General features: G+C 73.0%; 99 protein-coding genes and 3 pseudogenes (2 of these 102 cut by a window edge). 29 read left to right on the forward strand and 73 right to left on the reverse strand.

The features are described 5' to 3' along the window. The 5 genes and pseudogenes from ACTEI_RS38755 to ACTEI_RS30735 form a co-directional block, all read right to left on the reverse strand. A pseudogene (locus tag ACTEI_RS38755) lies at positions 1–402 on the reverse strand (regulatory protein RecX) (it extends 334 nt beyond the left edge of the window). Between the two features lie 178 nt (positions 403–580). Beyond that, positions 581–1,627: a recombinase RecA gene (gene recA, locus ACTEI_RS30720; protein ID WP_122980834.1), complete on the reverse strand. Its 1,047-nt coding sequence runs from the start codon at positions 1,625–1,627 to the stop codon at positions 581–583. 177 nt (positions 1,628–1,804) lie between these two features. Beyond that, positions 1,805–2,005, reverse strand: coding sequence for a DUF3046 domain-containing protein (locus tag ACTEI_RS30725; protein WP_122980835.1), 201 nt, complete (start codon positions 2,003–2,005; stop codon positions 1,805–1,807). Positions 2,006–2,205: 200 nt separating this feature from the next. Continuing rightward, positions 2,206–2,871 (reverse strand): UdgX family uracil-DNA binding protein, encoded by a 666-nt coding sequence (locus ACTEI_RS30730; protein WP_122980836.1) that lies wholly within the window; start codon positions 2,869–2,871, stop codon positions 2,206–2,208. Positions 2,872–3,004: 133 nt separating this feature from the next. Further along, entirely contained in the window at positions 3,005–4,351 is a 1,347-nt protein-coding gene (locus ACTEI_RS30735; RefSeq protein ID WP_122980837.1) for an aminotransferase class I/II-fold pyridoxal phosphate-dependent enzyme, read from the reverse strand. Positions 4,352–4,417: 66 nt separating this feature from the next. Between ACTEI_RS30735 and ACTEI_RS30740 the strand changes: the two genes are divergently transcribed. Beyond that, positions 4,418–5,659, forward strand: coding sequence for a bifunctional pyridoxamine 5'-phosphate oxidase family protein/GNAT family N-acetyltransferase (locus ACTEI_RS30740; protein ID WP_122980838.1), 1,242 nt, complete (start codon positions 4,418–4,420; stop codon positions 5,657–5,659). A gap of 31 nt (positions 5,660–5,690) precedes the next feature. On the opposite strand, the gene ACTEI_RS39460 is transcribed toward ACTEI_RS30740, so the two are convergent. After that, positions 5,691–9,302, reverse strand: a complete 3,612-nt coding sequence (locus ACTEI_RS39460) for a protein kinase domain-containing protein (protein WP_372443183.1) — start codon at positions 9,300–9,302, stop codon at positions 5,691–5,693. A 128-nt stretch (positions 9,303–9,430) separates the two neighbouring features. On the opposite strand from ACTEI_RS39460, the gene ACTEI_RS30750 reads away from it, so the two are divergent. Continuing rightward, positions 9,431–14,374 (forward strand): Lhr family helicase, encoded by a 4,944-nt coding sequence (locus tag ACTEI_RS30750; RefSeq protein ID WP_425321047.1) that lies wholly within the window; start codon positions 9,431–9,433, stop codon positions 14,372–14,374. 213 nt (positions 14,375–14,587) lie between these two features. Here ACTEI_RS30750 and ACTEI_RS30755 read toward each other — a convergent pair whose 3' ends face one another. Next, positions 14,588–15,514 carry an LLM class F420-dependent oxidoreductase gene (locus ACTEI_RS30755; RefSeq protein ID WP_122980840.1) on the reverse strand — a complete coding sequence of 309 codons (927 nt, stop codon included), beginning with the start codon at positions 15,512–15,514 and terminating at the stop codon, positions 14,588–14,590. A 382-nt stretch (positions 15,515–15,896) separates the two neighbouring features. Here ACTEI_RS30755 and ACTEI_RS30765 point away from each other — a divergent pair, with 382 nt between their 5' ends. Further along, the gene (locus tag ACTEI_RS30765; protein WP_122980842.1) at positions 15,897–16,688 is read left to right on the forward strand and encodes an SAM hydrolase/SAM-dependent halogenase family protein; all 792 of its coding nucleotides are present in this window, start codon (positions 15,897–15,899) and stop codon (positions 16,686–16,688) included. Positions 16,689–16,826: 138 nt separating this feature from the next. Continuing rightward, a complete protein-coding gene (locus ACTEI_RS30770; RefSeq protein WP_122980843.1) occupies positions 16,827–17,693 on the forward strand; it encodes a DNA-formamidopyrimidine glycosylase family protein in 867 nt (288 codons plus the stop codon). On the opposite strand, the gene pspM is transcribed toward ACTEI_RS30770, so the two are convergent. From pspM to rimO, 6 genes are all read right to left on the reverse strand, one after another. Continuing rightward, entirely contained in the window at positions 17,638–18,441 is an 804-nt protein-coding gene (gene pspM / locus ACTEI_RS30775) for a phage shock envelope stress response protein PspM (protein ID WP_122980844.1), read from the reverse strand. The genes ACTEI_RS30770 and pspM overlap by 56 nt on opposite strands. 36 nt (positions 18,442–18,477) lie before the next feature. After that, a complete protein-coding gene (locus ACTEI_RS30780) occupies positions 18,478–19,341 on the reverse strand; it encodes a PspA/IM30 family protein (protein WP_122980845.1) in 864 nt (287 codons plus the stop codon). A 390-nt stretch (positions 19,342–19,731) separates the two neighbouring features. After that, positions 19,732–20,151: a helix-turn-helix domain-containing protein gene (locus ACTEI_RS30785; RefSeq protein WP_122980846.1), complete on the reverse strand. Its 420-nt coding sequence runs from the start codon at positions 20,149–20,151 to the stop codon at positions 19,732–19,734. A gap of 159 nt (positions 20,152–20,310) precedes the next feature. Continuing rightward, the gene (locus ACTEI_RS30790; RefSeq protein WP_122980847.1) at positions 20,311–20,805 is read right to left on the reverse strand and encodes a CinA family protein; all 495 of its coding nucleotides are present in this window, start codon (positions 20,803–20,805) and stop codon (positions 20,311–20,313) included. 15 nt (positions 20,806–20,820) lie between these two features. Then, positions 20,821–21,417, reverse strand: a complete 597-nt coding sequence (pgsA, locus tag ACTEI_RS30795; protein WP_122980848.1) for a CDP-diacylglycerol--glycerol-3-phosphate 3-phosphatidyltransferase — start codon at positions 21,415–21,417, stop codon at positions 20,821–20,823. After that, on the reverse strand, positions 21,414–22,871 hold the full coding sequence (gene rimO, locus ACTEI_RS30800) for a 30S ribosomal protein S12 methylthiotransferase RimO (RefSeq protein ID WP_122980849.1): 1,458 nt from the start codon (positions 22,869–22,871) through the stop codon (positions 21,414–21,416). The genes pgsA and rimO overlap by 4 nt, the downstream gene beginning before the upstream one ends. 118 nt (positions 22,872–22,989) lie before the next feature. Here rimO and ACTEI_RS37515 point away from each other — a divergent pair, with 118 nt between their 5' ends. Genes ACTEI_RS37515 through ACTEI_RS30815 form a run of 3 tightly spaced genes read left to right on the forward strand, consistent with a single transcriptional unit; the run spans position 22,990 to position 25,518 of the window. After that, complete coding sequence (locus tag ACTEI_RS37515) at positions 22,990–24,282, forward strand: hypothetical protein (protein ID WP_145830753.1); 1,293 nt, start codon at positions 22,990–22,992, stop codon at positions 24,280–24,282. 49 nt (positions 24,283–24,331) lie between these two features. Continuing rightward, positions 24,332–24,988, forward strand: coding sequence for a helix-turn-helix transcriptional regulator (locus ACTEI_RS30810; protein ID WP_122980850.1), 657 nt, complete (start codon positions 24,332–24,334; stop codon positions 24,986–24,988). 32 nt (positions 24,989–25,020) lie between these two features. Further along, a complete protein-coding gene (locus ACTEI_RS30815) occupies positions 25,021–25,518 on the forward strand; it encodes a DUF3291 domain-containing protein (RefSeq protein ID WP_122980851.1) in 498 nt (165 codons plus the stop codon). Here ACTEI_RS30815 and ACTEI_RS30820 read toward each other — a convergent pair. Then, positions 25,469–27,979 carry an FtsK/SpoIIIE family DNA translocase gene (locus tag ACTEI_RS30820; RefSeq protein ID WP_122980852.1) on the reverse strand — a complete coding sequence of 837 codons (2,511 nt, stop codon included), beginning with the start codon at positions 27,977–27,979 and terminating at the stop codon, positions 25,469–25,471. The genes ACTEI_RS30815 and ACTEI_RS30820 overlap by 50 nt on opposite strands. Before the next feature lie 86 nt (positions 27,980–28,065). Between ACTEI_RS30820 and ACTEI_RS30825 the strand changes: the two genes are divergently transcribed. Beyond that, positions 28,066–28,473, forward strand: coding sequence for a YbjN domain-containing protein (locus ACTEI_RS30825; protein ID WP_164466191.1), 408 nt, complete (start codon positions 28,066–28,068; stop codon positions 28,471–28,473). Between the two features lie 67 nt (positions 28,474–28,540). Here the strand turns inward: ACTEI_RS30825 and ACTEI_RS30830 are convergent, their stop codons facing one another. The 5 genes from ACTEI_RS30830 to ACTEI_RS30850 all read right to left on the reverse strand — a co-directional run bounded on the left by ACTEI_RS30830 (position 28,541) and on the right by ACTEI_RS30850 (position 34,598). After that, positions 28,541–30,088, reverse strand: a complete 1,548-nt coding sequence (locus ACTEI_RS30830; protein ID WP_122980854.1) for a S1 family peptidase — start codon at positions 30,086–30,088, stop codon at positions 28,541–28,543. Positions 30,089–30,201: 113 nt separating this feature from the next. Beyond that, positions 30,202–31,890 (reverse strand): ribonuclease J, encoded by a 1,689-nt coding sequence (locus ACTEI_RS30835; protein WP_122980855.1) that lies wholly within the window; start codon positions 31,888–31,890, stop codon positions 30,202–30,204. Positions 31,891–31,903: 13 nt separating this feature from the next. Then, a complete protein-coding gene (gene dapA, locus ACTEI_RS30840) occupies positions 31,904–32,797 on the reverse strand; it encodes a 4-hydroxy-tetrahydrodipicolinate synthase (RefSeq protein ID WP_122980856.1) in 894 nt (297 codons plus the stop codon). Positions 32,798–32,823: 26 nt separating this feature from the next. Then, the gene (locus tag ACTEI_RS30845) at positions 32,824–33,363 is read right to left on the reverse strand and encodes a DUF2752 domain-containing protein (protein WP_122980857.1); all 540 of its coding nucleotides are present in this window, start codon (positions 33,361–33,363) and stop codon (positions 32,824–32,826) included. Between the two features lie 17 nt (positions 33,364–33,380). Then, the gene (locus tag ACTEI_RS30850; RefSeq protein WP_122980858.1) at positions 33,381–34,598 is read right to left on the reverse strand and encodes a winged helix-turn-helix domain-containing protein; all 1,218 of its coding nucleotides are present in this window, start codon (positions 34,596–34,598) and stop codon (positions 33,381–33,383) included. A gap of 133 nt (positions 34,599–34,731) precedes the next feature. On the opposite strand from ACTEI_RS30850, the gene ACTEI_RS30855 reads away from it, so the two are divergent. Then, on the forward strand, positions 34,732–35,295 hold the full coding sequence (locus ACTEI_RS30855) for a GNAT family N-acetyltransferase (RefSeq protein ID WP_122980859.1): 564 nt from the start codon (positions 34,732–34,734) through the stop codon (positions 35,293–35,295). Between the two features lie 200 nt (positions 35,296–35,495). Here ACTEI_RS30855 and dapB read toward each other — a convergent pair whose 3' ends face one another. The 5 genes from dapB to ACTEI_RS30880 all read right to left on the reverse strand — a co-directional run bounded on the left by dapB (position 35,496) and on the right by ACTEI_RS30880 (position 41,572). Beyond that, complete coding sequence (dapB, locus tag ACTEI_RS30860) at positions 35,496–36,200, reverse strand: 4-hydroxy-tetrahydrodipicolinate reductase (RefSeq protein ID WP_239082107.1); 705 nt, start codon at positions 36,198–36,200, stop codon at positions 35,496–35,498. Positions 36,201–36,355: 155 nt separating this feature from the next. Further along, positions 36,356–37,681 (reverse strand): M16 family metallopeptidase, encoded by a 1,326-nt coding sequence (locus ACTEI_RS30865; protein WP_122980861.1) that lies wholly within the window; start codon positions 37,679–37,681, stop codon positions 36,356–36,358. Next, entirely contained in the window at positions 37,682–40,036 is a 2,355-nt protein-coding gene (locus ACTEI_RS30870; protein WP_122980862.1) for a polyribonucleotide nucleotidyltransferase, read from the reverse strand. Positions 40,037–40,228: 192 nt separating this feature from the next. Next, entirely contained in the window at positions 40,229–40,498 is a 270-nt protein-coding gene (gene rpsO, locus ACTEI_RS30875) for a 30S ribosomal protein S15 (RefSeq protein ID WP_122980863.1), read from the reverse strand. Positions 40,499–40,639: 141 nt separating this feature from the next. Beyond that, positions 40,640–41,572 (reverse strand): bifunctional riboflavin kinase/FAD synthetase, encoded by a 933-nt coding sequence (locus tag ACTEI_RS30880; RefSeq protein WP_122980864.1) that lies wholly within the window; start codon positions 41,570–41,572, stop codon positions 40,640–40,642. Between the two features lie 100 nt (positions 41,573–41,672). Here ACTEI_RS30880 and ACTEI_RS30885 point away from each other — a divergent pair, with 100 nt between their 5' ends. Next, positions 41,673–44,579 (forward strand): response regulator, encoded by a 2,907-nt coding sequence (locus ACTEI_RS30885; protein WP_122980865.1) that lies wholly within the window; start codon positions 41,673–41,675, stop codon positions 44,577–44,579. Beyond that, complete coding sequence (locus ACTEI_RS30890) at positions 44,576–44,977, forward strand: response regulator (RefSeq protein WP_239082105.1); 402 nt, start codon at positions 44,576–44,578, stop codon at positions 44,975–44,977. Before ACTEI_RS30885 ends, ACTEI_RS30890 begins: the two co-directional genes overlap by 4 nt. Positions 44,978–45,083: 106 nt before the next feature. Here the strand turns inward: ACTEI_RS30890 and truB are convergent, their stop codons facing one another. The 10 genes from truB to rimP all read right to left on the reverse strand — a co-directional run bounded on the left by truB (position 45,084) and on the right by rimP (position 56,282). Beyond that, entirely contained in the window at positions 45,084–45,932 is an 849-nt protein-coding gene (gene truB / locus ACTEI_RS30895; protein ID WP_239082108.1) for a tRNA pseudouridine(55) synthase TruB, read from the reverse strand. 98 nt (positions 45,933–46,030) lie between these two features. Then, positions 46,031–47,344 carry an MATE family efflux transporter gene (locus ACTEI_RS30900; RefSeq protein ID WP_122980866.1) on the reverse strand — a complete coding sequence of 438 codons (1,314 nt, stop codon included), beginning with the start codon at positions 47,342–47,344 and terminating at the stop codon, positions 46,031–46,033. Between the two features lie 458 nt (positions 47,345–47,802). Next, positions 47,803–48,822, reverse strand: a complete 1,020-nt coding sequence (locus ACTEI_RS30905) for a DHH family phosphoesterase (protein WP_122980867.1) — start codon at positions 48,820–48,822, stop codon at positions 47,803–47,805. Further along, complete coding sequence (rbfA, locus tag ACTEI_RS30910) at positions 48,822–49,286, reverse strand: 30S ribosome-binding factor RbfA (protein ID WP_122982516.1); 465 nt, start codon at positions 49,284–49,286, stop codon at positions 48,822–48,824. Before rbfA ends, ACTEI_RS30905 begins: the two co-directional genes overlap by 1 nt. 124 nt (positions 49,287–49,410) lie before the next feature. Continuing rightward, a complete protein-coding gene (locus ACTEI_RS30915) occupies positions 49,411–49,704 on the reverse strand; it encodes a DUF503 domain-containing protein (protein ID WP_122980868.1) in 294 nt (97 codons plus the stop codon). A 34-nt stretch (positions 49,705–49,738) separates the two neighbouring features. Next, positions 49,739–50,764, reverse strand: a complete 1,026-nt coding sequence (locus ACTEI_RS30920; RefSeq protein ID WP_122980869.1) for a TRM11 family SAM-dependent methyltransferase — start codon at positions 50,762–50,764, stop codon at positions 49,739–49,741. Positions 50,765–51,075: 311 nt separating this feature from the next. Continuing rightward, a complete protein-coding gene (infB, locus tag ACTEI_RS30925; RefSeq protein ID WP_122980870.1) occupies positions 51,076–54,168 on the reverse strand; it encodes a translation initiation factor IF-2 in 3,093 nt (1,030 codons plus the stop codon). Between the two features lie 107 nt (positions 54,169–54,275). Then, positions 54,276–54,662, reverse strand: a complete 387-nt coding sequence (locus ACTEI_RS30930; RefSeq protein WP_122980871.1) for a YlxR family protein — start codon at positions 54,660–54,662, stop codon at positions 54,276–54,278. Beyond that, complete coding sequence (nusA, locus tag ACTEI_RS30935) at positions 54,640–55,656, reverse strand: transcription termination factor NusA (RefSeq protein ID WP_122980872.1); 1,017 nt, start codon at positions 55,654–55,656, stop codon at positions 54,640–54,642. Before nusA ends, ACTEI_RS30930 begins: the two co-directional genes overlap by 23 nt. After that, positions 55,653–56,282 carry a ribosome maturation factor RimP gene (gene rimP, locus ACTEI_RS30940; protein WP_122980873.1) on the reverse strand — a complete coding sequence of 210 codons (630 nt, stop codon included), beginning with the start codon at positions 56,280–56,282 and terminating at the stop codon, positions 55,653–55,655. Before rimP ends, nusA begins: the two co-directional genes overlap by 4 nt. A gap of 171 nt (positions 56,283–56,453) precedes the next feature. Between rimP and ACTEI_RS30945 the strand changes: the two genes are divergently transcribed. Genes ACTEI_RS30945 through ACTEI_RS30955 form a run of 3 tightly spaced genes read left to right on the forward strand, consistent with a single transcriptional unit; the run spans position 56,454 to position 58,106 of the window. After that, entirely contained in the window at positions 56,454–56,942 is a 489-nt protein-coding gene (locus tag ACTEI_RS30945; protein ID WP_187645848.1) for a hypothetical protein, read from the forward strand. Between the two features lie 10 nt (positions 56,943–56,952). Next, positions 56,953–57,381: a ferritin-like domain-containing protein gene (locus ACTEI_RS30950; RefSeq protein WP_122980874.1), complete on the forward strand. Its 429-nt coding sequence runs from the start codon at positions 56,953–56,955 to the stop codon at positions 57,379–57,381. A 17-nt stretch (positions 57,382–57,398) separates the two neighbouring features. Further along, positions 57,399–58,106 (forward strand): nucleotidyltransferase domain-containing protein, encoded by a 708-nt coding sequence (locus ACTEI_RS30955; protein ID WP_122980875.1) that lies wholly within the window; start codon positions 57,399–57,401, stop codon positions 58,104–58,106. A gap of 453 nt (positions 58,107–58,559) precedes the next feature. On the opposite strand, the gene ACTEI_RS30960 is transcribed toward ACTEI_RS30955, so the two are convergent. Together ACTEI_RS30960 and map are read right to left on the reverse strand one after the other, a co-directional pair. Then, positions 58,560–59,258 carry a VIT1/CCC1 transporter family protein gene (locus ACTEI_RS30960; RefSeq protein ID WP_122980876.1) on the reverse strand — a complete coding sequence of 233 codons (699 nt, stop codon included), beginning with the start codon at positions 59,256–59,258 and terminating at the stop codon, positions 58,560–58,562. Continuing rightward, the gene (map, locus tag ACTEI_RS30965; protein WP_122980877.1) at positions 59,255–60,112 is read right to left on the reverse strand and encodes a type I methionyl aminopeptidase; all 858 of its coding nucleotides are present in this window, start codon (positions 60,110–60,112) and stop codon (positions 59,255–59,257) included. Before map ends, ACTEI_RS30960 begins: the two co-directional genes overlap by 4 nt. Before the next feature lie 80 nt (positions 60,113–60,192). Between map and ACTEI_RS30970 the strand changes: the two genes are divergently transcribed. Then, positions 60,193–60,507, forward strand: a complete 315-nt coding sequence (locus tag ACTEI_RS30970) for an STAS domain-containing protein (RefSeq protein ID WP_122982518.1) — start codon at positions 60,193–60,195, stop codon at positions 60,505–60,507. Here the strand turns inward: ACTEI_RS30970 and ACTEI_RS30975 are convergent. The 14 genes from ACTEI_RS30975 to ACTEI_RS37925 form a co-directional block, all read right to left on the reverse strand. Beyond that, entirely contained in the window at positions 60,494–64,069 is a 3,576-nt protein-coding gene (locus ACTEI_RS30975) for a SpoIIE family protein phosphatase (protein WP_122980878.1), read from the reverse strand. The genes ACTEI_RS30970 and ACTEI_RS30975 overlap by 14 nt on opposite strands. Before the next feature lie 80 nt (positions 64,070–64,149). Next, positions 64,150–64,890, reverse strand: coding sequence for a gamma-glutamyl-gamma-aminobutyrate hydrolase family protein (locus ACTEI_RS30980; protein WP_122980879.1), 741 nt, complete (start codon positions 64,888–64,890; stop codon positions 64,150–64,152). A 16-nt stretch (positions 64,891–64,906) separates the two neighbouring features. Next, the gene (locus tag ACTEI_RS30985) at positions 64,907–65,599 is read right to left on the reverse strand and encodes a gamma-glutamyl-gamma-aminobutyrate hydrolase family protein (protein ID WP_122980880.1); all 693 of its coding nucleotides are present in this window, start codon (positions 65,597–65,599) and stop codon (positions 64,907–64,909) included. Positions 65,600–65,775: 176 nt separating this feature from the next. Beyond that, positions 65,776–66,540: a 3-oxoacyl-ACP reductase gene (locus ACTEI_RS30990; RefSeq protein ID WP_122980881.1), complete on the reverse strand. Its 765-nt coding sequence runs from the start codon at positions 66,538–66,540 to the stop codon at positions 65,776–65,778. Next, positions 66,541–67,902, reverse strand: a complete 1,362-nt coding sequence (locus tag ACTEI_RS30995; protein ID WP_122980882.1) for an aldehyde dehydrogenase family protein — start codon at positions 67,900–67,902, stop codon at positions 66,541–66,543. Between the two features lie 16 nt (positions 67,903–67,918). Beyond that, entirely contained in the window at positions 67,919–69,265 is a 1,347-nt protein-coding gene (locus ACTEI_RS31000) for a glutamine synthetase family protein (protein WP_122980883.1), read from the reverse strand. A 12-nt stretch (positions 69,266–69,277) separates the two neighbouring features. Beyond that, a complete protein-coding gene (locus ACTEI_RS31005) occupies positions 69,278–70,810 on the reverse strand; it encodes an amino acid permease (protein WP_122980884.1) in 1,533 nt (510 codons plus the stop codon). Positions 70,811–71,145: 335 nt separating this feature from the next. Beyond that, complete coding sequence (locus tag ACTEI_RS31010) at positions 71,146–72,201, reverse strand: ABC transporter permease (RefSeq protein ID WP_122980885.1); 1,056 nt, start codon at positions 72,199–72,201, stop codon at positions 71,146–71,148. Further along, a complete protein-coding gene (locus ACTEI_RS31015; protein ID WP_122980886.1) occupies positions 72,198–73,091 on the reverse strand; it encodes an ABC transporter ATP-binding protein in 894 nt (297 codons plus the stop codon). Before ACTEI_RS31015 ends, ACTEI_RS31010 begins: the two co-directional genes overlap by 4 nt. A 62-nt stretch (positions 73,092–73,153) precedes the next feature. After that, the gene (locus ACTEI_RS31020; protein ID WP_122980887.1) at positions 73,154–73,813 is read right to left on the reverse strand and encodes a response regulator; all 660 of its coding nucleotides are present in this window, start codon (positions 73,811–73,813) and stop codon (positions 73,154–73,156) included. A 49-nt stretch (positions 73,814–73,862) separates the two neighbouring features. Beyond that, positions 73,863–75,134 carry a sensor histidine kinase gene (locus ACTEI_RS31025; protein ID WP_122980888.1) on the reverse strand — a complete coding sequence of 424 codons (1,272 nt, stop codon included), beginning with the start codon at positions 75,132–75,134 and terminating at the stop codon, positions 73,863–73,865. A 492-nt stretch (positions 75,135–75,626) separates the two neighbouring features. Continuing rightward, complete coding sequence (locus ACTEI_RS31030) at positions 75,627–76,211, reverse strand: TetR/AcrR family transcriptional regulator (RefSeq protein ID WP_122982519.1); 585 nt, start codon at positions 76,209–76,211, stop codon at positions 75,627–75,629. A gap of 15 nt (positions 76,212–76,226) precedes the next feature. Then, complete coding sequence (locus tag ACTEI_RS31035) at positions 76,227–78,368, reverse strand: YhgE/Pip domain-containing protein (protein ID WP_122980889.1); 2,142 nt, start codon at positions 78,366–78,368, stop codon at positions 76,227–76,229. Then, a complete protein-coding gene (locus tag ACTEI_RS37925) occupies positions 78,365–79,384 on the reverse strand; it encodes an ABC transporter ATP-binding protein (protein ID WP_149100651.1) in 1,020 nt (339 codons plus the stop codon). The genes ACTEI_RS31035 and ACTEI_RS37925 overlap by 4 nt, the downstream gene beginning before the upstream one ends. Before the next feature lie 129 nt (positions 79,385–79,513). On the opposite strand from ACTEI_RS37925, the gene ACTEI_RS31045 reads away from it, so the two are divergent. Further along, on the forward strand, positions 79,514–80,482 hold the full coding sequence (locus tag ACTEI_RS31045) for an LLM class F420-dependent oxidoreductase (protein WP_122980890.1): 969 nt from the start codon (positions 79,514–79,516) through the stop codon (positions 80,480–80,482). 452 nt (positions 80,483–80,934) lie between these two features. Further along, entirely contained in the window at positions 80,935–81,570 is a 636-nt protein-coding gene (locus tag ACTEI_RS38760; protein ID WP_239082106.1) for an ArsR/SmtB family transcription factor, read from the forward strand. Positions 81,571–81,971: 401 nt separating this feature from the next. On the opposite strand, the gene ACTEI_RS31055 is transcribed toward ACTEI_RS38760, so the two are convergent. Next, a complete protein-coding gene (locus ACTEI_RS31055) occupies positions 81,972–82,571 on the reverse strand; it encodes a PadR family transcriptional regulator (protein WP_122980892.1) in 600 nt (199 codons plus the stop codon). Between the two features lie 123 nt (positions 82,572–82,694). Between ACTEI_RS31055 and ACTEI_RS31060 the strand changes: the two genes are divergently transcribed. Then, a complete protein-coding gene (locus ACTEI_RS31060; RefSeq protein ID WP_122980893.1) occupies positions 82,695–83,534 on the forward strand; it encodes a GNAT family N-acetyltransferase in 840 nt (279 codons plus the stop codon). 381 nt (positions 83,535–83,915) lie between these two features. Here the strand turns inward: ACTEI_RS31060 and ispG are convergent, their stop codons facing one another. From ispG to dxr, 3 genes are all read right to left on the reverse strand, one after another. Then, on the reverse strand, positions 83,916–85,088 hold the full coding sequence (gene ispG / locus ACTEI_RS31065) for a flavodoxin-dependent (E)-4-hydroxy-3-methylbut-2-enyl-diphosphate synthase (protein WP_122980894.1): 1,173 nt from the start codon (positions 85,086–85,088) through the stop codon (positions 83,916–83,918). A gap of 87 nt (positions 85,089–85,175) precedes the next feature. Then, complete coding sequence (locus tag ACTEI_RS31070) at positions 85,176–86,465, reverse strand: M50 family metallopeptidase (protein ID WP_122980895.1); 1,290 nt, start codon at positions 86,463–86,465, stop codon at positions 85,176–85,178. Beyond that, positions 86,465–87,673: a 1-deoxy-D-xylulose-5-phosphate reductoisomerase gene (gene dxr, locus ACTEI_RS31075; protein WP_122980896.1), complete on the reverse strand. Its 1,209-nt coding sequence runs from the start codon at positions 87,671–87,673 to the stop codon at positions 86,465–86,467. Before dxr ends, ACTEI_RS31070 begins: the two co-directional genes overlap by 1 nt. A gap of 91 nt (positions 87,674–87,764) precedes the next feature. Here dxr and ACTEI_RS31080 point away from each other — a divergent pair, with 91 nt between their 5' ends. Together ACTEI_RS31080 and ACTEI_RS31085 are read left to right on the forward strand one after the other, a co-directional pair. Beyond that, the gene (locus tag ACTEI_RS31080) at positions 87,765–88,583 is read left to right on the forward strand and encodes a YhjD/YihY/BrkB family envelope integrity protein (RefSeq protein ID WP_239082109.1); all 819 of its coding nucleotides are present in this window, start codon (positions 87,765–87,767) and stop codon (positions 88,581–88,583) included. An 11-nt stretch (positions 88,584–88,594) separates the two neighbouring features. Beyond that, positions 88,595–90,169, forward strand: coding sequence for a phytoene desaturase family protein (locus ACTEI_RS31085; RefSeq protein ID WP_122980897.1), 1,575 nt, complete (start codon positions 88,595–88,597; stop codon positions 90,167–90,169). 172 nt (positions 90,170–90,341) lie between these two features. On the opposite strand, the gene ACTEI_RS31090 is transcribed toward ACTEI_RS31085, so the two are convergent. Beyond that, positions 90,342–91,907: a Rieske 2Fe-2S domain-containing protein gene (locus ACTEI_RS31090; protein WP_122980898.1), complete on the reverse strand. Its 1,566-nt coding sequence runs from the start codon at positions 91,905–91,907 to the stop codon at positions 90,342–90,344. A 124-nt stretch (positions 91,908–92,031) separates the two neighbouring features. On the opposite strand from ACTEI_RS31090, the gene ACTEI_RS31095 reads away from it, so the two are divergent. After that, the gene (locus ACTEI_RS31095; RefSeq protein ID WP_122980899.1) at positions 92,032–92,268 is read left to right on the forward strand and encodes a DUF2631 domain-containing protein; all 237 of its coding nucleotides are present in this window, start codon (positions 92,032–92,034) and stop codon (positions 92,266–92,268) included. A gap of 59 nt (positions 92,269–92,327) precedes the next feature. On the opposite strand, the gene ACTEI_RS31100 is transcribed toward ACTEI_RS31095, so the two are convergent. The 8 genes from ACTEI_RS31100 to ACTEI_RS31135 form a co-directional block, all read right to left on the reverse strand. Next, positions 92,328–93,680: a DivIVA domain-containing protein gene (locus ACTEI_RS31100; RefSeq protein WP_122980900.1), complete on the reverse strand. Its 1,353-nt coding sequence runs from the start codon at positions 93,678–93,680 to the stop codon at positions 92,328–92,330. 37 nt (positions 93,681–93,717) lie between these two features. Then, the gene (gene rlmN / locus ACTEI_RS31105; protein WP_122980901.1) at positions 93,718–94,896 is read right to left on the reverse strand and encodes a dual-specificity RNA methyltransferase RlmN; all 1,179 of its coding nucleotides are present in this window, start codon (positions 94,894–94,896) and stop codon (positions 93,718–93,720) included. 43 nt (positions 94,897–94,939) lie between these two features. Continuing rightward, entirely contained in the window at positions 94,940–96,034 is a 1,095-nt protein-coding gene (locus ACTEI_RS31110; RefSeq protein WP_122980902.1) for a phosphatidate cytidylyltransferase, read from the reverse strand. Next, the gene (gene frr, locus ACTEI_RS31115) at positions 96,034–96,591 is read right to left on the reverse strand and encodes a ribosome recycling factor (RefSeq protein WP_122980903.1); all 558 of its coding nucleotides are present in this window, start codon (positions 96,589–96,591) and stop codon (positions 96,034–96,036) included. The genes ACTEI_RS31110 and frr overlap by 1 nt, the downstream gene beginning before the upstream one ends. Positions 96,592–96,664: 73 nt before the next feature. Beyond that, on the reverse strand, positions 96,665–97,372 hold the full coding sequence (pyrH, locus tag ACTEI_RS31120; protein ID WP_222942266.1) for a UMP kinase: 708 nt from the start codon (positions 97,370–97,372) through the stop codon (positions 96,665–96,667). 156 nt (positions 97,373–97,528) lie between these two features. Further along, positions 97,529–98,359, reverse strand: a complete 831-nt coding sequence (gene tsf / locus ACTEI_RS31125; RefSeq protein ID WP_122980905.1) for a translation elongation factor Ts — start codon at positions 98,357–98,359, stop codon at positions 97,529–97,531. 77 nt (positions 98,360–98,436) lie between these two features. Then, entirely contained in the window at positions 98,437–99,291 is an 855-nt protein-coding gene (gene rpsB / locus ACTEI_RS31130; RefSeq protein ID WP_122980906.1) for a 30S ribosomal protein S2, read from the reverse strand. Between the two features lie 831 nt (positions 99,292–100,122). After that, positions 100,123–100,800 carry a hypothetical protein gene (locus ACTEI_RS31135; RefSeq protein ID WP_122980907.1) on the reverse strand — a complete coding sequence of 226 codons (678 nt, stop codon included), beginning with the start codon at positions 100,798–100,800 and terminating at the stop codon, positions 100,123–100,125. Positions 100,801–100,946: 146 nt separating this feature from the next. On the opposite strand from ACTEI_RS31135, the gene ACTEI_RS31140 reads away from it, so the two are divergent. The 3 genes and pseudogenes from ACTEI_RS31140 to dprA all read left to right on the forward strand — a co-directional run bounded on the left by ACTEI_RS31140 (position 100,947) and on the right by dprA (position 104,148). Beyond that, positions 100,947–101,306 carry a YraN family protein gene (locus ACTEI_RS31140; RefSeq protein WP_122980908.1) on the forward strand — a complete coding sequence of 120 codons (360 nt, stop codon included), beginning with the start codon at positions 100,947–100,949 and terminating at the stop codon, positions 101,304–101,306. Beyond that, positions 101,306–102,817: pseudogene (locus ACTEI_RS31145) on the forward strand (YifB family Mg chelatase-like AAA ATPase); the annotation flags it as partial. The gene ACTEI_RS31140 and the pseudogene ACTEI_RS31145, both read left to right, overlap by 1 nt. Positions 102,818–102,963: 146 nt before the next feature. Then, on the forward strand, positions 102,964–104,148 hold the full coding sequence (gene dprA / locus ACTEI_RS31150; RefSeq protein ID WP_122982521.1) for a DNA-processing protein DprA: 1,185 nt from the start codon (positions 102,964–102,966) through the stop codon (positions 104,146–104,148). A gap of 444 nt (positions 104,149–104,592) precedes the next feature. Here the strand turns inward: dprA and ACTEI_RS31155 are convergent, their stop codons facing one another. Then, positions 104,593–104,778: an AlpA family phage regulatory protein gene (locus tag ACTEI_RS31155; protein ID WP_052164533.1), complete on the reverse strand. Its 186-nt coding sequence runs from the start codon at positions 104,776–104,778 to the stop codon at positions 104,593–104,595. A gap of 681 nt (positions 104,779–105,459) precedes the next feature. Between ACTEI_RS31155 and ACTEI_RS31160 the strand changes: the two genes are divergently transcribed. The 5 genes and pseudogenes from ACTEI_RS31160 to ACTEI_RS31180 all read left to right on the forward strand — a co-directional run bounded on the left by ACTEI_RS31160 (position 105,460) and on the right by ACTEI_RS31180 (position 109,778). After that, positions 105,460–105,714 (forward strand): hypothetical protein, encoded by a 255-nt coding sequence (locus ACTEI_RS31160; RefSeq protein ID WP_164466197.1) that lies wholly within the window; start codon positions 105,460–105,462, stop codon positions 105,712–105,714. Between the two features lie 469 nt (positions 105,715–106,183). Beyond that, entirely contained in the window at positions 106,184–106,588 is a 405-nt protein-coding gene (locus ACTEI_RS31165; protein ID WP_122980910.1) for a winged helix-turn-helix domain-containing protein, read from the forward strand. A 205-nt stretch (positions 106,589–106,793) separates the two neighbouring features. Beyond that, positions 106,794–107,270 (forward strand): annotated as a pseudogene (locus ACTEI_RS38765) (site-specific integrase); the annotation flags it as partial. Positions 107,271–107,552: 282 nt separating this feature from the next. Continuing rightward, positions 107,553–108,572 carry a tyrosine-type recombinase/integrase gene (locus ACTEI_RS38770; RefSeq protein WP_262384574.1) on the forward strand — a complete coding sequence of 340 codons (1,020 nt, stop codon included), beginning with the start codon at positions 107,553–107,555 and terminating at the stop codon, positions 108,570–108,572. An 18-nt stretch (positions 108,573–108,590) separates the two neighbouring features. Further along, the gene (locus tag ACTEI_RS31180) at positions 108,591–109,778 is read left to right on the forward strand and encodes an aminotransferase class V-fold PLP-dependent enzyme (protein ID WP_122980911.1); all 1,188 of its coding nucleotides are present in this window, start codon (positions 108,591–108,593) and stop codon (positions 109,776–109,778) included. On the opposite strand, the gene ACTEI_RS31185 is transcribed toward ACTEI_RS31180, so the two are convergent. The 9 genes from ACTEI_RS31185 to rimM form a co-directional block, all read right to left on the reverse strand. Beyond that, positions 109,742–110,215, reverse strand: coding sequence for a M23 family metallopeptidase (locus ACTEI_RS31185; RefSeq protein WP_122980912.1), 474 nt, complete (start codon positions 110,213–110,215; stop codon positions 109,742–109,744). The two genes, ACTEI_RS31180 and ACTEI_RS31185, sit on opposite strands and share 37 nt — an antisense overlap. A 72-nt stretch (positions 110,216–110,287) precedes the next feature. Next, on the reverse strand, positions 110,288–110,611 hold the full coding sequence (locus ACTEI_RS31190) for a DUF2469 domain-containing protein (RefSeq protein WP_014447123.1): 324 nt from the start codon (positions 110,609–110,611) through the stop codon (positions 110,288–110,290). Continuing rightward, positions 110,608–111,453, reverse strand: a complete 846-nt coding sequence (locus ACTEI_RS31195) for a ribonuclease HII (protein WP_122980913.1) — start codon at positions 111,451–111,453, stop codon at positions 110,608–110,610. Before ACTEI_RS31195 ends, ACTEI_RS31190 begins: the two co-directional genes overlap by 4 nt. Further along, positions 111,453–111,941 carry an NUDIX hydrolase gene (locus ACTEI_RS31200; RefSeq protein ID WP_239082110.1) on the reverse strand — a complete coding sequence of 163 codons (489 nt, stop codon included), beginning with the start codon at positions 111,939–111,941 and terminating at the stop codon, positions 111,453–111,455. Before ACTEI_RS31200 ends, ACTEI_RS31195 begins: the two co-directional genes overlap by 1 nt. A 58-nt stretch (positions 111,942–111,999) precedes the next feature. Then, entirely contained in the window at positions 112,000–112,662 is a 663-nt protein-coding gene (gene lepB / locus ACTEI_RS31205) for a signal peptidase I (RefSeq protein WP_122980914.1), read from the reverse strand. Further along, positions 112,659–113,549: a signal peptidase I gene (gene lepB / locus ACTEI_RS31210; protein WP_122980915.1), complete on the reverse strand. Its 891-nt coding sequence runs from the start codon at positions 113,547–113,549 to the stop codon at positions 112,659–112,661. Before lepB (ACTEI_RS31210) ends, lepB (ACTEI_RS31205) begins: the two co-directional genes overlap by 4 nt. 175 nt (positions 113,550–113,724) lie before the next feature. Further along, complete coding sequence (gene rplS / locus ACTEI_RS31215) at positions 113,725–114,081, reverse strand: 50S ribosomal protein L19 (RefSeq protein WP_122980916.1); 357 nt, start codon at positions 114,079–114,081, stop codon at positions 113,725–113,727. A gap of 143 nt (positions 114,082–114,224) precedes the next feature. Continuing rightward, complete coding sequence (gene trmD / locus ACTEI_RS31220) at positions 114,225–114,989, reverse strand: tRNA (guanosine(37)-N1)-methyltransferase TrmD (protein WP_122980917.1); 765 nt, start codon at positions 114,987–114,989, stop codon at positions 114,225–114,227. After that, positions 114,986–115,041, reverse strand: partial view of a ribosome maturation factor RimM gene (gene rimM, locus ACTEI_RS31225; RefSeq protein WP_122980918.1) — the 3' portion only. 514 nt of this gene lie beyond the right edge of the window; the window shows 56 of its 570 coding nt (coding positions 515–570); its start codon lies off the right edge, out of view — the gene reads right to left on this strand; the stop codon is at positions 114,986–114,988. Before rimM ends, trmD begins: the two co-directional genes overlap by 4 nt.

A 115,041-nucleotide genomic window follows, 5' to 3' on the forward strand; every position in this document is an offset into this window, starting at 1 on the left:
CCCTGATGCCGGCTGGAGACCCACGCACGGGCGAATGCCGCGTCGTCGATGATGCCGACCTCGTCATACCGGTCCAGGACCTCCGCGATCACCTCCTCGGAGATCTCCTTGCGCGCCAGCGCCTTGGCCAGCTCGGCGCGGGTCCGCGGGCGCACGGCTAGTTGGCGCAGGCAGATCTCACGCGCCCGCTCGGACTCGCTCTGCTGCGGTGGTGGTGGTCTACGCGTACCGCTGCCGTCATCGGCGTCGCTCCCGGGGAACCGCCGGCGGCCGGGGCGGCCGTCAGGCCGCTCCTGAGGCGAGCCCGGATCCGGGCTCGCCGGACCGATGCCCCCGTCCGCTTCCGGACCGGCGAGGACGGACTCCTCCGGGGCCTCGCTGGACGAGCCGAAGGTCTGCCACAGGCCGTCGTCGGCGTCGGCGCGGCGGCGCGCGTGGCCGGTGCCACGCCGGTACGCCCGCGGGCTGCGAGCGCCCGGGGTGTCAGCATCCGGCTCATCGGCGCCGGTCCGGGGCGGGATGGCATCCCACCCGCGCCCGGAGCGGGCACCACGTCGTCCGGCCATCGCGGCCTACCGGATCAGAAGTCGACCGGCGGCAGCTCGGGGCCACCGGCGGCGTCCCCGCTGGTCTGCCCGACGCCGAGCTTCTCCAGGATCTTCTTCTCGATCTCGGCGGCCACGTCGGGGTTCTCCTTGAGGAACTCCCGCGCCTTCTCCTTGCCCTGGCCCAGCTGGTCGCCGTCATACGTGTACCAGGCGCCGGACTTGCGGATGATGCTCTGCTCGACACCGACGTCGATGAGCGAGCCCTCGCGGGAGATGCCCTTGCCATACATGATGTCGAACTCGGCCTGCTTGAACGGCGCCGCGACCTTGTTCTTCACGACCTTGACCCGGGTGCGGTTGCCGACGACGTCGGTGCCGTCCTTCAGGCTCTCGATACGGCGCACGTCGAGCCGGACCGACGCGTAGAACTTCAGCGCGCGACCACCGGTCGTGGTCTCCGGCGAGCCGAACATCACGCCGATCTTCTCGCGGAGCTGGTTGATGAAGATCGCGGTGGTGCCGGTGTTGTTCAGCACGCCGGTGATCTTGCGAAGCGCCTGGCTCATCAGGCGGGCCTGCAGACCGACGTGGCTGTCGCCCATCTCGCCCTCGATCTCGGCACGCGGCACCAGGGCGGCGACCGAGTCGATGACGATGATGTCCAGAGCGCCCGAGCGGATCAGCATGTCCGCGATCTCCAGCGCCTGCTCACCGGTGTCCGGCTGGGAGACCAGCAGGGCGTCGGTGTCGACGCCGAGGGCGCGGGCATACTCCGGGTCCAGGGCGTGCTCCGCGTCGATGAACGCGGCGACGCCGCCGGCCTTCTGCGCGTTCGCCACGGCGTGCAGGGCGACCGTGGTCTTACCGCTGGACTCCGGGCCGTAGACCTCGATGACCCGGCCGCGCGGCAGACCACCGACACCCAGCGCCACGTCGAGGGCGATCGAGCTGGTCGGGATGACGGCGGTCTGCACCACCGGCCGCTCCCCGAGCCGCATCACGGAGCCCTTGCCGAACTGCTTGTCGATCTGTGCCAGCGCCAGTTCGAGCGCCTTTTCCCGGTCCGGTCCTGCCACCATTGCCGCCACCCCTGTATTCGACTTCGCGTTCTTCGCCACGGCCGACACGGTATGCGGTGGGTCTGACAAAAATCCTCCGCCCTACCGAGAGCTGTGGATGGCCGAGCCGCTGTGGACAATAGCCGAACACTTGTACGACATCGAGCGACACGCCAGAACAAGCGTACGAAAGACGACTCAGCGCAGCCGGGAGGGCACTCGATCGGGGTATGCGGCCACTACGGCACGCCAGATCGTAGCGGTCTCGACACCCTGCGCAATGGCCTGATCGATGGTGCGCCCGCCCAGATCGGCGAAGGCGTGATCGGCCGCGATGCTGCGGGCATACCCCGCGCCGAACGCCTGCTCCAGGCGACCCCAGAAGTCCGTCAATCGCACGTCATGAGCCTACCCACGCGGACCTCCCGCGACTCGTTCCGCAATGGCGGGCGCGCTCGCCGGAATCAGTTTGTGATGTGCGGCACGCGGCATCGCCGACAGTACGCGGAATGCCCTTGGCGACATATTCGGCACCGCGCGGGGCCTTTGCCGGGTGCCGGGCGCCCGGACGACCGCGCGGCACCCGTTCACCGGACGAGTCAGGCGGCGAGGGCGGCGGCCGCCACCTTCAGGTCGTCGACCAGGCCCCGGTAGGCGGCGTCACGGTCGTCCGCACGCAGGACCGCCGACGGGTGGATGGTGGCCAACGCCTGGATCTCGGTCACCGGGAAGTCCTCCGGATGCTCGGCCGAAGCGGGCCAGGGCATGAGCTGCCCGCGGGACCGGGTCACCCGGAAGGACGGGCCCAGCAGCGCCTTGCCCGCGGTCGCTCCGAGGAGAACCACGATCTGCGGCTTCAACAGCGCGAACTCGGAGACCAGCCAGGGTCGGCAGGCGGTGATGTGCGCCGGTCCGGGCGTCTGGTGGATGCGCCTGCTCCCACGCGGCTCGAAGCGGAAGTGCTTCACGGCATTGGTGATGTAGAGATCGGCGGGGTCGATGCCGGCGTCGTCCACGGCATCCCGCAGCAGGCGGCCGGCCGGGCCGACGAACGGCAGGCCCTTCTGATCCTCGACGTCACCGGGCTGCTCACCGACGAAGACGATCTTCGCGTGCGGCGCTCCCCGGCCGAAGACGGTCTGCGTCGCGTTCTCGTAGAGCTCGCAGCCCCGGCATCCGGCGGCGGCCTCCTTGAGCTCGTCGATGCTGTGCGGCCGCGGCGGCACCCATTGCTGCGCACCGGCCGGTGCTCCGGTCCCTGGCATGCCTCCGTTCTACCCGGGAAGCCTGCCGTCACGCCGACCGGGCCCACTCTCCCGGGGGACGACCGTTCCGGCGGTCGTACCGGAAAGGGGGCCGTGTCGAGGAACGGCCCGATGCGTACGGACGATCCCGGCCTCATCGCGTCAGCGCGGCCGGCGCGGCCGGATGGACCACCGCCGCCACGGCCGTGACCAGCTCGGGAAGGTCCGGCTCGGCGAGCGGGCTGATGGTGATCCGGATGCCGGGTGGCGAGTTGACCCGGAACAGCGCGCCGGGCGCCACCGCGTAACCGGCGTCGCGCAGGGCGGCGATCGCGTGGGTCTCGTCGGGGACCGGCACCCAGACGTTGATCCCGGTGGCGCCGAAGGCCGGCACCCCTCGCGCCCGGAGCATGTCACGCAGGGCGCCACGGCGAGCGGTGTACGACCGGGCGGCCGCCGCGACCAGCTCGGTCACCCCAGGATCGCGCCAGAGCCGCAGGAGCAGCCGCTGGGACAGGGTGGAGACCCAGCCCATGCCGATCCGCATCCGGCCGGCGACCCGGGCGATCGTCGTCTCGTCGCCGGCCAGCACGGCGATGCGCAGGTCCGGGCCGAACGGTTTCGAGGCGGACCGGACGAACGCCCACCACCGGGTCACCGGGCCGACGCAGTGCGGTGGCTCCTCGGCCAGCTCGGCGGCGTGGTCGTCCTCCACCAGCAGGACCTCGGGATGCCGGGCGAACAGGTCACGCAGGGCGACCGCCCGGCCGGCGCCCACCGCCGCGCCGGTCGGGTTCTGCGCGCGCACGGTGACGACCACGGCACGGACCCCGGCCCGCAGCGCGGCGGCCAGCGACTCGGGGTCGGGGCCCTCCTGGTCCACCCCCACGGGCACCGGCCGCATCCCCAGAGCGGCGATCAGATCCAGCAGGTTGGCCCAGCCCGGATCCTCGACGGCGACCGCGTCGCCCGGCTTCAGATGGGCGATCAGCAGGCGCTCGATCGAGTCCAGCGTGCCGGCGGTGACGGCGATCGTCGCGTCACCGACCGGAACGCCCTCGGCGAGCAGACGGGGCCGAGCCGCCTCGATCAGCTCCGGCATGGCCATCGCCGACGCATACCCCTGCGGCGCGCCGATCTGCGCGGCGACCGCCCGCAGAGCCGGAGCCAGCGGCGGCAGGAAGCGCGGGTCCGGCTCGCCGGCGGAGAGGTCGAGGAGGCCCTCCGGAACCGGGGGGCGCAGAGCGGACCGGGAGAGGGCCACCGGCGGGCGGGAACGGACCCGCGTGCCACGCCGGCCGCCCGTCTCGACCACGCCGCGTTGCCGCAGCTCCTGGTACGCCTTGGCGACCGTGGCGGGACTGACGTGCAGCGCGCCGGCCAGCACCCGAACCGGCGGGAGGGCGGCGCCGAAGGCCCAGTCGCCGCGCACCACGCCGGCCTCGATGCTCGCCGAAATCGCAGCGGCGGTCTCGCCGGTCACCTGATATTGTTCTGCCACAGCGACGATTCTGTACTAGTACAACTGACTGCGCAAGTGACCCGCCGCCAGCAGGGAGGGCCCCCGATGACCGACGTCTACGCCACCACCGACCGGACCACCCCGCACCGGACACGTCAGCGCATGCACTACGAGCGGGACAGGGCACACGCCATCCTCGACGAGGCGTACGACTGCTCGGTCGCCTTCGTGGTCGACGGCGAGCCGCGCGCACTGCCGACCCTGCACGTCCGCGTCGGCGAGACGCTCTACCTGCACGGCTCCACCGGTGGCCGGATGGCCCTCGCGGCCCGCGCCGACGGCATCCCGGTCTGCGTGAGCGTGACGCTGCTCGACGGCCTGGTGTACGGCCGCTCACAGTTCCACCACAGCGCCAACTACCGCTCGGTGGTCGCTCACGGCGTCGCGCGCCCGGTCACCGACCCGGCCGAGAAGGCGGAGGCCATGCACGCCCTGGTGGAGAAGGTCGGCGCCGGGCGGGCCGCGGACAGCCGCCCACCCACCAGACAGGAGATGGCCCAGACCAGCGTGCTCGCGCTGCCACTGGTGGAGGTGTCGGCCCGGGTCCGGACGGGTGGCGTGCTGGACGACCCCGCGGATCTCGACCTGCCGCACTGGGCCGGGGTGCTCCCGATCCGGCGGGTCGCCGGCCCGCCGGAGACCGAACCCGGCGTTCCGGTGCCGCCTCCGGCATACCTTCCCGGACGCACGTCGACCGAGTGGCAGACCCCGGTGCTCATGGAGGGCCGCCATGTCCGGCTGGAGCCGCTGTCGCCGTCACACGCGCCCGGGTTGTTCGAGGCGCTGGACGACGAGGAGGTCTGGCGGCACATCCCGACGCCGCGGGCCCGCACGCCGGAGGACACGGCCGCCGACATCGCGGAGGTGATCCGCGGGCAGTGGCGCGGTGACCGGGCCGGGTGGGCCCAGGTCCACCCGGTCACCGGCGCGGTGATGGGGATGACGACGTACCACGACGTCGACCCGCAACGGCGGGCGGTCGGGATCGGGCACACCATGCTCGGCCGCCGGTGGTGGCGGACCGGGGTGAACACCGAGGCGAAGCTGATGCTGCTGGAGCGGGCTTTCGACGTGCTCGGCGCGGCCAAGGTGTTCTGGTACACCGACATCCGCAACGAGCGGTCCCAGCGGGCGATCGCGCGGCTCGGCGCCAGCCGGGACGGGCTGCTGCGCAGGCAGCGGCTGCGGCCGGACGGCTCGTGGCGGGACACCGTGGTGTTCGCGATGACGGCCAACGAGTGGCCGGCCGCGGCTCAGCGCCTGCGGGATCGCCTGGCGGCCGTTTGATCGGGCGGGGAGACGTGACGCTTGCCCGGCCTCACCGGTTCTTGGACCTGGTGGCGGACGCGGTCGGGCCATCGGTGTAGAAGGTGCTCCGGATCATCTGGATCTTGCTGAATTCGGCCGCCCAGGTCGCTTCGGTGGTGGACCAGCCGAGTGCGTAGGCACGGCCGCCCGCCGAGAACCATCGGGTGGTCGCGCGGCGCAGGATCCCGGTATCGCCGCGGTAGCGGTACTCCCAGTCGGCGGCCTTGTGCAGCAGCGTCACCGGCGCGATGGCGATCAGCGCGTAGTCACGTACCCGGCCCGTCTGCCGTAAGCGGCGCTCCTCGGCGCGACACCCTCGCAGCGGATCGGTGCGCGCCTGGCGGCCCACGTCCAGGCTCAGCACCCGGGGGCCGCCCGGCTCCCGGAAGCAGTAGGTGGCACCGATCCGCTGGTACGTCCAGCCGTCCGGGACCGGGATGTGGAAGCCGCTCCCGTCGGTGAAGTAGGACCAGCCGGCCTGCAACGCCCAGCCGTTGACGCCGCGGGCCGCGCGGTCCCTCGGGGCGACCGGGACGTCGTCGGGTGGTGGCACGTCGCAGACGATCGGCGAGAAGCCGGCAGTTCGCGGCGAAAGGGGGGTGACCGGCGACGCCTGGGACGGCGACGCGGCCGGTGTCTGCACCATCCGCGGAGCGGAGTCGTCCCGCCCGATCAGGTGGACGCCGAGGAGGCTGCCGCCCAGCACGACGATCAGCACCAGCCCCGCGATGATCAGCCGGGATCGGAGCCGGGCGGGCAGGCGCGGGCGACCCGACCAGCACGCTGGGGGCACCCGGTTCCCCACCGGCCGGCCGGAATGCGGGGTCCGCTGAGCGGGGATCACGTGCAGCACCGCCTGATTTCCGCGGCGGAGCGCCGGGGTGGTGGCGGGCTCGCCGGCCGCGGCGGGTGCGCGGTTGAGACGACGGTGAGACGGCTCCGCGGCACGGTTGCCCTCCTTGCCCCGGCGACCGCCGGCAACGTAGTGGGTGCCGCTCGCGGCATTCGCGGGAGCGTACGAGAGGAGGCCGCCGTCAACGGGACCGTCGCCGCTGGCAGCGGTCGCGGAGCCGGCATCGCCGTCATAGGGATGATCGACGTAGGTGAAGCTGCCCTCGATGTAGTCGTTGCCGATCTCAGCGCTGGTGACATGCCGGCTGGTGTAGGTGCGGCCGGTGGGGTACGTGACAGCTCGGCCCTGTCCCGCACCGGGGTTCGACGGCTCGCCGCTACCGGCAGGCGTCCAGCCGGATGCGCTGTCGCGGGGTTCCGCTCCGGGCGACCGGGGTCCCGCCCGGAGCGACCAGCGAGCGGAGTCGGTGGTTTCCTCGGTGTGGCGTGCGCCCGGGTCGGCACTCGGTGACAGCACCTCTACCGGGAACGTGGTGCCGGTGGGAGAACCGGTTCCCACCGCGCGCGGGTCATCGGCAGAGGCACGAACATCGGCCGTGGACGTGTCGCCGCCGGAAGCGGTGGCATCGGGTGCGGGAGGAAGCGCATAGCGGGCAGCCGCGGCCCCGAACGTGGAGGCGCTGTTCCCCGACTCGCTGCCGCCCGGGAACGCCGGAAACCGCGACACAGCAGCGTCGGAGCGCAACGCACCGTCATTCCCGGACGCGGAACCAGCCGCCGAGACAGGCCCGTCTCCCGACTCGCTGCCGCCCGGGAACGCCGGATCCGCCGACAGGGCGGCGTTGACGCCGTACCCGTCGTCCGGAGCCGCGGGATCGATCGACGTTGCCGGGTGACTCGCCGGCGGCGCGGAACCGGTAGCCGGATACGCCGGTGACGGCGAGGTCCCGGCCCGGAAATCCAGAGCGGCCAACTCGCCGGTGTCCGGCACGCCACCGGCGAGAAGGACGGTGTCGGCCAGAGGGTCGCCACCGGCGCCATCCGCGGGGCGGCGCGGGGTGCCGGACGCAGCCGTCCCGGAAACGGATGCAACGGCCGGGCCGACCGCAGCGCTCCCCTGATCGATTCCGGCCAGTCCCGATGTGTTGTCGTCACCCCGCGCCTCCCGGCGCGGCGCTACGCGGCCTCGGATCGGAACCCGGGCGCTGCCCACCGCCGGAGCCGCGGTATCCGCCGCTGCGGCACCGCTCGGCCGCTCCCCCGCGGCGCTGCCGACGGTCGTGCCGCCCGAGCGGTCCGCACCACCCGCGGCCGGGCCGCCACGGTCCGCCGCATCACTCACGACCGCATCTCCGGCGCGGCTGACCGCGCGCACCGCATCACTCACGACCTCTTCATCGACACGATGAGCCGGGCCAGCCGCACCACCCCCGGCCGGTTCATCGACACCGGACGCCGCACCGGCCGCACCACCCTCGACCGAATCACCGACACGACCGCTCGCCCGCACCGCATCACTCAGGACGGGATCGGAAGCCGGAGGCGCCGCACCGGCCGCTTCGTTCACGACCGTTTCGCGGGCACGCGGCGCCGCACCAGCCGCTTGGTTCAGGACGGCTTCCCCGGCACGAGGCGCCCCACCGGCCGCTTCACTCACGACGGCTTCGCCGGCACGACGCGCCGCACCAGCCGCTTCGACGGTTTCGCCGGCGCGGTCCGCATCGCTCGCGGGCTCATCACCGGCACGACCGGCCTCGGAGCCCGCATCGCTCGCGGGCTCATCACCGGCACGACCGGCCCCGGGACCCGCATCGCTGGCCACCGGATCGCCGCGCACCCCATCACGGGCGACCCGGCCGCCGGCCCGGTCCGCCCCGCGCGTCGCGCCGCCCCCGCCCGGGTGCGGCTCGGCGGCCGCTCCCCGGCGCCGCTGGGCGGGAATGACCGGCTCGGCGGCCTCGACCACGGCCCGGAGCTGCCGTTCCGCCTCGTCCGCCGTCAGGCGCGCCTCGGGCTCGTACCGAAGGAGGCCCACCAGGATCGGGCCGAGAGGCCCGGCCCGCACCGGCGGGTCGGGGGGCTCGGTGGCCAGCGCGGCGAGCGTCGCCATCGCGCTGTCCCGGGCGTACGGCGACTGGCCCTCGACCGTCGCGTACAGCGTCGCCCCGAACGACCACATGTCGCACTCCACGGTGGACGCGCCGTTCAGGGCCCGCTCCGGTGACACGTACTGCGGGGAGCCGACGATCAGTCCGGGCGTGGTCACCATGCCGTCCCCGACGAAGGTGGCCAGACCGAAATCGGTCAGCAGCACCCGTCCATCGGATCCGATCAGGACGTTGTGCGGCTTGACGTCGCGATGCAGCACACCGGCCTCGTGGGCGGCGGTGAGCGCGGACAGCACGGCGAGGCCGATCCGGGCCGCCTCCACCGGCAGGTACGGCCCGCGGGTGGTGAGCACCTGGTAGAGCGACCGGGACGCGACGTATTCCATCACGATCCAGGACAGGCCCTCGTCGTGGAGCACGTCGTAGACCCGGACCACGTGCGGATGTGTCAGCCGGGCCGCGCTACGTGCCTCGCGCAGGGTCCGGCTGTGCAGCCGGTCCTTCTCGGCGTCGCTCATCCAGTCCGGCGGGACGATCTCCTTGATCGCCACGTCCCGATCCAACATCTGATCCCGGGCCAGCCAGACCCGACCCATCCCACCTGCGCCGACCGGTTCCAGAAGACGGTACCGGCCCGCGACGAGCATCTGCCTGACCGCCATCGGCACCTACCCATCGTGTCGGCTATCAGGGTAATCACGCACAGACCGCCCACGGAACGCCGATCACCCGGGCCCCGCGTGGGGCTCGGCGCCGATTTCTGTCGTACCCCCGCGAGAGGATGGGTGACGTGCCAGAGGTGCTTGAGAAGTTCGGTCCGGCCACCCGGGAGTGGTTCACGGCCGCCTTCGCCGCGCCCACCGCCGCCCAGGACGGCGCGTGGCGGGCGATCGGCGCCGGCCGGCACGCGCTCGTGGTCGCGCCCACCGGTTCCGGCAAGACGTTGGCCGCCTTCCTCTGGTCACTCGACCGGCTCGCCGGCGAGCCGGTCCCGGAGGAGCCCCGCCGGCGCTGCCGGGTGCTCTACGTGAGCCCGCTGAAAGCGCTCGCGGTCGACGTCGAACGCAACCTGCGAGCGCCGCTCACCGGCATCCGCCAGGCGGCGGGCCGGCTCGGGCTGCCGCCGCCGGAGATCACGGTCGGGATGCGTACGGGGGACACCCCGGCCGACGAGCGACGCGGGTTCGCCCGCACCCCGCCGGACATCCTGATCACCACCCCCGAATCCCTGTTCCTGCTGCTCACATCGGCGGCACGGGAGTCGCTGCGCGGGGTCGAGACGGTGATCATCGACGAGGTGCACGCGGTCGCGGCCACCAAGCGGGGCGCGCACCTGGCCCTGTCCCTGGAGCGCCTGGACGCGCTGCTGGAGCGCCCGGCGCAGCGGATCGGCCTGTCCGCGACGGTACGCCCGATCGAGGAGACCGCGCGGTTCCTCGGCGGCTCGCAGCACGTCGAGATCGTCCGGCCGCGCAGCGCCAAGACGATCGAGGTCTCCGTCGAGGTGCCGGTGGAGGACATGACCCGGCTGGGCGAGGCCGCGCAGCCGGAGGATCCGGAGGGCGGGCGCAGCACGCCGTCGATCTGGCCGGCGGTCGAGGAGCGGGTGCTCGACCTGATCGAGGCGCACCGCTCGACGATCGTGTTCACCAATTCGCGGCGCGGCGCCGAGCGGCTCTGCGCCCGCCTCAACGAACTGTCCGCGGAGCGCGCGGAGGCCGCCCATCTCAACCAGCTGTCCGCGGAACGCGCGGAGGCCGCCCACCTCAACCAGCTCTCCGCGGAACGCGCGGAGGCCGCCCGCCTCCGCACCGAACCCAACCGACCGCCGACCGGACGGGCGGAGGCCGGCTACCTCGACCAACCGTCCGCGGAACCGGCCGAAGCCGACCACCTCGACCAACCGTCCGCGGAACCGGCCGAAGCCGACCACCTCGACGGACCGTCCGCAGGACCACCCGGCACCGCCCGGCCCGGTGACCAGCTCGCACGGTTCACCGGCGCCCCGGGACCCGACGCGGCCGTTCCGGACGGCCGGGACACCGCCTCGGGGCTGCCGGCGCCCGGCGTGCAGGGCTCCGGCCGTACCCGGAAGGGAACCGACGCCGCCGGATTCCCGGCGGCGATGCGCGGGAGCGGCGCCGGCGGCATGCCGGCGGCCGTCATGGCACAGGCCGGCGCGTCGCTCGGCGCGCCGGGGGTGGTCGCCCGGGCCCACCACGGCAGCGTCTCCCGGGAGGAGCGCAAGCAGATCGAGGAGGCGCTGAAATCGGGCCGGCTGCCGGCCGTGGTCGCCACCTCCAGCCTGGAGCTGGGCATCGACATGGGCGCGGTCGATCTGGTGGTGCAGATCGAGGCCCCGCCGACGGTGGCGGCCGGACTGCAGCGGATCGGCCGGGCCGGGCACCAGGTGGGCGCGGTGTCGCGCGGGGTGGTGTTTCCCAAGCACCGCGGTGACCTGCTGTCCTGCGCGGTGGTCGCGGAGCGGATGGCCGAGGGCGCGATCGAGGAGCTGCGGTACCCGCGCAATCCGCTCGACGTGCTGGCCCAGCACGTGGTCGCGATGGTGGCGCTGGACGCCTGGCCGGTCGACGAGCTGGCCGCGCTGGTCCGGCGGGCCGCGCCGTTCGCCGAGCTGCCGGAGTCGGCGCTGCACGCGGTGCTCGACATGCTCTCCGGGCGGTATCCGTCGACCGCCTTCGCGGAGCTGCGGCCCCGCCTGGTCTGGGATCGCGGCACCGACCTGCTGACCGGGCGGCCGGGCGCCCAGCGGCTGGCCGTGACCAGCGGCGGCACCATCCCGGACCGCGGAATGTTCGGCGTGTTCCTGGCCGGCTCCGAACGCGCGTCGCGGGTCGGTGAGCTGGACGAGGAGATGGTCTACGAGTCGCGGGTGGGTGACGTCTTCCTGCTCGGCTCGACCTCCTGGCGGATCGAGGAGATCACCCCGGACCGGGTGCTGGTCTCGCCCGCGCCCGGCGCCCCGGCCCGGATGCCGTTCTGGAAAGGCGACTCACCGGGCCGGCCGATCGAGCTGGGCCGGGCCATCGGAGCGCGGCTGCGCGCGCTGGCCCGGGCCGGGGACGAGCCGGCCGTCGCCGTGCTGCGCGAGTCCGGGCTGGACGAGTGGGCCGCCGGGAACCTGGTGAGCTACCTGCGCGAGCAGCGGGAATCCACCCGGCACCTGCCGGACGACCGGACGGTCGTGGTGGAGCGGTTCCGCGACGAGCTCGGCGACTGGCGGATGACCGTGCACTGCGTGCTCGGCGCCCGGGTGAACGCGCCGTGGGCGCTCGCGATCGCCCGCCGGCTCAACGAGCGCTACGGCGTGGACGGGCAGGTGATGCCCTCCGACGACGGCATCGTGGTCCGGCTGCCGGACACCGCGGAGGAGCCGCCCGGCGCCGACCTGGTGGCCTTCGACGCCGACGAGATCGCCCAGCTCGTCGAGGAGTCGGTGGGCACGTCGGCGCTGTTCGCCTCCCGGTTCCGCGAGTGCGCGGCCCGGTCGCTGCTGCTGCCGCGCCGGGATCCGCGTCGCCGCCAGCCGCTCTGGCAGCAGCGCCAGCGGTCGGCGCAGTTGCTCGACGTGGCACGCGAGTTCGCCGACTTCCCCGTGACGCTGGAGGCGGCCCGCGAGTGCCTGCAGGACGTCTTCGACGTCCCCGGCCTGGTCGGCCTGATGCGGGAGATCGCCGGGCGCAAGGTCCGGCTGGTCGAGGCGGAGACCCCGCGCCCGTCGCCGTTCGCCCGATCGCTGCTGTTCGGATACGTCGGCGCTTTCCTGTACGAGGGGGACGCGCCCCTGGCCGAGCGGCGGGCCGCCGCGCTGACCCTGGACGCGACCCTGCTCGGCGAGCTGCTCGGCCGGGTCGACCTGCGCGAGCTGCTCGACCCGGCGGTGGTGACCGAGACCGAGGCCCAGCTGCAGTGGCGGACCGCGCAGCGCAGCCCCCGCGACGCGGAGGACGCCGCCGAGCTGCTCCGGCTGCTCGGTGACCTGTCCACCGCCGAGCTGGCCGACCGGGGCGTGCCCGAGGACTGGGTGCGCACGCTGGAGTCGGCGCGTCGGGCGATCCGGGTGCGGGTGGCGGGCGAGGAACGCTGGATCGGGATCGACGACGCGGGACGCTATCGGGACGCGCTCGGCGTGGCCCTGCCGGTCGGCATCGCCGAGGCGTACCTGGAACCGGTCGCCGACCCGCTCGGTGACCTGGTCGCGCGCTACGCCCGGACCCACGGGCCGTTCCTGGCGATGACCTGCGCCGCCCGCTTCGGGCTGGGCGTGTTCGTGGTCGAGCAGGCGCTCAAGCGGCTGAGCGGCACCGGCCGGGTGACCTCCGGCGAATTCTCCCCGGACGGCGCGGGCACCGAGTGGTGCGACGCCGAGGTGCTGCGCATGCTGCGGCGGCGTTCCCTGGCCGCGCTGCGCCGGGAGATCGAGCCGGTGCCGCCGAAGGCGCTGGCCGCGTTCCTGCCCCGGTGGCATCAGGTGGGCGGCAACGCCCGCGGCGTGGACGCGCTGGCCGCGGCGATCGAGCAGGTGCAGGGCGTGCCGGTGCCGGCCTCGGCGTGGGAGCGGCTGGTGCTGCCGGCCCGGGTGGCCGACTACACGCCACCGCAGCTGGACGAGTTGTGCGCCGGCGGCGAGGTGCTGTGGGCGGGGTCCGGCTCGATCTCCGGCGGGGACGGCTGGGTGACCCTGGCGTACGCGGACAGCGCGCCCCTGCTGCTTCCGCCGCCGGACGAGGAGTTCGCGGCGACCCCGGCGCACCGGGCCGTGCTGGACGCGCTCGGCGACGGGCAGGCGCTGTTCTTCCGCTCGCTCGCCGACCGGGTGGGCTCGACCGACGACACCGAGCTGGCCGCGACGGTGTGGGATCTGGTCTGGGCCGGCCACCTGACGAACGACACGTTCGCGCCGTTGCGGGCGCTGCTCGGCGGGAGTGGGGCGCACCGGGCGAAGGCCGCGCCGGCCCGGACCCGTTACCGGCGGCCGGGGCGGCCCAGCCTGCCGTCCCGGAGCGGCCCGCCCACCATGGCCGGGCGCTGGTCCCGCCTGCCGGACCGGGATCCGGACCCGACCCGCCGCGCGGCCGCGCTCGCCGACCTGCTGCTGGAGCGGCACGGTGTGGTGACCCGGGGCGCGGTGATGGCGGAGGGCGTGACCGGCGGCTTCGCCGCGGTCTACCCGGTGCTCAGCGCGCTGGAGGAGCGCGGCGCGGCACGCCGCGGCTACTTCGTGGAAGGCCTCGGTGCGGCGCAGTTCGCGGTGCCGGGAGCGGTGGATCGGTTGCGGGCCCTCGCCGAGCCGGCGGAGCTTGCCCGGCGTACGGGTGCCGGCGCGCTGGTGCTGGCCGCGGCGGACCCGGCCAATCCGTACGGGGCGGCGCTGCCCTGGCCGGAACGGATCGTGGACAGCGGCGATGGCGAGCCGGTGGCCAAGGCCGGGCACCGGGCCGGGCGCAAGGCCGGGGCGCTGGTCGTGCTGGTCGAGGGCGATCTGGTGCTCTACGTGGAACGGGGCGGGCGGACCCTGCTGTCGTTCGCCGACGACTCGGAGGCGCTGACGGCGGCCGGTCAGGCGCTGGCGGCCGCGGTGCGCTCCGGGGCGCTGGGCGCGCTGTCGGTGGAGCGGGCCGACGGCGAGTCGGTGCACGCGTCGCCGCTGCGGGACGCGCTCACGGCGGCCGGGTTCCGGGCGACGCCACGCGGTCTGCGCCTGCGCGGCTGAGGGACGTCAGCGGCGCGGGTGTGTGGGGCGCTCCGGTGGCGTCCGCAGCTGTCCGGCCGGTCCAGCCCGGCGAGCGACGCGACGGCCACCGGCCCACCCCGGCGAGCGACGCGACGGCCACCGGTCCAGCCCGGCAAGCGACGCGACGGCCACCGGCCCACCCCGGCAACAGCGGCCGTCGCCCGAGGCGGCCGCTGTTGCCGGGAACAGGGGTCAGAGCTGGGGCAGGATCTCCGAGGCGACCAGGTTCACGTGGTCGATGTCGGAGCAGTCCAGCGTCTGCAGGAAGAGGCGGGAGGCGCCGGCTTCGGCGTACCGGTTGATCGTCTCCACCGCCTCGGCGGGCGTGCCGACGATGCCGCCGTTCTCCCGCATCTCCTCGACCTCGCGGCCGATGGTCGCGGCCCGGCGGCGCACCTCGGCGTCGTCGCGGCCGACGCAGAGCACCGCCGCGGCGCTGAACGCGGGGGGCTCGGCGCGGCCCACGGCGGCGCTGGCCGCGCGGACCCTTTCGAACTGGGCCGGGATGTCCTCGATCTTGGCGAACGGGACGTTGAACTCGGACGCGAAGCGGGCCGCCAGATCCGGCGTGCGCTTCTTGCCGTGTCCGCCGACGATCACCGGCACCGGGGACTGGACCGGCTTGGGGAGCGCCGGCGAGTCGTTGAGCTGGTAGTACTTGCCGTCGAACTGGAAGGTCGAGCCGACCGGCGTCTTCCACAGCCCGGTGATGATCTCCAGCTGCTCCTCGAGCCGGTCGAAGCGCTCGCCGAGGGCGGGGAACGGGATGCCGTACGCCTTGTGCTCGGCGTCGAACCAGCCGCCGCCGAGACCGAACTCGATCCGCCCGCCGCTCATCGCGTCCACCTGGGCGACCGCGATGGCCAGCGGCCCGGGGAGCCGGAACGTCGCCGAGCTGACCAGCGTGCCGAGCCGGATCCGGGACGTCTGCACGGCGAGCGCGGCCAGGGTGATCCAGGCGTCGGTGGGTCCGGGCAGGCCGGACACGTCGCCCATCTTGACGTAGTGGTCGGAACGGAAGAATCCGTCGAAGCCGCCGTCCTCGGCGGCCTTGGCCACCCGCAGCAGGTCGTCGTGGCTGGCGCCCTGCTGGGGTTCGGTGAAGATCACGAGACGCATGTGATCAACCCTGCCAGATCGCACCGGCACGTCTGCCCCACATCCGGCAGTTACGTTGGCCACCACCAGGACCACGGCCACACCGCCGGCAAGGACGGCCGGCGCACCCCGCCACCCCCGCCACGGCGACCGCAACCACCACAACAACCGCCGGCGCCACGACAACGGGGCCACCGCCACCGCCACGACAACTGCCACCGCCACCGCCACGACCACCGCCACCGCCACGACGACGCCCCGCCAGGACACGACCACCGCCACCGCCACGACGACGCCCCGCCAGGACACGACCACCGCCACGACGACGCGCCGCCACGACCGCCCGCCACCGCGCGGCGTGCCCGCCCCGCCTCGCGCGACGGCTGGCAGTAACTTGGCCACCATGGCCGGTTATGGATGGATCAGCTTCACCACCGACTACGGCACCTTCGACGGCTTCGTCGCGGCCTGCCACGGGTCGATCGCGCGGATCGCGCCGGACGTGCGGGTGATCGACGTGACGCATCACGTGCCGCCCGCCGACGTGACCCGGGGGGCGGCCGTGCTGGCGCAGACCGCGCCGCACCTGCCCGCGTCGGTGCATCTCGCGGTGGTCGACCCGGGTGTCGGCACGGCCCGCCGGGGCGTCGTGCTGAGCACGCCGCACGGCCTGCTGACCGGACCGGACAACGGGCTGCTGATCTGGGCGGCGGAGGCCCTCGGCGGCATCAGCGCCGCGTACGAGCTGAGCAACAAGGATTGGACGCTGGGCGACGTGTCACGCACGTTCCACGGGCGCGACGTGTTCGCCCCGGCCGCGGCGCGACTGGCCGCGGGCGCGGATCCGGCCGGGGCCGGCCCGGCGCTGGACCCGGCCTCCCTGGTCCGGCTGCCCGACCCGGTGACCAGCATCGGGGACGGCTGGATCGAGGCCGAGGTGCTGACCGTGGACCGGTTCGGCAACGTGCAGCTGGCCGCCGATGGCACGATGCTCACCGGCCTGGGACCGAACCTGGTGGTGAACGGCACGGTCCGGGCCCGCCGGGGCGGCACGTTCGCCGACGTGAACGCCGGTGAGCTGCTGGTCTACACGGACTCGGCGGACCGGGTGGCGATCGCCGTGAACAACGGCCGCGCGGTGGTCGTGCTCTCCGTCGTGCCCGGCGATGTCGTACGCATCGCGGAACGCCGATAGGCCGCCCCGAGCGGGCACAAAGGAGCCACGTGCCCGCGGAGTGTCCGACCGCGCTCCGGGGTTGTTCCGGCCGCGATTTCCGGGTATTCCCGCCGGCGGAGGACGACCGGATCCGACGAGCGCGGCAGGATGGTGCGTATGCCCGAGGGGGACACTGTCTGGAACACCGCCCGTGTGCTGGAACGCGCCCTCACCGCTGAGGTTCTGACCGGATCGGATTTCCGGGTGCCGCGCCTGGCCACCGCCGACCTGACCGGCTGGACGGTGGCCGAGTCCGCGAGCCGCGGCAAGCACCTGCTGCTCCGGGTGACCCGCGACGGTGAGCAGCCGCACACCCTGCACTCGCATCTGCGGATGGAGGGCGCCTGGCGGGCGTACGCCCCGGGCGAGCGCTGGACCGGCCGCCCGGCGCACCTGATCCGGGTGGTGTTGCGTACCGCCCGCTCGGTGGCGGTCGGTTATCACCTGCACGACCTCGCCCTGGTCCGGACCGCCGAGGAGGACCGCCTGGTCGGGCATCTGGGGCCGGATCTGCTCGGCGACGACTGGGATGCGCGGGAGGCGGCCCGCCGGATCGCCGCCCACCCGGACGCCACCATCGCCGAGGCGCTGCTGGATCAGCGGAATCTGGCCGGGGTCGGCAACCTGTACAAGGCGGAGACGTTGTTCCTGCGTGGCCTGTGGCCGTGGACCCGGGTGGCCGAGGTGGCGGATCTCACCGGGACGGTGGAGCTGGCCCAGCGCCTGGTCGCGTCGAACCGCGGCCGGTGGACCCAGACCACCACCGGCTCGCTGCGCCGGGGCGAGACCAGTTATGTCTACGGTCGCCGGGCGCAACCGTGCCGGCGGTGCGGCACGGCGATCCGGAAGGCGGAGCACTCGCCGCTGCTGGCGGCCACCAGCCGGGCCGAGGGGCGACTCGGCGGCCGGGCCGAGTTGGAGGACCGGATCACGTACTGGTGCCCGCGCTGCCAGCCTGAGCCTGCCGCGGCGCCCCCGAGGTGAACCGGGCGGTCCGGTCCCGCAGCTCGGCGAGGCCCTCGGCGATGCCGCGCAGCCGCTCGGTGGCCTCGATCAGGCCGAAGTACGCCGGGTGCCGGGTGTCCGCCACCGGGTGGCCGTCCTCGGCGACGTAGCTCGCCGCCGCCGCGACCAGCTCCTCGAACGCGGCGACGCCCTCGGTGAACTGCTCGGCGAGCGCCGCGTGCGACTGCTCCAGGGCGGCCCGCTGCCCGGGTTGTCCGAGCGGGATGGCACGCTCCACGCTGGCCACCCGCTGACCGAGGTCGCGCAGCCACTGCTCGGCGGTGGCCGCTTCGAGCGCCGCCGCCTCGCCGGAGCCGGCGAGCCGGCCGGCCAGGCCCAGCATGGTGGCCGACGCCCGGTCCAGCCGGTCCCACGCGTCGGCGATCGCCGAACCGCGCAGCGCATATCGGTTCTTCTGGCGGCGCACCTCGTTCAGCACGGTGCGGCCCACCGGGGACCGTTCCAGGGCCGCGGCGAGCCGCGGGCCGGGCAGGCTCGGCTCGGGGGCCGGCTGGGCGGCCAGCGCCCGGTGGTCGCTCCACCGCCACCAGGCCAGGACCACCGATGCGCCGGCGCCGGCGGCCCAGCCCGCGTCGCCGATGCCGATCCCCGCGTACGGCGTCAGCACGGCCGCCGCCGCGGTCAGTCCGCCACCCAGGACGCTCCATCGCCGCGCCGCCCCGCGCAGCCGCTTGAGCCGGCGGAAGTACCTGGTCCGCTCGTCCACGTCGCGCCCTCCCGCCGTTTCAGGGGATCACTGCTGTCAGCCGGCGGCCGTCGCGTCGCCGCGCTTCTGGTTCATGCTGGCGCGGATCTCGTCCAGCCGGGCCACGCTGGCCGGGTCGGCGGCCGGGGTGCTCTGCTGCTGCCCGACGGCCGGCTGCGCGGCGGCGCCGCCCAGCTTCTCCCCCGCCATGCTGGCGCGGATCTGCTCCAGCCGGGACGAACCGGCCAGGTCCAGACTGGACTTCTGCACCTCGAGCATGCGGCCCTCGACCGAGTTGGAGGCCAGCTCGGCACGGCCCATCGCGTTCGCATACCGCTGCTCGATCTTGTCGCGCACCTGGTCCAGCGACGGGGTGTTGCCCGGCGCGGCGAGCTGCGACATCGATTCCAGCGACTTGGCGACGGTCTCCTGCATCTTGGCCTGTTCGAGCTGGCTGAGCAGGCGGGACCGCTCGGCGATGCGCTGCTGCAGCACCATCGCGTTGTTCTCGACCGCCTTGCGGGCCTGCCCGGCGGCGGCCAGCGCCTGGTCGTGCAGGGTCTTCAGGTCCTCCATCGACTGCTCACCGGAGACGAGCTGAGTGGCGAGCGTCTGGGCGGTCTGCTCGTACTTCTGGGCCTCGGCCTCGTCGCCGGCGGCGCGGGCCCGGTCGGCCAGCACCAGGGCCTGACGGGCCATGCCCTGCAGTTTCTCGACCTCGGACATCTGCCGGGACAGCTTCATCTCGAGCTGCCGCTGGTTGCCGATGACGGCGGCGGCCTGCTGCACGAGCGCCTGGTGCTGTCGCTGGGCGTCCTCGATGGCCTGCTGGATCTGCACCTTCGGGTCGGCGTACTCGTCGATTTTCGCGCCGAAGAGCGCCATCACGTAATGCCAGCCCTTGACGAACGGGTTCGCCATCTCGCGGTATCCCCTCAATGTCGCTCGGTCGGACGCGTCGTGGCCGAGAAGGGTCTCGTCGCTGACGCGAGAACCATCGTGTCAGCCCGACGCCAGCGACGTCACGTGACCTACGGGGTATCTCAGGGTCTCCCCTGGCATCGAGCCTGAGAACGAGGCTACGCCCCCCGGAGTCCCGCGGCGAGGCACACCAGCCCTGGATCGAACGCCGTAGGACCGCACGCCCGGAGCGCAACCCTCACGCACCTCGTCAGCGAAACCCCGTCACCACCACGGATGGCGCCCGTCGATGTCGAACGCCTCGAGAACGACAGGCGAACGTGGTCGTTTTGGAGGCGTTCGGCATCGACTCCGAAGGGACGCAATGCCGCCGAGCGGAGCGAGGCAAAACTATGCAGCGTAGACCACGTCGCGCTGGGATTTGCGAGTCGCGTGCAGGGTCGCCTTCAGCGGCGAGTCCTGGCGCACCGACACCGACACGCTGCCGTCCGTCGCCACCCGGCGCGCCGCCTCGGCGCGGACCGGCTCGGGTGTGGCGGGCTGGCCCTCGACCGGGACGAGCACGCCCTCCATGTTCTCAGCCAGGGACAGAGTGTTGCTGACCTCACCGAGCACCTCGGAGAGGCGGGCGCCGAGCGCGTCGCAGATGGCCGCGAGCAGCTCGCTGGATGCCTCTTTCTGACCGCGCTCGATCTCGGACAGGTAACCCAGGCTGACGTTCGCGGCGGTCGACACCTCGCGCAGCGTGCGGTGCTGTCCCTGCCGGCGCGCACGAAGTGCGTCGCCGATAACCCGGCGTAGCAGGACCATGGCACCTCCTCCTGCGGGCGGGGCCGCCGGCACACGCCGGAGGCTTCCCGCAACCGTACCTGCCGCGAGCGACGGCGACATCCCGCCCCGCCGAATTCCTCGTCCGGCGCGCTCACGGCGTATCCGGACAACCGCCTCAGGACCGGCGATATTCCCTGCTCAGACCGGAGCCGGTTGAGTGCGCAGCATGTCGCTGAGCAATTGCAGGACGGCGGTCACACTTTCGGTACGGACAGCCGCCCGGTTCCCGGTCAGCCGCAATTCGCGCACCTGCGTGCCGGACGGTCCGGCGACCGCCACGTAGACCAGGCCGACCGGCTTGCCGTCCTGCGGCTCCGGGCCGGCGACGCCGGTGGTGGCCACGCCCCAGTCCGCGCCGCAGCGCTCCCGGACGCCCTCCGCGAGCTTGGCGGCGACGTCACCGTCGACCGGGCCGCGCTGGGCGAGCAGATCCTCCGGTACGCCGGCGAGCGTGCCCTTGAGCTCGGTGGCGTAGACCACCATGCCGCCCCGGTACACCGCGCTGACCCCGGGGATCTCGACGATCGTGGCGGCCACCAGCCCGCCGGTCAGCGACTCCGCGGTCGCCAGCGTCTGGTGCCGCTCGACCAGCACGTGCACGGCCGCGGCCGCGGCCACCGACATGTCCACCATGTCCTCCTCACCACTTCAGGAACCGGGGCGGGCGTCCCGTCGCAGCCGCAACGCCTGAACCACGTAATCGAATCCGGTGACCACGGTGACCACCAGCGCGGCGCCCATCAGCCACGCGCCGGCGGCGTCGAGCGGGTCCGGGAAGGGCCAGAGGTACCAGGCGATGGCCGCGGTCTGCAGGCCGGTCTTGAGTTTGCCGCCCCGGGAGGCCGGGATGATGCCGTACCTGATCACCCAGAACCGGAGCGCGGTGACGCCCCACTCGCGGATCAGGATCGCGCCGGTGACCCACCAGGGCACCTGGCCGTAGGCGGAGAGCAGGACCAGCGCGGTGCCGGTGAGCGCCTTGTCCGCGATCGGGTCGGCGACCTTGCCGAACGAGGTGACCAGCTCCCAGCGGCGGGCGATCCAGCCGTCCACGAAGTCGGTGGCCGAGGCCACGCAGAAGGCCAGGCAGGCCCCGACCCGCCAGTCGTGGTCGGTCATTCCGGAGGCGACCACCAGGGCCAGGAAGACCGGGACGAGGATGAGCCGGACCACGGTCAGCGCGTTGGCCGCGTTGTAGAGCGACACCACGCGCGGTGCGGCCACCGGAACCGGCTCGTCGGTCACCGGTCGACCTGCGCGGCCGAGATCATCTCGATCGGCACCGCCAGCAGGTCGACACCCTCGGTGCCGGTGACCCGCGCCCGCACCAGGTCGCCCGGACGCAGCGCGGCCAGGTCGACGCCCTGGTCGCCGGCCACGAGGGTGGTGGAGCCGTCGACCTCGGGGGCCTGGTGCTCGGCCCGGCCCTCGATCTCCCCGTCGTCGGTCGAGTCGACCAGCACCTCGACCAGGTTGCCGATCCGGTCCTCGGCACGCTGCGCGCAGAGCTCCTCGGCGAGCGCGACCACCCGGTCGTACCGTCGCTTGACGGTGGCCGGGCGGACCTTGCCGGGCAGGCCGGCCGCCTCGGTGCCGTCCTCGTCGCTGTAGTCGAAGACGCCGACCGCGTCCAGCCGGGCTTCGGTCAGGAAGCGGACCAGCTCGTCGACGTCCTGCCGGGTCTCGCCGGGGAAGCCGACGATGAAGTTGCTCCGGGCGCCGGCTTCCGGGGCCAGCTTGCGGGCCGAGTCGAGGAGTTCCAGGAAGCGCTCGGTGGAGCCGAAGCGGCGCATCCGGCGCAGCACCGGTTCGCTGGAGTGCTGGAACGACAGGTCGTAGTACGCCGCGACGCCGGGCGTGGTGGCGATCGCCTCGATCAGGCCGGGCCGGGTCTCGGCGGGCTGCAGGTAGCTGGCCCGCACCCGGACGATCCCGTCGACCGCGGCCAGCTGCGGCAGCAGTTTCTCCAGCAGGCGCGGGTCGCCCAGGTCCTTGCCGTACGACGTGCTGTTCTCACTGACCAGCACCAGCTCGCGGACGCCGGTCCTGGCCAGCCATTCCGCCTCGGCCAGCAGCTCCTGCGGGTCGCGGGAGACGAACGCCCCGCGGAACGCCGGGATCGCGCAGAACGCGCACCGCCGGTCACAGCCGCTGGCCAGCTTGAGCGAGGCGACCGGGCCGGAGTCGAGCCGGCGGCGCAGCACCTTGCGCAGGTGGGCCGGGGTGTGCTCGTCGACGGTGGCGTGCCCGGGCACCACCACCTTGCCGGTGTGCCGCTGCACCGGGGTGATCGGGAGCAGCTCGCGGCGGTCACGCGGGGTGTGCGCGTCGAACCGCTCGCCGGCCAGCACGCCGTCGAGCCGGGCGCCGATGTCGGTGTAGTCGTCGAAGCCGAGCACCGCGTCGGCCTCGGGCAGGTTTTCCGCCAGCTCGCGGCCGTACCGCTCGGCCATGCAGCCGGCCGCGACCACCTTGGCCCCGGTGTCGGCGGCGGCGAGCAGCGTGTCGATCGAGTCCTGTTTCGCCTTCTCCACGAAGCCGCAGGTGTTGACGAGCACGACGTCGGCTTTCGCGGCGTCGGTGCCGACCTCCCAGCCCTCGGCGTCGAGGCGGGCGGCGAGCTCCTCCGAGTCGACCTCGTTACGGGCACAGCCCAGGGTCAGCAGGGCGACACGGCGGGAAGAGGGAGTTACAGACACCCGCCAAGGTTACCGGGCGGCGCCGGGACGGCGTTCCCCCGCACGGCCGGTGGCCGGTGCCACCCGGGCCATCTGAACTTCGCACGGCGTTCAGATCGGTCTCATAGGGTGCCCGCTCATGCGAAACCGGCTCGATCGACGTCTCGCCTCGGAGGCGCTCCTCGTCCTGGCTCTGATCGCCGTGGCCGCCCTGGCCCGGTACGCGGGCCGGCACGAGCAGACCGAGGACATGCGGATCTTCACGGCGTGGTACCGGAAGCTGCTGGCGGCGGGCGGATTCGAGGGGCTCGGCAAGGAGATCGGCAACTACAACGCCCCGTTCCTGTACCTGCTCTGGGCCGCCTCGCTGCTGCCCGGCTCGATCACCATCAAGATCAAGCTGGTCTGGACCGCCTTCGACGTCCTGCTCGCCTTCTTCACCTACCGGCTCGCCGCGTTCCGCTGGGGTGTCCGGGCCGGGGTGGCCGGCGCGCTGATCATGGTGCTGTTGCCGACCGTGGTGATCAACGCCTCGTTCTACGGCCAGATGGACGCCATGTGGGCCTCGTTCGCCCTCGGCGGCGTCCACTTCCTGGTGCGCGGGAAGCCCTGGCACTGCGTGGTGTTCTGCACCGTCGCGCTGGCCGTCAAGCCGCAGGGCGTCTTCATCTTCCCGCTGCTGGCCCTGATGGTGCTGGCCGGCTCGATGCGGCTGCTGCCGCTGGTGGCCGCGCCGGTGACCTGGGTGCTGCTGGATCTGCCGGCGATCCTGCTCGGCCGGGACCCGGTCGAGCTGCTCACCATCTACGACCCCGCCCGGCAGTCGGTGCACGTGCCCGCGCTGACCTCGAACGCGCCGTCGGTCTGGACGTTCTTCCCGTTCACCGCGCGGGCCGACACGGTACGCAACCTCGCCTACCTGTTCACCGCGGCCCTGGTGCTCGGGCTCATCTACGTGCTGGTGGCCCGCGGCATCCGGATGGACGCCACCCGGATCGTGACCGCGGCCGCCGCCTTCGCGATCGGGGTGCCGTTCCTCATGCCCGGCATGCACGAGCGGTACTTCTTCCTGGCCGACGTGCTGAGCCTGGTGCTGGCGATCTACCGGCCCCGGCTCTGGTACGTGCCGATGCTGGTGCAGGCCGCGTCGCTGTTGATGTACCAGCCGTTCCTGTTCGGCCGGAACGACAAGATCATCGATCCGATGATCCCGGCCGGGTTCATGCTGGCCGCACTGGTCGTGACGGTCCACACCCTTGTCCGGGACGTGTTCGGAGCGCCGGCCGGAGCGCCCGAGCCGGCGGCGCCCGAGCCGGCGGCGCAGGAACCGGCGGCGCAGGAACCGGCGGCGCAGGAACCGGCGGCCGGCGGGGACCCGGAGCCGGCCGCCCCGGCGCGGGCGGGCGAGTCGCTGGCCGCCAGCCCGGCCTGACCGGGGCGGCCGTTCTAGCGCCAAGGCCGATTGGCAATACGATGGCGGCGTGACGACTTCCGAGGACCTCGACGACCTGGACGCCGTGACCGCCCTCGCCGACGGCGTGCGGCGGCAGGCGTACCGGGTGGTGGCCGGCGGCACCGGGCCACTCGGGCGCGACGAGGTGGCCGAGGCGCTCGGCATCGGCCGCACCCTCGCCGCGTTCCACCTGGACAAGCTCGTCGCCGCCGGGCTGCTGGAGACGTCGTACGCACGCAGGTCGGGCCGGACCGGGCCGGGCGCCGGGCGTCCCGCCAAGCTGTACCGGATCGCCGCGGCGGAGCACGCGGTCAGCGTGCCGCCGCGGTCCTACCGCACCGCCGCCGAGCTGCTCGCCGAGGCGCTGGAGCAGGCCGGCGCCGAGGACGTCCTCTACCGGGTGGCCGAGCGGCACGGCCGGCAGGCCGCCCCCGGCCCGGACGTGACCGAGCTGCTCACCGGCCACGGGTACGCGCCGGCGCCGGACGGCCCGGACCGGATCGAGCTGCGCAACTGCCCGTTCCACCAGCTCGCCGAGCAGTTTCCGCCGGTGATCTGCGGGATGAACCTGGCGATGGTCACCGGCCTGCTGGGCGGGGCCGGGCTGGACGCGCGGTGGACCGCCCGGATGGACGCCGCCCCGGGGCGCTGCTGCGTGACACTTTCTAAAAAGCAATCTGATTGACATTAGAGTGCGGGGCTGATGAGCTGACTCCCATGAGCGCCTTCCACCTCGCCCAGATGAACACCGCCCGCCTCAGAGCGCCCCTGGACGACCCCGCGATGGCCGACTTCGTCGAGGGCGTCACGTTGATGAACGAGCTGGCCGACCGCTCCCCCGGTTTCGTCTGGCGGCTGGTCGGGGACAGCGGCGACGGCACCATCGCCGCGCCGGACGACCCCCGCACGATCTTCACGCTCTCCGTCTGGGCGTCGCTGGAGGACCTGCGGGCGTACGCCTACCGGAGCACCCACCTGGACTACCTGCGCCGCCGCCGGGAGTGGTTCCTCCCGCACGGGCACCGCGACTCGCTGGTGCTGTGGTGGATCCCGGCCGGGGACGTCCCCACCATGCGGCAGGCGATCTCCCGGCTCGCTCAGCTGCGCGCCGACGGCCCCACACCCGAGGCGTTCACCTTCCGGCGCCCGTTCCCGGTCCCGCAGGTCAGTCCACCCGCAGCGCGGCCAGCGCCTCTTCCAGCTCGTCCGGCTTGACCAGCACGTCGCGGGCCTTGGAGCCCTCGGACGGTCCGACGATGCCGCGGGTCTCCATCAGATCCATCAACCGGCCGGCCTTGGCGAAGCCCACCCGCAGCTTGCGCTGCAGCATCGACGTCGAGCCGAACTGACTGGTCACCACCAGCTCGATGGCCTGCAGGAGCAGCTGCAGATCGTCGCCGATCTCCTCGTCGATCTGCTTCTTCTTGCTGGCCGGCACCTCGGTGACGTCCTCGCGGAACTCCGGTTCCCGCTGGTCCTTGCAGAACTTGACGACCGCGGCGATCTCTTTCTCGTCCACCCAGGCGCCCTGGATCCGGACCGGTTTCGAGGCGCCCATCGGCAGGAACAGGCCGTCACCACGGCCGAGCAGCTTCTCCGCGCCCGGCTGGTCCAGGATGACCCGGGAGTCGGCCAGCGACGACGTCGCGAACGCCAGCCGGGACGGCACGTTCGCCTTGATCAGGCCGGTCACCACGTCCACCGACGGCCGCTGTGTCGCCAGCACCAGGTGGATGCCGGCCGCCCGGGCCAGCTGGGTGATCCGGACGACCGAGTCCTCCACGTCGCGCGGGGCGACCATCATCAGGTCGGCCAGCTCGTCGATGATCACCAGCAGGTACGGGTACGGCTGCATCACCCGCTCGCTGCCCGGCGGCGCGGTGATCTCCCCGTTGCGGACCTTGCGGTTGAAGTCGTCGATGTGGCGCACCCCGTTGGCGGCCAGATCGTCGTACCGCATGTCCATCTCCCGGACCACCCACTCCAGGGCGTCCGCGGCCTTCTTCGGGTTCGTGATGATCGGTGTGACCAGGTGCGGGATGCCCTCGTACGCGGTCATCTCCACCCGCTTCGGGTCGACCAGCAGCAGCCGCACCTCGTCCGGCGTGGCCCGGGTCAGCAGCGACACCAGCAGCGAGTTCAGGCAGCTCGACTTACCCGCGCCGGTCGCGCCGGCGATCAGGATGTGCGGCATCTTGGCCAGGTTCGCCACCACGAACCCGCCCTCGATGTCCTTGCCGAGGGCGACCAGCATCGGGTGGTGGTCGGCGGTGGCCGCGCGCGAGCGCAGCACGTCGCCGAGCGCCACGTTCTCCGGGTCGGTGTTCGGGATCTCCACGCCGACCGCGCTCTTGCCCGGGATCGGCGAGAGGATCCGCACGTCCGGGGACTTCACCGCGTAGGCGATGTTGCGCGACAGCTGGGTGATCCGCTCCACCTTGGTACCCGGGCCGATCTCCACCTCGTACCGGGTGACGGTCGGGCCCCGGGTGAAGCCGGTGACCACCGCGTCCACGTTGAACTGCTCGAACACGCCGGTGAGCGCCGCCATGATCTCGTCGTTGGCCCGGCTGCGCGCCTTCGGCGGGGCACCGGCGGCGAGCAGGTGGGGCGGCGGCAGGCGGTAGTCGCCGGCGACCGCGGAGATCTCCAGCTGCTCGGCGCGGGTGGGCAGCGGCTCGGAGTGCTCCGGCGGCTGCGGGGCCGGCTTGCGGCGGCCGGCCGGCGCCTTCGGCAGGACCACCGTGTCGTGCAGGACCAGGTCCTCCTCCGGCGGCTCCGGCACAAGCATCTCGTCCAGCGGCGTGACCGGGGCCGGCCGGCGGCGCGGCGCCCGGCGCGGCTTCGCCGGGGCCTCCGCGAGCGGCTCGGCGTCGTCCGGCTCCAGCGGGGTGCGCACCACCGGCCGGCGCTGCGCGGACCGGCCGAGCACCAGGTCGGCCAGCAGCAGGAACCGCTCCGGGATCTTCGCGATCGGGGTCGCGGTGATCACCAGCAGGCCGAAGACGAACAGCAGGATCAGCAGCGGCACCGCGACCCAGGCGGTCACCGCCCGCTCCAGCAGGGCGCCGACGCCGTAGCCGAGCAGGCCGCCGTCGCCGGTCAGCGCGATGTCGTCACGCGGCTCGTCGGAGAGGTAGAGCAGGCTCGCGGTGGCCACCAGGATCGCCGACCAGCCGACCGGGTTACGGCCCCGGTGGTCCGGGTCCACCGGCTCGCGCATCAGCCGCACCGCGCCGTAGAAGAACAGCAGCGGCAGGAAGACCCCCAGGCCACCGAAGAACAGGTGCACCGCATCGGCCAGCCGCCGGCCGACCGGTCCGGCGCTGCCGGCCCAGACGGCGACCGCGGTCAGGATCGAGAAGCCCAGCATGAGCAGGCCGGCGCCGTCCCGGCGGTGCTCCGGGCCGATGTTGCGGGCGTTCTGCCCGGCACCGCGGGCGACCCAGCCGACGCTGTGCGCCAGGCCCATCCAGACGGCGGTGACGCCGCGGCCCACGCCGATGGCCAGGCCGCTGCCGGCGGTGCCGCTCCGCCTGGCCGCCGGGCGCTTGCGGGCGGCCGGGCGGGCCGCCTTGACGCCTCGGGCAGCCGGCTGGCGGGCACGCGAGGTCGCGGCGCCGCGCGACGCGGACGCGGCGCGACCCCGGCTCGCCGGAGGAGTACGGCCCGCCATGGAGGACACCGTATCCGGCGGAACCCGAAGCATCGAGAAGGCGCACCGTGACCACTTCTCGCTTTCGCGTTGTCTAGGCTCACCGAGTGCAACCACTCGACAACGAGATGATCAAAGCCGCCCTGGACGCGCGGGGGTTCGCGTACTTCGTCGATGCCGACGGTGACATCGCCGGGAACTTCCAGGGCAACCTGATCTATTTCTTCCGCCTCGGCCAGAACAAGGAGATGCTGCAGATCCGCGCGATGATGCAGCACGTCTTCACGGTCGAGGACGTCCCGCGGCTCTACGAGTTCTGCAACACCTGGAACCGCGACCAGCTGTGGCCGAAGGCTTATGTGCAGGTCACCGACGACGGGTCGGTGATCGTGGTGGGCGAGGTGTCGACCGACTGGGAGCGCGGCGTCACCCCGGAGCAGCTCGACCAGGTGCTGATCTGCGGGATCGCCACCGGCTGCCGGCTCGGCGAGGCGCTGGGCGAGCTGAAACGCTGAGCACACCGGGAGGCCGGGACCGCGCACGGCCCCGGCCTCCCGGACGTCCTTTTCGCGTACGCGGCGGCTACTGCACGTTGAAGCCCAGCGAGTAGTCGCCCGTGCCGGACGTGGCGACCACGACGTACCGGAACGTCCCGGACTGCTGCTGGGTGCTCAGCGTCTTCGCGCCGTCCCCGGTCGCCTTCGCCACGGTGCGGAAACCGCGGTTGGTCAGGCGCTGCAGGACCAGGTCGAAGCTCGCGCCGTCGGGCGAGTCCAGGCAGGCCGTGTGCTGCCCGGCCCGGGCCCGGAAGGCGCCCCCGTCCGGCTGCGCCTGCGCCGACCCGGCACGCGCCAGCGAACCGGAGCGCTGGACGGCCTGCGCGGCGCACCCGGACGCGTTCCCGGCCGGCTCCTCGGACGGCGCGGCGGTGGCCGGCGCGGTCGGCTCGGCGGCCGACCCGCCGGTGGTCACCAGCGTCAGGTTGTCGGCCGCCAGGATCTCGTTGACCGGCTGGAAGAACGTCTCGCCGCCGACCGTGCAGTCGCCGGAACCACCCGAGGTGACCCCCTGCGCCTGGTCGCCGGAGAGCCACGGGCCGCCGGAGTCGCCGCCCTCGGCGCAGACGTCGGTCCGGGTCAGGCCGGTCACCGCGCCCTCCGGGTACCGCACGGTCTGGTTCTTGGCCAGGATGGTGCCGCAGCGCGTGCCGGTGGTGGAACCGGACCGGCAGATCGCCGCGCCGACCGGGGCCTCGGTGCTGCCGGCCACCGGCAGCTCGTTGCCCTCGAAGTCGTTGACCACCGGGCGTGGCGTCCAGTCGCCGTTCACCTCGACGAAGCCCATGTCGGCGGCGCCCGGGAAGACCGCGGTCCGCACCTCGCCCTGGACCCGGTTGTTGAAGCCGCTGGTCCGGGTGCCCGCCGCGCCGCAGTGACCGGCGGTGACGAAGCCGCCCTCCACCGAGAAGCCGATCGAGCAGCGGGCCGTGCCGCCGTCCACCGCGATGAAGTACGGGTCCGCGCCACGCACGTCGAACAGCGGCTTCGGCTGCCGGTTGCTGATCTTCACGGTCACCGCGTCGGACGCCACGCCGGCCCGCCGCGCGAACGCCAGCGCGTCCGCCTTGCCGCCCGGCTGCGCGACGATGACCAGCTTGTTGGTCGGCGGGTCGACGTACCAGCCGGTCAGGTCACCGGCGCGGGCCTTGGCCGCGTCCAGCCTGGTCTTGGCCGCGTCCAGCTCCGTCTCGCTGCGCTTGACCAGCACCGGCACGGCGCCGGCCGCCTTCACCTCGGCGGCCGCGTCGGCGTCGGTCACCGCCACCTTGAGCGTGGTGCCGTCCGCGGCCAGCCACGAACCGCCGAAATCGTCGCCGGTCGCGGCGGCCAGGGTCGCCGAGACCCCGCCGGCCCACTTCGAGCGGTTCAGTCGGGTGGTCGCCTGACCAGCGTCGAGTCCCAGGTCGCGCTTCATCGCCGCGAGCAGTTCCGGGGACACACCCCCGCTGGCCCTCGTCGTGCCGCTGCCGCTGGGCGACGTGGTGTCGGCCAGCGACGGCAGGGTGAAGGCGACCGCCGCCGCGGTCGCCGCCACCACCGCCGCAGCCACGGCGATCGATCTGCGCTGCATCTAGGTACTCCCTCCGCCACGGGTGCCGTGGGGGCGGCACCGTGCCTGGGAGTACGCGGCTCGGCCGAAAACGGTTGAGTTCTATCCCGTTTTCATCGATTCCAAAGGTTCTCTTAAACCTCGACGACGGTCGGCACGATCATCGGGCGGCGCCGATACGCGTCGTTCACCCAGCGGCCGACCGTCCGGCGCACCACCTGCTGCAGCTGGTGGGTGTCGGTGATGCCGTCCTCGGCCGACCGGTGCAGGGCCGCGGTCAGCAGCGGGACCACCGGGTTGAACGCGTCCGGGTCCTCGGAGAAGCCCTTCGCCGAGATGCTCGGCTCGCCGACCACCTTGCCGGTCACCGAGTCGATCACCACGGTGGCCGCGATGAACCCGCCGTCGCCGAGGATCCGCCGCTCGGTCAGCAGCGACTCGCTGACGTCGCCGACCGCCAGGCCGTCGACGTAGACGTACCGGCTCTTGACCCGGCCGACCAGGCGGGCGTGCCCCTCCACCAGGTCCACCACGTCGCCGTCCTCGCAGAGCACCACCCGGTCCGGGGCGACCCCCGACTCGATGCCCAGCTGCGCGTGCGCGCGCAGGTGGCGCCACTCCCCGTGCACCGGCATCAGGTTGCTCGGGCGGGTCACGTTCAGCAGGTAGAGCAGCTCACCGGCCGGGGCGTGCCCGGACACGTGCACCTTGGCGGTCTCCTTGTGGATGACCGTGGCGCCGGCCCGGGAGAGCTGGTTGATCACCCGGTAGACCGAGGTCTCGTTGCCCGGCACCAGCGAGCTGGCCAGCACCACCGTGTCACCGGACTCGATGGTGATGTGCCGGTGGTCGCCGGTGGACATCCGGCCCAGCGCGCTCATCGGCTCGCCCTGCGAACCGGTGGACATGAAGACGATCTCGTCCGGCGGCAGGTGGGTGGCCTCGTCCAGGCCGACCAGCAGGCCGTCCGGGATGCGCAGCAGGCCCAGGTCCCGGGCGATGCCCATGTTGCGGACCATGGACCGGCCGATCAGGGCGACCTTGCGGTCGTACTCCCAGGCGGCGTCCATCACCTGCTGGACCCGGTGCACGTGGGAGGCGAAGCTGGCCACGATGATCCGGCCGCGAGCCTTGCCGAAGATCGAGCTGAGCACCGGGCCGATGTCGCGCTCCGGCGTGACGAACCCGGGCACCTCGGCATTCGTCGAGTCGGACAGCAGCAGGTCGACGCCCTCGGCGCCGAGCCGGGCGAAGCCGGACAGGTCGGTGATCCGCCCGTCCAGCGGCACCTGGTCCATCTTGAAGTCGCCGGTGTGCAGCACCAGCCCGGCCGGGGTACGCACGGCGACCGCCAGCGCGTCCGGGATCGAGTGGTTGACCGCGAAGAACTCGCACTCGAACGGGCCCAGCCGCTCGATCTGGCCCTCACGCACGGTCAGCGTGTACGGGTCCAGCCGCCGCTCGGCCAGCTTCGCCTCGACCAGCGCCAGCGTGAACTCCGAGCCGACCAGCGGGATGTCCGCCTTGTGGGCCAGCAGGTACGGCACCGCGCCGATGTGGTCCTCGTGCCCGTGGGTCAGCACGATGGCCTGGATGTCCTCGAGCCGGTCCAGGATCGGCGTGAAGTCCGGCAGGATCAGGTCCACGCCGGGCTGCTCGACGTCGGGGAACAGCACCCCGCAGTCGATGACCAGCAGCTTGCCGTCGAACTCGAAGACCGTCATGTTGCGGCCGATGGCGCCCAGCCCGCCGAGCGGGATGACGCGCAGGGCGCCCTCCGGCAGCGGCGGCGGCGGACCCAGCTCCACGTGAGCTTGACTCATTCGCCTCTTCCTGTCAGAGCACGATGCCGGCCGCGGCGGCGTCCTGGCGCAGTTGGTTCAGTTCCTCGTCGCTCGCGTCGACCAGCGGCGACCGGACCGGGCCCGCCGGCAGTCCGAGAGCCGCCAACCCGGCCTTCACCAGGATCGTCCCCGGTGCCCGGAAAATGCCGGTGAACAGCGGCATCGCCTGCCGGTGCAGGGCCAGCGCGGCGGTCGTGTCGCCGCGCTCCCACGCCTCGATCATGTCCTTCGCCAGCGGGCCGGTGAAGTGTGTCGAGGTGCCGACCAGGCCGACGCCGCCGATCGAGAGCAGCGGCAGGGTGGCCGCGTCGTCGCCGGAGTAGTACGCCAGACCGGTCCGGCTCAGCACCCACGAGCTGGCGATCAGGTCGCCCTTGGCGTCCTTGACCGCGACGATCCGCTCGTGCTCGGCGAGCCGGCACATGGTCTCGGTGCTGATCGCGGTGCCGGCCCGGTGCGGGATGTCGTACGCCATGATCGGCAGGCCGACCGCGTCCGCCACCGCCCGGAAGTGCCGCAGCACACCGGCCTGCGGGGGCTTGTTGTAGTACGGCGTCACCACGAGCAGCCCGTGCGCGCCGGCCTTCTCCGCGGCGTGCGCGAGCTCGATGGTGTGCGCGGTGTCGTTCGTGCCGACCCCGGCCACGACCCGGGCCCGGTCGCCGACGGCCTCGATCACCGCGCGCAGGAGGGTCTCCTTCTCCGCGTCGGTCGTGGTCGGGGATTCCCCGGTGGTGCCGCTGATCACGAGCGCGTCGTTGCGCTGCTCGTCGACGAGATGGGCGGCCAGGCGGGCCGCGCCCTCGATGTCCAGGGAGCCGTCCGGGGTGAACGGGGTCACCATGGCGGTCAGCAGCCGTCCGAAGGGCCGCGGGTCGTGCGTCATACCTGACAACCTATCGGACGCCCCGGTCACACGTAGAAAGCGGTGAACGGCGTCCAGGGCAGGTTACGCAGGATGCTCCAGACACCCCACACCACCATGAATGTGATCATGACGGCCGGAGAGACCGTCAGCTGCGGGATCCGCCATCGGAACATCTTCCGGCCGGCCCAGGCGACGTACATGTACAGCAGGAAGGGCACCGCGAAGACGAAGATCGCGTGATGCCGCGCGGCCGCGGGCAGATCGCCGTGCAACAGGTACCACGCGGCACGGGTGCCGCCGCAGCCCGGGCAGACGAAGCCGGTGGTGTATTTCAGCAGGCAGGTGGGCTCGGCGCCGGCCTGGGCCGCGGCCGGGTCGGTGAGCAGCGTGTAACCCGTCGCGCCGCCCATGCAGGCCAGCACCGCGAGCGGCGCGAGCCAGACCGGGGAGCGCGCCGCCAGCCGGTCGACGAAGCGGGTCAGCCGGTCCGGCTCGGGAGCCAGACGATACGCCGGCCAGTCCGGTGGCACCGGCGGCCCCTGCAGCGGCTGGGAGGCCAGCCACGGGGGCAGGACGGTGCTCATGTGCGCCACGGTACACCTCACCGGGCGATCAGCGCGGCGGTGAGCGGGCCGGCGAGATCACCGGCCACCGGGGCCGCGACCGCGCCCAGACCGAGCCAGCCGGCCAGCCGGCGCAGCTCCGCGGCGAGCGCCTCGGCGGTCGTCACCGGGTCGGCGCCGGGCTCCAGCCAGGCGGCCGGCACCTCCAGCACACCGGCACGGCGGTCGGCCTTGAGATCGACCCGGGCGGCGAACCGGTCGCCGAGCAGGAAGGGCAGCACGTAGTAGCCGTACCGCCGCTGCGGCTTCGGCACGTAGATCTCGATCCGGTACGTCATGCCGAACAGCCGCTCGGTGCGCTCCCGCTGCCAGATCAACGGGTCGAACGGGCTGATCAGGGTGGCCACGTCGACCCGGCGCGGCAGTCGCGCCGCGGCGTGCAGGTAGGCCGGCTGCCGCCAGCCCGGGACGGTCACCGGCCGCAGCGTGCCGGCCTCGACCAGCTGCGCCACCGCCCGGCGGCCGGCCTGCGCCGGCAGCCGGAAGTAGTCGCGCAGCTCGGGCTCGGCGGCCACGCCGAGGGCCCGGGCGGAGAGCTCGACCAGCGAGCGGAACGCCTCCTCGGGCTCCGGGGTCGGCGCGTTCAGCACGGCCGGCGGCAGCACCCGCTCGGGCAGGTCGTAGCGGCGGGCGAACGAGGTGGTCCGCTCGGCCGCGGTCACCTGCCCGGACCAGAACAGCCACTCCAGCGCCTGTTTCACCACCGACCAGTTCCAGCCCCAGTGATCCTTGCGGCGCGGGGCGTCGTGCTCGATGTCGTTGGCCGTGACCGGGCCGCGCTCGCGCACCTCGTCGAGCACCCAGGCGACCAGCTCGGGCTGCTCGGCGACGATCCGGCGCATGTTGCCCCAGGCATACTCGTGGGCGCGGGCCATCCGCCAGCGAAACAGCGGCTGCAGATCGACCCGGATCAGCGACGCCTCGTGACCCCAGAACTCGAACAGCTCCCGGGGCCGGCGGTAGGCGGCGCGCTCCAGCAGCGCGGGCGGGTAGGGTCCCAGCCGGCTGTAGAGCGGCATGAAATGGGCCCGTTGCAGCACGTTCACCGAGTCCATCTGGATCAGGTGCAGGCGGCGCAGCACCCGGCGCAGATGCCGCAGATCGGCGGTTCCGCCCGGTCCGGGATCGGTGAACCCTTGCGCGGCCAGGGTGATCCGGCGGGCCTGCGCGGCGGAGAGCGTCTCGAGACTGGTCATCGGGATGCAGCGTAGGCCAGGGGTGTGACACTCCCGCCGACGTGGCGACATCGATCCGGGTGCGGACCGAGGCGGCGCGCCCGGGACCGGGCGGCCGGAACTCCGCCGCCGGTGTCCTCGGTAGGCTGCCGCCATGGCACTCGGCTTCGTCCGTCCCGCGCGTCCCACCGACGCCCCGGAGATCGCTCGCATCCAGCTCACCACCTGGCGCAGCGCCTACCGGCGCATGTTCCCGGCGCACGTGCTGGCCCAGCTCGACGAGCAGATGCTGGCCGCCGGCTGGGCCGAGGCGATCACCGCGCCGCCCTCGCCGCGGCACCGGGTGCTGATCGCCGTCGAGCAGGGCGAGTCCGCCGAGCACGTGGTCGGCTTCGCCGCCGCCGGACCGGTCGACGAGCAGGCGCTGGCGCCCGAGGAGCCGCCGCTGCCGGACGACTTCGCGGCGGTCACCGACCTGCTGGTGGAACCGCGCTGGGGCCGCCGCGGGCACGGCAGCCGGCTGCTCGCCGCGGCCGTCGACCTCTGGCGCGAGGACGGCTTCCGGTATGCGGTGGCCTGGGCCTACGAGGCCGACGCGGTGATGCGCAAGTTCCTCGAGGCGGCCGGGTGGGCGCCGGACGGCGCGGGCCGGGCGCTGGACGTCGACGACATGCTGGTGCCCCAGTTGCGCCTGCACGTCGAGCTGACCCGGGACTGACCCGCTCCGCCGCCCGGCGCGAGGCCGCCGGCGGCGGGCCGATCCTTTCCGGTACGCCCGGTGGCCCCGTCCGCAGGCCTCGCGGCCGAGCCCCGGGGCGCTCCCGCGCGGCGCCCGGCCCGGCTGCGCGCCGCGACGCGCCGTTGCCGGGCGACGGGCCACGGCCGCACGCCCGGCCGGCCGGCGCGGCGCGCGGCGTCTCAGTCGAGCAGCTCGTCCAGGCCCACGGTCAGGCCCGGGCGCTGGAGCACCGCGCGCACGGCGAGCAGCACGCCCGGCATGAACGACGATCGGTCCAGCGAGTCGTGCCGGATGGTCAGGGTCTCCCCGGTCGTGCCGAACAGGACCTCCTGGTGGGCGACCAGCCCGGCGGCGCGGACCGCGTGCACCCGCACCCCGTCGACGTCGGCGCCGCGGGCGCCGTCCAGCTCCTCCTGGGTGGCATCCGGCATCGGCGGGCACTTCGCCGCCCGCCGCGCCTCGGCGATCAGCCGGGCGGTGTGCGTCGCGGTGCCGCTGGGCGCGTCCAGCTTGCGCGGGTGGTGCTGCTCGATGATCTCCACGGAGTCGAAGTAGCGGGCCGCGCGGGCGGCGAACTGCATCATCAGCACCGCGCCGATGCCGAAGTTCGGCGCGATCACGACGCCCACCTCCGGGCGCTCGGCCAGCCAGCCGCGCACCTGCTCCAGCCGCTCCTGCGTGAAGCCGGAGGTGCCGACCACCATGCTGATGCCCTGCTCGACCGACCAGCGCAGGTTCTCCATGACCGCGCCGGGATTGGTGAAGTCGACCAGCACCTGCGCGCCCGCCTCGGCGGCGGCGGCCAGCCGGTCACCCTCATTGATCAGCACGACCAGATCGAGGTCGGGGGCGGCATCGACCGCCTTGCACACCTCGAGGCCCATGCGGCCCCGGGCGCCGAGAACACCGACACGGATGCGTTCAGGCTCTGTCACAGCGTCAACTTAACGTACCGGCACGGCCCGCCCGGCACCGCTCGCGAGGAGCGGTCCGGCGGCAGCGGCAGCGCGGGTGTCCGGGCGCCGGCACGCGAGCCTGGTCAGGGGAACGCGCCCTCGTCGAACGGCCCCACCACGGCCAGGGACGGTTCCCGCGTCAGCAGGTCGGCGGCGACCTCCCCGACATCGGCGATGGTCACCGCGTCGACCCGGCCCAGCAGCTCGTCCACGCTCATCAGGTGGCCGTGCAGCAGCTCGGACTTGGCCAGCCGGCTCATCCGGGAGCTGGTGTCCTCCAGGTTCAGCACGTACGACCCCTTGACCATGCCCTTGCCCCGGCCCAGTTCCTCGGCGGTGATCCCGGTCCGCGCCACACGTTCCAGCTCGGTGCGGATCAGGTCGAGCACCTCGGGGGCCCGGCCCGGGGCGCAGCCGGCGTAGACGCCGAACAGGCCGGAGTCGGCGTACTGGGCGGCGTACGAGTACACCGAGTACGCCAGGCCACGCTTCTCCCGGATCTCCTGGAACAGCCGGCTCGACATGCCGCCGCCGAGCACGTTGTTCAGCACGCCGAGGGCGAAGCGGCGCTCGTCGTACCGGCTCATGCCGACGCCGCCGAGCACGATGTGCGCCTGCTCGGTGTCCCGGTGCAGGACCACGGTGTGCGGTTTCTGCACGCGGACGCGCCGGTCGCCGGCACGCGGCCCGGACGGCGCCGCGGCGGCGGTGTCCAGCGGGCTGCCGGCCAGCGCCCTGCGCACCAGCCGGACCACCGCGGCGTGCTCCAGGTTGCCGGCCGCGGCGATCACCACCTGCGGCGCGCGGTACCGGCGCCGGTAGAAGTTGTTGATCTGGTTCCGGGTCATCGGGGTGACCGATTCCGGGGTGCCCGAGATCAGCCGGCCGAGCGGGTGGTCACCGTAGACCGCCTCGGCGAAGACGTCGTGCACCTCGTCGCCCGGCTCGTCCTCGTGCATGGCGATCTCCTCCAGGATCACGCCACGCTCGGTCTCCACGTCCGCCGGATCGAGGATCGAGTCGGCCACCGCGTCCACCAGCACGTCCACCGCCAGCGGCAGATCGCTGTCGAGCACCCGCGCGTAGTAGCAGGTGTACTCCTTGGTGGTGAAGGCGTTGGTCTCGCCACCCACCGCCTCGATCTCCGCGGAGATCTGCAGCGCGGTGCGCTTGTGCGTGCCCTTGAAGAGCAGGTGCTCCAGGAAGTGCGAGGCGCCCGACATGGCCGGGCTCTCGTCGCGCGAGCCGATCCCGACCCAGATGCCGAGCGCGGCGCTGCGGGTGGTCGGGATCGCCTCGGTGATGATGCGCAAGCCGCTGGGCAGGACGGTGCGGCGCACGCCGTCCTGGAGGGTCCGGGTGACGACACGGGCCGGCCTCTCGGCCGGCCCGTGGTTGTTCGCTGTCACCTAGTCGCGGCGCTCGCCACGGTCGCCGGACGGGCGCGACCGGCGCCGGCGCGGCTCGCCGCCGCCCTCGCCACGCGGGGCGCGCTCCTCACGCGGCGGACGGCCACCCTCGCCCTCGGCGCCGGCCGCGGCGGATGCGGCGGGCGCGGCCGCCGGTGCCTCCTCGCCCTCCGGGCGGACCTTGTCCAGGTAGATCTTGCCGCGCTGGTCGATGTCCGCGATCGACACCTCGACCTTGTCGCCGACGTTGAGGAAGTCCTCGACCTTCTCGACGCGCTTGCCGTCGCCCACCTTGGAGATGTGCAGCAGGCCGTCACGGCCGGGCAGCAGCGAGACGAACGCGCCGAACGCGGCCGTCTTCACCACGGTGCCGAGGAACTTGTCGCCGACCTTCGGCAGGGTCGGGTTGGCGATCGCGTTGATCCGCTCGACCGCGGCCTCGGCGGCCGGGCCGTTGGTCGCGCCGACGTAGATGGTGCCGTCGTCCTCGATCGAGATGTCGGCGCCGGTCTCGTCCTGGATCGCGTTGATGGTCTGACCCTTCGGGCCGATCACCATGCCGATCTTGTCGACCGGGATCTTCACGGTGGTGACCCGCGGGGCGTACTCGCTCATCGCGGCCGGAGCGGCGATCGCCGCCTCCATCACCGACAGGATGGTGGCGCGCGCCTCGTGCGCCTGCTGCAGAGCGCCGGCCAGCACGTCCGACGGGATGCCGTCGAGCTTGGTGTCCAGCTGCAGCGCGGTGACGAACTCGCTGGTGCCGGCGACCTTGAAGTCCATGTCGCCGAACGCGTCTTCGGCGCCCAGGATGTCGGTCAGCGCGATGTACTGCGTCTTGCCGTCGACCTCGTCGGAGATCAGGCCCATCGCGATGCCGGCGACCGGTGCCTTCAGCGGCACACCGGCGGAGAGCAGGGCCAGCGTCGAGGCGCAGACCGAGCCCATCGAGGTGGAGCCGTTCGAGCCGAGGGCCTCGGAGACCTGCCGGATCGCGTACGGGAACTCCTCGCGCGAGGGCAGCACCGGGACCAGCGCGCGCTCGGCCAGCGCACCGTGGCCGATCTCACGCCGCTTCGGCGAGCCCACCCGGCCGGTCTCCCCGGTCGAGTACGGCGGGAAGTTGTAGTTGTGCATGTAGCGCTTGGTCTTCTCCGGGGAGAGGGTGTCCAGCGCCTGCTCCATGCGCAGCATGTTCAGCGTGGTGACGCCCAGGATCTGGGTCTCGCCACGCTCGAACAGCGCCGAGCCGTGCACCCGCGGCAGCACGCCGACCTGCGCGCTCAGCGGGCGGATGTCCCGCGGACCACGGCCGTCGATGCGGATCTGCTCGCGCAGCACCCGCTGCCGGACCTCGGACTTGGTGATCGAGCGGAACGCCGCGCTGATCTCCTTCTCCCGGCCCTCGAACCGCTCGGCGAGCAGCTCGTGCGCCTTCGCCTTGACCAGGTCGAGCGACTCCTCGCGCTCCTGCTTGCCGGCGATCTTCAGGGCCTCGGCGACCTCGGCGCGGACCGCCTCGCTGACCGCCTCCAGCACGTCGTCCTGGTAGTCCAGGAAGACCGGGAACTCGGCGACCGGCTTGGCGGCCACCTCGGCCAGCTCGCTCTGCGCCCGGCAGAGCTCGCGGATGGCCGGCTTGGCGGCCTCCAGGCCGCCGGCGACGATCTCCTCGGTCGGGGCGGTCGCGCCGGCCGCGATCAGCTTGACCGCGTGCGGCGTGGCCTCGGCCTCGACCATCATGATCGCAACATCGGCACTGTCGCCGTCTCCGACGACCCTGCCGGCGACCACCATGTCGAAGGTGGCGCGCTCCAGCTCGTCGATGGTCGGGAAGGCGACCCACTGACCGTCGATGTGCGCGATCCGGGTCGAGCCGACCGGGCCGCTGAACGGCAGGCCGGAGAGCTTGGTGGACATCGACGCGCCGTTCATGGCGACGACGTCGTAGGGGTGCTGCGGGTCCAGCGCCAGCACGGTCTCGACGACCTGGACCTCGTTGCGCAGGCCCTTGGTGAACGACGGGCGCAGCGGCCGGTCGATCAGCCGGCAGGTGAGGATGGCGTCCTCGCTGGGACGGCCCTCGCGCCGGAAGAACGAGCCGGGAATCCGGCCCGCGGCGTACATCCGCTCCTCGACGTCGACGGTCAGCGGGAAGAAGTCGAAGTGCTCCTTCGGCGCCTTGCTGGCCGTGGTGGCGGAGAGAACGGTGGTGTCGCCCAGCTGGACGATCACTGAGCCGGCGGCCTGCTTGGCCAGCCGGCCGGTGGAGAAGACGATCTCGCGGGTGCCGAACGACCCGTTGTCGATGACGGCGGTGCGAGACTCGGTGCCGAGAGCGGTCTGCTCTGTCATGAAGTGCGGTACTCCTCTTCGTCGAGGACCCGGCGGTCTACAGCGTGGTTCGCAAAGGCCGGTCTTCGATCGAAGTACCCAGGTAAGTATGCCTGGGAACCACTACCGGAGACCGGTGCTGCCGATGTGAGCCGCGCGGGTCCGTGGGGTGGTGCGGCACGGGAGCGGCCGGAGCCGCTCCCGTGTCCAAAACTATCGGCGCAGGCCGAGACGCTCGATGAGCGACCGGTAGCGGGCGATGTCCTTCTTCTGCACGTAGTTCAGCAGGCGGCGGCGCTGACCGACCAGCAGCAGCAGACCACGACGGCTGTGGTGGTCGTGCTTGTGCACCTTCAGGTGCTCGGTCAGGTCGGCGATCCGCTTGGTGAGCATGGCGACCTGAACCTCGGGCGAACCGGTGTCGCCCTCCTTGGTCGCGTACTCACCCATGATCTTGTTCTTGGTCTCTTGGTCGAGCGCCATGATCTCCGGACTTCTGTGTTGCCGATTCAACGGTCCCGCGACCCGCGGCGTCGGGCAGGCCATACCGGCGAGGGCAGAACCTTCGAAGGCAGAGCGGGACCGGTGTCGAATAATCCTCGACGCTTAAACCCTACCAGCCGGTCATCGGAGCAGCCGCCGGGTCTCGTCCACGTCGGCCCGGATCTGGGCGATCAGCGGTTCGATGGAGTCATATGTCCGCTGCTCACGCAGATGCTCCACGAAATCCAGGCCGATCCGTTCGCCGTACAGGTCACCCTGGAAGTCCAGCGCGTACGCCTCCACCCGGCGCTCGCGCCCGGAGAACGTGGGATTGGTGCCGATCGAGACACTGGCCCGCCAGCGCCCGGCGTTCTCCCCGCCGCGGGTGAGCCAGGCCGCGTAGACGCCGTCGGCGGGCACCGCGGCATAGCGGTGCGTCATCAGGTTGGCGGTCGGGAAACCGAGCTCGCGGCCACGCTGGTCACCGCGGACCACCACGCCGGCGAGCCGGTGCGGCCGGCCGAGCGCCGTGGCCGCGGCGCGCACGTCCCCGGCGTCGACGCAGCTGCGGATGTACGTCGAGGAGAACACCACCCCGTCCGCCGAGACCAGCGGCGCCTCCTCGACGGTGAACCCGAACGTCCGCCCCAGGCTCTCCAGCAGCGTCACGTCCCCGGCCGCCCGGCGCCCGAACCGGAAGTTGTCGCCGACCACCACGTCCGCCGCGTGCAGCGACTCGACCAGCACGTCGTGCACGAACTCGTTCGGCTCCAGCTGGGAGAAGGCGGGGGTGAACGGGACCACGCAGAGCGCGCCCACGCCGAGCTGCTCGATCAGCTCGGCCTTGCGCACCGGCTCGGTGAGCACCGCCGGGTGCGACCCGGGGCGGACCACCTCCGCCGGGTGCGGGTCGAACGTCAGCACCACCGACTGCAGGCCCATGTCGCGGGCCCGTTTCACCGCGTGCCCGATGATCGCCTGGTGCCCGCGGTGCACGCCGTCGAAGACGCCGATGGTCACGACCGAACGACCCCAGCCACCGGGGACCGCCTCTAACCCCCGCCACCGCTGCATCCAAGCTCCTCCGCCGAGTTGTCCGGCCTTAGCGTATCGACCGGCCGGACACCGCGTATTCCCCCTGCGACGCGCCCGGATCGGTACGATTGGGACCGATATGAGCGTCGAGTGGACCCGTCTCGTCCTGCTCGCCGCGGAGAGCACCTTCGCGGTCCTCTTCCTGCGCGCGCTGATCGGGTACCTGCGCCGCCGGGACCCCCTGCAGGGCGACGTGACCCTGGTGTTCGCCCCGTGCGCGCTGGCGTTCGGCGTCGACGCGCTCTGGCAGACCATCGGCACCCGGCCCGCGCTGACCGGGCCGCTCACCGCGCTGCCGCTGATGGCCCAGCCGTACCTGACGCTGCGCCTGGCCGGGCGGCTGCGCGACGTGCCGCGCGTGCTGATCCGCGGCGCGCTGGTGGCCTACCTGCTGCTGGCGATCCCGCTGATGCTGATGGAGCGCCCGCTGCCGCAGTGGCTGATCGGCCTCGCGGTCGTCTACTTCCTGAGCGCCGAGGTGACCGCGGGCCTCCTGCTGCTCGGCAAGGCCCGCAGCCGGACCGGCACCAACCGGGCCCGGCTGATGACCGCGGGCGCGGCCACCCTCACCTTCGGGTTGATGATCATGCTGGTCGGCGCGGCCGCCGGCGGCGACCCGGTGCTGCGCGCGATCAGCCGGATCCTCGCCCTGGCCAGCGGGCTCGGCTACCTCATCGCGTTCATGCCGCCGCGCTGGCTGCGCCGGCTCTCCGCGGTGACGGCCGCGCAGTCGATGACCGAGCGGCTGCTGCGGGCGCCGGCCGACGCGCCGGAGGAGGTGTGGCAGACCTACGCCGACCTGATGCGGGTGCAGACCGGCGCGGACGCGGTGGCCGTGCTGCTGCCGCACCACTCGATCCCGGACGGCCCGCTGGAGCAGATCGCGTACGCCGGGCCCCCGCTGGACGTACCGGACGAGCCGATCAAGGGCGACCCGGGCCGGCTGCTCCGCTCCGGCCGCCCGGCCCGACTGCGCGAGGGCGACCCGGCGCTGATCCGGCACTTCGGCGAGGGGCTGCGCGACGACTTCGTCACCGTGCTGCGGATGCCGGTGCCGCCCGACGTCGAGGGCTGGGTGCTGCTGTTCAACCGGCACCGCAGCCTGTTCAGCGACGACGACGTGGGCCTGCTGGCCGAGCTCGGCGGGCAGGCCGGCATCCTCGCCGAACGGCAGGCGGTGACCGCCCGCGAGCGCCGGCTGGCCGCCGAGCTGAGCAACTCGGTGGAGGCGCTGACCCGGGCCAACGAGGCGAAGAGCAACTTCCTGGCGGGGATGAGCCACGAGCTGCGTACGCCGCTCAACGCGATCATCGGGTTCAGCGACCTGATGCGCCTGGAGGAGCCGGAGGGCGACCGCCGCCGGGTCCCGGCCGACTGGGTGGACCACATCCACAGCAGCGGCCGGCACCTGCTCGGCCTGATCAACGACATCCTGGACCTGGCCAAGGTGGAGGCCGGCCGGATGGACCTGCGCGTCGCCCCGGTCCGGGTGGACACCGCGATCGAGGAGCTGCTGACCACGCTGTCCCCGCTGTTCGCCCAGAAGAACCTGACCGTGATGACCGAGCTGGCCCCGGTGACGGCGCTGGCCGACCGGCTGCGGCTGCGGCAGATCGTGGAGAACCTGCTCTCCAACGCGATCAAGTTCACCCCGCCGGAGGGCACCGTGTCGATCACCGTGACCGGATCGGACACCGACGTCTCGGTGACCGTCACGGACACCGGGGTGGGCATCGCGGACGACGACGCCGAACGTGTCTTCGAGGAGTTCCAGCAGGTCGGCGACCCGGACCGGCGCCAGGCCGGGACCGGCCTGGGCCTGGCGCTGACGCGCCGGCTGGTGGAGGCGCAGCGCGGCGACATCACGCTGCGCTCGGCTCCCGGCCACGGCAGTTCCTTCACCGTACGGCTGCCCGCCGCCCCGGTGGCGCAGCCGAGCGCCGCCGGCGCCACGAACGCCCCGTACGTCCTGCTCGTCGAGGACGACCCGCACTCCGCCGAGCTGATGCAGACGCAGCTGAGCAACGCCGGGTACCGGGTCGAGGTGGCCGGCAGCGGGGAGAGCGGGCTGACCGTGGCCCGCGAGCACCGGCCGGACGCCATCGTGCTGGACGTGGAGCTGCCCGGCATCTCCGGCTGGGAGGTGATCCGGCAGCTCAAGGCGGACGCCGCGCTCGCCGCCGTACCGGTCTTCTTCGCCAGCATCCTGGACGAGGCCGCGGCCGGGCTGGCCCTCGGCGCGCACGACTATTTCGTCAAGCCGGTCGACCAGCCGGCCCTGCTCAGCGCGCTGTCCAACGCGATCGCCGCGCGACCGGCGCCACGGGTGCTGGTGGTCGACCACGACGACGCGGTCCGGCACGCCATCGAGGACGGCCTGCGGGCCGGCGGCGCCGACGTGGTGGCCTGCGCCGACGGCCGGGACGGGCTGGCCCGCAGCCGCGAGGAGCACTTCGACCTGATCGTCTGCGACATGCAGTCGCCGGCGGCGGACGGGTTCAGCCTGCTCGCCGCGATCGAGCAGGACCCGGCCGGGCGGCACACCCCGGTGCTCGGGCTGAGTGCGGCGGCGCTGACCGAGCGCGAGCCCGGGGACACCGCGCCGCTGATCGCGACCGCGATGGCCGGCGGGGTGGTCGCCGAGGCGATGGCCGGCGGCGCCGGCTGGGACAGCCTGGCGCCGCTGCTGGCGCGGCACCCGGCGGCGCATCACCCGGCGCTGGCCCACCACCCGGCGCATCCGGCGGCCCGCCGCGTCCATCCCCCGGCGGGCAGCTCCCCGCAGGCGCTGCACCTGCGCAGCGCCGTGCCCGGCGGCCCGGCCGTCTCGGTGGGCCGGGTCGCCGATCCGGCCCGCTTCTTCGGCTCGGCGCATCCGGGCGACGTCTGCGCCGGCCCGGCGCAGACGGCCGGCATCGCCCCGGAGTCCTCCGGCAGCATCGTCCCGGATCCGTCCGGACGCGTTCCCCCGAAGGAGGACCTGTGAGTGATCGGCACCGCATCCTGCTGGTGGAGGACGAGGAACTCAACCGGATGCTGGTCAAGGCGGTGCTGTCGCGCGCCGGCGTGGACGCCGTGCGCAACGCCGAGCTGGTCGACGCGACCACGCTGAGCGAGGCCCGGCAGAGCCTGCGCGACGGCGAGTTCGACCTGATCCTGCTCGACCTGAACCTGCCGGACGGCAACGGCCTGAGCCTGGCCCGGGAGCTGGCGGCCGGACAGGCGCCCGCGGACCGCCCGAAGCCGGTGGTGGTCGCGGTGACCGCCAGCGTCCTGCCCCAGGACCAGCGGGCCGCGCTGGACGCCGGATGCGACGACTTCCTGGACAAGCCCTACGCCGCCGCGGCCCTGGTCGCCACGGTCGCCCGCCACCTCGCCGACTGACCCGGCGCGCGGCCGCGGCCCCGGGTCACCGCTGACCCGGGGGCGGCCGGGGCCCGGGGTCACCGCGGCCCGGGGGCGCCGCGGCCCGGGGTCACCGCGGCCCGGGTCAGGGCGCCGGGGCCAGCACGATCTCGGCGCGGGCCCGGCCGCCCCGCTCGCTGACGACGGCGAGGACCTCGCCGTCCGGGGCGAAGACCGCGTACGGCCCGTCGATGCCGGCCGGGGCCAGCGGCCCGCCGTGCCGGAGCACCCGCGTCTCCTCCTCGGTGGCCACCCGCTGCGGGAACGCGCGCCGGGCCGCCTCGGACAGCGGCAGGCCGACCACGTCCGGGGCCCGCTCCTCGAGCTGCTCCAGGGTCGCGGCGGCGTCCAGGGTCATGCCACCCACCGCCGTACGCCGCAGGGCGGTGAGATGCCCGCCCACCCGCAGCGCCGCCCCCAGATCGCGGGCGATCGCCCGGATGTAGGTGCCGGAGGAGCAGGTCACGTCGATGTCGACGTCGATCACGTCACGGCCCTGCGGCCGGCGGATGGCCAGCACGTCCAGTCGGTGCACGGTGATCCGCCGGGCCGGGATCTCCACCGCCTCGCCGTCACGCACCCGTTTGTACGCCCGCTGGCCATTGATCTTGATAGCGCTGACCGCGCTGGGCACCTGGTCGATCTCGCCGACCTGCGCGGCCAGCCCGGCCCGGATCGCCTCGTCGGTCACGCCCGCGGTGGACGTGGTGGCGGTGACCTCACCCTCGGCGTCGTCGGTGACGGTCGACTCGCCCAGCCGGACGGTCGCGGTGTAGCTCTTCTCCGCGCCGATCACGTACGTCAGCAGGCGGGTCGCCCGGTTCACCCCGATGATCAGCACGCCGGTCGCCATCGGGTCCAGCGTGCCGCCGTGCCCCACCCGCCGGGTGCGGGCCAGCCGGCGGATCCGCGCCACCACGTCGTGCGAGGTCATCCCGGCCGGCTTGTCCACCACGATCAGTCCATCCACACCGACCACCCTATGGCCCGGCCACCGGCGCCCCGGCCCCGGGCGCACCCGGCACGGGCAGGTCAGCGGGTCGCGCCGACCACCAGCCAGCGCGGCGAGCGCCACCGGGAGACCGTGGCCACCAGCCGGACGAGAGTGAACAGGGCCAGCCCCGCCCAGACCCCGCCCAGACCCAGGTCCAGCGCGTAGGCCAGCCAGATCATCGGGAGGAAGCCGAACAGGGCGGCCAGGATCGTGGTGACCCGCAGGTACGCCACGTCACCGGCGCCGATCAGCACCCCGTCCAGGGCGTAGACCACTCCGGCGAACGGCAGCAGCACGACGAACCACGGCCACACCACCGCGGCCTGGTCCAGCACCGCCGGATCGTCGCTGAACCAGCCGGGTACGACCGGGGCGCCCGCCGCGGCCAGCGCCGCGAAGGCCACCGCGGCCACCGCGCCGGCCAGCGTGACCCGCCGGGCGACGTCCCGTGCCTGATCCGCATCGCCGGCCCCGAGCGCCGCCCCGACCAGCGACTGTGCCGCGATCGCCACCGCGTCCAGCACGAGCGCGGCGAAGAACCACAGCTGCAGGGCGATCTGGTGCGCGCCGACCGCGGCCACGCCGAACCGGGACGCCACCGCGGTGGCCGACAGGAAGCAGGCCTGGAACGCCGCGCCGCGGATCAGCAGGTCCCGCCCGAGCACCACCTGCCGGACGATGACCGCCGGCACCGGCCGCAGCCGCCGGGTCTCGCGGACCAGCGACAGCAGGAACAGGGCGCCACCGATCGACTGCGCGGTCACGTTGGCGACCGCGGAACCGGTCAGGCCCCACCCGAACGGGTAGACCAGCAGCGGGCACAGTCCGGCCGAGAGCACGTTCGCCCCGAGCACGATGGCCAGCGGCCGGCGGGTGTCCTGCACGCCGCGCATCCAGCCGTTGCCGGCCGCGGCGAGCATCAGCCCGGGCACGCCGAGCACCGCGATCCGCAGCCAGCCGGCGGCGGCGTCCGCGGTCGCCGGGTTGCCGGCCAGCGCGTGCGCCACCGGGCCGGCCAGCGCCACGCCGAGCAGGCACAGCGCCAGGCCGAGGCCGAGCGCCAACCAGGACGCCTGGACGCCCTCGGCGACGGCGGCCGGGCGGTCCCCCGCGCCGAAGCGGCGGGCGGCGCGACCGGTGGTCCCGTACGCCATCAGCGTCCCAAACCAGACGGCCACCGACATGACCGTGCCGCCGACCGCGACGGCGGCCAGCGGGACCGGCCCGAGATGGCCGACCACCGCGGTGTCCACCAGCACGTACAACGGTTCGGCGGCGAGCACCACGAGCGCCGGCAGGGCGAGCTTGGCGATCTGGCGGGAACCGGCGGACGGTTGCGCGGGCGGGCTCATGGTGTCCCATGATGCCCGCCCAGCGGTAAGGGTTACAAGCGAGTGTGCGCCTTACCCTACTGACGCGTGTCGAGCGAGGTCTGCAGCGCGCGGCGCGCCTGCTCGCGGGCGTCTTCGGAGGGCTGGGGCTTGGGCTTGGCAGCCATCAGGGAGTCCTTCCACGGTGTGGTCCGGGCGGCCCGCGCCAGCGGGCGGGCGAAAAGCGGTCGAGCGGGGCGTCACGCGAGGCCGGTCCGGGATCGCCGGACGCCTGGCGGGGGTGACGCGCACCGGGGCGGTGGACCCGGGCGGCTCGCGGTCTCGCGGGAGGCGTAGGTGTCAGCCGCGCAAAACCAAATCACCGTTCAGCTCCCAAACTAACGTTCAGCACGGCACAGGACCGGCGGTTCCCGGCATCCGGGACACGAAAAGCGGGGGCCACCCTTTCGGATGACCCCCGGTGAGCTGTTGAAACGACGTCAGATCCGGTAATCGTCAAGTAGCCGACGCACGGTCGCCACCAGCTCGGCGGGCGCCCCGTAACCGGTGAAACCCGCGGCGAGGCGGTGACCTCCGCCACCCTGCGAGATGGCCAGTCCGCTGACGTCGATCGCGCCCTTGCTGCGCAGCGACACCGCCCACTCCCCCTCGGCGACCTGCTTGACCAGCACCGACACGTCCGCCTCGGCGACCGAGCGGACCGGCCCGATCAGGGTGTCCAGAACGTACGGCGGCTGACCGTGCCGGGCCAGGTCGGCCAGGGTGGCGTAGGTCCACACCATGCCGCACCCGCCGGCCGCGTCCCGGTCCAGCACCGCGCGGCCGAGCACCTCCCCGGCCAGCTTCATCGCCCCGAACGGCCGGGTGTCGAAGATCCGCCGGGAGATGTCACCGGGTCGCAGCCCGGTCGCGATCAGCCGGGCGGCCAGCTCGTGCACCGCCACCGTGGTCATGTCGAACTTGAACGACCCGGTGTCGGTGGCCAGCGCCACGTAGAAGCACTCGGCGATCTCCGCGTCCAGCGGCACCCCGAGCCGGCTGAGCAGCTGCTCGGCGAGCACCGAGGTGGCCGCGGCGTGCGGGTCCACCAGCCGGATGCCGCCGAACCCGGTGTTCGACGCGTGGTGGTCGAGGACCACGCTGACCGGCGCGGCCGTGACCCGCTCGGCCAGCCCGACCAGCCGGCTCTCACTGGCCACGTCGAAGACCACGACCAGGGCCGGCGCCGGGTAGGCGTCCGCCTCCGGCACCAGCAGATCCAGGCCGGGCAGTTCGGTGTACGGCCCGGGCACGCTGAACTCGCCGGGAAACGCCGCCCGGACCCGCGTGAACCCGAGCCGGCGCAGGCCCAGACCGAAACCGAGCATGCTGCCGAGCGCGTCGCCGTCCGGGCTGACATGGCAGAACAGCTGGATCTCGGCGTCGCCGCCGAGCCCGCGGACCGCCGCGACCGCGGCCTCCCACTGCTCGGCGGCGGGACCGGCCGCCGCCAGCGTCACTAGAGATCCTCGCGGGCGCCCACCCGCTCGGCCTCGTCCTCGTCCTCCGGCTCCTCGCTCTTGTACGGGTCCGGATCGCCGGCGTACTTCTTGCCGGCGGCCAGGCGCTGCACCTCCTCGTCGCGGTGCCGTGCCGCGGCCAGCAGATCGTCGATCTCCTTGGCGTGGTCCTGCACGTTGTCGAGCACGAACGCCAGGCTCGGCGAGTGCCGCAGCCCGAGCGCGTGGCCGACCCGGCTGCGCAGCATCCCCTTGGCGCTCTCCAGCGCCGCGGCCGTGGAGGACTGCTCGGCCGTGTCACCCAGGACCGTGTAGTAGACGGTCGCCTCCCGGAGGTCACCGGTGATCCGGGCGTCCGTGACCGTCACCATGCCGAGACGGGGATCCTTGATCTCCCGCACCAGCGAAGCCACCAGTTCACGGACACGCTCCGCGTGCCGACGCGTCTTGGCCGGATCCGACATCTCGCCCACCTCCGACTGTGGAACCCGCGGGTCACCCTTGCCCCCGCCCAACTGGTGAAGAGTACCCAGGCGGCAAGGCCTGACCACCACACGGTTTCGACCGGGGCGGACGGCCGGGCACGGCTCAGTCGTCGTCACCGTAGAGACGGCGTTTGACCGACAGCAGGTCGATCTCCGGGCGGCCGGCCACCTGGTTCTCACAGGTGTCGATCACCGCGCGCGCCTGGGCCGGGTCCGGGGCGACCACGGCCACCCCGATCTGTGCCCGGCCGTGCAGGTCGTGGAAGCCCACCTCGGCGACGCTGACGTCGAACTTCTTCAGCATCGCGATGATCGGGCGGACGTACGAGCGCTTCTGCTTCAGGGAACGGGAGTCGCCGGGCAGGAGCAGGTCGAAGACAGCGGTCTCGGTATACATCAGCGAGCCAGGTTACGCCGCCTCCCCGCCCTGGTCAGCCGGTTTTCCGAGCCACCAGCACGTCCCGCTCGATGCCCTGGTCGACCCGGTGCTCCAGCGGCTGGTGCTCGACCAGCTCCAGGCCGGCGGCCAGCAGGATGTCCTCGGCCAGCTCCCGCCGGGCCACCTTGGTGTTCCAGGACAGCCCGACCGCCCCGCCCGGGCGCAGCAGCGGCAGCCACTGCGGCACGGCCCGCTCCAGCAGGTCCAGCGGGCGCCGGGAGATGCCGCCGCCCTCGTCGTACGACCCGTGCGCCACCCCGTACGGCAGGTCGGCCACCAGCACGTCCGCGCAGTTGCCGCGGATCAGCCCGTCCAGCGCTGTGGTGTCGGCGTGCAACACGGTGACCTTCTGCACCGCGCCGGCCCGGTGATCGTCCTTGCTGGCCGCCAGGGTCACCTCCAGGCGGCGGGCCGCCCGGCGCCCCTGCCGGCGCACCGGCACCAGCTCGGCGGTGTGCTTGAGCCGCTTGCGCTTGAGCCACGTCTGCAGGAACAGCTTGTACGCCTCGACGTCCTTGCCGTCGATCTCCACGCCCAGCGCGTCGTAGCCGTACATCAGGGCCTGATTGAGCGTGGTGCCCCGGCCGCAGAGCGGGTCCAGCACGGTCAGGTGGCCGTCCAGCATCCGCTCCGCCGAGGCCGAGGCGAGCAGGGTGAGGTTCAGCACCAGCTTGGTGAACTGCTCGTTGGTCTTGCCGGCGTACTTCGGGATGGTGATCAGGTCGCTGTCGTAGCGGGCCAGCGGGGTGAGCGTGATCGGCCGCAGCAGGTCGCCGTCGAGCAGCTCGAAGAGGGCGTACGCCGCGGAGAGGTTCGACAGGTAGGCGACGTCCCGGGGGGTCAGGCCGGCGGTGAAGGTCAGGTATTCCACCCCGCCCAGCCGGGTCACCCCGATCTCGGCCGGCTCCGAGGAGAGCACCGGGGCGAACGCGGCCAGCTCCGCCTGGGACATGCGGGACGCCTGGTCGGCGTAGACGCGGTTGGCGGACGGAGCGAGCAGCATGGCGTAGCGGGACATGCGCCCATCCTCCCAGCCCGGCCCGGGGCGGCACGAACGCGGGGCGGAACCGGGCGGCACGAACGCGGGGCGGAACCCGGGCCGCACGAACGGCAGCGAGATCCGGGCCGCACGAACGCCGGACGGCGAGGGGTCCGCGGGACGGCGGGCTGACCACCTCGGCCGGTGCGGGGCTCGGGTCGGCGGGCGCGCAGCGCCCGGGCGGGGCCGGGACGGGGCGCGTGACCGCGGGCGGGCAGGGGTGGGTCGTACCGGGAAAGGGAACGGCCCCGACGCCGAAGCGTCGGGGCCGCGCGAACCTCAGCCCGGGATCACGCCCGCGGCTTCTCCCGCATCTCGAAGGTCTCGATCACGTCGCCGATCTGCGGCGTGCCGAAGCCCTGCAGCGTCAGACCACACTCGAAGCCCTCGCGGACCTCGGTCGCGTCGTCCTTGAACCGCTTCAGCGAGCTGATCGTGACGTTCTCGCCCACCACGACGCCGTCGCGCAGGATACGCGCCTTGGCGTTGCGGCGGAGGAGGCCCGACCGGACCATACAACCGGCGATCAGACCGATCTTGGACGAGCGGAAGATCTCGCGGATCTCCGCCGTGCCCAGCTCGACCTCTTCGTACTCCGGCTTGAGCAGGCCCTTGAGCGCCGCCTCGATCTCCTCGATGGCCTGGTAGATCACGCTGTAGTAGCGGATCTCCACGCCGGCGCGGTCGGCCATCTCCTTGACCTTGTTCGAGGCCCGGACATTGAAGCCGATGATCGTCGCGGTCTGCTCCGACGAGGCCGACGCCAGGTTGACGTCGCTCTCGGTGATCGCACCGACGCCGCGGTGGATGACCTTGAGCTGGATCTCGTCCGGGATCTCGATCTTGAACAGCGCGTCCTCGAGAGCCTCGACCGAACCCGAGCTGTCGCCCTTGATGACCAGCGTGAGGGAGGTCTTCTCGCCCTCCTTGAGCTGGGCCATGAGCGTCTCGAGCGTGGCCTTGGCACCCGAGTTGGCGAACGCGGCCGCACGACGGCGGGCCTGCCGCTGCTCGGCGATCTGCCGGACCGTGCGGTCGTCCTCGGCCGCCAGGAACGTGTCGCCGGCGCTCGGGACCGACGTCAGACCCAGCACCAGGACCGGACGGGCCGGACCCGCCTCGGCGACGTTCTTGCCGTTCTCGTCGAGCATGGCGCGGACGCGGCCGTGCGCGCCGCCCGCCACGATCGAGTCGCCGGCCCGGAGCGTGCCCTTCTGCACCAGGACGGTCGCGACCGCGCCGCGGCCCTTGTCCAGGTGCGCCTCGACCGCGACACCCTGCGCCGGGCCGTCGATCGGAGCGGTCAGCTCCAGCGACGCGTCGGCGGTCAGCAGGACCGCCTCGAGCAGGTCGTCGATGCCGATGCCGGGCTTGGCCGCGACGTTCACGAACATCGTGTCGCCGCCGTACTCCTCGGCGAGCAGGCCGTAGTCGGCCAGCTGCTGGCGCACCTTCTCCGGGTTGGCGTCCGGCTTGTCGACCTTGTTGACCGCGACCACGATCGGCACCTCGGCGGCCTTGGCGTGGTTCAACGCCTCGACCGTCTGCGGCATCACACCGTCGTCGGCGGCCACGACCAGGATGACGATGTCGGTCACCTGGGCACCACGGGCACGCATGGCGGTGAACGCCTCGTGACCCGGGGTGTCGATGAACGTGATCGCCCGTTCCTCGTCGTTGTGCTCGTACTGCACCTGGTAGGCGCCGATGTGCTGGGTGATGCCACCCGCCTCGCCGGCGACCACGTTGGTCTTGCGGATCGCGTCGAGCAGCTTCGTCTTACCGTGGTCGACGTGACCCATGACGGTCACCACCGGCGGCCGGGTGACCAGCCGGTCCTCCGCCACCTCGGCGTCGAGGTCGATGTTGAACTGCGCGAGCAGCTCACGGTCCTCGTCCTCGGGGCTGACGATCACCACGTTGAAGCCCAGGTGCTCGCCGAGCAGCAGCAGGGTGTCGTCGGACACCGACTGCGTGGCGGTCACCATCTCGCCCAGGTTGAACATCTCCTGGACGAGCGAGCCCGGGTTGGCGTTGATCTTGTCGGCGAAGTCGGAGAGCGACGCGCCACGGGACAGCCGGATCTCCTGGCCGTTACCGCGGGGCGCGCCCGAGCTCATCGCCGGAGCCGACAGATTGTCGAACTCTTGACGACGCTGCTTCTTCGACTTGCGGCCACGCGTCGGCCGGCCGCCGGGACGCCCGAAGGCACCCGCCGCGCCACCACCGCGACCACGGCCACCGGCGCCACCGGGACGACCCGGAGCACCCGCGCCGACCGGACCGCCGCCACCGCCACCGGGACCGCCGCGGAAGCCGCCGCCACCGGCGCCACCGCCGCCACCCGGACGGAAACCGCCACCGCCGCCGCCACCGGGACCGCCGCGGAAGCCACCGCCACCGCCGCCACCGGGACGGAAGCCGCCACCGCCGGGACGACCGGCGCCGCCGCCGGGACCGCCGGGACGACCGGCGCCGCCGCCGGGACCGCCGGGACGGCCCGGGCGCTGCGCCGGCATGGACGCGGGGCTGGGCCGCGGCGGCATCGACGCGGGGCTCGGGCGCGGCGGCATACCGGGCTGGCTGGGACGCGGCATCGAAGCCGGCGTGGGCCGCGGGGCCGCGCCGCCGGAGACACCGAACGGGTTGTTACCGGGACCGCGCGCGGGCGGGCGCGGGGTGCCACCGGCCGGACCCGGACGGGGACCGCCCTGGCCCTGGCCGCCACCGGCGCCCCGGTTGGCCGCCGGGGAACCCGGACGCGGCGGCATGCCGGCCGGACCCGGACGCGGCCCACGCGGGCCGCCCTCGGACGGCGGCTGCTGCTGGGCGGACCGACGCTCGGCGTCCCGCGTGCGGGCCGCCTGCGCGGCCTGAGCCGCCTTGACGGCGGCCTCCTGCTCGGCCTTCAGCGCCGAGGCGCGCGCCTCGGCGGCCGCCACCTCGATGTCGTGCGCGCTGGCCGGCTTGGCGACCGGGCCGGGCGTCGGGCCCGGTCGGCCGGGCACCGGCGGTTTCGGCCGGGCGAACTGGCCGGGCGACGGGGCCGGAGAGGTCGGGGTGCCGGACGGGCCGGAACCGAGGGTCGGGCCGGGGCGGCGCGGGGGCTGCGGCCGAGCGGCCGGCGGGCCCGGGCGCGGAGCCACGGACGGAGTGGGGGCGCCACCGGACGGGGCCGGGGCGGGCGCGGCCGGAGCGGCCGGAGCCGCCGGGATGCTGCCGCCCGCCTCGAGGGCGCCACGGAGCCGCCGGGCCACCGGGGCCTCGACGGTGCTGGATGCGGACTTAACGAACTCGCCCATTTCCTTCAACTTGGCGAGCACGGTCTTGCTGTCGACCCCGAGCTCTTTGGCGAGCTCGTGTACGCGGGCCTTGCCTGGCACTGCACTCCTCACTTCGAGGTCGTGCGAGCAGTACCCGCAGCGACCTCACTCGTGCACTAGAAGCCTGGTCATTTCAGGGACTTCATCGTGTGCTCATCTGGGTCGTCCTACCTTGCTGGGACGTGACGGGGCGAGGACGCCTCGTCATCGGTGGTTCCGCGCGGCACGGAGACCGTGCGGATGTGCTCGGCAAGCAGCCCGGCGTCAGCAACACCGGTCAGACGCAACGCACGCCCGAAGGCGCGACGTCGCTCCGCCTGCGCGAAGCAAGCCGGATCGGGATGCAGATGAGCTCCCCGGCCCGGCAGTCGGCGGTTCGGGTCGGGCAGAAGCCGGAGGTCACCTCCGGATCCGGCCGCGACGAACCGCAGCAGTGAAGCGGCCGGCGCGCGTGTGCGGCAGCCGACGCAGGTTCGCGTCGGGCCGACCGAGGGCAAGTCTACCCCTCGATTGCGGCGACCGCGTATCCGGTCAGTTCCCCGCCTCGGCCGCATCACGGTCCGCGACGGGAGTGGGTTCGTTGTCCGGGCGGATGTCGATACGCCACCCGGTGAGCCGGGCGGCGAGCCGCGCGTTCTGTCCCTCCCGGCCGATGGCCAGGGACAACTGGAAATCGGGCACGGTCACCCGGGCCGTCCGGGTGGCCGCGTCGACCACCTCGACCCGCAGCGCCTTCGCCGGCGACAGCGCGTTGCCGACGAAGTGCGCCGGGTCGTCCGACCAGTCGATGATGTCGATCTTCTCGCCGTGCAGCTCGCTCATCACCGCGCGAACCCGCTGGCCCATCGGGCCGATGCAGGCGCCCTTGGCGTTCACGCCCGGCACGGTGGAGCGGACCGCGATCTTCGTACGGTGACCTGCCTCACGTGCGATCGCGGCGATCTCCACGGTGCCGTCGGCGATCTCCGGCACCTCCAGCGCGAACAGCTTCTTCACCAGCGCCGGGTGCGAGCGGGACAGGGTGATCTGCGGGCCGCGGAACCCCTTGGCCACGTGCACCACGATGCAGCGGATCCGGGAACCGTGGTCGTACGACTCGCCGGGCACCTGCTCGGACTGCGGCAGCACCGCCTCCAGCTTGCCCAGGTCGACGCTGACGATGCCCTTCTCGGCCCGGGCCGCGTCCGCCTGCACCACGCCGGTGACCAGGTCGCCGTCGCGTCCGGCGTACTCGCCGAAGTGCTGCTCGTCGGTGGCCTCCCGGAGCCGCTGCAGGATCACCTGCTTGGCGGTCATCGCGGCGATCCGGCCGAAGTCGTGCGGGGTGTCGTCCCACTCCCGGACCACGGTGCCGTCCGCGTCCAGCTCCTGGGCCAGCACCGAGGCGACCCCGGTCCGGCGGTCGATCTCCACCCGGGCGTGGCTCTGGGCGCCCTCGGTGTGCCGGTACGCGGTCAGCAACGCGGTCTCGATCGCCGCGAGGATCGTCTCGAACGGGATCTCCCGCTCGCGCTCCAGGGCGCGCAGCGCCGCGAGGTCGATGTTCACTCCTCGCCCTCCCCTTCGTCGTCGTCATCATCGTCGGCGTCGTCTTCGTCGCCGAAATCGGCTTCGTCCAGACGCTTGAACTCGATCTGGACCTTGCCCGCTCCGAGGTCGGCCCATGCCACCTCGCGCTCGGCGCCGTCCACCTCCAGCGTCACCCCGCTGTCACCGGTGCGCAGCACCCGGCCGGTCAGGCCGTTCACCGCGACCAGGCGGCCGATGTTGCGCCGCCAGTGCCGCGGCTCGGTCAGCGGCCGGTCCACCCCCGGTGAGCCGACCTCCAGCTGGTATTCCCCGGACAGCACCTCGCCACCCTGCTCGTCGGCGGCGTCCAGGGCCTCGGAGATCTCCCGGGAGACGACCGCCACGTCGTCCAGGCTGATCCCGCCGTCGGCGTCGATCAGCACCCGGACCACGAACCGGCGGCCGGCCCGGGACAGGGTCAGATCCTCCAGGTCGTAACCGGCCCTGGTGATCACCGGCTCGACCACCTCGCGCAACCGGGCGCGGGCAGCGGTCAAGTCGATCCGCGGAGGGCTCGCGGTGCTGCGGGACTCCGGCTCGGGCCGGGTCCGCCGGCCACTCGGGCGACCACCGGGCCGGGCCCCGGCGCGACCACGCTGCGTCATCGGGCTCGGCCTCTCGCTCGTTTCTGCGCTGGAACGACTATATGCCGCCGGGCAGTTCTCGGCCCCGCGGCTGACGCAGAGCGTAACGTGCCGACGGTCCGGGCGGAGCGCCGCCGCACCGAAACCACCTGATCCGCAGGTCAGCGGCCCCGGACGTCATCCGGAGAGGGGATGGTGTTGACTGGCGCGGTGCGGACGAGCGATTCGGGACACACCCGCCGCCGGGTGCTGGGCACGGCCGGTGGCCTCGCCGGCCTGGTCACCCTGGGCGGTTGCGGACTCTTCGACGACGACCCCGAGCCGGCCCCGGCACCGGACCCCCTGCGGCCGGTGCTGGACGAGGCGCTGGCGCTGGCCGCGGCGTACGACCGGGTGGCCCGGGCCCAGCCGGCGCTGGCCGGGAAACTGACCCCGCTGGCCGAGGCGCACCGGGCGCACGCCGGCGAGCTGGCCCGGGTGATCGGCACGACGCTGCCGTCCGGCCCGGCCGCCTCCTCGGCCGCCGCGGGCGGCGCCGACACGACCTCCGCGCTGCGCCGGGCCGAGCTGGCCGCGCAGAAGACCGCGGCCGCGCTGTGCCGCAGCGCGGCGGCCGAACGGGCCGCGCTGGTCGGATCGATCGCCGCCGCTCGTGCCGCGCACGCGGAGGCGCTGCGCTAGTTTCTCGGACGTGAAAGAGCAACTGGCCGGCGCGCTCGCCGCCGAGGAGGCGGCCATCTGGGCGTACGGGGTGATCGGCGTCCATCTGCGGGAGGGTTCCGAGCAGGACCAGGCCCGGGCCGCCGAACAGGAGCACCGGGTGCGCCGCGACGACCTGGTCGACCGGCTCGCCGCGCTCCGGGCGAGCACCGCGCCCACCCCGCCCGGCTACCAGCTGCCGTTCCCGGTCGAGGACCGCGCCGCCGCGCTGAAACTCGCCGTCCAGATCGAGGACGGGGTGGCGCAGGCCTGGCGGCCGGTGCTGCCGGTCACCGAGAACGCCGACCGGGCCGACGCGCTGGCGGCTCTGACCGCCTCCGCGGTCCGCGCCACCAGGTGGCGCAAGCTCGCCCGGGTCACGCCGCTGACCTTGATCTTTCCCGGCCGCCCGGGTGCCTGAGGGCCGAGAATGAGGGGGTGATCGACGAGATCGACACCTCCTCGCCACGGGCCGCGCTCGCCATCCGGCTCAGCGACGCCATCCGGCGCCGCTGGCCGGCCGACGTGCAGGCGATCGGGGTCCGCGGCTCGGTCGCGCACGGCGACGACTCGCAGACCAGCGACGTCAACCTGATCGTGCTCACCTACCGGCCGCGGACCGGCCCGAAGCCCACCCTGCGCAAGGTCGACGGCATCCCGGTCGAGCTGCGGGTGCTGGCCGCCGGCCAGGCGCTGATCCAGTCCCGGCTGCTCACCCCGCGCTGGCCGCTGCTGGCCGACCGGTACCTCACCACGTTCGCGCTGCACGACCCCACCGGCTGCTTCCAGGAGCAGCGAGAGGCGCACCAGCACCTGCTCACCGAGGCCCGGCCGGTCGAGTTCACCCAGCTGGCCCGGCTCAGCTGGGCCACCGCGAACGGCGCCCGGCAGCGCGCCGTCCGGCTCACCCACGGCTCCGACACCGAGTCCGCGCTCGTGATGATCGCCGAGGCTCGCGTGTACGCCGCCCTGGTCGCCGGCTCGCTCACCCGCACCTGGTTCCGCAACGTGGCGGACGCGGTGAAGCGCACCGGGGTGGCCGCGGCGGACATGCAGGAGCTCGGCGCGATCCTCAAGTACCAGGCCGACGAGCTGGCCGCGCGCGGCCGCCCGGTGGACGGCACCCTGGACGCCCTGTTCGACTGACCGCCCACCCGGGCTCACCGGACGAGCCGCTCCGGCGCGCGGACCGCTTTGCACCCACCCCGGCAGCCCGGACCCCCGACGGCCCGCAGGCCGCTCCGCACCGGCTCCAGCACGCCCGGAGAGTGCTCCACACCCGATCCGGCGCGGTCGCGACCGCTCCGCACCGGCTCCGGCACGCCCGCGCAAGGTCCGCGCCGGTTGCGGTGGCCCGTTTCCGGTACGCCTGGGAGTCCCGTCCGCAGGCTTCACAGCCGCGCCCCGCGCCGGTCCCGCGCGCCGCTGCCGCCCGGGGCAGCGGCCGCGCCCACCGCCCGTGCGGCAGTCAGCACGCCCGGCAATCGCGCGCGGGCGGACGCCCGGCGGGGCGCGGGCCGGGCGGGCGTCGGGCGGGCGGGCGGGCGGGGCTTGGGTGGGGAGGCCGGGGAGTGTACCCGGGGAGTGGCGACAGCGGCGTCAGGCGACGCTGACGCCGATCAGGATGCCGATGGCGTAGGTCACCCCCGCGGCCAGGCCGCCCAGCGCCAGCTGGCGCAGCCCGCCCAGCCACCACGGCCGGGCGGTCAGCCGGGCCACGATCGCCCCGGCGGCGAACAGGCCGAGGCCGCCCACCGCCAGCGCGGCCCACAGCCCGTCGTACCCCAGCAGGAGGGTGAGCAGCGGGAACAGCGCGCCCACCGCGAAGCACGCGAACGAGGACGACGCCGCCGTCCAGGGGCTGGGCAGCTCGTCCGGCACCACACCGAGCTCCTCCTGCGCGTGCACCCGCAACGCCTGGTCGGGGTGCTGCTTGAGCACGTCCGCGACCTGGCGGGCCAGCTCCGGCGGGAGCCCGCGCCCGGTCCACACGCCGACCAGTTCGTCGGCCTCGCCCTCCGGGTTGATCCGCAGCTCGTGCAGCTCCTTGGCCAGCTCGGCGGCGACCTGCTCGTTCTGGGTGCGGACGCTGGTGTACTCCCCGATGCCCATCGAGATGGCCCCGGCGACCAGGCCGGCGATCCCGGTGAGCAGCAGCGTGTGCCGGTCCACCTGGGCGCCGCCCACCCCGGCGATCAGCGCGATGTTGGTGACCAGCCCGTCCATCGCCCCGAACGTCGCCGCCCGCAGCCACCCGCCGGAGACGTCCGCGTGGTGGTGCTCGACGAGCGCGGTCACGGCAGGGTGAGGATCTCGAAGCCGTCCTCGGTCACCACCAGGGTGTGCTCGAACTGAGCGGTCCACTTGCGGTCCTTGGTGACGACCGTCCAGCCGTCCTTCCAGATCTCGTACTCGTGGGTGCCGAGCGTGATCATCGGCTCGATGGTGAACGTCATGCCCGGCTCCATCACGGTGTCCAGGCGCGGGTTGTCGTAGTGCGGGATGTACAGCCCGGAGTGGAACGTCTCGCCGATGCCGTGCCCGGTGAAGTCGCGGACCACGCCGTAGCCGAACCGCCGGGCGTACGCCTCGATCACCCGCCCGATCGCGTTGATCGGTCGCCCCGGGGCGACCGCCCGGATGCCGCGCATCATCGCCTCGTGGGTGCGCTCGACCAGCAGCCGGGCCTCCTCGCTCACCTCGCCGACGCAGAACGTCGCGTCGGTGTCGCCGTGCACCCCGTCGAGGTACGCCGTGACGTCGACGTTGATGATGTCGCCGTCCTCAAGCACCGTGGAGTCCGGGATGCCGTGGCAGATCACCTCGTTCAGCGAGGTGCAGCAGGACTTGGGGAAACCCTTGTAACCCAGGGTCGACGGGTACGCCCCGTGGTCGAGGATGAACTCGTGCACCACCCGATCGATCTCGTCGGTGGTCACGCCCGGCTTGCAGTGCTCACCGGCCAGCTGGGTGGCCTGCGCCGCGATCCGCCCGGCGACCCGCATCTTCTCGATGGTCTCCGGCGTCTGCACGTGCGAGCCACGCCACTGCAGGGGGCGTTTCTTGCCGACGTATTCGGGGCGGACGATGTTCGCCGGGACCGATCGCCAGGGCGACTGCCTACCCGGCACGAGTGGCGCACGTACGGTCATGTCCCCCAGCCTATCCGCCGCCCGCGGGCCCGATCGGCCCCGTCCTTGCCGCTCCCAGCACGCTGTGAAATCGTGTGTTGGTGGATCAAGAGGGCCAGGACCCGACTTTCTCGGCGACCGGCGCGGTCGACGGCGATCGGGTCATCGTGACGGTGACCGGCGAGGTGGACATGTCCACGGCCGACGCCCTCTTCGCCGCCGCCACCCCGGACCGGATCAACGGCGCGACGCTCGACCTGCGCGCGGTCACGTTCTTCGACTCGGCCGCCATCCACGCCCTGGTCCGGCTCGCCGAGCGGTACCCGGGGACGCTGCGGGTGATCCCGTCCGAGCGGGTCCGCCGGGTGCTCGACATCTCCGGTCTGGGCCACCAGCCCTGGCTCAGACCGGCCTGACCGGTTCACGCCCGGCCGGGCGGAACGGGCGGCGCAGGGTCACCGCGGTGCCCTCCGGGGACCGGTGCACGGACAGCTCGGTCAGCGCCTCGATCAGCGGGAGCCCGCGCCCGCGGAAACCGGCGTCGCTCGCCGGCCGCCAGCGCCCGGTGTCGCGCACGGTGACCACCACCGCGTCGGCGATCGACGCCTCCACCGTGATCACCGGCTCGGCCGGGTCGATCGGGTGCTCGATCGCGTTGGCCACCGCCTCGGAGACCGCCACGGTCAGGTCGAACACGTCCGTCTCGGGGACCGCGTACGCCTCCAGGAAGTCCGCGAGCCGCTGGCGCAGCACGCTGAGCCGGGCCGGGTCGGCGGGCAGCCGCATGACGAACACGCGCTCCTCGGTCACCTCCAGCGCGATCATCGCGATGTCGTCCCGGCGCACCTGCCGGGTGGCCTTGGCCAGCAGCGCGTCCAGCAGGTCCTCGACGTGCTCGGTGGGCCCGGCCACGTCCGCGGTGAGCTCGGCCAGTCCGGTGTCGATGCCCTGCCGGCGGTCCTCGACCAGCCCGTCGGTGTAGAGCAGCAGCCGGTCGCGGGGGGCCAGCCGGATCTCCCGGGTCGGGTACGGCACGTCGCCGAGCGCGCCGATCGGCGGGCCGAGCGCGTTGCGGTACACGAAGGCGCCCGGCCGCCCGGGGCTGACCAGGATCGGGGACGGGTGCCCGGCCGACGAGTAGCGCATCACCCGGGTCCGCGGGTCGAACCGCACGCACACGACGGTGGCGAACTGCCGCCGGCCGAGCGTGCCGACCAGGCGGTTGAGGCGGCTCAGGGCGGGCCCGCAGTCGAACCCCTCCAGGACGTACGCCCGGAGCGCGTTGCGCAGCTGTCCCATCGCGGCCGCGGCCTGCACCCCCTTGCCGACCACGTCACCGATGACCAGGTACAGGTGGCCGTCCGGGCCGGCGATCACGTCGTACCAGTCGCCGCCCACCCGGGCCTCGCTGCTGCCGGCCACGTACCGGCTGGCCACGACCGCGCCGGGCACCCGGGGCAGGGACTGCGGCAGCAGGCTGTGCTGCAGGGTACGGGCGATCCGGTGCTCGGTCTCGTAGAGCCGGGCGCCGGCCAGCCGCAGGCCGACCAGCCGGGCCAGCTGGGTGAGCACCATCGGCTCCACCGGCCCGCCCGGCCCGGACCACACGCGCAGCTCGCCGACGGCCCGCCCGGTGGTGTCCGGCAGCGGCAGCACCAGGTCCGGCTCGGCGGCCGCGTCGGCGCCGCCGTCGGTCTCGGCCCGGGCGTCCGGGGCGGTCACCACCACCCGGCCGGCCGCGGTCATCGCCTGCACGTGCCGGGCCGCCACGTCGAGCACCTCGGCGGTCCCGGCCACCGTGTTCAGCGCGACCGCGGCGTCGACCAGCCCGCGCAGCCGGCTGACCGTCTCCCGGCGCAGCTGGCCGAGCTCCAGGTTGGCCCGCACCCGGGCGGTCAGCTCGCGGGCGGAGAACGGCTTGACCAGGTAGTCGTCGGCGCCGGCGGCCAGACCCTCGACCGCGGCCTCCTCACCGGCCCGCGCGGAGAGCACCACGATCGGCACGTCCCGGGTGCGCTGGTCGGCGCGGAGCGCGGCGATCAGGCCGAAGCCGTCCAGCCGGGGCATCATCACGTCGGTCAGGACCAGGTCGAACGGCCGTTCCCGGGCGAGCTCCAGGGCGGTCGCGCCGTCGACTGCCCCGATCACCTCCCAGTGCGGGCTGAGCAGGCGGGTGACGTGTTCGCGCAGGTCGGCGTTGTCGTCGGCGAGCAGGATCCGGCCGCCGGTGGCGGGCCGGTCCGCCCCGGGGGCCGGGTCGTCGCCGGAGCGCGCGCCGTCACCGGACCACCAGCCCGCCTCGTCCGTCCAGGGGCGCGGGTCGGCGATCGCCGGCGGGGCCGGGTCGTCGCTGACCCGGTCGGCCGGCAGGTGCGCGGCGCCGAACGGGATCCGGACCAGGAACTCGCTGCCGGCGCCGGGCGTGCTGCGCACCCCGACCGAGCCGCCGTGCAGCTCGACCAGCTCGCGGACCAGCGCCAGCCCGATGCCGGTGCCCTCGTGGCTGCGCGACCAGGCGCCGGTGACCCGGTGGAACCGGTCGAACAGCAGCGCCTGCTCGTTCTCCGGGATGCCGACGCCGGTGTCCCGCACGGCGAGTTCCGCGTGGCCGCCGGCGACGCGTACGTGTACCTCCACCCGGCCCTGACGGGTGAACTTCACCGCGTTGGAGAGCAGGTTGAAAACGATCTTCTCCCACAGTTCGTGGTCCACGTGTACCGGTACGGGCTCGGGCGGCGTCTCGATCACCAGATCCAGCCCGGCCCGTTCGGTCGCCGGCCGGAACGAGGCGGCCAGCCGCGCGGTGTGCCCGGCCAGGTCGGTCGGCCGGAACACCGCCCGCATCCGACCGGACTCCACCCGGGAGAAGTCCAGCACGGTGTTCACCAGCTTGAGCAGGCGCATCCCGTTGCGGTGCGCCGGAAGCAGCCGCTCACGCAGCTCAGCGCCGGTGTCCGGGGCGTCGATCAGGTCCTCGAGCGAACCCAGGATCAACGTCAGCGGGGTACGGAACTCGTGGCTGACGTTGGAGAAGAAGTCGGTCTTCGCCCGGTCCAGCGCGGCCAGCTCGGCGGCCCGGCGCCGTTGCAGCTCGATCTCCCGGACGCTGGCCACCGCCCGGGAGATCTGGGCGGTGGCCAGCTCCAGGAAGTCCCGGTAGTCACCGTCCAGCCGCAGGTACCGGCTCACCCCGACGACCAGCGCGCCGACCGTGTCGGCGCCGACGCCGATCGGCAGCACGAGCGCCTCGTCCGCGGCGGCCGCGGGCGGATCGGTCAGCTCGGCCAGCGGCGCCCGGCCCGGACGCCCACCGGCGATCACCTGGCGGACCGCCGGATGGTCGCTCCGGTCGCCGAGCACCACGGCGGCGTACGGCACGTCGTCGGCGTTCTCACCGAGCACGGCGGCGGCCTCGGCGGCCAGCGCGGCCTCCCCGGTCGAGTCGGCCAGGCGGCGGCCCAGCGCGGAGAGCGTGCGCACCCGCCGCTCGCCGAGCAGCCGGCCGGTGGTCTCGGCGACGATGCACATGATGCCGCCGATCGAGCCGTCGGCGGCCCGGATCGGGTCGCACGAGATGGCGAAGTACGCCTCCTCCAGGAAGCCGTACCGGTCGATCAGGAAGCGGTGGTCGTCGGCGAAGAACGCCTCGTCGGCCTGGTACACCCGCTGGAACAGCGCGCGGATCTCGTCCCAGATCTCCGCCCACAGCCGCGCGCCGGGCCGGCCCAGGTAGTCCGGATGTTTGCTGCCGGGGATCGGGATGTGCGCGTCGTTGTAGAGCGCGATGTGCTCCGGCCCCCAGAAGATGATGATCGGCGTGCGCGAGGCCAGCATCGTGATCACCGCGTCGGCCAGCTCGGGTGGCCAGGACGACGGATCACCGGCCGGCGAGGCCGACCAGTCCAGCGCCGCCAGCCGCCGGCCCATCTCGCCGCCACGCTCGAAGGCGATGCGCAGCCGGGCCGGCAGGGCGCCCATGAAAGCCTCCCGTGGGGGGTCGGGTGACCGGTCCTCCCCGGCTCGACGCACGGTAACACCGGTCCCGGCGCACCGCTGGGCTACACCGGGGCGGCGACCCCCCGCCGGGCCCGGGCGGCATCCGCCAGGGCCGCGAAGACCCGCAGGTCCGCGGTGCGCTCCGGATGCCACTGCACGCCCAGCGCGAAGGTCCGCTGCGGGTGCTCGATGATCTCCACGACCCGGTCGTCCGGGCACCAGCCGGTCGCCACGAACGCGCCCGGGTCGGCCACCGCCTGGTGGTGGAACGAGTTGACGACGGCGTGCCGGCCGAACAGCGCGTGCGCCCGCGAGCCCTCGGCGGTCACCACGTCGTGCCGGCCGTAGTCGCCGGCGCCGGCCGCCAGCGGGTCGTTGCCGCCGTGCGCCCGGTGCCGGTCGTGCCCGATCAGATCGGGCAGGTGCTGGTGCAGTGAGCCGCCGGTGGCGACCGCCATCACCTGATGCCCCCGGCAGATGCCGAGCACCGGCAGGTCGGCGTCCAGCGCGGCGCGCATCAGGAGCAGCTCGGCGGCGTCGCGTACGGCGTCCACCTCGGTCTCCGGGTGCGCCTGCGCGCCGTAGCCGGCCGGGTCGATGTCGCCGCCGCCGGTGAACACGATGCCGTCCAGGGCCTCCAGCACGTCGGTGCCGGGATCGTCGGGCGTGATCAGCACCGCTCGCCCGCCGGTGGCGTGCACCGCCTTGACGTAGGTCATCGGCAGCATCCCGGCCATCATGTCGTTGCGGCCGAACTGCACGTGCTGGGCGTACGAGGTGAGGCCGATCAGCGGTCTGCGCATGAGGGTGCGATCTCCTTCAGCTCCGGTGCCCCGCCGCCGCCACCAGCGCGCCGAACAGCCGCCGGTCGCGGCTGACCTCGGGATGCCACTGCACGCCGAGCACGAAGCGCCGGTCCGGGTCCTCGACCGCCTCGGGCAGGCCGTCCTCGGCGCGGCCGGTGACGGTCAGCTTCCCGGGATCGGCGACGCCCTGGTGGTGGAAGCAGTTGATGGTCACGTCCTCACCCATCAGTCCGGCGATCCGGCTGCCGGGGGTGAAGACGGCGTCGTGCTCGCCGTACACCGCCGGGGCGGGGCGGTGTTTCTCGTGGCCGAGCACGTCGGGCAGGTGCTGGTGCAGGCTGCCGCCGGCCGCGGCGACCAGCAGCTGCATGCCCCGGCAGACGCCCAGCACCGGCAGGTCGCGGTCGAGGGCGGCGGTCAGGAGCAGCAACTCGGCGTCGTCCCGCTCCGGGTGGGTGACGGTGTGCGGGCCGGGCTCGGCGCCGTACAGCCGGGGGGAGATGTCCGGGCCGCCGCTGAGCAGCAGCCCGTCCAGCGCCCGCAGCACGTCGGCGTCCGTGTCGTCCGGGGGCAGCAGCACGGCCCGGCCGCCGGCCACGGTGATCGCGGCGGCGTAGTCCTGGGGCACCAGGGCGGTCGGGAGGTCGCGCCACACGCCCCAGGTGGCGGGCATCACGTACGTCGTTATCCCGATGATCGGACGCATCGCACCACCGTAGCCACCGCCCATCGGTTCGCCACATACAGGCGCGCGGCGCCGAAGTTCCGGCACCGCGCGACGGGCCCCTCTGTCCTACCACAGACGGGGACCTGAACCCGCCTGAGCAGGGATCCGACCCCTGTATGCGATTCCCCTGCCCGGGATCGGCGGCGGCTAAACATTTACAGCGGAGTCACGTACGCACCGGTGATCCCACCGTCGACGACGAATTGCGACGCGGTCATGAACGAGGCGTCGTCACTTGCCAGGAAGGCGACCGCGGCGGCGATCTCGTCCGGCTCGGCGAACCGGCCCATCGGCACGTGCACCAGGCGGCGCTGCGCCCGCTCCGGGTCCTTGGCGAACAGCTCCATCAGCAGCGGGGTGGCCACCGGGCCGGGACACAGCGCGTTGATCCGGATGCCCTCCCGGGCGAACTGCACGCCCAGCTCCCGGGTCATCGCCAGCACCCCGCCCTTGCTCGCGGTGTACGCGATCTGCGAGGTGGCCGCCCCGAGCAGGGCGACGAACGAGGCGGTGTTGATGATCGAGCCCTTGCCCTGGCGCCGCATGTGCGGAATGGCGTACTTGCAGCAGAAGAAGACCGACGTGGTGTTGACCCGGAGCACCCGCTCCCACGCCTCGATGCCGGTGACCAGGATCGAGTCGTCCTCGGGCGGCGAGATGCCGGCGTTGTTGAACGCGATGTCCACCCGCCCGTGCCGCTCGACGACCCCGTCGAAGAGCGCCCTGACCTGGTCCTCGTCGCTGACGTCACAGGTCACGAACTCGCCGCCGGTCTCCGCGGCGACCGCCTTGCCGGACTCCTCGGAGATGTCCACCGCCACCACCCGGGCGCCCTCGGCGGCGAACCGCCGGGCGGTGGCGAGCCCGATACCGCTGCCGGCGCCGGTGATCACGGCGACCCGGTCCTGTAGACGCTCCACTCAGTCTCCCATCGAAAGAAACACGTTCTTGACGTCGGTGAACGCCAGCAGCGCGTCCGGCCCCAGCTCCCGGCCGAGTCCGGACTGTTTCATCCCGCCGAACGGCGTCCAGTACCGCACCGACGAGTTGCTGTTGACGCTGAGCGCGCCGGTCTCCACCGCCCGGGAGACCCGCAGCGCCCGGCCCAGGTCCCGGGTCCAGATCGAGCCGGAGAGGCCGTACTCGGTGTCGTTGGCCAGCCGGATCGCCTCCGCCTCGTCCCGGAACGGCAGCACCGACACGACCGGTCCGAAGATCTCCTCCCGCCAGTGCCGGTCGGTGGCGGATCCGGCGAGCAGCACGGTGGGCGGGAACCACCAGCCGTCGCCCTCGGGGGCCGAGCCGCGGAAGGCCACGTCGGCGCCGGCCACGAACCCGGCGACCGAGGAGCGCTGCGCCGCGGAGATCAGCGGGCCCATCTCGGACGTCTCACTGGCCGGGTCGAGCACCCGGAAATCCCGGACCGCCGGTTCCAGCAGGGCCAGGAACCGGTCGTACACCGAAGCCTCGACCAGCAGCCGGGACCGGGCGCAGCAGTCCTGGCCGGCGTTGTCGAAGACCGCGCCGGGCGCGGCGGCCGCCGCGCGTTCCAGGTCGGCGTCCGCGAAGACGATGTTGGCGCTCTTGCCGCCCAGCTCCAGGGTCACCCGTTTCACCTGATCGGCGCAGCCCGCCATGATCGACTTGCCGACCGCGGTGGAGCCGGTGAAGCAGACCTTGCGGACCGCCGGGTGGGTGACGAACCGCTGCCCGACCACGCCGCCCTTGCCCGGCAGCACCTGGAAGACGTCCTCCGGCAGGCCCGCTTCCAGGGCCAGCTCGGCGAGACGGATCGCGGTCAGCGGGGTCAGCTCGGCCGGCTTGAGCACGACCGTGTTGCCGGCCGCCAGCGCCGGGGCGAAACCCCAGCCGGCGATCGGCATCGGGAAGTTCCACGGCACGATGATCCCGACCACGCCCAGCGGCTCGTGGAAGGTCACGTCGACACCGCCGGGCACCGGGATCTGCCGGCCGGACAGCCGCTCCGGCGCACCGGCGTAGTAATTCAGCACGTCGCGGACGTTGCCGGCCTCCCAGCGGGCGTTGCCGATGGGGTGACCGGCGTTGCGCACCTCCAGCCGCGCCAACTCCTCCAGGTGGTCGTCGACCACCGCCGCGAAGCGGCGCAGCAGCCGCGCCCGGTCCCCGGGCGCGACCGCGCGCCACGTCGCGAAGGCCTTCCGGGACCGCTCGATCGCCGCGTCGGTCCCGGCCACATCCAGCGACGGTACGGTCGTGAAGGCCGCGCCCGTCGCCGGGTTGATCACCTCAGTAGTCCCCACGCCAAGATCCTCACACTCAGAGGCGCTCGAATCCACGGCGCAACTCCCAGTCGGTCACCGCGGCGTCGAAAGCGGCCAGCTCGACCCGCCCCATGTTGGCGTAGTGCGCGACCACGTCCGCCCCGAACGCTGTTTCGGCGACCGCGCTGGCCGTCCACAGCTCGGTCGCCTCCCGCAGGGTCGTCGGCACCCGCGACGCGGTGGCGTCCTGGTAGGCGTTCCCGACGAACTCGTCCTCCAGGCTCAGCTCGTTCTCGATCCCGTGCAGCGCTCCGGCCACCAGGGCCGCGATCGCCAGGTACGGGTTGACGTCCCCGCCCGGCACCCGGTTCTCCACCCGCATCCCCTCCCCGTGCCCGGCGATCCGCAGCGCGCAGGTCCGGTTGTCCACCCCCCAGCGCAGCGCGGTCGGCGCGAACGTCCCCGGCTGGTACCGCTTGTACGAGTTGATGTTCGGCGCGAACAGCAGGCTGAACTCCCGCATGGTGGCGAGCAGCCCGGCCAGCGCCCGCTGCCCGGTCACGCTCAGGTGGGCCGGGCCGTCGCCGAGCATCGCCGAGCGTCCGTCCGCCCCGCGCAGCGAGAAGTGGATGTGGCAGGAGTTGCCCTCCCGCTCGTTGGGCTTGGCCATGAAGGTCAGCGCCATGCCCTCCTGGGCGGCGATCTCCTTGGCCCCGTTCTTGTAGATCACGTGGTGGTCGGCGGCGGTCAGCGCGTCGGCGTACCGGAACGCGATCTCGTGCTGGCCGAGGTTGCACTCGCCCTTGGCGCTCTCCGGGACCAGGCCGGCGCCGTACATCTCGTTGCGGATCCGGCGCAGCAGCGGCTCCACCCGCGCGGTGCCCAGCAGCGAGTAGTCCACGTTGTACTGGTTCGCCGGGGTCAGGTTCCGGTAGCCCTGGGTGAACGCCTGCTCGTAGCTGTCGCGGTAGAGCACGAACTCCAGCTCGGTCCCGGCGAAGGCGCTCAGCCCGTGCGCGGCCAGCCGGTCCAGCTGGCGGCGCAGGATCTGCCGCGGCGACGGCGCGACCGGCTGCCCCTGCGTGTCGAACAGGTCGGCGAGCACCAGCGCGGTGCCCGGCTGCCACGGCACCCGGCGCAACGTGGCGAAGTCCGGGCGCATCACGAAGTCGCCGTACCCGGTGGACCAGGACGACATCTCGTACCCGTCGACGGTGTTCATGTCGACGTCCACCGCGAGCAGGTAGTTGCAGCCCTCACTGCCGCCGCCGGCCACCTCGTCGATGAAGAAGCGGCCGTGCAGCCGCTTGCCCTGCAACCGTCCCTGCATGTCGGTCACGGCGAGCAGGACGGTGTCGATCGACCCGTTGCCGACCGCTACGTCGAGGTCCTCGAGATCCATGGAACAGTCCTATCAGTCGTCGGTCGCCGGCATGGTCCGCTCGCCGTGTGCCGCCCGGTCCAGCAGGTTGGGGCGCGGCCCGGTGAACCACCGGCGGGCGCTCACGAACCACCAGACCGTCGCGCCGCCGACCACGACGGCCACCGCGACGATCGTGTAGTTGAAGTTCCGCGCGGTGATCGGGCCGGCCGTGGGCAGCACGAACAGCACGCAGATGATCCCTACCCAGACGATCGCGATCCATCCGACCGGCGCGCTCCACCGGCCCAGATGCCACGGGCCGGGCTCGAACTCCGGGTTGCGGCGGCGCAGCAGGACCGGTCCCACGTACGCGATGTACAGGCCGATCACCGCGATCGAGGTGGCCGCCGCGTACGCCGTGGTGTTCCACAGCGACGGCAGCACCAGCACGGTGGAGATGCTCACGCACAGCCAGATCGAGTTGGTCGGCGTGCCGGTACGCGGATTGACCCGCTTCCACAGCCGCGAGCCGGGCAGCGCGCCGTCGCGGGCGAACGCGTACGACATCCGGGAGTTCGCCGTCACCGACGCCATTCCACAGAACCACTGCGCGACCATGCAGATGAACAGCAGGAACGTGCCGGTGTCGTGGCCGGCCGCGTCGATGAAGATCTGGGCCGGCGGGAGCCCCAGCGGGGTGCTCGCCTGCGCCTCGTAGTCCTGGATCGACCAGGTGATCGCGACCAGCAGCACGAACCCGGCCAGCACCGACACGACCACCGACAGCACGATGCCGCGAGGCGCCGCGGTGGCCGCGTCGTGGGTCTCCTCCGCGACGTGCGCCGAGGCGTCGTAGCCGGTGTAGGTGTACTGCGCCATCAGCAGTCCGATCAGGACCGCGTAGACGGTGGCCCCGGTGAACCCGAAGCCGGTCGCGTTGCGCACCTCGAAGAACACCTCGGAGATCGGCTTGTGCTGGTCCGGCAGCACCGCGAGCAGCACCACGATCACCGCGACGCCGATCAGGTGCCACCAGGCGCTGACGTCGGAGAGCACCCGGACCAGGTTCACCCCGAAGGTGTTCAGCAGGCCGTGCGCCACGATGATGACCAGGAAGATCAGGAAGGTCCGCGCCGGCGTGACCTGCACGTCGAGGGTCAGGCTGAGGAACGCGGACGTGGTGATCGCCGCGCCGAAGTCGATCGCCGCGGTGACCGCGACCTCGCCGAGGAAGTTGAACCAGCCGATGAACCAGGCCCACGCCGCGCGGTTGCGCTTGGCCAGCGCCGCCGCCCACCAGTAGAGCGCGCCGGCGGTCGGGTAGGCCGAACACACCTCGGCCATCGCCAGCGCCACCAGGGTGACCATGACGCCGACCAGGAGCCAGCCGATGGTGATGGCGAACGGGCCGCCGGCGTTCATCGCGATCGCGTACGACGTGATCGCGCCGGCCAGAATCGAGATGATCGAGAAGGAGACGGCGAAGTTGGAGAATCCGGAGAGCCGGCGGTGCAGCTCCTGCCGGTAGCCGAGTTGCGCGAGTCGCTCTTCGTCGCCGCTGACGACGGGTGGATCGGTGCTCATGCGCGGGCCCCCTGCATCAAGGGTGTGACCTGAGCCACGGGTTTCGGTGATGATCGCCCCGCGGTGTTACGCGCGTCAATGCTGGACGTTAATTGCGTTGCCCGCGCCCGGCCCCGGTGCCAACCTGGGGACAACAGGGCGGCGCGATTCCCTCGGCAGGCATCGCCCGTCCCGGTTGTCGACAACCTTCCCGCGGTGGTGCGGGGCGCGGTCACCTCTCTCTTCCCGCACGCGGCGGTGCCGCGGAGCGCCCGCCCCGCACCACCGCCCCCTTCGGCGGGTACGCCGCACGGGCGGCCCGCCGTCGCGGACCGCCCGTCCCCCGTACGGAAGCATCAGGCCTTCCGCAGCGCCGCCATGAACGACGTCTTCACCTGCGTCTTCAGCAGCGACCCGGCGTAGATCCGGGCGCCCACCGCGAGCAGCGCCACCGCGGTGGCGGCCAGGATCAGCAGCGCGACCACCGGCTCCCAGATCGCCGTGTCGCCGTTGAACAGCCGGATCGGCATCGCCAGCGGCGACGAGAACGGCACGTAGGACAGCACCCGCAGCACCGAGCCGCCCTGCGGCAGGCTGACCACCACGAAGAACGGGATCAGCACCAGCATCTGCACCGGCACCGAGGTGCTGGCCAGCTCCTCCTGCCGGGAGGCGAGCGCGCCCACCCCGGCCCACAGCGCGGCCAGCATGACGAAGCCGACGACGAAGAACGGCAGGAACCAGCCGATCGCCGGGGCCACCACGTTGAGCAGGCCGGGCGCCGCGTCGGTGACGGTCATCCCGACGATCGCGACCACGGCGAGCAGCGCCACCTGGGCGAAGGCCAGCGCGGTCAGCGCGATCACCTTGCCGGCCAGCAGCGCGCGCACCGGCACGCTGGCGACCAGGATCTCGACGATCCGGGTCTGTTTCTCCTCGACCACGCTCTGCGCGATCTGCATGCCGAAGGTGAACGAGGTGAAGAAGAACAGCATCGCGAACGCCAGCGGCACCAGCACCTGCAGCACCGGCTCGACGTCGCTGGGGTCGAGCAGGCGGACCTGCGGCTCGGTGCTCAGCGCCTGCACCACCTCGTCCGGGGCCTCGTCCATCCCGACCACCACCGGGCCGGCCAGCACCGCGGCGTCCACCTCGCCGTCGCGCAGCAGCTGCTCGGCGGTGGCGGGGTCGGTGACCACCCGGACGTCCATCTCCGTCGCCCGCAGTACGCCGGCCGCGGCGCTGTCGGTGACCGCCACCTTGGTGGCGCCGCTGTTGATCAGCGACGGCAGCATGATCGAGGCGAGCACGATGAGCAGGAAGACGGCGGTGCTGTAGAGGAAGGCCTTGTCGCGCAGCTTGACCCGGATCTCCCGGGCGGCGACCAGTTTGGCGGCCTCGAACGTGGTCACTGGATCACCTCTCGGAAGATCTCGGCGAGCGAGGGACGGACCGGGCCGAACGCGTGCACCGGGCCGCGGGTCAGGGCGGCGCGCAGCACCTGCTGGTCGTCCGCGCCGGGAGCGAGGTCGAAGACGGCGTGCCGGCCGTCCAGGTCGACCAGGGTCACGCCGGCCTCGTCACGCAACCAGCCGGCGTCGGCGCCGACCTCGATGGCGTAACGCGGCAGGGCGTACCGGTCACGCAGGCCGGCCCGGTCGCCGGCCGCCCGGATGGTGCCGTTCGCGATGATCACCAGGTCGTCGCAGAGGCGCTCGACCAGGTCCAGCTGGTGGCTGGAGAACAGCACCGCGGCCCCGGCGGCGGCCCGCTCGCGCAGCACGCCGAGCACGTTGTCGACGGCCAGCGGGTCGAGCCCGGAGAACGGCTCGTCCAGCACCAGCAGTTCCGGATCGTGCACCAGCGCGGCGGCGATCTGGGCGCGCTGCTGGTTGCCCAGCGACAGCTTCTGCACATGGTCGTTGGCCCGCTCGGCCAGCTCCAGCCGCTCCAGCAGCGCCATCGTGCGCCGGCGCGCCTCGGCGGCGCCCAGCCCGTGCAGCCGGCCCAGGTAGACGACCTGCTCCAGGACGCTCATCTTCGGGTAGAGGCCGCGCTCCTCCGGCATGTAGCCGAAGCGCTGCCGGACATCCCGGTTCAACGGCGCCCCCTGCCAGGTCACCGTGCCCGTGTCGGCGGCCAGGACGCCGAGGATGATCCGCATGGTGGTGGTCTTGCCGGCGCCGTTGGCGCCGACGAATCCGGTCAGCCGACCGGTCGTCACGGTGAACGACACGTCCTTGAGGACCTGCCGCTCCCCGAACGACCGGTTGACCGCGTCGACGGTGAGGACGGTGTTCATGGCATCGACGCTAGGCGTTCCACCCCCTCCGCGGCGTCCGGCCCGGGGAGGACCGCCGCGGGTCATTCCCGCGAAGGACGCACCACGCCCATCTCGTACGCGAGGACCACCGCCTGGGTGCGGTCGCGCGCGCCCAGCTTCATCAGCACCCGGCTGACGTGCGTCTTCACCGTCGTCTCGCCGAGGTGCAGGGCGGTCGCGATCTCCGCGTTGGTCGCCCCACCGGCCAGCCGCACCAGCACCTCGTGCTCACGCGGGGTCAGCTCGTCGAGGCGGACGCCCGGCTCCGGCGCGCGCTGCCGGGGCGTGCTGAACTGGGCGATCACCCGGCGGGTCACCGCCGGGGCGAGCAGCGCGTCGCCGGCCGCCAGCACGCGTACCGCCTCGGTCAGCGCCTCCGGCGTGCCGTTCTTCAGCAGGAACCCGCTGGCGCCGGCCTGCAGCGCGGCGAACAGGTAGTCGTCGCGGTCGAACGTGGTCAGGATCAGGACCGACGGTCCGCCCTCGGCGGCGATGCGGCGGGTCGCCTCCAGGCCGTCCATCCCGGGCATCTCGACATCCATCAGTACGACGTCGGGCCGCAGCCGCAGCGCCATCTCGACCGCCCGGGCGCCGTCGGCCGCCTCGCCCACCACGCGGATGTCGTCCTCCATCTCCAGGATGACCCGGAACCCGGAGCGGACCAGCTGATGGTCGTCCGCGAGGAGGACCTGGATGCTCACGCTGTGCCTTCCTTCGGCGTGCCGGCGGGACACCGCCCGGTGCGGTGGATCATGCCGGGCTGCCCACCTGGGCGTACGGCAAGCGGGCCCGCACCCGGAATCCGCCGCCGGCGCGCCGGCCGTGCTCCAGGGTGCCGTCGTGCACCGCCACCCGCTCACGCATCCCGATCAGGCCCATCCCGCTGCCGCCCGGGCCGGCGCCGCCCCGGCCGTCGTCGGCCACGTCCAGCTCCAGCTCACCGGCCAGATACCGGATCCGGATGTCGAGCGTGGCGGCGTGCGCGTGTTTGAGGGTGTTGGTCACCGACTCCTGCACGATCCGGTAGGCCGCCTGGGAGAGCGAGTCCGGCAGCGGGGCCGGCTCGCCGTACGTGCCCAGATGCACCTGGAGGCCCGCCTCGCGGGCCCGGTCCGCGATCTCCCCGATCCGCTCGATCCCGGCGCCCGGCCCCTCCACCCGCGCCGGCTCGCTGGCGCGCAGCGCGCCGAGCATCCGGTGCAGCTCGTCCACGGCGGTGCGGGCGCCCTGCTCGATCGCGGTCAGCGCGGGAACCGCCTTCGCCGGGTCCTTCTCCAGCGCCCGGCGGCAGGCGGAGGCCTGGATGCCCATCACCGACACGTGGTGGGCGACCACGTCGTGCAGCTCGCGGGCGATCCGCACCCGCTCGTCCAGGACCGCCCGTCCGGCCGCCGCCTCCTGCGCCGCGCGCAGCTGCTCGGCCTGCTCCTCCAGCTGGTGCCGGCGCCAGACCGAACGCCAGGCGGCGTCGCCCATCAGGTACGTGAACGCGAAGTAGACGATGTTCTGCAGGTACGCCGTGAAGATCATCGACGGCAGCTCGGGCAGCTCGCCGGAGGCACCGGACAGCTCGGACACGGTCACCATGTCGTGGTACAGGGCGAAGGAGAGGGTGAGCCAGCCGAACATCACCGCGATGATCGCCAGCCGCACCACCCGGGCGCGCTGCCGGTCCCGCCCCCACGCGCCGAGCGTGTAGATCGCCGCGAACAGGGCGTACGAGGTGACCATCTGCTCCTGCGAGAAGCGCACCTGGGCGACGATGAAGGCCACCGAGATGAACACCGCGACCCACTCCGGAGCCCGGCGGCGCCAGGCCAGCGGCAGCGTGCACACCACCGTCCAGGCGATCTGCTCGCCGATCGGCGGGTTCCGGTGCGTGTGCCAGTACCCGTAGCTGCGCAGCAGGTACAGGTTGAGGACGGCCACGGCGGCGACCGCCACCCCGGCCCACAGGTCGGTCCGGCGCTGCTTGCGGGTCGGTCCCGGCCGTCGCCACTCTTCGACGTTCCACGATGGCATGCAGAGACCATCGCATGGCGCGCGGGCCCCGCGCATCGGGGTCGGCCGGTGCGGCGACCGGCTCGCCCGGCACGCGACGACGCCGCGGGGCGGCCGGCGCGCATGATCGGATCAGAAGACAGTCCAGGGCCCCGGCGGGTAACCGGGGCCCTGGCTTTTCAATTCTGTCACCGGCTCGACGGCCGGCTCAGGTGGTCGACCGGCTGCGTGCCGCTAGCAGTCGACCGGAGTGATGGGCATCGGCTGCGATCACCTCTTGTCGGGTCGGGGACGTGGTGATTTCGCGTAGCTGCGGTATCTCGTCCTCCTTCTCCAACTCAGCGTCTGTGCCAGTTGCGTGCCGGCCGTGACCGACACGTCAAAGGTAAGTCGCCCGCCAGAAAATTTCTAGGGTCGCCACTGTAGATTTTTTCGGTCATCTGCACCTTGACCTGCGGCGATACGGGAAAGCGTCAATGTCTGCCAGAGGCGTGGGGACCGGTCTGCGCCGGGTCAGACGACCCGGCGGACGATCGCCAGCAGCGACTCCTCGACGTCCTCGACCGGCCGCTCCGGCTGGAACACCAGCCAGTCCACCGCCACCACCAGCCCCACCCCGAACAGCGCCGCCGACGCCACCCGCACGTCCAGTTCCGGCGGCAGATCACCGGAGTCCACCCCGGCCTGGACGGTCTCCGCGATCACCCCGATCGCCTGCTCCCGGAGCAGGATCAGGGTCTGCTGCCACTCCCGGTTGGTCCGCCACATCTCGGAGATCAGCAGCTGGGCGAACGCCTGGTACCGGCGGATGTACTCCAGCTGCGCGCGGACCAGCGCACGCACCGCCTCCCGCGGCGGCAGACCGGCGACCGCGGTGCGGAACTCGTCGGTGAGCAGCCCGACCCCGTGCCGGAGCAGCTCCTCGAACAGATCGGTCTTGGACTTGAAGTTGTAGTAGACCGTGCCCTTGGCGACCTTGGCGCGCAGCGCGATGTCGTCCACCGTGGTCGCCGAGAACCCCTGCTCGGCGATCAGCTGCACCGCGGCCTCGTACAGCCTCTGCCGGGTGTCCCCCCGACGCCGGCTCCGCCCGTCCATCGCCACGAGCCCAGGCTAGAGGACCAGCTCGGGATGCAGGTCGGCGGCGCGCATCCGGCGCTTGCGGCCGGCGACCAGCACGGTCAGCAGCAGGGCGACCAGACCGAACCCGCCCAGCACCAGGGCGCCGTGCAGGACCGGGCCGGTCGCGCCGCCGTCCACCGCGTGCCGCACCGCCTCCACCACGTACGTCATCGGCAGCAGCGGGTGGATCATCTGGAAGAAGCCGGGCGTGGTCTGCACCGGGTACGTTCCCCCGGACGAGGTCAGCTGCAGCATCAGCAGGACCAGCGCGACGATCCGGCCGGGCGCGCCGAACGCCGCCCCGATCAGTTGCATGATCGCCGCGAAGACCGCCGCGGTGCCGAGCAGCAGGCCCACGCTCACCCCCGGGCGGACCGGGGACAGGCCCAGGGCGAAGCGGACCACGGCGTACAGCAGGGCCGCCTGGACCAGGCCCATCAGCACGCCCGGCAGCAGGCCGGCCAGCGCCACCCGCGGCGCGGGCGCGCCGGACGCCAGATAGCGCCGGTTCAGCGGGCGCAGCAGCATGTAGTTGATCATTGCGCCCACCCACAGCGCGAGCGCCAGGAAGTACGGGGCGAACCCGACGCCGTAGGTGCCGGCCGGGTTGCGCACCACCCGGTCCAGGGAGACCGGGTCGGCCAGGATGCCGGACCGGTGGGCGGCGTCGTCGTACGCCGGGATCTCGCCGGCCCCGTCGGCCAGCCGGTCGGCCAGCTCCCCGGTGCCGCCCCGCAGGTCGGCCAGGCCGTCGGCGATCCGGTGCCCGCCGGCGGACAGCTCGGCCAGCCCCGAGTCCAGCTGCCGGGCGCCGTCGGCCAGGCGGTAGACGCCGTTGCGCAACTCGGTCGCGCCGTCCGCGGCCTGCGCGGTGCCGGTCCGCAGCTGCTTCGCGCCGGTGGCCAGCCGGTCCAGGCCGTCGGCCAGCCGGTCCACCCGGGTACGGGCGTTCGCCACGTCGTCGGCCAGGTGCGGCGCGGCGGCCGCCACCTCGCGGGCCGTGCTCGCCACCTCGCGCAGCCGGGCGCGCAGCGCGTCCAGGTCGGCGGCATCCACCCGGCGCTGGATCCGTTCCGCGTCGGCGACCAGCTGCCCGGCCAGCCGTTTCGCCTCGTCCAGCCCCTCGGTGCCGTCCGGCAGCCGGTCCAGGACGTCGCGCAGCTTCCGCGCGTCCCGCACCGCCCGGTCGGCGGCGTCGCCGATCACGCCGACGTTCGCGGCCAGCTGGTCGGCGCCGCGGGCCACCAGATTCGCCGCGTCCTCGATGGCCTGCGCGTTCTCCCGCAGCACCGGCTCCACCCGGTCGGCCGCGGCGTCCACGGCCGTGGCCAGCCGGCGGCCACCCGCCGCCGCCTCGGAGGTGCCGGACGCCAGCTGGGCGGCGCCCGTCTCCAGATCGGACAGCCCGTCGGCGAGCCGATCCGCGCCGCGCCCGGCCTGGCCGAGCTTGCCGGCGAGCTGCCCGGCGCCGCCGTGCGCGTCGTCGATGCCGCTCGCCTCCTTCACCGCGCCGGAGCGCAACCGGCCGACCCCCTCGTCGATCTTCCCGGCGCCGTCGGCGGCCTTCTCGGTCTCCGCTTTCAGGTCGGTGAACCCGATCAGCATCCGGTCGTAGTACTTCGCCGACGCGTCGGCCGAGGCCACCGCCCGGACCTCGTCGAACGCGGTGCGGGCGAAGACCCCGGACAGGTAGTTGGTGGAGTCGTCGCTGACCGCCCGCAGCTGGGCGTTCTCCGGTGTCGCGGCGGCGTCCGGGGCGGCCACCAGGTTGCTGGAGAAGTCCGTCGGGATCCGCAGCTCGATCTGGTACCGGCCGTCCGCCAAGCCGGCCTCCGCGGCCTTCGCGTCGACCAGGTGCCAGTCGAAGACCTCCCGCTCGATCAGCCGGTCGGCCAGCTCCCGCCCGGCGTGCACCACCTCGCCGTCCTGGTCGGTGGCCGGGCGGTCCTCGACCACGAGCGCCGCCGGGATGTGGTGGAGATGGCCGTACGGGTCCCAGAAGGCGTAGAGGTAGAGCGCCCCGTAGAGCAGCGGGACCACCGCGAGGACCGCCAGGGCCGCCGCCGTCAGCCGGCTGCGGGTGAAACGGCGCAGCTCCAGGCCGGCCAGGGAGATCGCCGAGAACCCGGTCACCGCTCTCCCCGCTTTCCCGCCGTCTTGCGCAGGCTCTTCCCGAGCCCGATGGTCGTGCCGCGGGTCCTGGCGTCGTGCTCGTCCCGGGGGCCGGTCGAGGCGCGCCGGACCTGCTTGCCGGCGACCCTGCGCAGGCTCCGGCGCAGGGTCGGCTTCGCCGGGCCGGTGCGGTGGTGGCGCTGTCCGGGCCGGTCGCCGCCCGTGTCCGGGGGCGCGGCGCCGCCCTCCGCGCCCTCGACCGGGCTGTCCTGCGGGGCTGGACCGGCGTCGGCGTCCCGGTGGTCTCCGGAGGCCGTCGGGCCCACCGCCGGGTGCGGGTGCGCCCGGGCCGGCTCGGCCGGGACCGCGGCTGCCGGCCACTCGGCGAGGGAGCACGGCCCGGTCCGACCCGCCGCGTACTCCTGCGGTGTCTGCACCACCGCCCGTCCCGGCTCACCCGCCTGCGGATCACTCAGCCGGACCACCCGGCTGACCCGTGCCGCATCCACCTCGCGCGCCGTGACCAGCACCGCCACGCCGCCCGCGGTGAGCGAGCCGAGCAGGTCCCACAGCGCGGTCCGCTCCCCCGCGTCCAGCCCGGCGTCCACCCCGTCGAGGGCGACCACCGCGGGGCGGGCCGGTCCGGCCAGGACCAGACCGAGGATCTGCTTCTGGTACGGCGTCAGGTCGCGCCCGCGCAGCCCCGGGTCCAGCCCGTGCAGCGGCACGGACCCGGCCTCCCGCCGGGGACGGCCGAGCAACGCGAGCCGTTCCCGGACGTGTTCGAGGACGGTGAGGACCGGCTCCGGATCGGTGACACCGGCCACGTGACCGAGCGCGGCCGTACCGGAGAGGGCGACCGTGCCCGCGGACAACCGCAGGCTTCCGGCCAGCGCCAGCAGCGTGCTGGTGCGCCCGCTGCCCGGTGGGCCGACCACCGCGACCGTCTCGCCGGGCTCGACCACCAGGTCGAGATCCCGGACGAGCCAGCGCCGGTGGTGCCGGACCCCGGCGCCCATCGCCCTCAGCACTGCCATGACACCCCCTATTTAAACTGACTGGTCAGTTTAAAAACCTACCCGGGTGGTCCACGCGGGCAATCCACAGGTGGTGGACATCACCGGCCGCGCCACGGCAGGATCGACGTCATGTCGATGCGATGGGGCATGACCGTGCCGCTCGGCGGCGTTCCGCTGGCCGACCACTCGGCCGTCTTCGCGGCGCTGGCCGACGCCGGCTTCACCGACGCGTGGACCGCCGAGGTGGCCGGCACCGACGCGTTCACGCCGCTCACCCTCGCCGCCGCCTGGGAGCCCCGGCTGCGGCTGGGCACCGCGATCGCCCCGGTCTACACCCGCGGCCCCGGCCTGCTGGCGATGACCGCGGCCGCGCTCGCCGAGACCGCGCCCGGCCGTTTCCAGTTCGGCATCGGCGCCTCCAGCCCCGTGGTGGCCGGCGACTGGAACGCCGCCGACTTCGTCAAGCCGTTCGCCCGCAGCCGCGACATGCTGCGGTTCCTGCGCGCCGCCCTGGCCGGCGAGATGGTCGACCGGACGTTCTCCACCTTCACCGTGAAACGCTTCCGGCTGGAGCGCCCGCCGGCCGTCCCACCGCAGCTCATGCTGGCCGCGCTGCGCCCGCAGATGCTGCGCCTGGCCGCCGCCGAGGCGGACGGGGTGATCCTCAACTGGCTGTCCCCCGCCGACGTGCACACCGCGCTGGCCGAGACCAAGGAGGCCGCCCCCGGCTTCGCCGTCGCCGCCCGCATCTTCGTCGTCCCCACCGACGACGCGGCCTACGCCCGCACGGTCGGCCGGCGGCTCATCACGTCGTACCTGACGGTCCCGGCGTACGCCGCGTTCCACCGCTGGCTGGGCCGCGCGCAGTTGCTCACCCCGATGTGGCAGGCGTGGGAGGCCGGCGACCGCAAGGGCGCGCTGGCCGCGATCCCGGACGAGCTCGTCGACGAGCTGGTCGTGCACGGGACGCCGGAGGTGGTGCGGGCGCGCGTCCAGGCGTACGCGGATGCCGGAGTCACCATCCCGGTGATGGCCCTGCTGCCCACCCCGGAACTCGAACGCGGCGGGTTCCCGGCGCTGACGTCCCTGATCAGCGCGCTGGGCCGCCGGCCCTGACCGCCGCACGAGAGGCGCCCGCCGGCACAGCACCCGGACGGTCCGGAGCCGAAGGTTCGGTGCCCGCCGAAGCATCGCGGCCGAACAATGGGGGCATGAGCGACACCTCGGTCCTCACGGCAGACACGCCAGGCCCCACAGCGGACGCCTCCGGCCGCCCGGCGAACGCGCCAGGTTCCGCAGCGGGCCCCTCTGCTCTCGCGGCGAAGGCGCCAGGTTCCGCAGCCGACCCCGCGGGCCTCACGGCGAAGGCGCCAGATCTGGCCGCGGGCCCCGCGGGCCTCACGGCGAAGGCACCAGATCTGGCAGCGGGCCCCGCGGGCCTCACGGCGAAGGCGCCAGATCTGGCAGCGGGCCCCTCCGACCTCACGGCGAAGGCGCCAGGTTTCGCGGCGGACGCCTCCGGTCTCGCGGCGTTCGCCGCGCTGCTGGCCGATCGGACCCGCGCGGCGATGTGCCTGGCGCTGCTCGACGGGCGCGCCTGGACCGCCGGCGAACTGGCCGCGCACGCCGGGGTGGCACGGTCCACCGCGACCGGGCATCTGGACCGGCTGATCGGCGGCGGGCTGCTGGCCGAGACACGTCAGGGCCGGCACCGGTACGTCCGCCTCGCCGACCCCGCCGTCGCCACCCTCCTCGAGGACATCACCGCCCGGCTGGAACCCGGCCTCCCCCCGGCTCGCGGGCTGCGCGCGGTGACCGCGGATGCCGCCCTGCGCCGAGCCCGCACCTGCTACGACCACCTCGCCGGCCGCCTCGGCGTAGCCGTCACCGACGCCCTCACCGGCGCCGGCCTGCTCGACCAGCGCAACGGATGCGCCATCACCCCGGACGGTCTGAGCTGGCTGACCGACGCGCTGGGGGTGGCGCCCGAGCGGCTGCGCGCCGATCGCCGCCCGCTGGCCCGTGCCTGCCTGGACTGGACCGAACGCCGCCCGCATCTCGGCGGGCTGGCCGGGGCCCGGGTGTGCGAGGCGTTCCTGACCCGCCAATGGCTGACCCGCATCGGCTCGGGCCGAGCCGTGCGTCTCACCCCGTCCGGCCGGTCGGCGCTGCGCGACCTGCTCGGCCTCACCGGCCTCGACTGACCAGCCCGCGGGGCGCGGTGCCGGTGTTGCCTCCCGGCCGGTGCAACACGGCGGTCGTCCACGCGGGTGGACGGGCCCACTGGTTCCGGACGGTCATGGCCCCCGATGAGCGCCGGTCACGCGCCGATCCCGACGGTCATGGCCCCCGATGAGCACCCGTCACGCGCCGAGATCGCCAGACGTACCAAAGGAAGCGCATCCCCCGCTGGATGCGCTTCCTTTCCGCGGACCTGGACCATCTGCCGACCTGGGCCTCCGCGCGCCTGGACCGGTCCGCCGACCGGAAGGATCCGCCGACCTGGACCGGCCACGGACCTGGACCGGCCACGGACCTCGACCAGCCACGGATCTGGCCCGGCCACGGACCTCGACCGGCCGCGGGCTCGGAGTGCCGGGTCGGCTCACTCGCCGTCGGCGAGGATGGCGTAGAGCTTGCGCTTCGTGTCGTTGAGGACCTCCAGCGCCTTCTCCCGCTGCTCCGGCGTGCCGGTGAAGCCGACCTGCTTGAGCGCGCTGAAGATGCCGACCGCGGCGTCGCGGAATTCCTGCACCTGGTTGAGCGTGTCGTCACCGAAGCGCGACCACGGCGGGTTCTGCGCGGCGGCCTCGGCCTCGGGGCGGCCGTCGGCGGTGAGGCGGTAGCTCTTGCGCCCGCCCTCGGCGGTGGCCTCGATCAGGCCCTCGTCCTCCAGCAGCTGGAGGGTGGGGTAGATCGAGCCGGGGCTGGGGCGCCAGATGCCGTTGGTGCGGGCGTCCAGCTCCTGGATCATCTCGTACCCGTGCATCGGGCGCTCCAGCAGCAGCGCCAGGACGGCGGGGCGGACGTTGAGCCGGCCACGGCCACCGCGCCGGCCGCCACCGCGGCCACCGAACTCGCCCGGGCCGAAACCGCCCGGGCCGAAACCGCCGGAGCCGAAGCCGGGGCCGCCGAACGGGAAGCCGGGCGGGAAGCCGAAGCCCCGCATCCGGCGTCCGTGGTGCCCCTCGTGTGCGAACCTCATGATCTTCTCCGTTCTGTCGTCGATAGTCAGACGATATATCGGCAACGTGTCGCTAGCAAGGGTTTCTGAACTGGAGGGGTTGCCATGCGTGTCGGGCGGCTCCCATCTGGCAATGTGGTAGCTGTGTTGACGGTGCCCATTCGCCATCTCGGTGAGCCGGAGCGCGCGGCTGTCGATCGGATCCTGGACGCCGACCCCTACGCGGGCGCCCAGATCGCCGAGCGCGTCGCCGCCCACGGCCTGAACTGGTGGCGCTCCGACGGGCGGATCTACGGATACGAGCCGCGCCGCCGGGTCGAGTCGATCATCTGGTCCGGGGCGCATCTGGTGCCGGTCGGCGCCACCCCGCCGGCCGTCGCCGCGTTCGCCGACCTGCTCGGCGCGGAGCCACGGATCTGTTCGTCGATCATCGGACGGGCCGAGGCGGTGCTGGATCTGTGGGACCGGCTGAGCGTGACCTGGGGGCCCGCCCGTGACGTTCGCCCCAACCAGCCGCTGCTGGTCACCGACCGGACCCCGACGGTGCCGGCCGACCCCGAGGTGCGCCTGGTCCGGCCCAGCGAGGTGGATCAGCTGTTCCCGGCCGCGGTTGCGATGTACACCGAGGAGGTCGGGGTGTCGCCGCTGCAGGACGACGGCGGCCGGGGGTACCGCCGGCGCATCACCGAGCTGGTGAAGGGCAAGCGGGCGTACGCCAGGTTTCTCGGCGATCAGGTGATCTTCAAGGCCGAGTTGGCGATCATCACCCGGCGGACCACGCAGGTGCAGGGCGTCTGGGTGCATCCGGAGCACCGTGGCCGGGGCATCGCGACCGCGGCGATGGCGGCGGTGGTGACCGACGCGCTGCGGCGGGTCGCGCCGACCGTGAGTCTCTACGTGAACGACTACAACGCGTCGGCGCGGCGCGTCTATCAGCGGTGCGGCTTCGTGTCGGCCGGCGCGTTCGCAACCGTGCTGTTCTGATCGGGCGACGCCTTCGCCGCGCCGGGCCCGCGGCCACACCCACGCTCGGGCCCCGGCCGCACGACGGACGCCGAAGAGCCGCCCCGGCACAACGGACGCCACAGAGCCGCCTCGGCACGACGGACGCCGAAAGACCGCCCCGCACGACGGACGCCGAAAGACCGCCCCCGCACAACGGACGCCGAAGAACCGCCCCCGCACAACGGACGCCGAAGAACCGCCCCCGCACAACGGACGCCGAAGAACCGCCCCCGCACAACGGACGCCGAAGAACCGCCCCCGCACAACGGACGGCAAGAGCCGCCCGCGCACGCCGGAAGACGGAAGCCCGGGTACGCGCGAGGCGGCTCCGGGCTTCCGATCAGCGATCCGGTACGACCGTCAGTGCACCGTCACGGTCGGCCCGGGCAGCAGCTCGCGCAGCTCGTCCGGCAGCTCGGCGCCCATCTCGTCGGCGAGCCGCAGCGCCTCCTCCACCAGCGTCTCCACGATCACCGACTCCGGCACGGTCTTGATCACCTTGCCCTTGACGAAGATCTGGCCCTTGCCGTTGCCGGACGCCACCCCGAGGTCGGCCTCGCGCGCCTCGCCCGGCCCGTTGACGACGCAGCCCATCACGGCCACCCGCAGCGGCACCGGGAAGCCGTCGAGCGCCGCGGTGACCTGCTCGGCCAGCGTGTAGACGTCGACCTGGGCACGGCCGCAGGACGGGCAGGAGACGATCTCCAGCCCGCGCTCGCGCAGGCCGAGCGACTCCAGGATCTGCTGACCGACCTTGATCTCCTCGACCGGCGGGGCGGAGAGCGAGACCCGGATGGTGTCGCCGATACCCTCGGCCAGCAGCGCGCCGAACGCCACGGCCGACTTGATCGTGCCCTGGAACGCCGGCCCGGCCTCGGTCACCCCGAGGTGCAGCGGGTACTCGCACTGCTCGGCGAGCTGCCGGTACGCCCGGATCATGACCACCGGGTCGTTGTGCTTGACCGAGATCTTGATGTCCCGGAAGCCGTGCTCCTCGAACAGCGAGCACTCCCAGAGCGCGGACTCGACCAGCGCCTCGGCGGTGGCCTTGCCGTACTTCTCCAACAGCCGCTTGTCCAGCGAGCCGGCGTTGACGCCGATCCGGATCGGGACGCCCGCGTCGGAGGCCGCCCGGGCGATCTCCTTCACCTTGTCGTCGAACTGCCGGATGTTGCCGGGGTTGACCCGGACCGCGGCGCAGCCGGCGTCGATCGCGGCGAACACGTACTTCGGCTGGAAGTGGATGTCCGCGATCACCGGGATCTGCGACTTCTTGGCGATCGCGGGCAGCGCCTCGACGTCGTCCTGGGACGGCACCGCGACCCGGACGATCTGGCAGCCGGCCGCGGTCAGCTCGGCGATCTGCTGCAGGGTGGCGTTGACGTCGGCGGTGAGCGTGGTGGTCATCGACTGGACGCTGACCGGCGCGCCGCCACCGACGAGGACACCGCCGACGTTGATTTGCCGGCTCTGCCGACGCGGGGCCAGCGGCGGCGGGGGCACGGCCGGCATTCCGAGACTGATCGCGGTCATGGGGAGTTATTCACGACCTTCCATGTATTGCGGATGGGGCGAGATTGGGCGCATGGTCTCCACCGTCGTGAACAACCTTCACGTCACTCACTTGAAGATCGTAATCGGGTTGATGATGTCGGCCGTCGCGGTCAGCAGCGTGAACGCCCCGCCGATCAGGATGACCGCGTAGGTGAGCGGCATCAGCTTGTAGTAGTCCACCCGCCCCGGGTCGGGTCGTCGCAGCCGCTGGTAGAGCCAGGAGCGAACCCGCTCGTACCAGGCGATGGCGATGTGCCCGCCGTCCAGCGGCAGCAGGGGCAGCAGGTTGAACAGACCGATGAAGACGTTCAGCGAGATGAAGATCTGCCAGAACACCTCCGGCACGCCCTTCTCGATCGCCTCGCCGCCGAGCCGGCTCGCGCCGATCACGCTGATCGGGGTGTCCGGGTCGCGCTCGTCCCCGGTGATCGAGTTCCACAGCGCCGGGATCTTCTCCGGGATCCGGGCCATCGCCTTGAACGAGTTCTCGACGAGGTACCACCCGTAGTGGCCGGCGGCCGGGACCGCGGCGGCCGGGCTGGACCTGATCACGTACGGCTGGTCGGTGTTCCAGCTGAGCCCGGCGACCGAGACGGTCGTGGTCGGGCCCTCCGGGTCGTCGAGCGGCGCCCGTTGGTCGCTGATCAGGTTCACCGTGGCGGTCCGGGTCTGCCCGTCCCGGACATACTCGAAGACCGTCTCGCCGGGCTTGGTCGCCCGGATGGTCCGGGTGAGCTCACCCCACGTGGCGACCGGGGTGGCGCCGACCTTGGTGATCCGGTCCCGGTCCTGCAGGCCGGCCGCCGCCGCCGGGGACTGGACCGCGCCGTTCACGCCCGGCACGCACTTCTCGTTCGCCGCCTGCTGCGCGGCCTTGTCCAGGGTCTTGAAGACCGACTGCAGCTGGTAACAGTCCCCCACGCCGATGATCGCCGGAGCGTTGGCCTGGTCCTGCGCGGTCTGCGGGATCCCGGTGTTCGGCAGGCCCACCCAGACGGACATCACCCAGGCGCCGGCCAGGGCCAGCATGAAGTGGGTGATCGAGCCGGCCGACATCACGATCGTCCGTTTCCAGACCGGGAACCGCCACATCGCGCGGTGCTGGTCCTCCGGCGCCACGTCGTCGTCCTGCGGCGTCATACCGACGATCTTGCAGAACCCGCCGAGCGGGATGGCCTTCAGGCCGTACTCCGTCTCGCCCCGGTGGAACGAGAAGATCGTCGGCCCGAAACCGACGAAGTACTTGGTCACCTTCATGCCCAGGCGCTTGCCAGTGATCATGTGGCCCAGCTCGTGCAGGCTCACCGAGATCAGGATGGTCAGCGCGAAAGCCGCCGCACCAAGCCAGAACAGCATCAGGCTCCTTCAGCCACAGTCGCGATCGTCCGCTGCGCTTGGGCGCGCGCCCAGGCCTCCGCGGCCAGCACGTCATCGACGGTACCCGGCTCCGCGAAATCCGGGGCCGCCGCAAGCACCCGCTCGAGGGTGTCGACGATGCCCAGAAACGGTAGCCGACCGGCGACGAACGCGGCTACACACTCCTCGTTGGCCGCGTTGAAGATGGCCGGCCGGCAGCGCCCGGTCCGGCCCGCCTCCTTGGCCAGCTCGACCGCCGGGAACGCCTCGGCATCCAGCGGACGCAGCTCCCAGTTGTGCGCCATGGTCCAGTCCACCGCGGCGGCCGCCCGCGGCACCCGGTCCGGCCAGGCCAGGGCGAGCGCGATCGGCAGCCGCATGTCCGGCGGGCTGGCCTGGGCCAGCGTCGACCCGTCGGTGAACTCCACCAGCGAGTGCAGCACCGACTGCGGGTGGACCATCACCTCGATGTCGTCGTACGGCACGCCGAACAGCTCGTGCGCCTCGATCACCTCGAGCGCCTTGTTCACCATCGTCGCCGAGTTGATCGTGACGACCGGTCCCATGTCCCAGGTCGGGTGCTTGAGCGCCTCCTCCGGGGTGACGTCGGTCAGCTCGGCGCGCCGCCGGTCCCGGAACGCGCCGCCGCTGGCGGTCAGCACCAGCCGGCGCACCTCGTCCGCACGCCCGCCGCGCAGGCACTGGGCCAGCGCCGAGTGCTCGGAGTCGACCGGGACGATCTGCCCGTCCTTGGCGATCCGCCGGACCAGCGGGCCGCCGGCGACCAGGGACTCCTTGTTCGCCAGGGCGAGGATGCGGCCGGACTCCAGCGCGGCCAGGGTGGGTGCCAGGCCGAGGCTGCCGACCACCCCGTTGAGCACCACGTCACAGGGCCAGCGGGCGAGCTCCGTCATCGCGTCCGGACCGGCCACGATCTTGGGGAGCTGGAAGTCGCCGGAGGACCAGCCGCGCTTGCGCGCCTCGGCGTAGAAGGCCAGCTGCAGGTCCTGCACGGCCGAGGAGTACGCCACCCCCACCGCCTCGACCCGCAGCTCCAGCGCCTGCGCGGCGAGCAGCTCGATGTTGCCGCCGCCGGCGCCGAGCGCGACCACCCGGAACCGGTCCGGGTTGCGGCGCACTATGTCGATGGCCTGGGTTCCGATGGATCCGGTGGAGCCGAGCAGGACGAGGTCACGCATGCCGCCCATCTTCCCGGACGGGGTGCGAGCCGGCGAAGGCGGTCGCCGCACCTTCGCTGATCGTGGTGATCGACGGGCCGCCACGGGGTACGGGGGATCGGTGCGCATCAGAGTGTTCCGGTTGCTGCGCGGGCGTGACCTCGCCCTGCACGCCGCCGCGGTGACCTTCTACAGCGGGATCGCGGTGGTTCCGGTGGCGTTGCTGGCGATCTGGCTGACCGGCCTGGCCGCCGGGGCCGACCGGGTCCGCCGGCTGACCGGCCGGACCATCGCGGCGCTGCCCGACGAGATCGGCGCGCCCCGGGCGCTGGCCGCGCTGATCGACGCCGGCCTGCACCTGACCCCGCTGCTCGCGCTGGCCAGCCTGCTCCCGGCCACCCTGTACGGCGAGGGCCTGCGCCGGGCGTTCGTCTCCATCCACCGGCGCGGCGAGTCCCTGGTCGGATGGCGCGGCCGGGTGCTCTGGCTGCCGCTGCTGGCCGCCGCCCCCGCGCTGCTGCTCGCCCTGTTCCTCGCCCTGCCCACCACCAGCCGGCTGTGGGTCCGCGGCGGCTGGTGGTCGGTGCTCGGTGTGGTGCTCTCCTTCCTCGCCGCCTGGCTGGTGCTCACCCCGGTGGTGATCTGGGTGTTCCGCTACATCGCGCCGGGCCGCCCGCGGTGGCTGCCGACCGTGCTGCTCGGCTCGTTCACCGCCGCCAACCTGTCCGGTTTCCTGCACGGTTTCGTGCTGTTCTGCGCGCTGCCGCTGGATCTGGGCGCGCCGTTCGGCGGCTTCGACGCGATCGGCGGGACGGTCACGGTGGGCCTGTGGCTGTACCTGTTCCACACGATCCTGCTGGTCGGTTTCGCGGTGACCCACGCCGTCGGGTCACCGGAACCGGACGGCACGCCGACGCCGGCCGGCACGAGCACGCGGTAGCGTCGGTCCACATGACCTCCCTTCCCGGCCGCGCCGACGTGGTGATCATCGGCGCCGGTCACAACGGCCTGGTCTCGGCGATCCTGCTGGCCCGCGCCGGACTCGACGTCGTCGTGCTGGAGGCGGACGCGGTGCTCGGCGGCGCCACCCGCACCGAGCATCCGTTCCGCAAAGTGCCCGGGCTGGGCCAGTCCACCGGCTCGTACCTGCTCGGCCTGATGCCGCCGGAGCTGCTGCGCACGCTGGGGGTGGATCTTCCGGTGCTGCGCCGGGATCCGCACTATTTCCTGCCCACGCCGGGACCGGCCGGCTCGCCGTACCTGCTGTTCGGCCGCGACCGGGAAGCCGTCCGGCAGCAGCTGGAGAAGTTCTTCTCGGCGCGCGACGCGGCCGCCGACGAGGCGCTGGCGGTGGAGATCGGCGCGCTGCGCGCCGATCTGGCCCCGGCGTGGCTGGCCGAGCCGGCCGGGGTCGAGGAGATCGCCGACCGGTACATCCGGCCGCAGCTGCAGAGCACGTTCCTCGACCTGGTGCGCGGCTCGGTCGCCGACTACCTGGCCCGGTTCGGGTTCCGCAGCGAGCTGCTGATGAGCATGTACGCGGTCACCGACGGGCTGTCCGGGCTGACCGCCGGTCCGGACGACCCGGGCACCGGACACAACTTCCTGGTGCACAACATGTGCCGGCTGCCCGGATCGGACGGCACCTGGCTGATCGCCGAGGGCGGGATGGGCACGGTCGCCCGGGTCTTCGCCGACGCGGCACGCTCGGCCGGCGCCCGGCTGTACACGCGCGCCGAAGTGACCGCGGTGACCGTGGCCGGCGGCGCGGCGACCGGCGTGGTGCTGGCCGACGGCCGGTCGGTCCAGGCCCGGGTGGTCCTCGGCAGCTGCGACCCGTACCGGCTGATGTCGCTGGTGCCGGCCGGGACGCTGCCCGCCGAGCTGACCGACCGGATGGCCGCGGTGCGGCGGACCGGCACCACCCTCAAGGTCAATCTCGCGCTGCGTGACCTGCCGCGGTTCAGCTGCCTGCCAGCCGGCGCGCCGTCGCCGTTCGGGTCGACGATCCACCTGCTGCCCGGCGCGGGCGAGTCACCGATGGGCGCGCTGCGGAGCATGTGGGCGCAGGTGCGGGCCGGGCGGCTGCCCGCCGAGCCGACCGTCGAGTGGTACCTGCACACCACGGTCGATCCGTCCCTGCGGGACCCGGCGGGCCACCACTCGTCCGCGCTGTTCGTGCAGTCGGTGCCGTACCAGCCGGTCGGCTCCTCCTGGGACGCGGAACTCCCCGGCTATGTCGACCGTCTGCTGGCGATCTGCGACCGCTACGCGCCGGGCACGTCCGAGCTGGTGGCCGACGTCTTCCCGCTCACCCCGCCGGGCATCGAGAAGCACTTCGGGATCACCGGCGGCCACATCCACCACGTCGACAACACGGTCGCCTTCGACCGGCGGATGCCGTACTTCACCGGCCTCGACGGGCTCTACGCGGGTTCGGCCGGCACCCACCCGGCCGGCAGCGTCATCGGCGCCGCCGGCCACAACGCGGCCGTCCGGGTGCTGGCCGACCTCGGCGTCCGCTGACCGGACACACCCCTTTCCGGTACGCCCGACCGGGGCGGCGTCCGCGGGCTCGCGCGGCCGGGGCGCCGGGGCGCGCCGCGGACCCGGAGTACCGCGGGCGCCGCGCGGGATCGCCACGGGACGTGGCTGCGAAGCCTGCGGACTCCGGCCCGTCGGGCGTACCGGGAAGGGTCTACCCGTTCTCGGTCTTGTTGGCGCGGATCTTGTGGCCGACGCCGGTCAGGCAACGGCCGCTGGGCAGGTCGAACTTCCAGCCGTGCAGCTGGCAGGTGAGCACGTCGCCGTCGAGGACGCCGAAGCGGGACAGGTCGGCCTTCAGGTGCGGGCAGCGGCGCTGCACGGTCCAGTCGCCGAACTGGATGTCCTCGGCGTCGACGGCCTTCTCGTGCTCGTCGTACCAGCCTTCGGCGTACTGCAGGCGCTCCTCGGAGAGGCACTTGAAGAACGCGTAGACGAACTCGTTGTACTGCCCGATCCGGGCGGCGGAGAACCGGCAGGACAGGAACAGCGAGTTGACCCAGTCACCCTCGTCGATGTGGATCAGGTGCTCGATCAGCGCGCGGCCGGTCTTGAACCGGTAGCGGACCTTCTCGTCGGCGTAGGCCCGGACCTGCTTGCCCGGGAAGTCGACCACGATCGACTCGACGACCTCGCCGTCCGGGCCGAACGAGTCGGTCAGGTCGAAGCGGACCGGGCCGCCGACGCCGTTCGCCATGTAGATCGACTCTTCGAGCAGCGGCTCGATCCGCTTCTTCAGCTCGGCCAGCACGTCGATCTCCGGGTGCCGCCAGGACGCCTTCTCGGCGGCGATGATCGGGGCCTTGCGCTCCCGCATCTCCGCCAGGTGGGCGGCCTTGTTCGCGAAGAACTCCTCGACCGGCATCGGGTGGGTCGTGGTCTGCTTCGTGCCGCCCTCGGACAGCACGGTCACGCTGCCCGGCAGCTGCACGACCGCGTTGGTGCCGCCGACCTTGGCGTACTCGGCGAGGAACACCGACTGGTCCGGGAAGATGTTGCCCTCGTCACCGTGGATGTCGTTGAACTGCCAGAGCGAGTCGTCGAGGAAGCACGGCGGGCCGGCGATCGGGAAGACGTGGTCGGCCTTGAGGTCGTCGATGTAGCGCCAGGTGCGGTCGAACTGCCGCTCGCGCTTCTGCTTGCCGAACGCGGTCTTCGCGTTGTCCGGCAGCTCGTAGACCATCGGGTACCAGATCGCGCCGGAGAACTGCAGCATGTGCGCGTGCACGTGGCCCAGCTCGTTGAACCGGGTCAGGTCGGCCGGGCGGGCGTCGTTCTGGTTCAGCAGGCGGATGCCGTCGTACTCCACCCAGAGCGACGAGTCGCCGATCGGGCCGTCGGTCGGGCTGATCAGCGCCTGGATCATCACCTTGAGGCCGCCGTCGAGCTCGTGCACCTGGTCCGACCGGGTCCGCAGGAAGCTGGTGAAGCCCAGGGCGCGCAGCTCGTCCTCGAGCTGGCTGGTCGGGTACTCCGGCAGCAGGACGGTCGCCTTCTTGTTGACGAACCGCTTCAGGTGCTCCGCGTCGAAGTGGTCCCGGTGCAGATGGGAGACGTACAGGTAGTCGACGTTGCCCAGGGTCTCCCAGTCGAGCTGAGAGTTGTCCGGGAACGGGAACCAGGAGGCGAAGTACGCCGGGTTCACCCACGGATCGCACAGAATGCTGCCCGCGGCCGTGTCGATCCGCATGCTCGCATGGCCGGTGCCCGTGATCCGCACTTGTCGCTCCTCTGCTCGGCGGGTGTGTGACCGCATCGAAAGTACAGCCGGGTTGCCGGGTTCCGCCCGGCGACCCCGTGACAGACTGAATCCGTATCACCGATAAGCGACGAGGAGGACCGACGTGTCCGCGTTGGAAGAACATGAGGACGTCTACGCGCCGGACCAGCTGAAGCCGACCAACCGCCGGCGGGCCCAGCGCGGCGCGATCATCTCCGCGGCCATCCTGCTGCTCTACTTCTGGGGCAACCAGCAGGGCAACACCGAGAAGGTGTGGCTCGTCGTGCTCGCCGTCCTGCTGGTCGGCGCGGTGATCGGGGACATCGTGCTGCGCAAGGCCGGTCTGCGGCCGAACGACTGACCGGCCCGCACGACAAGGGAGGTCCCGCCGTCACCGGCCGGACCTCCCTTTTTCGATGCCTACCGGCGGCGCAGCAGGATGTCCTTGACCTCGCGGAGCGCCGCGTCGACCTCGGCCTCGAAGTAGCCGTTCGGCACCAGGCCGAACTGCAGCATGTCCAGGTCGTTCTCGTTCACCGGCATCGGGCCGCGACCGGTCATCGCCTGCAGGATGCCCTCGAACAGCCGGTCCACCTGCATCGGGTCGTACCCGCTGCCGAACCGCCGCGGCTGGAACGTGCGGCGCAACTGGTCCACCCGGTAGAGCTCGCCGCCGGGCTCGCCCATCGGCGGGCCGAGCTGCGGCTGCTGGGGCTGACCGTATCCACCGGGGGCGCCGCTCATCGGGGCGCCCGCCATCGGCGAGCCCGGCATCCCGGCCGGCGGCGGGGGCTGCATCGGGCCGCCCATCGGGGCCGGCGGCATCGGCGGGCCGCCGTAGCCGCGCGGGTCACGGTCGGGCATCCGGATCTCGGCGGTCATGTCCGTCTTGCCGTGCCGGCCCGGCTCGAAACCGCTGTACGAGGTGGGCTCGTCGTAGCCGCCCTGGTCGTAGCCCTGCGGGGCGTTGCGCTGCGGCAGCGGGGGCTGGCCGCCGTACGTGGTGGGCTCGTCGAACCGGCCGCCGTACGGATCGGGCTGCGGCATCTGCGGGCGCTGCGGCATCTGCGGAGGCATCGCCGGCGGCATCATCCGGTCGTCCCGCACCGGGGCCGGGATCCGCTCGGTCTGGGCCATGCCGGGGTTGCTCGGCGCGGGGCCGTTGAACTGCTGACCCGGGTTGTTGAACTGCGGGCCGGGGTTGCCGAACTGGGGGCCGCCCATGCCCGGACCACCCTGGCCACCCATGCCGGGACCGCCCATGCCGGGACCGCCGGGGCCACCCATGCCGGGACCGCCGGGGCCACCCATACCGGGGCCCATGCCGGGGCCGCCCGGGCCACCCATACCGGGGCCGGCATGGGCGTTGCGGGGCATACCGCCACCCGGACCGCCGGAGAGCGCCGGCGGGCCGCTGGGCTGCCCGATCGGGCCGGAACGGTCGATGGAGCCACGGTCGATCGCGCCGGACCGGTCGGCCGACAGGCCACCGCGCATCGAGTCACGCATCGGGTCGGCGGGGCGGCCACCACGCTCCTCGAACTCGGCGAGCTGCCGCTCCACCCGGTCCAGGTGCAGGTCCACCTGCCACTCGTCGTAACCCCCGAAGCGCACCCGGAAGACGACGTCGTGCACCTCCTGCGCGGCGACCGGCGGGCCGACCTGCTCACCGGCCAGGGTCGCCTCGACCCGGTCCAGGAAGGCGTCGACCTCGTCGACCTTGTAGCCCCGGCGCAGCGCGCGCCGCCGGAAACGCTGTCCCTGACTCGTCACAACGTCTCCCACTCCGCTCGCCGGGACTCACGCCCAGTCACTGTGCCACCTCCGCGTCGGCTGCGACGCCCCCTGCGCCCGCCTGCGTCAACTCTCCCGCGGCCAGCTGACCGCAGGCGCCGTCGATCTCCCGGCCGCGGGTGTCGCGCACCGTGGTCGCCACGCCCGCCTCACGCAGCCGCCGGACGAACTCCCGCTCGACCGGCTTGGGGCTGGCATCCCACTTGCTGCCCGGCGTCGGGTTCAGCGGGATGAGATTCACATGGGCCAGCTTGCCGTGCAGCAGGCGGCCGAGCAGGTCGGCACGCCAGGGCTGATCGTTTACGTCCCTGATCAGGGCGTATTCGATGGAAACCCGACGGCCGGTCTGCGCCGCGTAGTCGAACGCGGCATCGAGCACCTCGGCCACCTTCCAACGCTGGTTGACGGGCACAAGCTCATCGCGCAGATCATCATCGGGGGCGTGCAGTGACAACGCAAGAGTCACAGAGAGCTGTTCGGCGATCAACCGGCGCATTGCGGGCACCAAACCCACCGTCGAAACCGTGATGTGCCGTTGTGAGAGTCCCAGGCCCTCCGGAGCGGGCGCGGTCAGCCGCCGCACCGCCTCGATGACCCGCGGATAGTTGGCCAGCGGCTCGCCCATTCCCATGAACACCACCCGGGACAGCCGGGGCGGCGAGCCGGTGACCGCGCCCGAGGCGGCCACCCCGGCGAGATAGACCACCTGGTCGACGATCTCGGCCACCGACAGGTTGCGGGTCAGGCCCTGCTGGCCGGTCGCGCAGAACGGACAGGCCATGCCGCAGCCGGCCTGGCTCGACACGCACGCGGTGATCCGGTCCGGGTAGCCCATCAGGACGCTCTCGACCAGGGCGCCGTCGTGCAGCCGCCACAGCGTCTTGCGGGTGGCGCCGTCGTCGCAGGCCTGCTCGCGGATCGGGGTCAGCAGCGTGGGCAGCAGCTCGGTGGTGAGCTTGTCGCGCGCGGCGGACGGCAGATCCGTCATCGCCGCGGGGTCGCGCACCAGCCGGCCGAAGTAGTGGGTGGAGAGCTGCTTGGCCCGGAAGGCCGGCTCGCCCAGACCGGTCACCGCGGTCTTGCGCGCGGCGAGATCCAGGTCGGCGAGGTGGCGCGGGGGCATGCTGGGACGGCGGCGGGTGGTCACCGCGTCGGGCTGGTCGGGACTGATCGGGATGACCGGAAGAATCGTCATGGCATATCCAGTCTCCCACGCCCGCCGAGTTGGTCGCCCATAGCTAGTTCGGCGCGATGATCGCGAAGAGCAGGTAGGCCGTGGGGACCGCGAAGAGGATGGAGTCCAGCCGATCCATCAGCCCACCATGGCCGGGCAGCAGGTTGCTCATGTCCTTGATGCCGAGGTCGCGCTTGAGCATCGACTCGGCCAGGTCGCCCAGCACCGCGACCACCGAGATCGCCGCGCCGAAGAGCAGGCCGTAGTGGACCGGGACATCCATCAGGAAGAACAGCAGCGCGGCGCAGCCGAGGGCGGCCGCGGTCACCGACCCGGCGAAGCCCTCCCAGGACTTCTTCGGGCTGATCTTCGGGGCCATCGGGTGCTTGCCGAGGAAGACACCGGCGGCGTACCCGCCGGTGTCGGAGAGCACCACGCCGACCACGGTGCCGAGCACCCGCCAGGCGCCGTCCTCCTCCGGGCGCACCAGCATGGCGGCGAAGCTGAGCAGGAAGGGAACGTAGACCGCGATCAGGGTGATCGCGGTGAAGTCGCGGCGCAGCGCCGGCACCCCGTCGGCGAGACGCCACAGCGCGGCGGCGCCGATCGTGGCGACCAGGCCGAGGGTCAGCGCGTCGACCCCTTCGTACCAGGCCAACCCGGTCATCACCACGGTCCCGGCGATCAGCGGGACCAGCGGCGGCCGGGCGCCGATCGAGGCCATCGCGCGGACGGTCTCCCAGACCCCCACGGCGGCGGCCACCGCCACCACGCCCAGCAGCGCCGGCGGCCAGACCAGCAGCGCCGCGAGCACGACCAGGCCCAGGCTCAACCCGACCGCGATGGCGGCGGGCAGGTTACGCCCGGCCCGGCTCTTCCGGTCGGCCCGGCCACGGCCGGCCCGGCGCTTGCCCTTGACCCGCTTGCCGGGCGGCTCCGGCAGATCCTGCGCGGCGCTCATCGGGCCGTGCCGCGCCGGGACGCCACCCGCCGGCTCGTCCGCGTGCCGGGACGGATCGGGGTACGCCGGGACGGCCTGACTGCGCCGGTGCTCGGCATACGGATCCTCCGGGGTGCCGGGGGTGTGGTGGACGTACGGCGCCGGCACGCTCGTGTCGTCGCCGGAGGCCTGCCCGGCACGCGGATCGAGGTAGGACATCAGACTTCGAGCAGCTCGGCTTCCTTGTGCTTGACCAGCTCGTCGATCACCGAGACGTACCGGTGGGTGACGTCGTCGAGCTCCTTCTCGGCGCGACGGCCATCATCCTCGCCGGTCTCGCCGTCCTTGACCAGCTTGTCGATCTGCTCCTTGGCCTTGCGGCGCACGTTGCGGATCGCGACCCGGCCCTCCTCGGCCTTGGAACGGGCCACCTTGATCATGTCGCGGCGGCGTTCCTCGGTCATCTGCGGGAGGTGGATGCGCAGCTGGGTACCCTCGTTGTTCGGGTTCACCCCGAGGTCCGAGTCACGGATGGCGCGTTCGATCGGGCCGAGCTGGGTGTTGTCGTACGGCTTGACGATGACCATGCGGGGCTCCGGGATGCCGACGGAGGCCATCTGGGTCACCGGCGTGGGCGCGCCGTAGTAGTCCACCAGGATCTTCGAGAACATCGCCGGAGTGGCCCGGCCCGTCCGGATGGCGGCGAACTCCTCCTTGGCGTGTTCGACCGCGCTGTCCATCTTCTCTTCGGCCTCGAAGAGGGTTTCCTCGATCACCGGCTCTCCTCGCCTCCTTGCTGTCTTCGGTGGTGCGGGATGTGGGGACGTCGGGCGCGAGCGGGGCGTGAGCTCACGCGGTGATCAGTGTGCCGATCTTCTCGCCGGCGCACGCGCGCACGATGGTGTCGTCACCGTCCGCGCCGAAGACCAGCATCCGCAGCTTGTTCTCCTCGCAGAGGCTGAACGCCGCCTGGTCGGCCACCCGCAGCCCGCGCTGGATGACCTCCTGGAACGTGATGTGCTCCAGCTTGCGCGCGTCCGGGTCGATGCGCGGGTCGGCGGTGTAGACCCCGTCGACGCCGTTCTTGCTCATCAGCACCATGTCGGCGTGGATCTCCAGCGCCCGCTGGGCGGTCACCGTGTCGGTGGAGAAGTACGGCATGCCGGCGCCGGCGCCGAAGATCACGACGCGGCCCTTCTCCAGGTGCCGGATCGCCCGCAGCGGGATGTACGGCTCGGCGACCTGGGCCATCGTGATGGCCGTCTGCACGCGGGTCTCGATGCCCTCCTTCTCCAGGAAGTCCTGGAGGGCCAGGCAGTTCATCACCGTGCCCAGCATGCCCATGTAGTCCGCGCGGTTGCGGTCCATGCCACGCTTCTGCAGCTCGGCGCCGCGGAAGAAGTTGCCGCCGCCGACCACCACGGCCACCTGGATGCCGCGCCGGTTCACCGTCGCGATCTGCCGGGCCAGCGCCTGCACCACGTCGGGGTCGACACCGACCGCGCCACCACCGAAGACCTCGCCGGACAGTTTCAGCACGACCCGGCGCGGCCGCATGGTCGGCGGGTTCTGATCGTCAACCGTGGCGGACTGCTCGGTCACCATCGTCATGAGACCCGCCTTCCCTTCACTTTCTGCAGGAGACCTTATGCGACCGGGAGGCCGGACGCTCAATCGCGTGCCCGACCTCCCGTACCAACAGCTTGCGGAGCCTTACTCCTGGCCGACCTCGTACCGGACGAAGCGGGTGACCTCGATACCGGCCTCGGTGATGACCTGCTTGACCGTCTTCTTGTTGTCGACGACCGAGGCCTGCTCCAGCAGGACGAAGTCCTTGAAGAAGGAGTTCACCCGGCCCTCGATGATCTTCGGCAGGGCCTGCTCGGGCTTGCCCTCCTCGCGAGCGGTCTGCTCGGCGATCCGGCGCTCCGACTCGACGACCTCGGCCGGAACCTCGTCCCGGGTGAGGTACTTCGGCCGCATCGCGGCGATCTGCATGCCGACGCCACGGGCGTCCGCGTCACCGGCCTCGTCGGTCTTGCCGGTGTACTCCACCAGCACGCCGACCTGCGGCGGCAGGTCCTGCGCCTTGCGGTGCAGGTAGACCGCGACGGTGCCGTCCAGGATCGTGAAGCGGTTCAGGACGATCTTCTCACCGATCTTGGCGGCGTAGTCCTGGACCAGGTCGGCGACCGTCTTGCCGTCCTCGATCGTGGCGGCCAGCAGCGCGGCGGCGTCGGCGATCCTGTGCTGCTCACCGAACTCGGCCAGGCGCTGGCCCAGCGCGACGAAGTCCGGGGTCTTCGCCACGAAGTCGGTCTCGCAGTTCAGCTCGAGCAGAGCCTTGCCGGAGTGGCTGACGATGCCGTTGGCGGCGGTGCGCCCGGCCCGCTTGCCGACGTCCTTCGCGCCCTTGATGCGCAGGAACTCGACGGCCTTGTCGAAGTCGCCGTCCGCCTCCTCCAGCGCCTTCTTGCAGTCCATCATGCCGGCACCGGTGAGGTCGCGGAGCTTCTTCACGTCCGCGGCGGTGTAGTTAGCCATGACTCTTCTCTCGATGTCAGTCGGGATTCGGCCGCCGCCACCGGCGAGTGGCGGCGGCCGGAAGCACGTCGGTTGACTTACTCGGCGGGGACGGCGGCCGGAGCGGCAGCGGTCGCGTCGGCGGGCTGCTCGGCCTTCTTCTCGGCGCCCTCGTAGAGGTCCCGCTCCCACTCGGGCAGCGGCTCACCGGCGGCGACGGTGCCGGCCTCCGGCTTGGCGTCGGCGTCACCGCGGTTGCGGCCGGAACGGGCGATCAGGCCGTCGGCGACCGCGGCGGCGATGACCTTGGTCAGCAGCTCGGCGGAGCGGATCGCGTCGTCGTTGCCCGGGATCGGGAAGTCGACCTCGTCCGGGTCGCAGTTGGTGTCCAGCACCGCGATGACCGGGATGCCCAGCTTGCGGGCCTCGTCGACGGCGATGTGCTCCTTCTTGGTGTCCACGACCCAGATCGCCGACGGCGTCTTGGTCATGTCCCGAAGGCCACCGAGCGTCTTGGTGAGCTTGGTCTTCTCCCGGAAGAGCTGGAGGGTCTCCTTCTTGGTGTAACCGGCGGCGGTGCCGCTCAGGTCACCCAGGGCCTCGAGCTCCTTCATCCGCTGAAGGCGCTTGTACACCGTCTGGAAGTTGGTCAGCATGCCGCCGAGCCAACGGTGGTTCACGTACGGCTGGCCGACCCGCGTCGCCTGCTCGGCGATGGCCTCCTGGGCCTGCTTCTTGGTGCCGACGAAGAGGATGTGGCCACCCTCGGCGACGGTGTCCCGGACGAAGCTGTACGCCTTCTCGATGTAGTCGAGGGTCTGGCGCAGGTCGATGATGTAGATACCGTTGCGCTCGGTGAAGATGAAGCGCTTCATCTTCGGGTTCCAGCGCCGGGTCTGGTGCCCGAAGTGGACACCGCTCTCCAGCAGCTGACGCATGGTCACGACGGCCATGGTGGTGCTCCCTGATCTTCCCTGGTTGTCACACCCACCGGCGGTGGGTGTCCTGGCGCCCGGTCGACGGCCACGGTCGGACCCGAATCAGATCGGGACCAGGGAGGGCTGTCGCCGGCGGCCGGCGCTGTGGGAACAGCACTCGGAACCGTCGGAGGGCGCGCGAGGTCGACCGCGTGGGCGGTCGCCGCCGACAAGCATACGCCAACGCGCCGGGCGCGCTTGTGGTGCCCTTTCTTCCGTCCTGCGCGCGGGTCCGGGCCGAGGCTGGTCCGGGGCGATGCCGGGCAGGGGGAGCGGGTCCCCGGCGCGGAGCGGGTCCCCGGCGCGGAGCGGGTCCCCGGCGCGGAGCAGGTCCCCGGCGCGGAGCAGGTCCCCGGCGCGGAGCAGGTCCCCGGCGCGGAGCAGGTCCCCGGCGCGGAGCGGGTCCCCGGCGCGGAGCAGGTCCCCGGCGCGGAGCAGGTCCCCGGCGCGGAGCAGGTCCCCGGCGCGGAGCAGGTCCCCGGCGCGGAGCAGGTCCCCGGCGCGGAGCAGGTCCCCGGCGCGGAGCGGGCCCCGGCGCGGAGCAGGTCCCCGGCGCGGAGCAGGTCCCCGGCGCGGAGCAGGTCCCCGGCGCGGAGCAGGTCCCCGGCGCGGAGCAGGTCCCCGGCGCGGAGCAGGTCCCCGGCGCGGAGCAGGTCCCCGGCGCGGAGCGGGCCCCCGGGCGGCGCGGGTCGCCGGCGCGGAGCGGGCCCCCGGGCGGCGCGGGTCGCCGCGCGGCGCGGGTCGGTTCGGGGCGGCAGGTCCGGGGGCCGGGCCGGAGCAGCGGCGGACCGGGTGGAACCGGGCGTTTCAGGCGACGGCCAGGCCCGCTGCCACGAGCAGGACCAGACCCGCCGGCAGATACGCCAGCGGCGGGCGCAGCCAGGCCTCCCGGCTGACCGGGGCGTTGCCGTCGGCGGCGAACAGGCCGAACCCGGTCAGCGCCAGCCCCAGGGCGAGCAGGACCGCCGGCACGATGCCGCGGGCGGTGGCGTCGGCGGCGAAGGTCACCGTGGCGAGCAACCGCAGCGCCGGGAGGAACAGGACGAGCATCGCTACCGCCAGGATCACCGAAGAGACCGGAGGGCGGGTCCGGTAGACCCCCTCGGCCGGGCGCTCCGGGCCGACCGGGGGCACCAGGGCGGTCGGCCGGGCGGCCGGAGCCGCCGGTTCGGGCCGGGGTGACGGCTGGATCGCCGGATACTCCGGGCCGCGGATCGGGATACGGCCTGATTCGTACGCCCCGCGCGGCTCCGGCGCGGCGACGCGTTGGTCGGGCAGCCGAACGCCGCCGGTGTCGTAGGCGGTGGCCGGGCGCTGCTCGGGCAGCCGAACGCCGCCGGTGTCGTACGGGCTCTTGGCCGGGGCGGGCGCGGGGGCGGCGTGCGCGCCGGAGGACTCCGGGTCACGCGGATAGCGGGGTGGATCGGTGTACCGGCTTCCGGAGTACCAGCTCGGGCCGGACTCGTCGGCGTAACGATGCTCCACGGATTCGCACCGTAGGCGAGCCTGGCCGTTCCGGCCACAGTTGAGGGCATATCACAACCGGACGTGGACCGTACGAAAATCCACAGTGACGCTGCGTCCACAGCATGATTCACAGCGAGTGACCCGGCCTGCCACGGTCCGGCGGCATGACGACTCAGCGACGGGCGGTCGGGGCGTACGGCGAGCGACTCGCCGCCCGGCATCTGACGGACCGCGGCCTGCAGGTGCTGGCCCGCAACTGGCGATGCGCCGACGGCGAGGTCGACCTGATCCTGCGGGACGGCGACGACGTGGTGTTCTGCGAGGTGAAGACGCGGCGGACGGCGACCTTCGGGCCGCCGGCCGCCGCGGTCGACCACCGCAAGGTACGCAAATTGCGGCAGCTCGCCGGCCGCTGGCTGGCCGAGTCCGGCACGCATGCCGGGCAGATCCGCTTCGACGTGGTGGAGGTGCTCCCCCAGCCGCGCGGAGCCGCCCGGGTCGTGCACCTGCGGGCGGCGTTCTGATGAGCTACGCCCGGGTGCTCTGCGTCGGCCTGGTCGGGGTGACCGGCCGGCTGGTCGAGGTGGAGGCGGACCTCTCCGCCGGCCTGCCCGCCGTGGTGCTGACCGGCCTGCCGGACACCGCCCTGCACGAGGCACGCGACCGGGTCCGCGCCGCGGTGGTCAACAGCGGCCGGGACTGGCCGAACCGCCGGATCACGGTGAACCTGCTGCCGGCCGCCCTGCCCAAGCACGGCAGCGGTTTCGATCTGGCGATCGCCGCGGCGCTCCTGGCCGGCGCCGGCGATCTGCCCGCCGCGCCGTTGCAGGGCGTGGTGCTGCTCGGCGAGCTCGGCCTGGACGGCACGGTCCGCGGGGTGCGCGGCGTGCTGCCGATGGTGGCGGCCGCGGCGCGGGCCGGGATCACCCGGGTGATCGTGCCGCTGGCCAACGCCCGGGAGGCGACCGTGGTGCCCGGTGTGACGGTACGCGCCGTCGACTCGCTACGCCGCCTGGTCGACTTCGTCCACGGCGGCGACCGGCTGCTCGATCCGCCGCCCGAGTCGCCGCCCGCGCCGCTCTCCGGCCCCGACCTGGCCGACGTCGCCGGCCAGCCGCTCGGCCGGTACGCCCTGGAGATCGCCGCCGCGGGTGGCCACCATCTGGCCCTGTTCGGGCCACCGGGCGCGGGCAAGACGATGCTCGCCGAGCGCCTCCCGTCGATCCTGCCGGAGCTCGGCGACGACGCGGCGCTGGAGGTGACCGCGCTGCAGTCGATCGCCGGGGTGCTGCCCCCGGGCAGTGGGCTGACCCGGCGGCCGCCGTTCCAGGCGCCGCACCACAGCTCCAGCACGGCCGCCCTGATCGGCGGCGGCAGCGGGCTGGTCCGGCCGGGCGCTCTCTCGCTGGCCCACCGGGGCGTGCTGTTCCTGGACGAGGCCCCGGAGATAGCCCGGGCCACGCTGCAGGCGTTGCGCCAGCCGCTGGAGAGCGGGCGGGTGGTGCTCGCCCGGGCGCGGGGCACGACCGAGTACCCGGCGCGGGTCCAGCTGGTGCTGGCGGCCAACCCGTGCCCGTGCGCGTCGACAGCCGGCGACCAGCACTGCGCCTGCAGCCCCCTGGTGCGGCGTCGCTACCTGGGCCGGCTGTCCGGGCCGCTGCTGGACCGCATCGACATCCGGATCGACCTGCTGCCGCTGCGGGCCGCGCAGCTGATGACCGCCGAGGCGCCGGCCGAGTCGTCCGCGCTGGTGGCCGAGCGGGTGGCCCGGGCCCGGTCGGCGGCCGCGCGCCGGTGGGCGGCGGACGGCTGGCGGGTCAACGCCGAGGTACCCGGGCCGCACTTGCGGCGGCCGCCGTGGTTGCTGCCGGGGCGCGACACCGCGGTGCTGCGGGACGCGCTCGACCGGGGGACGGTCTCGGCACGCGGCTTCGACCGGGTGCTCCGGCTGTCCTGGACGATCGCCGATCTGGACGGGCGGGACCGGCCGGGTGAGGCGGACGTGGCCGAGGCGCTGCAGTTGCGGACCGGGGAGACCGGATCCGCGGCGGCGCGGCCGGTGAGCCGCTCGCGGGCCGCGTCGCGCCGCTCGTCCAGCGCCGGCGGCGTCCCGCGATCACCGGCCCGCGACGGCTCGGCCGCCCCGGGCTCTCCGGCCGCTCCCGGACCGGTGGCGCCGTGCTGACCGGGCCGGGCAGTCACGCCGACCGGGTGGCCCGGGTCGCGCTCACCTGGCTCGCCGAGCCGGGCCACCGGGCGGTCTGGACGCTGGTCCAGCAGGCCGGCGCCCCGGCCACCCTGGACCGGCTGCTACGCGGCGACATCCCGAGCGGTGCTCTGCGAGCCGCGGTGACCGCCCGCTCCGCGGCCGGCGACGCCCGGCGGATGGCGGAGATCGCGCTGCGCCGGGCCGACCGGATCGGCGCCCGCCTGGTGGTGCCCGCGGACGCGGAGTGGCCGGCCCGGGTCGACGCGCTCGCCACCCTGGAGCTCGACAGCGGTGGGCGGGTCAACCGGGACACCCGGCCGCCGCTCTGCTTCTGGGTGCGCGGCGAGCCGCCGCTGGGCGCGACCCTGGAACGGTCGGTGGCGATCGTCGGCGCGCGGGCGGCGACCGGTTACGGCGTGCACGTGACCAGCGATCTGGCGTACGGGCTGGTGGAGCGGGGCTGGACGGTGGTGTCGGGCGGGGCGTTCGGCATCGACGCGGCGGCCCATCACGGGGCGCTCGCCGGGGGCGGGACGACCGTGGCGGTGCTCGCCTGCGGGGTGGACCGGCCGTACCCGGCGGGCAACTCGACGATGTTCACCCGGATCGCCGAGCGCGGCCTGCTGATCAGCGAATGGCCGCCGGGCGCCGAACCGCTGCGGCACCGTTTCCTGATCCGCAACCGGGTGATCGCGGCGGCGACCGCGGGCACCGTCGTGGTCGAGGCCGCGGCGCGCAGCGGGGCGACCCAGACGATGAGCCGGGTGCTGGCCCTGGACCGGCCGGCGATGGTGGTACCCGGACCGGTCACGTCCGCGATGTCGGTCGGCTGTCACGAGTTGCTGCGGAGCCACCCGCCGGCGCGGCTGGTCACCTCGGCCGCCGACGTGCTGGAGGAGGTGGGCCGGATCGGTGAGTACCTGGAGCCCGCGCCACGGGGGCCCGAACGGGTCCGGGACCGGCTGGACGAGGAGTCCGCGCTGATCCTGGAGGCGGTCCCGCGCCGGGGCGCGGTGACACCGGAGGAGCTGGCGGCGGAGGCGCGGCTGGACCTGCGTACGGTGCTGCGCCGGCTGTCCCTGCTGGAAGCCGCCGGCCTGGTGGTTCGGACCGGGTCCGGGATCACGTTGGCGCCTCGCGGGAGGCCGGCCGACTGAGGTCAGCCACCCGATCGGTGGAAAGATCCCACGCCCGGGGCGGCGATGCGCCGTCGCGCTCACCCACCGCGGACAGCGGCACGATCCGTCGCCGCGTCCGGCGCCGGCCGGCCGGGCACCGCCGGCCGGCCGCAACCCCGGCGTACGCCGCCCGGCGCGCCGGTGGCCGGGCACCGCGTCGCGGCCGGTGAGGGCGCGCCGTCCCGGACCGCCCGGGGCTGCTCCGGTCCGCGCTCATACCGACCTCAGCCCCGAGGCCCCGTCCCGGACCGGCGAGGCGCCGCCGGAACCCCACAGGGCTGCTCCGGTCCGCGCTCATACCGACCTCAGCCCCGAGGCCCCGTCCCGGACCGGCGAGGCGCCGCCGGAACCCCACAGGGCTGCTCCGGTCCGCGCTCATACCGACCTCAGCCCCGAGGCGCCGTCCCGGACCGCACGGGCTGCTCAATCCTCGGATTCGTCCAGGTCACGACGGTGAACCTTCATCCACGCCTCGACGTCCTCGGTCAGCCACACCTTGCCCTGCGCCAGGTCGGCGACCGGCTTGGGAAAGTCCGCGCGGCTGGTGATCTGGTACGCCCGCTGGCGGCTGACACCACCCAGGCGGATGCGGATCTCGTGTGCGCCCATGAGGCGGATCGGCTTCACTCCCACACGATCGACCGTAGGCGTGAGACTATTAGGCGCTCAGCACCTTGGCAGGAGACATCTAGTCGTTCGCGTTCTAGAATCGCCGCATGTCTAGATGTCGCGTGACTACTGACCCGGTGCCGGTTTCGCCTAGTCATCGCCGCGACTGGCGAACCCTGTGGCGTCGATGCCGGTGCGGGTTGCCGGCCCCGTGCGTCGATCGGCTGGTTCCACAAACGGCCATGCCGTACCCGGCACGGGGCTCTGCCCCGGTGCGGCAACCGGCGCCCGCGCAACACGACAACTCCATGCCGGAGCCGCAAAAGCCCCGCCCGGCCACGCCACCCAGGCCGGCAAACGCCCGGCCCGACCGGGCGGAGCGGCCGGGGCAGCGCGTGGCAGCGCCCTCCCCGCACCCCCGGCACGCGGAGCGGAATGCGGGACGCGCCGGGAACCTGACGCCCGGGCAGCGAAGCCGTGCCGGTTGCAACGACCCGTTCAAGAACCACTCGCACCGGCGCCGTGATCACCACTGACCACCGGCCGAAGGGGCGCGCCATCCGGACGGAACGACCTGTTCGGGGAACGCCGTCGCGCGATGAGCACGGGATCGCGCCCGCGCGACGGCCCGGGCCGGATTGCGGGGAAGTCGTTGACCAGGGCCGGATTTCGGGGGGACTGTTGACCACCACACAAGAGACCGAACACCTGCACCACCGGCCGGACTGGAACTGCCACGTCTGCGGCTCGCCATGGCCATGCCCCATCGCCCGATCACGGCTGCTGCACGAGTACCGCGCCTTGCCGTCGATGCTGCGGATCTACCTGTCCGCGCAGATGTACGAGGCGCTCGAAGACATCATCGCCGGCGGCGCCACCCCACCGATCAACCTGTACGAACGGTTTCTCGGCTGGGCCCAGCAGAGCCACCCATGACGCCGATGACGACGCATCGGCATTGCCCGGCCCTGTCGGGCCGGGCAATGCCGGGCCGGCGTCGCGCTTCCACACGAGCTGGATCCCGCACCCGGCGCCGGCACGCGTTGAGCACAGCCCGGCGAGACGGGCGACGGCCGCGCCCACCAATCCCTCGACCCGCATGGCGAAACGGGCGGCAGGCGCGCCCCAGTCCCTCGACCCGCATGGCGAAGACGGCGACGGTCGCGCCCAGCAATCCCTCGACCCGCATGGCGAAACGGACGGCAGCCGGGTCCAGCAGTCTCTCGATCCGCGTGGCGAAACGGGCGACGGCCGCGCCCAGCAGTCTTCGACCAGCCTGGCAAAGCCGCCGCCCGCCCCACCGCCCGGGTCCGGCTCGGCCTTCCCGGTGCGACACCGCCATCATAGTGATATAGGTCTGTAGGTACAACGGGACGGAGCATCGTGATCACGTAAAATAGTGGCCATGATCGATCATTCGGCGGACCGGGCGGTCTTTCGGCAGTTGGCTGACCTGCTGCGGGATCGCATCAAGTCCGGCGAGCTGGGTCCCGGTGAGCCGCTGCCCAGCGAGCTGCGCCTGGTTCAGGACTACGGGATCAGCAGGACCACGGTGCGGCAGGCGATCGGGCAGCTGCGGACCGAGGGACTGGTCACGGTGGACCGACCACGGGGGACGTTCGTCCGGGTGCCGGAGCCGGTGCAGGTGATTCCGCTGGCCCGCGGCGAACGCGTCGGCGCCCGGATGCCGACCGACGCCGAGCGCCGGAAGCACCGTCTCGGCGAAGGCGTGCCGGTGCTGGTGGTGACCGCCGCGGACGGCGCCGAGACCGTGCACCCGGCCGACCGGGTTCAGCTCACCCGCCCCTGAGCAGCGGCGCGGCACCCCCAGCCGGCGCGGCTGAACCGATCCGACCGTTCCGAGCGCGGCCCGGCGAGCCGGGTGGCCTCTCTGGGCGGGTGGGCCCGTGGGTGACCGACGCGCTGCTGGTGGTCGAGCAGTTCGAGGAGCTGTTCACGCGCGGCGGCACGCTGAGCCATGCGGTCGCGGCGGGGCGTCGCGGGTGACGATGTCGATGCGCCCGGCGGGGCTGGCTCGACCCCGCGGCTTCGCACGGCGTCCCCCGGAACAACGGCTCCCACCGCGCGGCCTCGCACCGCGCCCCGGAACAACGACTCCCACCGCGCGGCCTCGCACCGCGCCTCCCGGAAACAGCGGCTCCGCCACGGCTCGCCGGGCGTGCCAGCAGCAGCCGGCCGGAGGGGTTCACGGCACACTGGACGCCGTGGACGCGTATCGGCGAGGGTCGCGGCGGAAGGGTTCGCGGGAGCTGCACGAGACGCTGCCGTTCGGGCTGCGCGAGGCGGCGGACCGGTTCGGGCACCATCTGGCGGTGGTGGAGGGGCGATCCCGGCACACCGTCCGGGCCTATCTGGGCGATGTCGTCTCGTTGCTCGCGCACGCGGCCGACCTGGGCTGCGCGACCGTCGAGGACCTGGACATCACGGTGCTGCGCGGGTGGCTCGCGGCACGGCTCGGCGAGGGCGCCGCGCGTACGTCGCAAGCGCGCCGCGCCGCGGCGGCCCGGACCTTCACCGGGTGGGCGCACCGGATCGGTCTCGCCACCGGCGATCCGGGCACCGGACTGGCCAGCCCGCGCGCCCACCGCGCCCTTCCCCACGTGCTGCGCGCCGATCAGGCCGCCGCCCTGGTCACCGCCCCCGGGGGCGAACCCGCCTCGCCCCGCCCCCGGGACATCCCCGCCGGCGCGACGGACAACAGCCCGGCGGCGGATCCGACCGTCGCGGGCGCCGGTGCAACGAACCCGGCGAGCGTGAGCGGAACCCGCGACGACCCGCATGGCAGCGACACCAGACCATCCGCCGCGAACACGCGACGAAACCCGGACAACAGCAGCGCGACATCAGCCGACACGAACACCCACCGAAACCCCGACACCGCCAGCACGACACCAACCGACACGAACACCCGCCGAAACCCCGACATCACCAGCACGACACCAACCGACCCGGGGTCCGACGCCGACAGCACCGGAGCAGACCGGGTCGGCGCGGCATCGCTGGACGCGGCGGCGGACCGGGATGCCGCCACGGCGGCAGGCCGCACGGGCCGGGCGGCGGACCACGTCGTCGCCCTCCGGGACCGGGCGGTGCTGGAGCTGCTCTACGCCACCGGGATCCGGGTCAGTGAGCTCTGTGACCTCGATCAGGCCGACGTCGACCATGCCCGGCAGGTGGTCCGGGTCTTCGGCAAGGGCGGCAAGGAGCGCGCCGTCCCCTACGGCCATCCGGCCCGTGACGCCCTCGCGGCCTGGCTCCGGCTCGGCCGCCCGGCGGTGATCGCACAGGCCGCCGTGCACCGGGACGGCGACGAGGACGAGGACGGAGACGGGGACGGAGACGGGGGCGGGCACGGGCACGGGCACGGGCACGGGCACGAAACCACATGGGGAGGCGAACCCGCGCCCGGCGGGCGAATCAGGGCCCGGGGCCGCGCGGTGAAGGGTGGGCGGGCCACGGCCCGGGGCGGCACGGTGAAGGGCGGCGCCAAACCGGACCGCGACGCGCTCTTTCTCGGGATCAAGGGCGGTCGCCTGCAACCCACCGTCGTCCGGCGGATCGTCGCCGCCGCGGCCCGGGCCGCCGGGCTGCCCCACACGAAGCCGCACGATCTGCGGCACTCCGCCGCCACGCACCTGCTGGACGGCGGCGCCGACCTGCGCGCCGTTCAGGAGTTGCTGGGCCACAGCTCGCTCTCCAGCACCCAGATCTACACCCATGTGTCGACCGAGCGGCTGCGGGCGGCTTTCGAACAGGCCCATCCACGAGCCTGAACACGTACGATCGGAAACATGAGCGCCGAAGATCCACCCCAGCCCATCCCCGGCGCCCGGCTGCTGTTCTCGCTGGACCCGGCGGTGTCCTATCTCAACCACGGGTCGTTCGGCGCGCTGCCGATCAGCGTGCAGCGCGTCCAGCAGCGGCTGCGCGACGAGATGGACGCGAACCCGATGCGGTTCTTCGGGGACGGCCTGCGGGACCGGGTGGTCCACACCCGACGGCACCTGGCCGCGTTGATCGGCGCGGACCCGGAGGGCTGCGCGCTGACCGTGAACACCACCTCCGCGGTCAGCCTGGTGCTGCAGTCCGCCGGGCTGGGCCGCGACGACGAGGTGCTGCTCACCGATCATACGTACGGCGCGGTCACGATGGCGGTGCGCCGCGAGTGCCGGCGCACCGGCGCGACGGCGCGGACCGTCGCGCTGCCGATGGGCGCCCCGGCCGGGGAGATCGTCTCCCGGGTCCGCGCGGCGCTGCGCCCGGGCCGCACCCGCCTGCTGATCGTCGACCAGGTGACCTCGGCCACCGCCACCCTGCTCCCGGTGCGGGAGATCGCCGCCGCGGCCCGCGCGCTGGGCATCCCGGTGCTGGTCGACGCGGCCCACGTGCCCGGGATGCTGCCGGTCGACGTGGCGGCGATCGGCGCGGATTTCTGGGTGGGCAACCTGCACAAGTGGGCGTGGGCGCCGCGGGGCACGGCGTTGCTGGCGGTGTCCCGGCCGTGGCGCCGGCGGATCGATCCGCTGGTCGTGTCGTGGGAGCACGACGAGGGCTTCCCGGTGTCGGTCGAGTTGCAGGGGACGATGGATTACACCCCGTGGCTGGCGGCGCCGGCCGGGGTCCACGCGATGCGCACGGTCGGGCTGGAGGTGATCCGCGAGCACAACGCGGCGCTGGCGGCGTACGGCCAACGGGTGGTCGGCGAAGCCCTCGGCCTGGCGCCGGCCGACCTGCCGGACCCCGGCGGGCACGGGGTCTCGATGCGGATCGTGCCGTTGCCGGCCGGGCTGGCCACCACCTATCCGGAGGCGCGGGCGCTGCGCCAGCACATCGCCGACAAGCTCGGCACGGAGGTCGCGGTGAACGCCTGGGGCGGCCGTGGTCTGCTCCGATTGAGCGCGCAGATCTACAACCGGCCGCAGGAGTACGACCATCTGGCCGCTCACCTGCCCGCCCTGCTCGCCGAGTTCGCGGGCTGAAGCGGGAGCAGCCGCACCCGCCCGAGCCCGAGCAGGGTGAGCGGGTCCAGATAGTCCGCGCCGCGGCGCACCCCCCAGTGCAGGCAGGCGGCGGCCGGGCAGCCGGGGTGCCCCGGGTCGAGCGTCCCGAGCGGCTCCCCCGCCGTCACCGTCTCGCCGACCGTGACGGCCGGGTGGACCGGCTCATAGGTGGTGCGCAGGCCACCGGCGTGCGCCACGCTGATCACGCCACGCCCGGCCAGCACCCGGGCGAAGAGCACCGTCCCGGGTGCGGCGGCGCGCACGGTGGCGCCGGGTGTCCCGCCGAGGTCGACGCCGCGGTGCCCGGGCAGCCACGGCTGCGGCGGCGCCTCGAACCGCCGGGTGACCTCCGGTGGCGCCAGCGGCCACTGGTACGGCGTCGGGAGCAGAGCGAACAGGACCCACCACAACGACATGCGGGCGAGCCTGCCTGTTCGGCGGCCCGCCCGTGACCCACCCTGTGGGCAACCGCCCGGTGTGGAGAACCGCTATCCGCCGAAGCCGGCGTCATCCGGCAGCGAGATGTCCGGTTTTTCCAGCTCTTCGACGTTCACATCCTTGAACGTCATCACCCGCACGTTCTTGACGAAACGGGCCGGACGGTACATGTCCCAGACCCAGGCGTCGTGCATCTCCACCTCGAAATACACCTCGCCGTCGGAGTTGCGCACGTGCAGGTCCACCTGGTTGGCCAGGTAGAACCGGCGCTCGGTCTCCACCACGTAGGAGAACTGGCGGACGATGTCGCGGTACTCCCGGTAGAGCTGCAGCTCCATCTCGGTCTCGTACTTCTCGAGATCCTCTGCGCTCATCGTGTCTCGCCCTCCATGGCCTCATCTTCCCCCACCGACGGCGACGGCTGAGGCTGCTCGCCCGACGCCACGCCGACGGTACCCTCAGCCGCGCGCGGAAGCAGCAGCGGCTCGGTAACGGATGCGTCGAACAACGACGGCACCGCTTCCGCCGGGCGCGTGACCGGGCGTCGCGCCCGGGGCGGCACGTTGCCCCGGCCCGAGGCGGCGGCCACGTTCACATATGAGAACCGGTGCTCGGCGCAGGGCCCGTGCCGGAGAAGCGCGGCGCTGTGCTCGTCCGTTACATAACCTTTATGTACGGCGAAGCCGTACTGCGGGAACTTCTCGTCGAGTTCCACCATCAGCCGGTCCCGGGTGACCTTCGCGAGCACGCTGGCCGCCGCGACGCAGGCCGCCACCCGGTCGCCCTTCCACACCGCGAGACCGGGCACGCCCAGCCCGTCCACCGGGAAGCCGTCGGTCAGCACGTACTCCGGGTGGACCGCCAGGGAGGCCAGCGCGCGCCGCATCGCCGACAGGTTGCACACGTGCAGGCCGCGGGCGTCCACCTCGGCCGGCGGGACGATCACCACGGACCAGGCCAGCGCGCGGGCCAAAACCTCGTCGTACACCCGCTCGCGGGCCGCAGCGGTGAGCAGTTTCGAGTCGGCCAGTCCGGGCACCTCGCCGCGCTTGCCGGCGGGCAGCACCGCCGCGGCCGCGACCAGCGGCCCGGCGCAGGCGCCGCGGCCGGCCTCGTCGGCGCCGGCGACCTGCTGGAAACCGCGGCGCTGCAGCGCCTGTTCCAGGGCGTAGAGTCCGGCTTCCCGGCGGACCACGGTGCGGGGCGGCGCCAGCATCAGAGATCCCCTCCCGGTACGCCCGCGACCTGCTGCGCGCGCAACAGCTCAGCCAGATCGGCCGGGTAGATCAGCTCGTCGCTCGCCTCGATCTCGGCCGCCGACCACCACCGGTGCTCGGTGATGGTGAGCCGCTCCTCGGCGTCCATCCCGGCCGTGTCGACCTGCCAGTCGGCCACCCGGAGCAGGAAGAAGTCCTGGGTCTGGACGTAGTCGCGGCCGTTGTAGGAGAACGCGGTCTGCTCGTGCCGGATCGGCTCGCCCAGCTCGGCGGGGGTCACCCGCAGCCCGGTCTCCTCGAACAGCTCCCGGGCGGCCGCCTGGACCGTGCTCTCGCCCGGCTCCAGTCCACCGCCGGGGGTGAACCACCAGCGCAGCCCGGGCCGGGCCGGATCACCGCCGTGCAGCAGCAGCGCGCGCCCGGCCAGATCGACCAGGAGCACCCGCCCGGCACGGCGGGCGATGGTGGACTGGGTCGAGTCGGTCACCGGACAAGCGTATGCGCCCGGGGTGGATCTTTCGAGCCGCCCTCGGGCGCGAACCCGGTCACCGGCCGGAGGCGTTCGGAATGTCGTCGTAGGTGTCCGGCACGGTCAGCCAGGTGGCCCGGCCCACCGGCCAGAAGATGGTGAACGCCCGGCCCACCACCGAATCGATGGTGATCGTCGCATCGCGCATCTTGCCGGCCTCGTCGGTCGCCGAGCTCTGCTCGTAGTGCTCCAGCGAGTCCCCGGACTCCTCCCGGTGGTCGCCCATCACCCAGAGCCGCCCGGCCGGCACGGTGATGTCGAACTTCTCGTCCGCCACCTCGTTGCGCCGGCCGTTGGCGTCGGTGTAGATGTACGGCTCGTCCAGCGCGTGCCCGTTGATCATCAGCCGGTTCTGGTCGTCGCAGCACACCACCCGGTCGCCCGGGGTGCCGATGACCCGCTTGATGAAGTCCTCGCCCTCCGCGCCGGTCTGCCAGTCGGCCGGGGCCTTGAAGACGATGATCTCGCCACGTTTCGGGTCCCGGAAGTCGTAGACGAGCTTGTTGACGAGCACCCGGTCCCACACGTTCAGGGTGTGTTCCATGGACGGCGACGGGATGTAGAAGGTCTGCAGCACAAACGCGCGCACCAGGACGGCGACCAGGATCGCCACGCCCAGCAGAATGGGAAGCTCGCGCCAGAACGACCCGCGGCGCTTTTCGGTCTGCTCGTCAATCACGCTCGGAGCCTACGTCGTCGGGCGGCGAACGACATGCCGGAACGCGCGGACAACGCCGCAGTCAGCAGCAACGGGAACAGATTGGCCGCCACGTGCGGGTCCTGCCGGGGCTGCGGCGGCGCCGGCCCCGCGGCGGCCGTCGGATGCTCCACGGCGAACCGCTTCCAGACGTCCGGGACGTCGAGGGCCTTGAATCGGTCGCTGGGCCAGACCACCACGAACGCCCGCCCGATCACGTTCTCGATCGGCACCGGGCCCTGGCATCGCGCGTCCTGGGAGACCGCGCGGTGGTCGCCCATCACGAACATCTGCCCGGCCGGGACGGTGATCTCGGCGAATCTGCGGCTGGTGCACTGGCCGGCGATCGGCGGCTGGCTCAGGTCGGAGTTGTAGCCGTCGGCGATGTACTCCTCGTCGATGGAGACGCCGTTCACGGTGATCCGGCCCTGGGCATCGCAGCAGGCGACCTTGTCACCCGGAAGGCCGATCACCCGTTTGATGAAGTCGCGCTCCCCGGGCCGGCTCACCCCGACCAGGTCGCCGATGGTGCGGCCGAGTTTCGCCATGAACGTGTTGCTGACCGCCTCGCTCACCTCGGGCGCCCAGTTGTCGGTGCCCCGGAACACCACGATCTCGCCGCGCAGCGGGTCGCGCATGTCGTAGACGACCTTGTTGACCAGCACGCGGTCCTTGAGCTCCAGGGTCGTCTGCATCGACCCGGACGGGATGTAGAACGCCTGGACCAGGAAGGTTCTGATCAGCACCGCCAGGCAGAACGCCACCACCAGCAGCAGCGGCAGCTCCTGCCAGAGCGGCATCTCCTTGCGCCGCATCACCGACCGCCGCCGGGCCGGACGATAGCCTTCCATCGGATCCACGCTTCGCATCTCCTGACGCCTACCGGCCGAACCGCCCCCGGATACAGCACTCCCCCGGATACAGCACTACCGCCCGAGTTTCCCGGCTAGGGAAAGTTACGAGCGGTAGGACTGGAATGGTTCATCATCCGGCACAGGCGCAAGCTTAATGCGCTTGCGCCTGTCATCGCCGGAGCGGAGAGGCTCAGACGGTCTGCTTCTCCCGCAGCTCCTTGATCTTGGCCTTCTTGCCCCGGAGCTCACGCAGGTAGTAGAGCTTCGCGCGGCGGACGTCACCACGGGTGACGACCTCGATCTTGTCGATCGCCGGGCTGTTGAACGGGTAGGTCCGCTCCACGCCGACGCCGAAGCTGATCTTGCGGATCTTGAAGGTCTCCCGCAGGCCGGCGCCCTGGCGCGCGATCACGACGCCCTGGAAGACCTGGACACGGGAGCGGTTACCCTCGACGACCCGGGCGTACACCTTGAGGGTGTCACCGGCCCGGAAGTCCGGGAGGTCGGTGCGCTGCGACTGGGCGTCGAGCTCGTCCAGCGTGTTCATCGCTGCATCCTCGTAGTACTCAAGCGCACCGGGAGTTCGGTGACGCGATGGGTGATTCTGACCCCCCGACCCCCGGTTCAGCAGGAGCACAGCAGAGGGTCCTCGTCCCGTCCCCACGGCGCGGGGCCGAGACGGCAACCTCCCTACTTTGCCACACCGGGTGGCGGGAGCTCCAATCCGGCCTCGGCCAGCGCCTTGCGATCCTTGGCGTCGAGGTTCTCCGGGGGGTAGGCGGCGAACAGGTCCGGCCGCCGGGCCGCCGTCCGCAGCAGGCTCTCGGTACGGCGCCAGCGGGCGATCCGCCCGTGGTCGCCCGACCGCAGCACGTCCGGCACCGCGCGGTCCCGCCAGGACGCCGGCTTGGTGTAGACCGGGGCCTCCAGCAGGCCGGCCGCGTGCGACTCCTCGGTCAGCGAGTCGGCGTTGCCGAGCACGCCGGGCAGCAGCCGGGTGATCGCCTCCATGATCACGATGACCGCGACCTCACCACCGAACAGCACGTAGTCGCCGAGCGAGACCTCCCGCACCGGCATCCGGTCCGCGGCGTCGTCGATCACCCGCTGGTCGATGCCCTCGTACCGGCCGCAGGCGAAGACCAGGTGCTCACACGCGGCCAGCTCGTACGCGTCCGCCTGGGTGAACGGCCGGCCCACCGGGGACGGCACGACCAGTGTCGCGCCGGGGGCCGCCACCGCGTCCAGGGCCTCGCCCCACGGCTCGGGGCGCATCACCATGCCGGGGCCGCCGCCGTACGGGCTGTCGTCCACGGTGCGGTGCACGTCATGGGTCCAGGTGCGCAGGTCGTGCACCGCCAGCTGCAGGACACCCGTCGTCCGCGCCTTGCCGATCAGCGAGAGTTCGAGCGGGGCGAAGTAGTCCGGGAAGATCGAGATGATGTCGACCTTCACAGGTCCAGCAGTCCTTCGGGGAGATCGACCAGGATGCGGCCACCGGCGAGGT

It is taken from the genome of Actinoplanes teichomyceticus ATCC 31121 (assembly GCF_003711105.1).
Taxonomy (GTDB): Bacteria; Actinomycetota; Actinomycetes; order Mycobacteriales; family Micromonosporaceae; genus Actinoplanes; species Actinoplanes teichomyceticus.

Excerpts from the sequence above, each read along its gene's own strand:
- recA (WP_122980834.1), bottom strand. The coding sequence starts at position 1,627 with ATGGTGGCAGGACCGGACCGGGAAAAGGCGCTCGAACTGGCGCTGGCA.
- ACTEI_RS30730 (WP_122980836.1), bottom strand. The coding sequence starts at position 2,871 with ATGCCAGGGACCGGAGCACCGGCCGGTGCGCAGCAATGGGTGCCGCCG.
- ACTEI_RS30740 (WP_122980838.1), top strand. The coding sequence starts at position 4,418 with ATGACCGACGTCTACGCCACCACCGACCGGACCACCCCGCACCGGACA.
- ACTEI_RS39460 (WP_372443183.1), bottom strand. The coding sequence starts at position 9,302 with ATGGCGGTCAGGCAGATGCTCGTCGCGGGCCGGTACCGTCTTCTGGAA.
- ACTEI_RS30755 (WP_122980840.1), bottom strand. The coding sequence starts at position 15,514 with ATGCGTCTCGTGATCTTCACCGAACCCCAGCAGGGCGCCAGCCACGAC.
- ACTEI_RS30765 (WP_122980842.1), top strand. The coding sequence starts at position 15,897 with ATGGCCGGTTATGGATGGATCAGCTTCACCACCGACTACGGCACCTTC.
- ACTEI_RS30770 (WP_122980843.1), top strand. The coding sequence starts at position 16,827 with ATGCCCGAGGGGGACACTGTCTGGAACACCGCCCGTGTGCTGGAACGC.
- ACTEI_RS30780 (WP_122980845.1), bottom strand. The coding sequence starts at position 19,341 with ATGGCGAACCCGTTCGTCAAGGGCTGGCATTACGTGATGGCGCTCTTC.
- ACTEI_RS30785 (WP_122980846.1), bottom strand. The coding sequence starts at position 20,151 with ATGGTCCTGCTACGCCGGGTTATCGGCGACGCACTTCGTGCGCGCCGG.
- ACTEI_RS30790 (WP_122980847.1), bottom strand. The coding sequence starts at position 20,805 with ATGGTGGACATGTCGGTGGCCGCGGCCGCGGCCGTGCACGTGCTGGTC.
- ACTEI_RS37515 (WP_145830753.1), top strand. The coding sequence starts at position 22,990 with ATGCGAAACCGGCTCGATCGACGTCTCGCCTCGGAGGCGCTCCTCGTC.
- ACTEI_RS30815 (WP_122980851.1), top strand. The coding sequence starts at position 25,021 with ATGAGCGCCTTCCACCTCGCCCAGATGAACACCGCCCGCCTCAGAGCG.
- ACTEI_RS30820 (WP_122980852.1), bottom strand. The coding sequence starts at position 27,979 with ATGGCGGGCCGTACTCCTCCGGCGAGCCGGGGTCGCGCCGCGTCCGCG.
- ACTEI_RS30830 (WP_122980854.1), bottom strand. The coding sequence starts at position 30,088 with ATGCAGCGCAGATCGATCGCCGTGGCTGCGGCGGTGGTGGCGGCGACC.
- ACTEI_RS30835 (WP_122980855.1), bottom strand. The coding sequence starts at position 31,890 with ATGAGTCAAGCTCACGTGGAGCTGGGTCCGCCGCCGCCGCTGCCGGAG.
- dapA (WP_122980856.1), bottom strand. The coding sequence starts at position 32,797 with ATGACGCACGACCCGCGGCCCTTCGGACGGCTGCTGACCGCCATGGTG.
- ACTEI_RS30845 (WP_122980857.1), bottom strand. The coding sequence starts at position 33,363 with ATGAGCACCGTCCTGCCCCCGTGGCTGGCCTCCCAGCCGCTGCAGGGG.
- ACTEI_RS30850 (WP_122980858.1), bottom strand. The coding sequence starts at position 34,598 with ATGACCAGTCTCGAGACGCTCTCCGCCGCGCAGGCCCGCCGGATCACC.
- ACTEI_RS30855 (WP_122980859.1), top strand. The coding sequence starts at position 34,732 with ATGGCACTCGGCTTCGTCCGTCCCGCGCGTCCCACCGACGCCCCGGAG.
- dapB (WP_239082107.1), bottom strand. The coding sequence starts at position 36,200 with ATGGGCCTCGAGGTGTGCAAGGCGGTCGATGCCGCCCCCGACCTCGAT.
- ACTEI_RS30870 (WP_122980862.1), bottom strand. The coding sequence starts at position 40,036 with ATGACAGAGCAGACCGCTCTCGGCACCGAGTCTCGCACCGCCGTCATC.
- rpsO (WP_122980863.1), bottom strand. The coding sequence starts at position 40,498 with ATGGCGCTCGACCAAGAGACCAAGAACAAGATCATGGGTGAGTACGCG.
- ACTEI_RS30880 (WP_122980864.1), bottom strand. The coding sequence starts at position 41,572 with ATGCAGCGGTGGCGGGGGTTAGAGGCGGTCCCCGGTGGCTGGGGTCGT.
- ACTEI_RS30885 (WP_122980865.1), top strand. The coding sequence starts at position 41,673 with ATGAGCGTCGAGTGGACCCGTCTCGTCCTGCTCGCCGCGGAGAGCACC.
- truB (WP_239082108.1), bottom strand. The coding sequence starts at position 45,932 with ATGACCTCGCACGACGTGGTGGCGCGGATCCGCCGGCTGGCCCGCACC.
- ACTEI_RS30900 (WP_122980866.1), bottom strand. The coding sequence starts at position 47,344 with ATGAGCCCGCCCGCGCAACCGTCCGCCGGTTCCCGCCAGATCGCCAAG.
- rbfA (WP_122982516.1), bottom strand. The coding sequence starts at position 49,286 with ATGTCGGATCCGGCCAAGACGCGTCGGCACGCGGAGCGTGTCCGTGAA.
- ACTEI_RS30915 (WP_122980868.1), bottom strand. The coding sequence starts at position 49,704 with ATGTATACCGAGACCGCTGTCTTCGACCTGCTCCTGCCCGGCGACTCC.
- ACTEI_RS30920 (WP_122980869.1), bottom strand. The coding sequence starts at position 50,764 with ATGTCCCGCTACGCCATGCTGCTCGCTCCGTCCGCCAACCGCGTCTAC.
- ACTEI_RS30930 (WP_122980871.1), bottom strand. The coding sequence starts at position 54,662 with ATGCGGCCGAGGCGGGGAACTGACCGGATACGCGGTCGCCGCAATCGA.
- rimP (WP_122980873.1), bottom strand. The coding sequence starts at position 56,282 with ATGACGCAGCGTGGTCGCGCCGGGGCCCGGCCCGGTGGTCGCCCGAGT.
- ACTEI_RS30945 (WP_187645848.1), top strand. The coding sequence starts at position 56,454 with ATGGTGTTGACTGGCGCGGTGCGGACGAGCGATTCGGGACACACCCGC.
- map (WP_122980877.1), bottom strand. The coding sequence starts at position 60,112 with ATGACCGTACGTGCGCCACTCGTGCCGGGTAGGCAGTCGCCCTGGCGA.
- ACTEI_RS30975 (WP_122980878.1), bottom strand. The coding sequence starts at position 64,069 with ATGGGCGCCCTGCCGGCCCGGCTGCGCATCGCCTTCGAGCGTGGCGGC.
- ACTEI_RS30980 (WP_122980879.1), bottom strand. The coding sequence starts at position 64,890 with ATGCGCAGACCGCTGATCGGCCTCACCTCGTACGCCCAGCACGTGCAG.
- ACTEI_RS30985 (WP_122980880.1), bottom strand. The coding sequence starts at position 65,599 with ATGCGTCCGATCATCGGGATAACGACGTACGTGATGCCCGCCACCTGG.
- ACTEI_RS31000 (WP_122980883.1), bottom strand. The coding sequence starts at position 69,265 with ATGGATCTCGAGGACCTCGACGTAGCGGTCGGCAACGGGTCGATCGAC.
- ACTEI_RS31005 (WP_122980884.1), bottom strand. The coding sequence starts at position 70,810 with ATGAGCACCGATCCACCCGTCGTCAGCGGCGACGAAGAGCGACTCGCG.
- ACTEI_RS31015 (WP_122980886.1), bottom strand. The coding sequence starts at position 73,091 with ATGAACACCGTCCTCACCGTCGACGCGGTCAACCGGTCGTTCGGGGAG.
- ACTEI_RS31025 (WP_122980888.1), bottom strand. The coding sequence starts at position 75,134 with ATGCCATCGTGGAACGTCGAAGAGTGGCGACGGCCGGGACCGACCCGC.
- ACTEI_RS31030 (WP_122982519.1), bottom strand. The coding sequence starts at position 76,211 with ATGGACGGGCGGAGCCGGCGTCGGGGGGACACCCGGCAGAGGCTGTAC.
- ACTEI_RS37925 (WP_149100651.1), bottom strand. The coding sequence starts at position 79,384 with ATGGCAGTGCTGAGGGCGATGGGCGCCGGGGTCCGGCACCACCGGCGC.
- ACTEI_RS31045 (WP_122980890.1), top strand. The coding sequence starts at position 79,514 with ATGACCGTGCCGCTCGGCGGCGTTCCGCTGGCCGACCACTCGGCCGTC.
- ACTEI_RS38760 (WP_239082106.1), top strand. The coding sequence starts at position 80,935 with ATGTGCCTGGCGCTGCTCGACGGGCGCGCCTGGACCGCCGGCGAACTG.
- ACTEI_RS31055 (WP_122980892.1), bottom strand. The coding sequence starts at position 82,571 with ATGAGGTTCGCACACGAGGGGCACCACGGACGCCGGATGCGGGGCTTC.
- ispG (WP_122980894.1), bottom strand. The coding sequence starts at position 85,088 with ATGACCGCGATCAGTCTCGGAATGCCGGCCGTGCCCCCGCCGCCGCTG.
- ACTEI_RS31070 (WP_122980895.1), bottom strand. The coding sequence starts at position 86,465 with ATGCTGTTCTGGCTTGGTGCGGCGGCTTTCGCGCTGACCATCCTGATC.
- dxr (WP_122980896.1), bottom strand. The coding sequence starts at position 87,673 with ATGGGCGGCATGCGTGACCTCGTCCTGCTCGGCTCCACCGGATCCATC.
- ACTEI_RS31085 (WP_122980897.1), top strand. The coding sequence starts at position 88,595 with ATGACCTCCCTTCCCGGCCGCGCCGACGTGGTGATCATCGGCGCCGGT.
- rlmN (WP_122980901.1), bottom strand. The coding sequence starts at position 94,896 with ATGACGATTCTTCCGGTCATCCCGATCAGTCCCGACCAGCCCGACGCG.
- ACTEI_RS31110 (WP_122980902.1), bottom strand. The coding sequence starts at position 96,034 with ATGTCCTACCTCGATCCGCGTGCCGGGCAGGCCTCCGGCGACGACACG.
- pyrH (WP_222942266.1), bottom strand. The coding sequence starts at position 97,372 with ATGCGGCCGCGCCGGGTCGTGCTGAAACTGTCCGGCGAGGTCTTCGGT.
- tsf (WP_122980905.1), bottom strand. The coding sequence starts at position 98,359 with ATGGCTAACTACACCGCCGCGGACGTGAAGAAGCTCCGCGACCTCACC.
- rpsB (WP_122980906.1), bottom strand. The coding sequence starts at position 99,291 with ATGGCCGTCGTGACCATGCGTCAGCTGCTGGAGAGCGGTGTCCACTTC.
- ACTEI_RS31140 (WP_122980908.1), top strand. The coding sequence starts at position 100,947 with ATGACGACTCAGCGACGGGCGGTCGGGGCGTACGGCGAGCGACTCGCC.
- ACTEI_RS31155 (WP_052164533.1), bottom strand. The coding sequence starts at position 104,778 with ATGGGCGCACACGAGATCCGCATCCGCCTGGGTGGTGTCAGCCGCCAG.
- ACTEI_RS31165 (WP_122980910.1), top strand. The coding sequence starts at position 106,184 with ATGATCGATCATTCGGCGGACCGGGCGGTCTTTCGGCAGTTGGCTGAC.
- ACTEI_RS31180 (WP_122980911.1), top strand. The coding sequence starts at position 108,591 with ATGAGCGCCGAAGATCCACCCCAGCCCATCCCCGGCGCCCGGCTGCTG.
- ACTEI_RS31185 (WP_122980912.1), bottom strand. The coding sequence starts at position 110,215 with ATGTCGTTGTGGTGGGTCCTGTTCGCTCTGCTCCCGACGCCGTACCAG.
- ACTEI_RS31190 (WP_014447123.1), bottom strand. The coding sequence starts at position 110,611 with ATGAGCGCAGAGGATCTCGAGAAGTACGAGACCGAGATGGAGCTGCAG.
- ACTEI_RS31195 (WP_122980913.1), bottom strand. The coding sequence starts at position 111,453 with ATGCTGGCGCCGCCCCGCACCGTGGTCCGCCGGGAAGCCGGACTCTAC.
- lepB (WP_122980915.1), bottom strand. The coding sequence starts at position 113,549 with ATGCGAAGCGTGGATCCGATGGAAGGCTATCGTCCGGCCCGGCGGCGG.
- rplS (WP_122980916.1), bottom strand. The coding sequence starts at position 114,081 with ATGAACACGCTGGACGAGCTCGACGCCCAGTCGCAGCGCACCGACCTC.